We start from the raw sequence: 115,343 nt of genomic DNA, 5'->3' as shown, positions 1-115,343 counted from the left end.
CCCGGCCGCGTACAGCGTCATTGCGAGGAGCGTCAGTGACGACGCAATCTTATTCGCATCTGAACAGGATTGCTTCGCTGCGCTCGCAATGACACGGATGAGCCCAGGATTGCTTCGCTGCGCTCGCAATGACACGGATGAGCCCAGGATTGCTTCGCTGCGCTCGCAATGACGGTTAAATACCTACTTTCAGGCTGAAAAATGAACATGTATGAAAAACAGCGGGCCGCCTATGCCCACATTCGCGAGGTCTACGACCGGTATGTCCGGACCCTTGACCTGGCCTGCAAAAAGGGGTGCGCCACCTGCTGCACCATCAACGTGACCCTGACCTCCCTGGAGGCCTGCGCCATTGCCGATCAACTGGACGCGCTGCCCCGGGGGGACCGGCTGTGGGACAGGGTTGTGGCGGCCAGTGAGTCCCGGCGGTTTTGCCCCCAATCAACCTTCAACCAGACCGCCCGGTATTATGCCGACGGGGTGGAACCGCCGGAAGAAGAAACGCCTGACCCGGCATGGGGGCCCTGCCCGCTGCTGATGGCGGACGGGTCCTGCCCGGTTTACGAGGTTCGGCCCTTTGCCTGCCGGTGCATGGTGTCTCAGACCGCCTGCGATGCCGCCGGTTCGGCTGCGGTCTCTTCTTTTACCGTGACCGTGGGAACGGTGATGCACCAGTATATCGAGCACATTGACCGGGCCGGCGTCTCCGGCAACCTGACGGACCTGCTGCTCTGCCTGCGCCCCCGGCATGCCAGGGATGCCTGTAAATCCCTTGTCACAAAGGATTTACGTGAAAACTTCCCCGCCAACACCTTGACGGTCGCGCTTCTGGCCGGGCCGGAGGACAAAGAACGGCTGGCACCGATCCTTGATGACTTAAACCGGTTCTGATAAGTCATTTTGCGCCTGACGGCGGGGAGGTAAGGTAGTAAAATCATATTTTTCAACCCTCCATAGGCATTTGAAAATTAAAAGAAAAAAGCCAACCCCCCATCGCTAAAATTTTTTTGAAAAAGTAAAAAAATATCTTTACTTTCTTTTTTTCAGGTCCATAATTGTCCCCAAGTAAGTCATCATAATCAACTTGATGCAAAGGGGGAAAATCAATGTACTTACCCATGGACAGCCAGACAATCCGCTCTTTCGTGCAGGAGCACGAAACCGACGACGAACCTCCTGACCCGCGGCAGGACGACGAACCTCCCAGTCCGTCGCTGACCTGCCTTTCCACGCATTCCTCTTTCCATGTTTCGGCCCTTTCGGCCGAGGCCTCCTGCCAGGCCGTTTTACCGTCCCTGTGTAACTCAAAAACCCAGGATTTTCGACACCGGTTTTATCCCGGCCTGCCGGATGCCCGGTGGAACAGCTGGCACTGGCAGCTTCAGAATCGTATCTGTACCCCCACCGCGCTTTCCCGGTTTCTGGACCTTTCCCTTGAAGAGATGGGGGTGTTTGCCGAGCTGAAGACCAAGCTGCCCCTGGGTGTTACCCCCTACTACATGAGCCTGCTGCACGGCAGCGCGCCCGGCCATCCGTTGCGCCGGACGGTGGTGCCCACGGTCCATGAGTTTTTCAAGCTGCCCGGGGAGGAAAATGACCCCCTGGGTGAAGAGGGCCATACCCAGATGCCCGGCCTGGTGCACCGCTATCCGGACCGTGTGCTGCTGCTGGTATCCGGCTTCTGTTCCACCTACTGCCGTTACTGCACCCGCTCCCGCCTGGTGGGCCGGGGGAAAATATACCCGTCCCGGTCCCGGCTGGAAAAGGCCATCGACTACATTCGGAACACGCCCACCATCCGGGACGTGCTGCTTTCCGGCGGGGATCCGCTGACCCTCAGCGACGCCAAGCTGGACTGGATCCTGGGCAGGATCCGGGAAATCCCCCACGTGGAGATCATTCGCATCGGCACCAAGGTGCCGGCGGTGCTGCCCCAGCGCGTTACACCGGAACTGGTGCGCGTGCTGCGCAAGTATCACCCGCTATGGATGAGCCTTCACTTCACCCACCCGGAGGAGTGTACGCCCGAGGCCTATGACGCCTGCGCCATGCTGGCCGACGCCGGTATCCCCCTGGGCTCCCAGACCGTGCTGCTCAAGGGCATCAACGACGACGTGGCCACCATGAAGGCCCTGATGCACCAGATGATGCGCATGCGGGTCAAACCTTATTACCTGTACCAGTGCGACCCGGTGGCCGGGTCAGGCCATTTCCGGACGTCGGTGGCCAGGGGACTGGAGATCATTCGGGGGCTGCGGGGCCACACGTCGGGGTATGCCGTTCCCACCTACGTGATCGACGCCCCCGGCGGCGGCGGCAAGATTCCGCTGCTGCCCAACTACGTGGTATCGTCCAGCGACGCCGGAGTGGTGCTGGAAAACTATGAGAACCGGCTGTTTACCTATCCCAACCCGGTGGGCTGTCCGGACGGGGGGTGCGGTTCGGATAACGGAGTTGAAGGGTATATCTGAAAATGAGCGAAGGAATTGTGCTGTGCCGGCTGTGCGCATCCGCGGGACCGACCTGTTGCCAGGGCGGCCTTCGGGACATCTATATTACAAAGGGCGACCTGGAGCGGATCGCTGCTTACCAGGGCCGTGACGACTTTTATGAATTCCGGCCCCCGGCCGATCCGGATTACCTGGACAACAGCAACGACCCGGTGTGGCAGGCCGTTGTCTTCCGGGTCGACGGCACCCGCCGGGTGCTGAAAAAGAACGGGGCCGACTGCCTGTTTCTGAAGGCTGACGGCTGCGCCCTGCCCATGCATATCCGGCCCCTGGTCTGCCGGCTTTATCCCTACGATTATGATGCCGTGGGCCTTCACCAGGCATTTGCCGCCGGGTGCCCCGTCCACCTGGTGCCCCCGGACCGGACCCTGGGCCAGTGCCTGCAAATAGCCACACCCGATATTCTGCGCTGGCACCAGGCCCTCTATGAGGAACTGCTCATTGAACAGGCGGACGCGGCAGTGACGGCCTGAACCCATCCAGGGTGATGGAAATGCTTGGCCAATTCGGCGGTTTGTGCTTTAATAACCGGTATGCGCATTCTTGTCCTCTACAACAGTGTCACCGATCAGAAGGCACCGGACGCCCTGGATGTGCTGTCCCAGGTCGAGGCCGTGTCCGGCGCCCTGTCAGACCTGGGCTACGAACCCGTTCCCCTGGCCTGCGACCTGGACCTGGAGGCGTTGCGCCGGGACCTGGTTTCCCTCTGCCCGGACCTTGTCTTTAACCTGGTGGAGTCCTTAAACGGCCAGGGCCGGCTGATCCATCTCGCGCCCATTCTGCTGGAAGCCATGGGCATTCCCTATACCGGATCATCGGCCTATGTGATCTACCGCACCTCCAACAAGACGGCGGCCAAGGACCACATGAGCCAGTGGGGCGTGGCCACTCCCTCCTGGATCGGTCCGGCCTCGCTGCTTCGGATTCAGCGGACCCGTGTCAACCCCGCGGAGCGCCTGCCCAACCAGTCCTGGATCATCAAGTCGGTGTGGGAACACGCCTCCTTCGGCCTGGACGAGAATGCCGTGGTCTGCCCGGATACCCTGGGCGATATCCTGAACACGCTGAAACAGCGATCCCCGGCCCTGGGCGGGGACTGTTTTGCCGAGCACTACATTCCCGGCCGGGAGTTCAATGTGGCCCTGATAGAAGAGGCGGGCAAGCCCCGGGTGCTGCCGGTGGCTGAAATCCGGTTTGAGAATTATGAAGGAGAGAAGCCCGCCATTGTCTGTTACCGGGCAAAATGGGAGCCCGGCTCCTTTGAGTGTCTCAACACGGTCCGGAGCTTTGAATTTCCTGATTCGGACGGCCCCCTGCTGGAGGGGGTGACTTCCATTGCCCGTCACTGCTGGGACCTGTTCCATTTAAAAGGATATGCCCGGGTGGACTTTCGCGTGGATGACTGCGGCAACCCCTGGGTGCTGGAGGTCAACGCCAACCCCTGCCTCTCGCCGGATGCCGGGTTTGCCGCGGCCATGGAACAGGCCGGCATCTCTTATGTCCAGGCCATTGACGCCATTGTCCGGGCCACGCCGGCCAGGCCCGCAACAGCAACGCCTGCTGGAACAGCCCCGCCGCCGGAACGCGACAGCCAGGGGTTCCGGTACGAAGTGACCGACGACGACCCGGCCGAGGTGCGCCTGCTTGCGTCAGCCACCGGGTTCTTCTCCCCTGAGGAGATTGAAATAGCCGTGGAACTGGTGGGAGAACGCCTGGCCAGGGGGCCGGCCAGCGGCTACGCGTTTGTGTTTCGCGAAGATGAAAACGGCCGGCTGCTGGGGTATGCCTGTTTCGGCCCGGTTCCCTGCACCCGGTCCAGCTATGATCTTTACTGGATTGCCGTGCACCCGGATTTCCAGAAGAACGGCCTGGGACGGGTCCTGATGGCCGAGGCCGAGCGGCTCATCGCCCGGGCCGGCGGCACGCAGGTTTACGCGGACACTTCAGACCGGCCCCAGTATGCGCCCACCCGGCGTTTCTACGAGCGGTGCGGGTATGTCCGGGTGGCCGGGCTGCCGGAATTCTACGGCCCGGAAGACGGCAAGGTTGTTTTTGAAAAAAAGCTGACCCCGGCCGCCTGACCTCCCTGGGTCATTGCGAGCGCAGCGAAGCAATCTTAAGCGCACTTGAATCCCCCCGGAGATTGAGATTGCTTCGTCGCTGACGCTCCTCGCAATGACATGAAACGGCTTCGTCGCTGCCCCCACGGCGTTTTCGATCCCCTGATTTTACCAGGCTTGCTTCGGCGGATTAAAGTACCCGAACCTCACCCACGGCGCCGCCTGTTTTACTTTTTTCTGCCACGCAAGAAGGCCCATGGGCCGGGAGGACAAACCGGCAAGTCCCATCTTCTCCATGTACCAGTCCGGATCGATGTTGAGGTTCCGCATCTGGATGTAGTCCACGCGGAACCGCCGGACCAGGTCAATCAGGGCCGCCGTCTCTTCCGGATCATCGGTCAGGCCGGGAAAGATAAAGTAGTTGAGGGATATCCACCTGCCGTGGCGCCGCATCACGTTCATGGATTCCAAAACATCTTCAAATGCGTAGCCGCGCGGCGAGTAGTAGGCAAGGTAAAGGGCCTTCTGCGCGCTGCTCAGGCTGACCCGAATGCTGTCCAGCCCGGCGGCACAGAGCCGTTCCACCACCCGGGGAAGGCTGGCGTTGGAGTTGAGGTTGATGGTGCCGGCGGATGTGCGGTTCCGGATTTTCAAGATGGCCGCCTCGATCACGTCTCCCTGAAGCAGGGGCTCTCCCTCGCATCCCTGGCCGAAGCTGATGACCGGCCGGGGGGCATTGTCAAGATGCGGAACCGTGAATTCCACAATCTCTTCCGGCGTGGGCACAAACGCGAGCCGGTCCTGGGTTACGGGCACGCCGCTGGTTTTTGGCTGCCAGGAGATGCAGCCCAGGCACCGGGCGTTGCAGGAGATGCTGGTGGGCACCGGGCACTCCCACCGGTCCTGGACAAAATTCTGGGCCGCCGGGCAGTGGTAGCGGCGCACGCAGTTCTGGACCAGGTGCTCCACCAGCCGGTTGCCCGGATAACGTTTCAGGGTTTTGACGGCGCCGGCCTCGATCGTCCGTTCATCCATCTGGTCAAGGTCCTGGCGGATGTCGGCATCCACCCGGCAGGCGGCAACAACAAACCGGTCGGCGTTCCAGCCCACGGCGGTATAGGCAAACAGGGGCAGCCGGGCCTTTGGGTCTTTCACCTGGCAGGCGGACAGCAAAAGCTGGGAGTAGGCCGGTGCCATAAAGGCCGCCACAGCGATCACCGGCTCCCCCTGATAATGGGTCACCGGCACAAAGCGTTTTTGCGCGGGATCATATCCCACCGGCACCCGGCCGGGCAGCTCAAACAGGCTGCTGCCGTGGGGCAGGGGGATCAACTCCGGTTTTGCGGGCCGTTTTAAAATTTCGCGCTGCCGGCCCGCCATCTCCAGCTCCGGAATCTCAAACACCCGGCCGTGACCGTCGCTGACCACCAGCCGGGGGGCCGTGTGCCGTTTGCCGGAGCCGGCCGCCCGTTTTCGCCGCTTTTTCTCCACTCCAAAGTCCTTTCAAACCGTGCCGCATTCAAATCATGTGCGCCATCTTAATCAATGCAGGTCAGATGATGCAACGGGGTTTTCTGCTGCTGTCTTTTCACGAAACACCAGCCACCTGCAAACCCGTTAAAACCTTTATCTGTTTGTGCCGGAATGCCAGAAGTATGGTCAGCAGGTTTGGAGAAAAAGAAATAGATATACTTCCCCCCGTGCCCTTTGCTTCAACAACTGATTACCAGGGATCGACAAAGGCGTGGCCGGGGGTATCAGGTTTTGAGGGTGGTGCGGATTTAATGCCGCGCATGATCCACTGGCGGGTGTCGGCCGGGTCGATGACGGCATCCAGCTCCAGGTAGGAGGCGATGTTAATGGCCTTGCCCCGCTGGTAGAGCTCATTTACCATCTGGTTGTAAAACTGGTCCCGGGCCCCGGGGTCTTCAATGGCGGCCAGTTCCTTTTTAAACCCGGCTTTGATGGCGCCCTCAATGCCCATGGCGCCGAACTCGCCGGTGGGCCAGGCAGCCGTGAAAAAGGACTCGTGAAACCCGCCTTTGGCCATGGCCATGACGCCCAGGCCGTATCCCCGGCGCAGCACCACCGTGAAGTAGGGCACGGTGAGGTGGGAGCCCACCACAAACATTCGGCACACGTGGCGCACCTGGGCCCGTTTTTCCATTTCCGGGCCCACCATGAAGCCGGGGGTGTCGCACAATGACAGAACGGGCAGGCCGTGGGCCTGGCAGAGCTGCATCATGCGGGCCGCCTTGTCCGCGCCTTCCGCCTCAATGGCGCCGGCCATGTGCATGCAGTTATTGGCGATCACGCCGAATGGCCGGCCTTCCACGCGGACAAAGCCCGTGACCATGCCCGGTCCGAACTTCGGGCGCAGCTCCAGAAATGAATTCCTGTCGGCCATGGCTTGAATGACCGCGCGCACGTCATAGGGCTGCTTTTTGTTTTCCGGAATCAGGTCGCGCAGCAGGTCCTGGTCATCGGCTTCCCACTGGGGCGCTCTCCCCTGAAAATAGGAGAGGTATTGCCGGGCAGTGTTTACCGCGGCCGCGTCATCGGCCACTTCAATATCCACCACGCCGTTTTTCGTCTGCACGTCGATGGGGCCGATCTCTTCGGGCTTGAACACACCCAGGCCGCCGCCCTCGATCATCACCGGGCCGCCCATGCCGATATTGGAATTTTTCGTGGCGATAATCACATCGCAGCAACCCAGCAGGGCCGCGTTGCCCGCAAAACAGGGACCGGACACCACACCGACCAGCGGCACCCGGCCGCTTAAACCGGCAAACGCGGCAAACGTGGAGAGGTCCAGGCCGGCGGTCATCACGCCGATGGCGTCCACATCCCCCGGCCGTCCCCCCCCGCCTTCGGCAAACAGGACCAGGGGCAGGCGCTGCTCATGGGCCAGCTTGAGCATGCGGTCCATTTTTTTGTGGTTGAAATATCCCTGGGTGCCGGCCAGCACGGTGTAGTCATAGGCCATGACCATACAGCGGGATTTTTCCTCGCCGATCAGGTCGTTGTTGACCGTGCCGATGCCGGCGATCAGGCCGTCGGCCGGGGTCTTGGCGATCAGGTCTTCCGCCGACCGCCTGCCGCGCTGGGCCGCCACGGCCAGGCCGCCGTATTCAATGAAACTGTCGGTATCGCAAAGCGCGGTGACATTGGCCCGGGCGGTCTGCTGGTTCTTCTGTTGACGACGGGCCACCGCATCCGGCCGGTTTTCGTCCAGCAGGAAACCATGGCGCTCTCTCATCTCGGCCAGTTCAGGACGCACGGAAGCGGTCTTCTCCGAACCTGTCCCGTTTTTTTCTTCTTCGCTGTTCATTTGGCGATAGTCTCTGTAGGGAGGTTATTCGAAAATATCCAGCGGTCCCAGACCTCTTCTAATGATTTCAGGCTCTTCATCAACAAAGGAGAGAATGCTGGAAGGCTGGCACGGCACCGGTCCGCCGTCGACCACGATATCGAGCAGCTTGCCGAAGTGGTCGTGAATCAGCTCCGGGTCGGTAAACACCCCCTTGTCCGGCAGCTTGGCCGTAGTGGAGATGACCGGGTTGCCCAGGGCACGGACAATGGCCATGCAGATGGCGTTGTCCGGCACGCGGATACCGGCGGTTTTGCGCTTGGACACCATGGTCTTGGGCAGGGGACGGGACCCCTCCAGAATAAAGGTATACGGCCCGGGCAAAAGCCGCTTCATGGTGCGGTAGGCATAATCCGTGACCTTGGCGTATTCACTGATGTCCTTGAGATCGCAGCAGATAAAGCTGAAAGGCTTGCTTTTGTGGCGCTGCTTGATCTGGTAAATCTTTTCCACGCTTTTTTTCTGCATGATGTCGCAGCCGATGGCGTAAAAAGTGTCGGTGGGAAAAGCGACAATACCTCCCTGGCGAAGGCTGTCCACCACCTTGGCAATCAGCCGCTCCTGTGGGTTCTGGGGATTGATTTTCAACAGCATGGCACACCTCAGGATTTTGAGTTTAAAAAAACATTTACCCTTATTGGTGCGTATTGTCAAATCAAGAGTTTACCGGAAAAACAGTAAAACCGTCCTCGGCCGTTGCAGTCCTAAAAAAATCGTCCAGAAAGCGGTTTACGGAGGAGAAAAACGCAGATACACGTTTTTTACCGTACTGTCATCAAAAATAAAAGATTGTACGGCACCCTGCTTTTGTGCTATTGGAACTCTTATTTTCAAAAGAATGGCGCAGTCTTTTTCTGCTGTTCGTTTATCCTTCAATAACAGATATTTGTAATTTCTAAAGGCATGGTTGGGAGGCCTGTAGCGTATGAAGATCACCCCGGAGGAAACCTATTCGTTTGACGATGTATTATTGATTCCAAACTATTCCGATGTGTTGCCCGATGACGTGAACACCACCACGCGTCTGACCGTTGAACTGTCGGTGAATATTCCCATTGTCAGCGCCGCCATGGACACGGTCACCGAATCGGCCACCGCCATCAGCATGGCCAGAGCAGGGGGCCTTGGCTTTATTCACCGCAACATGAGCATAGAGGCCCAGGCCATCGAAGTGGGCAAGGTCAAAAAATCAGAAAGCGGCATGATCGTGGACCCGGTGACCACCGGTCCCAACGAGCCCATCAGCGCGGTGCTCAGCCTGATGAAGGAGTACAACATCTCCGGCGTGCCCGTGGTCCAGGGTGACAAGCTGGTGGGTATTGTCACCAACCGGGACCTGCGGTTTGAAGGCGACCTGGACAGAAAGGTCTCGGAAGTGATGACCAGCAAGCTGATCACGGTTCCCGAGGGCATCACCCTGGAGGAATCCAAGGAGTTGCTGCACCGCCATAAGATCGAAAAACTGCTGGTGGTGGATAAAAAGGGCCGCCTGGCCGGTATGATCACCATGAAGGACATTGAAAAGCTCAAGAAATATCCCAATTCCTGCAAGGACGAGCTGGGCCGGCTTCGGGTGGGGGCCGCCATCGGCGTGGGCAAGGAGGCCATGGAGCGGGCCGAGGCCCTGCTCAAGGCCGGGGCTGATGTGATTGTTATCGATACGTCCCACGGCCATTCTCAGAACGTGATCGACACGGTCAAGACCCTCAAGCAGACCTTTAAGCCGATTCAGGTGATCGCCGGCAACGTGTGCACGGCCAAGGGGGCTGAAGCCCTGATCGAGGCCGGTGTGGACGGGGTCAAGATCGGTGTGGGCCCGGGCTCCATCTGCACCACCCGAATCGTTGCCGGTGTGGGCATGCCCCAGCTCACCGCCATTCTCAACTGCCGGTCGGTGTCCAACAAAACCGGTGTTCCCCTGATCGCCGACGGCGGCATCAAGTACTCCGGCGATATCACCAAGGCCCTGGCCGCCGGTGCTCACACCGTGATGTTGGGCGGGCTTCTGGCCGGCACCGAAGAGAGTCCCGGCGAAACCATCCTCTTCCAGGGCAGAAGCTACAAGGTCTATCGCGGCATGGGATCGGTGGAGGCCATGAAACAGGGCAGCAAGGACCGTTACTACCAGACCAACGAGGTGGAGGACAGCCAGCTGGTGCCCGAAGGCATTGTGGGCCGGATTCCCTACCGCGGTACCGTGTCCGGCAACATCACCCAGCTGGTGGGCGGGCTCAAGGCCGGCATGGGCTACCTGGGGTGCCGGAACGTGGACGAATTGCGCGAGCGGGGGCGGTTTGTGAAGATCAGTGCCGCCGGCCTTCGGGAGAGCCATGTGCATGACGTGATCATCACCAAGGAAGCCCCCAACTACCGCGTGGATTGATTCGTACTTGGGAGCAAAGCGATTTCCGTCATTGCGAGGAGCGTCGCGACGAAGCAATCCCCGCCGCCAGAGGCGTCCAAAGGCGTTTAAGATTGCTTCGCTTCGCTCGCAATGACGTTTTATCGTCTCGAAGCAACGGTTTAAATATAAATGGTCAGGCCCGGTCCGGTTTCACTGGCCCGGCCCCTGCAGCCTGAAAAAGGTAGAATATGATCGCCCCGGTGACCGGTCCTGATTTTGTCCATCTGCACGTTCATACCGCCTACAGCCTTTTGGACGGCATCATTCGCATCGAGGCCTTGATGAAGCGGGCCGTTGAATACGGCATGGGCGCCGTTGCCATCACTGATCACGGCACCATGTTCGGTGTGGTCTCCTTTTACAAGGAGGCGGTCAAAGCCGGTATCAAGCCGGTCATCGGGTGCGAGTGTTACGTGGCGCCCCGCTCCATCACCGACAGAACCCCAATGGATCACGACGGCCTGTCCCACCTGGTGCTGCTGGCCGAAACCATGGAGGGATACCGCAACCTGTGCCACCTGGCCAGCATCGCCTCTCTTAAGGGGTTTTATCATAAGCCCCGCATCGACAAAGAGTTGCTGAAACAGTACGGTAACGGCCTGATCGGGCTGTCCGCCTGCCTCAAGGGGGAGGTGGCCCAGCGCCTTCTGGAGGGCAACACCGAGGCCGCTGACCGGGCGGCCCGTTTTTATCAGGAGGCGCTGGGTGAAAACAGCTTTTTCCTGGAGGTCCAGAACAACGGTATCCCCGAGCAGACAAGGCTCAACGCGGCCCTGCGGGAGATGAGCGACCGGCTCTCCATTCCCCTGGTGGGCACCAATGACTGCCACTACCTGGACCGGGAAGACCACAACATTCATGACCTCTCCCTCTGCCTTCAGACCGGCAAGACCATCCACGACGCCGACCGGTTCCGGTTCGAAACCGATCAGTTGAATTTCAAGCCCAAACACGAGATGTGTACCTTTCTGGAACCGTTTCCGAATGCGGCCACCAACACCGTGGCCATTGCCGACCGGTGTAACGTGGAGCTTGATTTCAAGACCCTGCATTTCCCCGTGTTTGCAACCCCCCCGGGCAAGACCGTGGACCAGCTGTTTGAGGAAACGGTGCGGGAAGGTTTTGCCCGGCGCCTGAAGGCCGTGGCCCGGAAAAACCCGGACTTTGACCGGGAGGCCTACGACCGGCGACTGGAGTTTGAACTTTCGGTGATTACGGACATGGGCTTTCCCAGCTATTTTCTCATCGTGGCCGATTTTATCGCCCATGCCAAGGAAAACGGTATTCCCATCGGCCCGGGGCGCGGGTCGGCGGCCGGCAGCATCGTCTCTTACGCCATGGGGATCACCGACCTGGACCCCATTGAGCACGGCCTGCTGTTTGAGCGGTTTTTAAATCCCGAACGCAAGAGCATGCCGGATATTGACGTGGATATCTGCATCATCGGCCGGGAGCGGGTTTATCATTACCTGGTGGAAAAATACGGCGGCAGCGACTACGTGGCCCAGATCATCACCTTTGGCTCCATGAAAAGCCGGGCCGTGATCCGGGACGTGGGCCGGGTGATGGGCATTCCCCTGTCCGACGTGGACCGGATCGCCAAGCTGATTCCCATGAACAAAAGCCTTGACGAGGCCCTGGCCGAAGAGCCGGACCTGAAAAAACTGGTGGACTCCCGGCCCGACTTTGCCGAACTCGTAGCCGCGGGCCGGGCGCTGGAAGGGATGCCCCGCCACGCCTCCACCCACGCCGCCGGCGTGGTGATCGGCGACAAGCCCCTTACCGAATACCTTCCTCTTTACGCGGTCAAGGAAAACGAGGCCCTCACCCAGTACGACATGAAGTGCGTGGAGGCCATCGGCCTGGTCAAGCTGGACCTGCTGGGCCTGCGCAACCTCACGGTGATCGCGGACACCTTGAAAATTCTTCAGCAGCAGGGCCGGCAGGTTCCGGACATGTCTCACCTGGACCTGGCCGATGAAAAGACCTACCAGCTGCTCTGCGCGGGTAAAACCACCGGCGTGTTCCAGCTGGAAAGTACGGGAATGAAGGAGCTGCTCCTGAAACTGAAGCCCACCACCTTTGCCGATATCACGGCCCTGGTGGCCCTTTACCGGCCCGGCCCCATGGGCAGCGGCATGCTGGTCGATTTCGTGGAGTGCCGCCACGGCCGCAAGCGGGTGGAATACCTGATTCCCGAACTGGAGCCGATTCTAAAAGAGACCTACGGCGTTATCGTTTACCAGGAACAGGTCATGCAGATCGCCCAGGCCGTGGCCGGGTACACCATGGGCACCGCCGATGACCTGCGCAAGGCCATGGGCAAGAAGATCGCCGCCAAAATGGCCGAGCATCAGGCCACTTTTATCGAAGGGGCCCTGGCCCGGGGCATCGACAAGGCCAAGGCTGAAACCCTTTACGAACAGATCAAGTTTTTCGGCGAGTACGGGTTTAACAAGTCCCACAGCGCCGCCTACGCCCTGGTGGCCTTTCAGACCGCCTATCTCAAGGCCCATTTTCCCGTCGAACTGATGGCGGCCCTTCTTACCAGTTCCACGAACAAGACCATTGATGTGGTCAAGTTTATCGCCGAGTGCCGGGCTCTGGACATCGAGGTGCTGCCGCCGGACATCAATGAAAGCGAAGTGGCTTTTTCCGTGGTGGGCGACAGGCTTCGTTTTGGCCTGCTGGCGGTCAAGAACGTGGGCGAGGGGGCCATCGAAGCCATTGTGGAGGAGCGGCGGGCCAACGGCCGGTTTGTCTCGATTTTTGATCTGTGCGAACGGGTCCCCCTGACCAAGGTCAACAAGAAGGTGCTGGAGAGCCTGGTCAAGTGCGGGGCACTGGACTCCACCGGCGCGGGCCGTGCCCAGATGACGGCGGTTCTGGAAGACGCCCTGGCCCACGGCCAGACGGTTCAGCGGGAAAAAAACGACAGCCAGATGAGCCTGTTCGACATGCCGGGCGCCGACGCGGCCCTCAACGCGCCAACCCTGCCGGACATGCCGGAGTGGTCTGACCGCCAGCGGCTGGCTTTTGAAAAAGAGGTCCTGGGGTTTTACGTCAGCGGTCATCCCCTGGCCGCCTACCGGGATGTGCTGCGCAAATACGCCAATACCGACGCCCTGACCTTAAAGGAAATAGCGGACCAGAGCAACGTGATCATCGGCGGCGGCATTACCGTGGTGAACCGAAAGACCACGAAAAGGGGCGACCAGATGGCGATCGTGACCATCGAAGACATGTACGGCACCGTTGAGGTGGTGGTGTTTCCCGACCTGTTCGAGGTGGTGCGGGGGTTTTTGGCCGAAGACGCCCTGGTGTTTGTTCAGGGAAAGCTTGAATCCAGTGAAGTGTCCACCGCTATTCAGGCCGAGCGGGTGGTGCCCCTGGACCGGGCCGAAGATGTCTGGCTCCCCAGCGTACACTGCACCATCGATCCCGTGAAAACCGACAAACAGACCCTGCGAAAGCTGCACGAGGTGTTCAAACAGCATGCCGGCGCCTACAGTGCCTTTCTTCACATTACGGCGCCGCCCGGAAAGGCGGGCACCCTGATTGCGCTGCCCGACACCATGAAGCTGGACTCAGATGCCGCGCTCTTCGACAAGGTCAACGACCTTTTGGGTTACAGCGCGGTCCAGGTCTCCTGTAAGCTGATGCCCGGCGCGGAAAAGTGGAGTGCCCCGAAAAGAAAGAATTTTAATGGAACATACTATAGAAAAAGGACCCCATGATGAAGGTGCCGCTGCTTGATTTGAAAGGCCAGTACGCGACCATCCGCGACGAGGCCCTGAGGGTGACGTCCGAAATTTACGACAGCCAGATGTTTATTCTGGGGCCCCACGTGGAAACCCTGGAACAGGAGATTGCCCGGTACACGCAGAGCCGTTATGCCGTGGGGGTCTCTTCCGGCACCGACGCCCTGCTCGTCTCGCTGATGGCCGCCGGTATCGAACCCGGCCACCGGGTCCTGACCACGCCCTACACTTTTTTTGCCACTGCCGGCGTCATTGCCCGCGTGGGTGCCATTCCCGTGTTTGTGGACATTGAACCGGACACCTTCAACATGGACATGGCGGCCCTTGCCAAAACCATTGATGAACTGCCGAAGGCGGCCCGCGCCCAGTGCAAGGCGGTTATTCCCGTGCACCTTTACGGCCAGTGCGCCGACATGGACCCTTTGCTTGAACTGGCCGGACAGCACAACCTGGTGGTGATCGAAGACGCGGCCCAGGCCATCGGTTCTGAATATAAAGACCGCCGGGCCGGCGCCATGGGTGACTTCGGATGTTTCTCCTTTTTCCCGTCCAAGAACCTGGGGGCCTTTGGCGACGGCGGAATGGTCACGGTCCAGTCCAAAGAGCGGTACGAAAGGGTCCAGATCCTTCGGGTCCACGGCTCCCATCCCAAGTATTACCACTCTTTTATCGGCGGCAATTTTCGGCTGGACGCCCTTCAGGCGGCCATTGTTTCCATTAAATTGAAACACCTGGATGCATGGACCGAAAAGCGGCGGCAAAACGCGGGTACCTACCGCAAACTGTTTGAGGCCGCCGGCCTCACCGAACAGGTCCGGCTGCCGGCGGATGTCATGTCCCGCCACATCTATAACCAGTTTGTGATATCCGTGCCCGAACGGCGGGACGACCTGGTGGCCTTTTTAAGGGAGCAAGAGGTCGGCGTTGAAATCTACTACCCGGTGCCCCTTCATTTGCAGAAATGTTTTGCCTATCTGGGTTACCAGGAAGGTGACTTCCCGGTGTCCGAGCATGCCGCGGCCCACACCCTGGCCCTGCCCATCTATCCCGAGCTTTCCCAGGATCAACTGGCCTATGTGGTGGAGTCCATCGCGGCGTTTTATAAGCAGGAGTAAGTGGAGCGATGCTCTCTTCGTGATCTTTGTGCGCTTCCTGTTCTTCGTGTTAATAAGTGTCCATCCATCTTTTGTGAGGACACGAAAAAGGTTTCCAATTCAGTCCCGCCATGGCGGGATTTCGCAAGATCAAGGAAAACAAGGGCTGACGAGGAGGCGTACTTATTGTACGCCGCACAAGGAAGCCCGCAGTTTGACGCAGAGATTGCGGAAAAAGGCCATTTATGGATGGAAACTAATAAACGCCCGGTCTTCCCGGTGAGATAGCCGAACCCAACACAAAGGACGCGAAGATCACGAACATGATGTAATGTTGTTTGAGCAGGACCACGGAAATCCCCTCCCGGCCGCTGCCGCGGCCGGCCTATTCCCCGGACCCGCCGTTTGCGTCAAATACTTTACGCAGGGTTTTTGCCTGGGCCTCGGTGATGGTGCCTTTGGCCATTGCCACGTTGATGGTATGAAGCCCCATTACCCGGTAAACCGGCAGCAGATCAGGTTTCCGGGTTTTTATCTCCTGAAGGTGGGCCTTGATAATCGGGGCGTCTCCCCGGGCCACAGGCCCGGTCAGAGCCTGGGGAATGCCAACGGTTTTAATGTTTTCAAGCGTGCCGGAAAGCAGGGGGCCCAGGATATCAAAGGCCTGGTCCCGGTTGATGCCGGCGGCCTCAAGCAAGGAAAAAACCGCGTCGCACAGGGTAACCAGGTAGTTGGAGGCCACCACGGCACCGGCGTGGTAAAGCATCTTGGCTTCGGTGTGAATGGTAAAGCAGGTGGCGCCCAGGTCGGCGCCGATGGTGGTGGCCGTGTCAACGGCCCTGGGCGCACCCTCCACGGCCATCACGATGCCCGCAAACGGATTGCGGTCCGGATCGTTTTCGGCAATACTCTGCAGTGGGTGAAGAGAACCGGTTACAGCCTTTTCGCCGGAAGTGATTCTTAAAATGGTGGAGGGCAGGGCGCCGCTGCAATGAAGCACCACAGCCTCCGGTGCGAACCCCTTGTGCGCGTCGATCTGTTCGCATACATGGGCAATGGCACTGTCCGGCGTGGTGATAAACACAATATCCGCGGTGGGCGTGATTTCCCATGGCGTGACCGAAGCGACGCCTTCTCCGATAAGGGCTGCCGCCTTTTGCGCCGATGCCCGAGTGGTGCAGGCCACACCGACACATGGGTAACCGGCACGCACCAGGTTGGCGCCAAGGGCCGTGCCCACCCGGCCGCCGCCCACAACTGCAAAAGATGGTTTCATAAGGCGGTTTTCCTTGAATAAAGCAAATTTAACCATCCCAAAAGTGGAACGGAATGTATTATTTATAACACGGCCGGTAAATGTTCAAAAACGATTTTAAACAAACGGTTCATGCCGGCCCTGTCTGTCAGCCCGGCAAATAAAGGATGATTGACACGGGTGTTTGCCCGTGCTATTTTGTCTCTCATCTTTGTGAAACACAATCAGGGGGTTGGAGGACCCGGCCGAAACCGAAACGTTTTTGTGTGAAGGATGCGGTACCATGGCAAAAAAATCTGAACGCACGGAAAACAAGCGCCGGTGGAAACGGTTTGCCTTGAAAGACGGGGCCCTGGCCCTGGCGGTGAAGCCATCTTTCTGGCGACTGGGCAGGCCGGTCCACGTCAAGCTGGGGCCCATCAAGGATATCGGCATGAAGGGTCTGGCGGTTCAGTATGTTGAAAAAAAGAACCTGTTAAGCAATGTCAAGGAGATATCCATCATGGTGCCCGGTCATGGCATCAAGGTGGAGCGCATTCCTTTTCAAACCGTGATGGATTTTGAGGTGGGGCATCTCTCCGGCGCCAAGCGGATTCGTACCCTGTGCGTGAGCTTCAACCAGCTCAACCCCATTCAGAAGCTTGCGCTCGAGCGGTTTATCGACGAGTATGCCGTGGACCTGGCGCCCTGATCTCACCTTTGCGCCCTTCTTATCCGCTTTTTCGCGGATAGCCCGGGTCAAAATTGGAGATAATCGTATCCCGGGTTTTTTTGATCAGCGCGTCGATGGTTTCCGGTGTGTAGTCCGTGGTTTCAATAGGCTTTGCCACAACCACCTCGATTTTGCCGGACCGGTAGACCAGCCGGTGCTTGGGCAGCACCTTTCGGCTGCCGTTGACCGTCACCGGCAGAATGGGCAGCCCCTTTTCCACCGCCGTGACAAACCCCCCTTTTTTAAATTCCTGAATGGCGCCGTCCGGAGACCGGGTGCCTTCGGCAAAAAAGAGCACGCCCACTCCCGGCGGCAGGCGGTCCACCCCGTCATTGATGGAGGAAATGGCGCTTTGCCTGTTGGACCGGTCGATAAAAATATTCCGGGAGGCATGAAGGGCGTAGCCGAACAGCGGGACTTTGCGAATCTCCTTTTTGATGATCCACCGGTACTGAAGGCCCAGCCGTACCACAATGGCCAGAATATCGAAATGGGACTGATGGTTTGAGATGATAATATAAGAACGACTTTTGTCGATGTTTTCCTTTCCCCGCGCGGTGGTGCGCGTGCCGGTCACCGCCAGAATGCCCATGGCCCACAGCCGGGTGATGGAAAAGGCTGTGTTGCCGGTTTTCCCCAGCATGGCGGCCGTAATTATCGGAATGAAGAGCAGCAGCGTGAAGAAGATAAGCCAGAAGAACAGCCATACGATTTTAAAGGCGTTGAGCACAGGCGTCATGGTGGTTTTCCCCCGGTAAAGGTTTGAAAAATCGGTTCCTGCCGTATCTGCCAGAGGAGTCTATACGGCTGTACAATCTATTGTCAACATTCATTCCGCGCCGGTGTTTCCCGGTTGAAAGTCGATGCCCACATAAATTAAGATGTGCGGGCAGCATTTTTTTGAAAAGGAGACCATGCCGTGAAATATGTGGGCGCCCACGTCAGTGCCGCGGGCGGAGTTGAAAACGCCCCCCTTGCCGCGGCCCGGATCAGGGCCAGGGCCTTTGCCCTGTTTACCAAAAACCAGCGCCAGTGGCGGGCCGCCCCTCTTAAAGAAGAGAGTATTACCGCGTTCAAACGCAACTGCGCCGACCACGGCTACCGTCCGGATCACATCCTGCCCCACGACAGCTACCTTATAAACCTGGGCCACCCCGAGGCCGATAACCTTAAAAAATCGCGAACCGCCTTTTTTGATGAAATGAAGCGGTGCGAGCAACTGGGCCTGAAGTTTTTAAATTTTCATCCCGGCAGCCACCTGGGAAAAATTTCCGAAGACGCCTGTCTTTCCCGTATCGCCGAATCCGTCAACATGGCCCTGGACCGGACAGCCAGCGTGTGCGCGGTCATTGAAAACACCGCCGGCCAGGGCACCAACCTGGGCCACCGGTTCGAGCACCTGGCCCGCGTCATCGATCAGGTAGAAGACAAGACCCGGGTTGGCGTGTGCCTGGACACCTGCCACACCTTTGCCGCCGGCTACGACCTGCGCACGGCGTCCACCTATGAGGCCACACTGAAGGCCTTTGACCGGGTGGTGGGGCTTAAATACCTGCGGGCCGTTCACCTGAACGACTCCATAAAAGGTTTGGCCTCCCGGGTGGACCGACACCAGAGCCTGGGGCAGGGCGCCTTAGGGCTTGACGTGTTTCGCCGGATCATGAACGACAGACGGTTTGAGAACATGCCCCTGATCCTGGAGACAAAAGACGCCACCATCTGGGAACAGGAGATCAAGTTGCTTTACGGTATGATAAAAGGGGCGAAATAGGGCAAACCGGTTTTTGCTCTTTCTTGCATTTCAGCGGGATAGACTGTACCCTCTGGAACTGGAATTCAAGGAACCTTCAAAAAAATAAACCTTTTCGGGGACAACCATGGAGAACCTGACCAAGTCACAAAAAGCCCGCAACGCGGTCCGGGCCATAAAAACCATCATTGATGCCCTGGCCCTTCGGGGCTATTACAAGCCCCTGGGCGATTCGGGCCGGACCCTGACCGAAGCGCTGCGTATACTGAGCCCGGAAATTTACGGCTCCATGACCGATCCCCGGATCATCGAACTAAAAGGCCTGGAATATGTGCTCGACCGACTGCCCATGGGCGTGGAGGTGTGCAACCGCATTATTCTCACGGCCCAGGAGGAGTTCGTTGACACCTCCTTTGAGTTGATTGTGCCGCCCAAGCGACGGCGGGCCTGCTACCGCATCGGTGACAAGGAGATGTGTTTTGTCATCACCCGTGGCTACAGCGAAATCTACGATCTTCTAACCCACATCACTTTTTTAAACAACGAGGCGGAAAAACTTTTCCGGCAAATGCACGACCGCAATGGGGAGATCACTCTGGAGTGGAAGCGGCTGGAAGCAACGGTTGCCGAAAATCGCGATCTTTCCCCGGCGGATCTGGACAAGGCCCTGTGGAACCTCAGCATTATTCTGGGCCGAACCATGCATGAAACCAAGGAGACACATGAATACCTGGAACGCTATGCCACGGCAGACAGGAAGCTGGTCTTTTTCAACATCGTGCTGAGCCTGGGCAGAAGGGTGGCCGAGGAGCAGTCATCCCAGGAAGACGAACTGCTGGTCACCTTTACTCCGTCGCTTCAGGAGATTCTGGGCAACCAGATTTACAGCCGCAAATGGGCCGGCGACATCAAGCGCCGGTTGATCGAACTGGGTTTTGAAACACGGCCCCTTCACATTATCAGCGCCAACCTGCACAGCATTCGCAACCTGATTTACGGGTACGCGGCCCTGTGCGGCACATCTTCGGATCGCCAGTGCATGAACGTGTTCGAACACATTGCAGCATCAAGGGACGACAACCCCAGGATCAGGGAGTTTGCCCTGTCCCGCGGGTTTTACGAGCTGCCCGACCAGTCCGGCACCCATATCGACTGCCAGATCATCGACACCGCCAAAATCGGCGACCTGACCTTTCACCCGGATCTGCACTTTAATACCCAATGGCCGGACGGCCGGGCCCCGGTGATCTTTGTAATGGATTACGCCTTCGGCATTCAGGCCTTTGAAACCATGGACGAACTGCTGGAACCTTATGAGGAGAGGGGCCGCGAGGTCCGGTTCGACATCCGGTCCATCTCGGTCATGGGCAAGGCCGGTACCCTCAACGGCAAAAAAGGCGACATCATGCTGGCCACGGCCCATGTCATGGAGGGCACCTCCGGCAACTATATTTTTGAAAACGATTTGACCCGGGAAGACTTTAAATCCGATATTCCCGTTGACGTGGGCCCCATGGTCACGGTGGTGGGCACCAGCCTTCAGAACAGGGACCTGCTGCAGCGGTTCCAGTCTTCCTCATGGAAAGCCGTGGGCCTTGAGATGGAGGGCAGCCACTACCAGAAGGCCATCGGCTCGGCCATGATTCGCGAGCACATTCCGCGCACCGTCAAGGTGCGGTACGCCTATTACGCGTCGGACAATCCATTGGAAAGCGGCCAGACCCTGGCCTCGGGAAGCATGGGGAAAGAGGGCATCAAGCCCACCTACCTGATCACCCAGATTATCCTGGAAAAGATCCTCAATCCGGATATGTCATGAAATGTCCGCTTCAGATCTCCTGAACCATTTTCAGCAGAGCCTTTAGCCCCTTGTCCAGCTTTTCCGGCGGCACCGTCTTTTCATACTGTGCGGCCAGGGCCTTGAGCTTTTCCATCCGTTTTGCCCCGGCAGCGGACCGGGCCATTTTTTCCATCATGGCTGACTGGTGCTGGAGCAACTGTTTCATCCGCTCAATCAACTGGTCAATCAGGTTTTTTACAATGGCCAGATGTTGACTTAAGTTTTCGTTCAACCGCTCTTCTGTAATCACGAAGACTTCGGTAGGCTCCAGGGCGGTTGCCGTGGCTGTCCTGGGCTCGCCGGTAATCATTGCCATCTCTCCGAAAATCTGGTCCGCGCCCAACTGGTTGAGCACCAGTCGCGTTTTTTTTTGCTGCCGGGTGATTTTTACCAGTCCGCTTAGAATAAGGTAGGCCGCGTCGCCGGGGTCGCCTTCCCTGAAAATCACATCACCCGGCTCAAATGATCGGGTGGCAAACCCGCCGGGCAGGGAGGAATGGTCCTCTTTTTCCTCCATAGTGATCAGGTCGGACTGGTCAATGATATGCGCGGGCCCATCATTTTCGGTTTTGCTGCCGCCAGACGCCGGTACGGGACCGTCAAACAGGGATGGCGGGTCCGGGGTGCCGTCCATACCGATAAAATCGGACTGGTCCAACAGAAAACCATCCGTCGTTTCGGACGGCCCCGCGCTTTCATTCGCAACAGGCACAATGTCCTCCGGAGCAAGCTCCAGCTCAGGATCAGGCCGGCCCAGGTCCTCGTTTTCCATTTTCAAGCGTTCTTCTGAATTTTTTTCGTTGCGACCATCGTCCATAGTGCCCCCTTTGTTCCCGATAGAGTGTCAAAAACATTACCATAAAATAAAAAAAACGGTCTCAAAAAGCAACGTGTGATTTGCTTTTTCGTCATTTATTCCGTACCCGTCATTCTCCGGCAAGCCGGGCGATGACGAGGAGGCTGGCGAAGACGAGGGGTGGATTGAACCATGGCGGCAGGGACGGTTCGGAGAGGGTAAAAAAAAGAGGGCCGGCTTCCCCTGTTTTTGTAAACAGTTGCTTTATGTTAAACTGATCTTATCTTTTTATAACCGACAACCGGATGAACACACATAAAAAAGGAGCAGAGATGAAAGAGATATTGATTTTTGGAGGCATTATCGCTGTTTATTTTCTCATGCAGCTGGTGATTTTGCCCAAAATGGGCATTTCCACCTGAATGCGAAATGCCTGTCAGGTGACAGACAAAAAAGTGGAAGCCGGCCAGATCGAGAAGACCGAACAGGCCGTTGAAAAATAACGGAGGTGCTGTTATGGAAACAACAACATTAAACATTCCCAATATTACCTGCGGCCACTGCGTGATGACCATCAGCCGTGAGCTGGGTGAGATCGAAGGCGTTGCCCGGGTTCAGGGCGACCCGGAGGCAAAGACCATTACCGTTGACTGGGCCCCGCCCGCCACCCTGGATGGAATAAGGGCCGTGCTGAAAGAGATCAACTACCCGGCCGCGTGAGCCGGATTCCGGGAACCGGAAAAGACCCATGACCGAAAAAACCACCACCCTTGCCGTCACCGGCATGACCTGCGCCAACTGCGCGGCCAACATTGAACGGGCCTTGAACAAAAAGACCGCCGGCGTGGCCAGCGCGTCGGTGAATTTTGCCACCGAGCGGGTTGCGGTGACCTACGATCCGGACGTCCTTTCTCTGGAGGGAATTGTGGCCGCCATCGAAAAGGCCGGCTACGGGGCCCTGCCGGTCACCGAAGGCGAGGAGGGAGACGACCGGGAACAGGCGGCACGGGAGGCGGCCATCGCACTTCAGACCCGGCACCTGGTGGTGGGCGCGATTTTCACCATCCCTCTGTTTGTGCTTTCCATGGGCCGGGATTTCGGCCTGCTGGGCGCCTGGAGCCACCATCCCCTGATGAACTGGCTCTTTCTGGCCCTGGCCACGCCGGTCCAGTTTTACACCGGGTGGGATTATTACACCGGCGGGCTGAAAAGCCTGAAGAACAGAAGCGCCAACATGGATGTGCTGGTGGCCATGGGATCGTCGGTGGCCTATTTTTATTCCACAGCACTGCTTATTTTTCCGGTACTGGGGGACCATGTCTATTTTGAAACCGCGGCCGTGATTATCACCCTGATCAAACTGGGAAAACTGCTGGAGGTCCGGACCAAGGGCCGCACCAGCGGCGCCATTAAAAAACTGATCGGCCTGCGGCCCAGAACCGCCATTGTGCTCAAAAACGGGGTCGAAACCCCTGTTGATATCGGGGACGTGGTCGTCGGAGACCTGGTGGTGGTGCGGCCGGGCGAACGCATTCCGGCCGACGGCGTGGTCAGGGATGGACGATCTTCGGTGGACGAGTCCATGCTCACCGGCGAACCCATTCCCGTGGAAAAAGCGCCGGGCAACAAGGTGGTGGGCGGCACCATCAACAACGACGGTGTGCTTCACTTTGAGGCAACAGCCGTGGGAAGCCGGACCGTGCTGGCCCAGATCATTCGCGTGGTCCAGGAGGCCCAGGCCGGACGGGCCCCCATTCAGGCCATGGCCGACCGGGTGGCGGCGGTGTTTGTGCCGGCGGTAATAGGGATCGCGTTTGTGACCTTTGGCGTCTGGTGGGCCACGACAGGCGAGTTCGTGCCTGCCATGATCCGGCTGGTGGCGGTGCTGGTGATTGCCTGCCCCTGCGCCCTGGGTCTTGCCACGCCCACGGCCATCATGGCCGGCACCGGCCGGGCCGCGGAAACCGGCATTCTCTTTCGCCGGGGCGAGGCCATTGAAACATCGGCACGCCTCGACACCGTGGTGCTGGACAAGACCGGCACCCTGACCGAAGGCCGGCCCGTGGTGGTGGACGTCCTTTTCAACAAGACCTGTTGCGATACCGAAAACCGGTTTCTTGCCTTGGCCGCGGCCGTGGAGACCGGGTCAGAACATCCGGTGGGAAAGGCCGTGGTCTCCGCGGCCCGGGACCGGTTTCTGGAGTTGCCGGAAATGAAGGACTTTCAGTCGGTCAGCGGCATGGGGGTGTCTGCCCGGGTGGAGGGCCGGAACGTGAAGGTGGGCAAGCCCGGGTGGTTTGAAGGCCTGGGTATGGACCTGGGTGGCCTTAAATCCGACATGGAAAAATTAAGGTCACAGGGCAAGACCGTGATGGCGGTGTTTATTGATGACCGTCCCATGGGGCTGATCGGCGTGGCCGACAGACTCAAAACTGAATCGGCCGGCGCGGTGCAGCAGCTTAAGGAGATGGGCATGCACGTGGTGATGCTCACCGGCGACAACCGGGAAACCGCTGAAAAAATCGCGGCTCAGGCCGGCATTGATCAGGTGATGGCCGACGTAAAACCTGAAGAAAAAGCAACGGCCATTGCAGACCTTCAGAAGAAAGGAAGCCGCGTGGCCATGGTGGGGGACGGCATCAATGACGCGCCGGCACTGGCAAAAGCGGATGTGGGCATTGCCATCGGCACCGGCACGGACGTGGCCATTGAAACCGCCGATATTGTTCTTTCCTCCGGCAACCTGGAGGGGGTGGGCCGGGCCCTGTCCATTGGCCGGCAGACCCTGCGCACCATCCGGCAGAACCTGTTCTGGGCCTTTGGCTACAACGTGATCCTGATTCCCGTGGCTGCCGGCGTGCTGTATCCCTTTGAATCCCTTCCCGGTCTGCTGCGGCAGCTGCATCCCATGCTGGCGGCCCTGGCCATGGCGGCCAGCAGTATCTCCGTGGTCTCCAACAGCCTGCGGCTTTATAAACAGCGGATGCGGATGTAGACAAAACTCGCCGCGCAACCTGCAAATGAAGCCTTTGTCCGGCTTCAATTCCATTTCACCAGAACGCCCGTTTAAAAACGTCATGTATCATCTTTTTTACTTTTCCTCGTACTCGGTATCGATAAAGTGCGGCATTAACCTTCTTTGATCTTCGCGCGCTTCGTTTCCTTCGTGGTCTTTGTGTTAAAAACCGGCCGGCCGATTGGGTCGACAGGGTGCTTCAACACAAAGGTCGCGAAGATTTGGAAGAACACGAAGGAGCATTAAAACATTCCCGGCCGCTGATACTTTTCCCAGACAGTGTACAGAAAAACAGATGCTTATTTCGGCTTTTTCTTTTTTGTGCTATCTTCGATAAAAATTTCCAGACCCATTTACATTCAGAACGAGGGACTGCGCGATGAAAACGCTCCGCACGCTGCTTGCTGTTGTCTGGTTGTCTGTTGTAATGGCTGTGCTGTTTACAGGAAGTGCTTTTGCTGATGTTCTTTACGTGGATGCCGATGCCACAGGAAAAAATAACGGCGCCTCGTGGGAGAATGCATACACCTTCCTGGACCCGGCCCTGGAAGCCGCCGTCGCCGGTGATGAAATCTGGGTGGCGGCCGGCACCTATAAACCCTCGGCCCATCCCAATATCGCCGATGACGAAATGGACCCGGAGGAAGATGCGCGCCGTTACAACCATTTTTCTTTGAAAAACAACGTGGCCCTTTACGGCGGGTTTGCCGGGGGTGAGAAGACTTTGGATGAGCGGGACTGGGAGAAGAATGAGACCATATTGAGTGGTGAAACCGATGGGCAGAACTCATTACATAACTGTTTCCATGTGTTTTACCATCCTGAAAGACTTCACTTGAATAAAACAGCCGTCCTGGATGGTTTTCGGGTTACCGGAGGATTTGCATACACATCATATACATCAGATCCTAAGAATCACAACTCTGGCGGCGGTATGTACAATCATGCATCATCACCAAAAATAACAAACTGCGTATTTACAATGAATCATGCATACTATGGTGGTGCTGTATGCAACCAGTCGTCTTCTCCCATTTTTTTAAAATGCACATTTTATGAGAATATTGCTATTTTCTGGGGTGGCGCGATGGATAATGAGGAAGCCTCTCCGATTTTGGATGCTTGTATTTTTGAACGTAATGTTGCCGGAGAAATGATTAGCGATATCCCTTATATACCCATGGGTTCCGGTGGCGGTCTGTGTAATAACGAAAATTCTTCTCCGCGAATTATCAATTGCATTTTTACAGGTAATTGGGCGGCTTATTCTGGTGGAGGGATTGCAAACAATAAAAGTTCGCCGCAACTGGTGAACTGTATTTTTAACCACGACAGAACAAGACCTTTTTTTATTATACTTCCTTCATATGGCCCTGGCGGGGGAGCAATAGCTAATTGGATGGGTTCCAATCCTGTTTTTACGAACTGTACAGTGGGTTGTTCTAGTGAAATGTTTAACTTTATTGGATCATCGCCGACACTGGTGAATTGTATATTCTGGTCAGGGATAACTAATGACGATGACTCCACTGCCCTGATAAGTTACTCCAATATCCAGGGCGCGTTTGACGACAATGGCGTCTGGGACGATTCCTTTGGCGTTGATAAGGGTGGTAATATCGCTGAAGCCCCTCTGTTTGTCCAGCCCCCTGATCCAGGACCGGACGAAGCGTGGCACACAGAGGATGATGATCTGGGTGATCTTCACCTTCAGGCCGATTCTCCCTGCGTGGACGCGGGGGATAACGAGGCACCGGGGCTTGTATCGACTGATCTGGACGGCAATCCCCGCATCGTCAACAGGACCGTTGACATGGGCGCCTATGAGTCTGGTGCCGCCGCCGTTGCCGCAGGTGGTGGTGGCGGGGGAGGGTGTTTTCTCTCCGCGTTGCAGGACGGATAAAATGCTGCCGAACGCTCTTCTTCGGGCCCGTGTAGCGGAAGCCTGAACAGGTACGTCCCGCTGGAAGATTAATGGCCGACCCTCTTGCCCGTTGCGGCGCAGCCGAGCGAGGGCGGTTTTTTCAGATGAAGCGGGCAGGCTGTTTGAGTTCGCCGTAGGCGAACGAGTTCCTGCCCGCGCTGAAAAAACCGTTTGCGCGAGGGGAGCCAAAGGCCAAGCCGCAGGGCCGGTTCTTTTGGTACTTTTCTTGCCGTCAAGAAAAGTACAGATCCTGTCGCTACAGCCCCAGGCCGGGGAAGGGGAAGTTAAACTCGATGGGTTTCGTGGTCGAGTGGCGGACCATGACCAGGGCTTCCGAAGGGCAGGCCCCCGCGCAGTTGCCGCATCCAATGCACCAGCTTTCCTGAAGCACAACCATGTCGTTATCCAGGGTCAGGGCCTCCATCTGGCAATGCTCCACGCAGGTGCCGCACCCGGTGCAGTTGTCCGGGTTTACGCGCGCCACAAAGTTGGACCGGGCCACGCTTTGCAGGCCCCGGTATTTTTTCATTCGTGCCAGAAAATCACAGCAGCAGGAACAGCAGTTGCACAGCACCAGGGACCGGCCCAGGTAGTTGTTGATGTTGTGCACCAGGCCGGCGGCCTCGCATTGTTTTAGAATCTCGAGGCACTCCTCTTTTGACACGCGCCGGGCAAAGCGCCGCTCCACCATGAAGTCGGCCACGGCTCCGAAATAAAAGCAGGTGCGCTCCGGCACGTTTTCTATTTTACAGGGATTGCCTGTGAGCTTGGCCTGCTGCCGGCAGTGGCAGAAGACCGCGGCAAAGGAGGTCTCACCGTCGATCATGGCGCTGACCTGCTCAAAGGGCATCACCGTGGGATCGGTAGATATCTGTGTTTCCACGGGCAAAGTGCGCAGGGCCGCGGGCAGCACCTTGTTGGCCACCTCCGGTTTTTCAAACAGCTCTTTTCCCACCTCGTCCAGGTAGTCCATCATGTTTTTGACGGCATGCGCCATCTCTTTTTCCCGCTGGTTTTCAGCCCCGCGCATGGTCTGAAATTCTACAATGCCGGGGAAAAAGGGAGGCAGGGAGTAGTGGTTCTGGCCGGCCTCGTCTCTGTGAATAAAGATCAGTCCTTCGTCTGCCATGGCATCCAGGGCGGCAAACAGTTCGTCAGGATCCCGGTTTAAGGCCTTCGCCAGATCCTCCAGAGGGTGAGCGCCCATGGGAAAGGCGGCCCCGATTTCGGCCTGGGCCGGGGTAAAGGCCTTTTTAAGAAACGCCAGCACCGGTTCGCCCAGGGGCAGGCGCATGAAGTTTTTGTTGAGCCGCTCGCCGAGTTGTTGGTAAATGTCGTCTGCCATATGGATTCCTTTCACTGTTCCGTGTCATCGAAATCGGGATCGCTATCGGGATCGGGATCGAAAATGTACCCCCGACGTTGTTTCCGTGCCCTCCCTTCGTGTTGAAGCACCCTGCCGATCCAATCGGCCGGTCGGTTTTTAACACGAAGACCACGAAGGTAACGAAGCGCACGAAGATCAAGGAAAAGTTAATGCCGCACTTTGTCGATTCCGATTCCGATCCCGATCCCGATAGCGATCCCGATTTTGATTGAGGCGGCGGCTGTTTGTAAAATATTTGTAACCCCCGGCATTACCGTTGACACAACCCGCCGATTTTCATAGGTTCAGGCACTTGTCACGGCAGGCGGAGCACACGTTTGACGCCTGATAATGGCCCGTACCCTTCGGGCACTCTTCTGGACCGGGAAAAGGATATCACAATGAAAGATTCAGCAACAGCCGCAACCCCGACCCTTTCAAAAAAACCCCGCATGCTGCTGGTGGGCATGCCCGGAGCCGACTCCAGCTTTTACGAAATGAACATCGCCCAGCTGCCCCAGGGCCCACGCCTCCATTTTCTGGAGTGGCTGTTCGACGCCCTGGATATGTCTTCCACCAACCGGCGCCGCATTCGCCTGGCCCTGAAGCTGGAAAATCTTTTCAATCCCTCACGCAAGACCCCGTACATGGGGATGCGCCTGATCGAGTACAACCTGCGCGACACGCTTGATATCTCTCTGATGGAGTATCCGAAAAGCAACCGGTGGATCGTAAAACATCTGAAAAAGAATTCAGATATTGCCATTGTGGGCATGGGCATCGGCTGCGAAAACCGGGTCTACCAGGCCAAGAAGCTTTGCGCGGAAATACGGAAGGCCCGGCCGGACATCAAAATCATCCTGGGCAGCTACGGGGCCTCGTCCGGCAAAAAGCTGGGCGTGCTGACACCGGCAGACGGCACCGTGCTGTGGGATTCGGAGGAAGAGCGGGAGGAAAAAAAGAAAAAGGGCCTTGATTTTTACAAAGGAGAGGGGGTTCATGACATTCGCCTCTGGCTGCGTGACGTGGCCGGTATTGATGCCGGTGACCCCAACACCCCCCTGGTTTCCGAGGCCATTGCCGATTCGGGCAGCACGTCGTCGACCGGATGGAAACAGTGGGTCAAGGGCCGGCTGGGATTTGTGACCATGCCCAAGGACTCCCACAAGCTGGTCAGCGCCATCGGATGCTCCAACAAGTGCGGGTTCTGCAACACCAGCAAGATGTTCAACCGGGAAAAGACCTACCTGTACAAGGACGCTGCAAAGATATTCGTGCCCATGGAGACCGTGTACGACAGAAACGCGGCCCGGCCCGACTATCCGCCGGAGGCCACCTTTTTTCTGATGGACGAAAACTTCATGAAAGATGAAAAGGTCATGTCCGCCTGCGGCATGATCAATTTTCTGGATACGGCCAAAGAGCTTTGCGGCTATATCGAGCAGTCGGGCAAGAACATTCACTTCGGCACCTTTTCCGATACCCGAAGCCTGGTCAATGTGCGGGAAAAGGACGGTGACTTCAAGTCCCTGGTGCGCGGCGGCCTCACCTCGATCTGGATCGGCATTGAATCCCACGGCGACGTGTTTGACAAGCGGGGCGGCGCCACCCCGGAAATGGTCAAAAGCATTGTGGACGAGTTGCAGAGCCTGGGTGTCGTGGTGATCGGTTCTTTTATTCCGGGCCTGCCCTACCACACGGAAGGCCCCACTCAGATGTTTGCCGACGAAGGGCTCGTAAAAGAGGAGATTCGACAATCGGCGGACCTGACGCCCGAAGAGGTTGAGTCGGTTTTTAGCGAACTGAAAAAAGAGCGCGAAAAAAGCGGCCGGTACGACCGGCTCAATATCTGGGAGGATTTTGAGTGGTGGAAAAGCCTGCGCACCGGGGCCCGGCAGGTGATGTCCCACAGCATCACCGGCATCGTGGGCCTGCACAAACACATGTTCCGGTTCTCGGATTATCAGTTCGGCCACAAGTTTATTCCCGGGTACAACGAGTCCCATATTGACGGCCGGCGGCTGGAAGAGATTGACGAGATGATGCGGGAAGGGTTTTACCGGGAGAACGGCCCGGTGGCCCTGTCGTCGCTGCTGGTGATGTGGCAGGGGTTTATGAACCTGAAAGACTCGGAGAACGACGCCGAGGTCCGGGCCGCCACCTTCAATTACTGGATGGTCAGGCGCAACATTCAGCGGGTGATGCTGGCCTCCTTTGCTTTCAATGACCGGGTTTTTACAAAATGTTCGGACACGTTTTTAAACCGCCTGGCAACCCTGTTTGACCAGGTGGGCCGGTACACGCCGCCGGACACGGCCATTCACCGTAAGTACCAGGCGGTTTTCAACATGTACGATCAAATGAACAGCTCCCGGTCAAAAGCGGTGGCGCAAAAGATGGCCGACGCGTTTATCCGGCGCCATGGCAAGGGTATTCACGAGACACCGGTGACGGGCGGTGTGAAAGAGCCTGCGGCAGCCGGAATTGTCGTCTGAGATTCCAAAAAGATTTAACGCGTAAAACAAAAAGCACACGAAGGGGACCCGGTCTGGGCCCATAGTTTGGGAAGTCGGAAGTCGGGGAAGGGAAGGGGTCAAGCTCGGAAGGGGTCAAGTCCGCTCTTGACCTGCGGAAGGGGTCAAGTCCGCTCTTGACCTGATTTTAATGTTTTGATATGAGAGCAACATTATGGCACGTCCCCTTCGCATAGAATATCCGTATGCATGGTACCATGTGATGAATCGCGGCAGGCGTGGAGAGGCAATCTTTGCGGATGATAAGGATTATCTCGCCTTTACGGAGTTGTTGAAGGAGACTTCGGAGATGTGGGACATCCGGGTAGCTGCTTACTGCCTTATGCCGAACCATTACCACATGCTTGTCCAGACCCCTGAGGCAAACATTTCAAGGAGCATGCGGCATATAAACGGCGTCTATACTCAGAGATACAACAGTCGTCACCATTGCGACGGCCAGCTTTTTCGGGGGCGTTATAAATCCATCCTTATCGATACGGACAGTTACCTGTTGCAGGCCGTTCGATATATTCATAGAAACCCTATACGCGCCGGATTGACGGACACGCTTGATACTTACAAATGGAGCAGCCACAAGGGGTATCTTTCCATCGCCCCAAAATGGGACTGGCTGTACAAGACGCCTGTTCTGGCCATGCTTTCGCAAAATAGAAAAAACTGGCTGAGGTACTATAAAAACTGGGTGTCGGTTGAGGAGACAGACGAGGTCAGCGAAGCAATAAATGGGAAAAAATGGCCGGTTTGCTTAGGCCCGCAAGCGTTTATCGATACGATCAAGGAGAGGTATGGAAAAGAAAAAATAAACAGGGAGGTGCCTTCCAGCCGCGAATTATTGCCGGATAGGGATCGTATTTTGGAAGAAGTTTGCAAGGCATACGATACGACGGCGTCGGAGATACTGCGGATGCGGCGGGGAAAAAGAAATAATGCCCGCAATGTGGCCATATATCTTACCAGAAAGTTGAGGCGTGACACATTGAAAGATATCGGAAAACAATTTCATATCGACAATGACAGTACGGTAAGCAGCATCATGGAGCGGATGAAAAAAAAGAGGGCAGAGGATCGTAATTTTTCCAGCCGGGTAGATAGAATAGCGGAATTGATCAAAAAGAGCTAAGAGCGGACTTGACCCCATTGTTGACATTGTTGACCCCATTGCCACTGCCTCGACAAGGCATCGTTACTTTGGCCGACGCGCATTATTTTCCCGGGCTGTTACTGTTATATCATTCTATACAGGAAGTTTATCCACTTCCCATGGTTTGCTTTAATTTAGGTATAAGTGCGGAACAATGCCAGTGGGCTGAAAAGCATTTGCCTCATTTAATCATTCGTCCCATACCGGATATACCGATTATTCGCACCATTCGGGCAAAAGCGGACAACGGTCCTTTACGAAAAGTAGGTAAGCGGCAATGGCCCCTATGGATTTGTCCACATTTGATTGCTGAGTCGCCTTTTCAGAAAGTATTTTGGCTAGACTGTGACATTGTGGTTTTGCGTCGTTTGAATGAGTTATTTTCTATGCTGGAAGATGGCCCGGTTTTTACTCCGGAAAATAATGCCCCGCACAAAACCCCCAACTCTTCCGAACTCTATCAACTCCTACCCATTGAACGTGACTTTGATCCTTTGCTGCCGACATTAAATGGCGGTGTTTCCGGTTGGGATTTAAAGCGTGATCGTAATCTTTTGGAATTCTATCAATACCCGATTAACCAGGGCTTTCTCGTTAACGAACGTATTCGAGAAGCGATTTCCTGGCATGATCAAGGTGCTTTGATCTGGGCGGTGCAGAATGCGGGCATGGAAGACAGGGTAATGTCATCAACAGAATGGAATCTATGCGTCAAACATACCGCAGCGTTTAAAAAGCCTTATCTCTTTACACCACCGTACCACTGGGATCCTGACATATTGGAACAATTACGTCAGGATGCGCCTGAGGCGAATCTGCTTCATTGGAACGGTACCCAAGTGCCCTGGTTGATTGGGAAATAAAATGCGTTCATCTTAAATTACCTTGTGATCCATCCGGGTTGGTATCTCAAAAAACAAAAGGACACGAAGCGGCTCCGGTCTGGGCCCAGACTTCCTGTCCTTTGATTTTTTTCCGGCCGGGAAACCGTCTATCGAACGGGTTCGTAGGGCAACTTGGCCGGTTGCGGCTCGAACAGCTTCATGAATTTCGCAAAAGCGACCAACCCGCCTTTTTCATAGTCAAACGTGGGCAGGGTCAACAGCGGGCTGCGGACCTGGGCCAGCATCTCCTTCCACTTCTGTGCGTCCGCCGACACGATGATGTCGGCATCGTCGTTGTTTATCGTCTCAATGGGCCGCTGGTTAATTTCTGCCACGCCAAGGCGAACATGGATTTCAAACGCCTGGCCGGCGTCGGCAAACTTTATAACCGCACGGACATTTTTATCGCCGCTTGCCTTTGCGTCCAGTGAAACGCCCAAAGCCTCAAAAAAGTTGGCCAACGGCAGGCGGGCGATCATTTCCGGGTCGGCCTTGACCGGGGAGAAGGCCACGAATCCGTCCCGGATTTCCAGGGCCTCGGTCAGGTAATAGTGACGGGCATTGGGATTCTGGGCCTTTTCTCCCAGGGCCGTGAGGGCAGAGACGCGCAGCCCTTTGTAATCCGTGTTGTCCGGTGACAGTTGCAGGAGGTGGCCGGACAGTTGAAGGGCCGCCTGGTATTCATGGTTTTTGAGCAGTGTCCGGGCATGCTGCCACAGGTTTGCTTCACCACCGGCCAGGTCGGCCATGAGCCGGGCCTGGGCTTTCGGAGGAAGCGGTTCCAGATTGGCCGAGTCTCCGTCAAACCATCCCATGTTACCGGCGAAAACCGCCCGCACAGACCATGCCACAGTGCCGTAAAAGGGTTGCAGATAGGGCTTATCCGCCAGGTGGGGCGGCAGGGTCACGACCTCCACCATCTGGTCCGGGGTCAGTCCCATGTTGATGCCCCGTATAGACTGGTCGTGAATAAACTGGATGGCGTCACGGTAGTCGGTGAGAATTTCGTAAATGCGGTCCGCGCCGTGAAGGGGCCGGGTGTGGCACGGCACCAGGTGATCGGGCCGCAGGTTCCGGATGATGTCGACGCTGCGGTACCACTGTTTCAGGCTGCGGAACAGGGTGCCCCGAATGGTGTAGAGGTTGGGGAAGGTCCAGTAGAAGTTGTCCCCGCAGATCAGCAGCCGCTGGTCCGGCAGCCACACATAGATCTGGTCGTCGGTTTCGCCCGGCGCGTGGATCAGCTCAAAGCGGACCCCGGCCACGGTGGCCTCCAGCCGGTCGGAGAATGTGACGGTGGGCGGCATGTATCCAAGAGTGACCGCCTCCCGGCCCACCCCCAGAAAAGCCCCGATGCCGGCGTTGACCAGGCCGTCGGCATCCAGGAAGGTGCCGAACATGCGCATGCCCCGGGTGTTGGTGGCGGGCCGCAGTTCGCCTACCACCCGGTTGACAAGATCGTGGGTGGTCTGATGGGCGTATACAGCCGGACTCCCCCCCCCGGCAAACACGTCGGCCCCGAAAATATGGTCCGTGTGATTATGTGTGTAGATGATGGCCTTGACCGGTTTGGCCGATATTTTTCGAAACTCGGCCAGCACCAGCCGGGCCTGTTCCCGGGTCTCCATGGTGTCCACGATGATCAGGCCGTCGTCGCCCTCGATCATGATGGAGTTGGCCAGGCCGTAGCCGATGGCGGAAAAAACGTTTTCCGTGACCTGCTCCACGCCTTTTTTAAAGATGCCGGAATGCGCTTCAAGTGACGCGTCAGCTTGAATATCGGCTTTCAGCGACTGCCCGGTTTGAGGGTCGGGCGAAGACGGGCATCCTGTCAGCAGGAACAGGAAAACAAGAAGCGCAAAAACGAAAGTTGTTGTTCGCATGGGAGCTCCTTTTGTATGGGCGTTCTGGTGATTTGATTTTTCAGATTCAGGTTCACTCTCGTGGCACATATATGGAGAGATTGCCGATTGCTTCCTGAATGCCGTTTACGCCATCGGAATTTGCTGGCCGATAGTTTTTCAGCAGGTAAGGAAAGTCTTTTTTTCTCGGGATGTTGTTTGGTAAAACAACGAAACGAAACCGTTTTTCTTTAAATGCCCTGCGAAGTTTTTCTTCCAGAAGATTCCCAAGTTCGTCTTTTGCGCGTAAGATGTCAGTTGTCGGCATCCAGAAGGCAGACCCGTTTTTTCCAGCCAGCAAGGGAAGATATGCCTGAAAAGGCGCAAAGATGGGGGCTTCCAGTCGACGAAACACCTTAATGGCTGTTTTTGTTTGTGCTAATGCCCCTGGAGCGGGGAGAGCCTTGCATGGCAAGTAAAAAATCTGAATATTAAAACAAAGTAGCGCGAAAACGACAAAAAGTGAATACCGACTTTTGGATTTTCGGGTCATCCCCACCGTCAGCCCACAGCAGAGGGCAATGACAACCGCCAGGGGCATCAGGTTATTGATTTCGCCGCCGACTTTCAGGTAGGGCACAAGCCCCGCAACCAGCATAGCGAGAGTAAGAAGCAGAAAGAAGAATGCATTTTTCTTTCCATCTGTTTTTTTTAACAGCAGAAACAGCACAACACCGGTCAGAATCAGGCCGATACTCAGATATCGTGTAGACTCATCAATAAAAGAAAAAAAATTGCTCATGAAAAGCGGGTGGGTGGATGGCACCTTGTAAAGATAATAGTAGAACCACGAGTTTCCCATAAAGGCTGGAATTGTCTGGCTTGCCAGGACACTTCCTAGGCACAGAAGGGCTGTTGCCCTTGTCTTTTTTGTGTTGAGGATAAGGCTCCACAGGCAGAGGACGACAACGGGAAGCAGGGCCGTCTGTTTTGTAAGCACGGCGCCGGTGGCCGCCACTGCCGCGATAAATGTCGCCGTCCCGCCTTTTTCAGAGGCAACCCAGATGGCGCAGGCAGCCGCGGTTGTCAAAAAAACATACAGGGCGTCGACCCGGGCCATGTCATAATAAAAGCCGGTGGCCCCATACATGCCAGCGTATAGTCCTGCCGCAACAAACGCCCCTAGCAGGGAACGGGTTTTTCGCCAGACCATCCACCCAAGAATGATCTGTGTGCCCAGGGTCGCCAGCAGGGAAACCAGCCGAAGCGTCCCGTAATGCTCGCCCAGGATGAAAACAAAGGCGGAAGACACATAGGCGTAGAGCGGGCCATAAAGAATAGGGACATACTCAAGTGAGGGCTCTGTATAAAGAGGGTTCCCCGCAAGCAGCCAATGCACCTGCGCCAAGTGAAACCCTTCTATCCCATTGTACTCAAACAGAGTAAACGCTCGTATTGATGCAAGAACAACAAATGCGACAATATAATAGGCGGCACAAAGTGCCATCAGCACGTTAGCCAAGCGTTGCCATTTGGTGTAATCTTTTCTAATCAAATCCAAACTTGACACGAGAGACCTTTACTCCGGATGTTTCACGAGTCGCATCGAAGGAAAAATGCAAGGTGCCAGACAGGGTGCCGAAATTGTTGTTCGCATGGGAACTCCTTTTGTATGGGCGTTTTGGTGATTTGATTTTTCAGATTCAGGTTCACTCTCGTGGCATGTATATGGAAAGATTGCCGATTGCTTCCTGGATGCCGTTTACGCCATCGGAATTTGCCGGCCGATAGTTTTCCAGCAGGTAAGGAAAAGAACTTTGCCCGGAAAAAGTTTTTGGAAAGACAATGGCGCGAAATCGTTTCTCGCTTAGCGCGTTGAAAAGTTTTGCCTGCAGAATCTCCCAGGCTGCGTCTTGTGTCTGAGAGAGGTCATAGATCGGCATCCAGAAGGCGGACCCGGTTTTTCCTGCCAACAGGGGTAAGTAGGGGTGACAGGGTGCAAAGACGGGACCTTCCAGGCGGCGAAACGCATTAATGGCTGCCTGTGTTCCCAACTCGATTTCCGAAGAAAAAAGAGCTTTTTGGGGGTGGTAAAACAGTTGGGCACTGAAGCAGAGCAACAAAGAAAAAATAACAAGCGTGGCCTTGTTCCTGTAATACCGGACCATACCCGCTGTCAAACCGCAGCACAAAGCGATGGCTGCTGCGACAGGCATAAGGTTGTTGACAGCGCCGCCGGTTTTCAACCGCGGCAAAAGACCCGCAAAAAACATGGCGGACGTAAAAATAAGTAAAAACCACGCGTCCTGCTTCTTGCCGGGTTTTTGAAAGAGCAGATAGAGTCCAACACCGGTCAGGACAAGGCCGATACTCAAATATCTTCCGGTTTCAAACAGAAAATCATAAAAATTTTCCAGTGACAGTGGATGTGATGAGGGTACCTTGTAAAGATAATAGAAAAACCATGAGTTTCCTGTCAGTGCGGGCACCAGCTGGCTTACACCTATGGCTCCCAGGCAGAGCAGGGCGGTTAAACGTCCTTGCCGAGTGTGGCGGGCAAGGCTCCACAGGCAAAGGGCGATAACGGGAAGCAGGGCGGTCTGTTTTGTAAGCACGGCACCGGTGGCCGCCACTGCCGCGGCAAATGTCGCCGTCCCGCCTTTTTCAGCGGCAATCCAGATGGCGCAGGCCGCCGCGGTTGTCAAAAAAACATACAGGGCGTCGATCCGGGCCATGTCATAATAAAAGCCGGTGGCCCCATACATGCCCGCGTATAGTCCCGCGGCCACAAACGCCCCCAGAAGGGAACGGGTTTTTCGCCAGACCATCCACCCAAGAATGATCTGTGTGCCCAGGGTCGCCAGCAGGGAAACCAGCCGAAGCGTTCCGTAATGCTCACCGAAGATGAAAACAAAGGCGGAAGACACATAGGCGTAGAGCGGGCCATAAAGAATAGGGACATACTCAAGTGAGGGCTCTGTATAAAGAGGGTTCCCCGCAAGCAGCCAATGCACCTGCGCCATGTGAAACCCTTCCAGCCAGTTGTATTCTACCAGTACGAAATCCCTGATCAGGGCAATGGCAACAAAGGCAATAATATAATAAGCGACCCAGAGGGTCAGTAACACCCGGCCGGCGGTGAGCACTTTTCTTTTCAGGGATTTTTTTTCTCTGTGACGGCGCCAAAAGAGATAGTCGATGATGAAAGCGCCGGCCTGGCCCAGGAAAAATGGAAGGTCGACCGGAAGCTGGCGGCCCGTCCTCCGGTGGAAGGGGATAACATGCCATTGTATTCCCGGGTGCCTCTGCTGGATCAATGCCAACAGTGCGTTGACCATTCTGAAATTTTTCGGCATCTGCCGCAGGGCTGCCTCCAGGGCATCGCGACGCATCAGCCGGTACGGCACATTGGCGTCCCTGACCCACCGGAAACTTAATAGAAAGATGAGTACCGTCAGTGCCCGTGAGATAAAACGGCGGATCCAGCCGTCTTCCCTTGCGCGGCGAACACCGTAATGGACCGGCCCGTGCGATCTCGAACCCCAGAAGGTCTCAAAAAACGCCGGGTCGCACTGACCGTCAGAGTCAATTTGAAAAATCCATTGGGCTTCCGCCTGCAGTGCCAGTTCATATCCCATTCGGCAGGTCGGACCATGGCCAGAGTGCGGTTTGTCAATAATTTTAAGTTCAGGGTGGGTTGCGGCAAGCCGGTTTAATATGTCCGGTGACCCGTCGGTGGAACCATCGTTGATCAGGCAGAAGGTAAAGTCCGCTCCCATGGTCTTGCGCAGAACCGCGAGCCACTCTTCAACAAAGTCGCTAAGGTTTTTTTCTTCGTTATAAACCGGTGCAAGAACCCACAGGTCAGACATGAAGAGCCTCTTTACTGGTTGCCGAACCCGTTCTGTTGGCCGCACTCCGGGCAGTGCCAGGTGATCCCGTTGCAGGAAAGGCCCCAGACGTTTTCATTCATGCACTCCTGGCAGATGGCAAACCCGCACCGGCAGGTCCAGGAAAAAGGTGTGGTTCTGCCGCAGCAGTGGCACTCCCGGTCCCGGGTCCGGCGGCGGCGTTGGCGCCGTTCAATGCGTTCTTTTTCTGCCACACCTTCAGTTTTTATCTCTGTTGAAATCATTGCTGGCGCCATTTGGTCAATAAGGTCCCATCTGTCGGTTTCCCCGGTTTCGCCGGGTCAAATAGATTTATACTATGGCAGGTCTTGAGTGCAAAGGCAAAAAAAGCAGACGGTCCGTGCCGTTCGCCATGAATTACCGGGTTTGACAGGCCATAGGCGACTTGTTATAAAAAGCTGTAACTTTCGGAGGTATTTCATGCGTAAGAAAATCCTGGTGGCGGTGGACCCGTCGGTCTGTTCCCGGTATGCCATGCAGTATGCGGCCCGGCTGGCGGAAGAGATTCGCGAGGTCGATTTCGTGCTGTTTCATGTGCAGCCCACGGTTTCGTCCTACCTGGTGGATGAGGCCATGAAACGGCCCCAGGCAAGGGCCGAACTGGACAAGCTGGTCCGGAAGAACCGTGAAGCGGCCCTGGCCCTGCTGGAAGCGTGCAGACAATACATAATCGATGCCGGTGTGCCTGTGGGGGCGGTTGAGGTGAAAACCATGCCCCGGATTTCCGGTATTGCGGAAGACATTGTCAATACGGCCCAGGAAGGGTCTTATGACGCCGTTCTGGTGGGCCGCCGGGGCATCGGCGGCCTTCAGGAGATGTTTCTGGGCAGCGTCACCGCCGGCCTGCTGGCCGGCTCCCGGGTGATTCCCGTGTGGATAGTGGACGGACCGGTTGAATCGCAAAACATGGCCGTTGCCATTGACGGCTCCACCCAGTCCCTGCGGGTGGTGGACCACGTGGCCCATATTTTTTCCGATGCGCCGGACGCGCGACTGACCTTTTTAAACGTGGAGCCCCGGCTGGGCGATTTTACCGAAATCGATCCCTCTCTGCTGGAGGCCGCTGAACTGGAAGCGGCGGTGCTTACGGCAAACCAGCAGTATGTGGCCGGGTTCATGGAAAAGGCCGCCGCCATGCTGGCAAAGGCCGGTATTGAAAAAGACCGGGTGACGTTCAAAACCGTCCAGTCCCGGTTTTTCGCCGGCCGGGCCATTCTGGATGAGTTGAAGAAAGACGGTTTCGGTACCGTGGCGGTGGGCAAGACCGGCACGGGAAACAGCCGCACCCTGGGCAAGGTGGCCGGCCATATCACGCAGAAACTTTCCAATGCCGCGGTTTGGGTTGTTCCTTAATACAGAAAGAATGCCGCCATGGCCTATTCTTCCCATGTAAGCACCGGCTGGGAAAGCCTGGACGCCATCATCGACCACCTGCGCACCGGTGATAACGTGGTGTGGCAGGTGGACAGCATCGACGACTACCAGCGGGTGGTCACTCCCTTTGTCAACGCGGCTCTGGCCCGCAACGACCGGGTGGTCTACATGCGGTTCGGCCGCCACACGGCCCTTGTGGAAGAGCGCCCTGACCTGGCGGTTTACCACCTGCAGACGGAAAACAGCTTTGAGTCCTTTTCCGTCCAGGTGCACAACATCATCACCCGTGAAGGCCGGGATGTGTGCTATGTGTTTGACTCCCTTTCCGACCTGCTCCACCTCTGGGCCACGGACCGGATGATCGGCGATTTTTTCTTTGTCACCTGTCCCTACCTGTTTCAGCTTAATACCATCGCCTATTTCGCCCTGCTGCGAAATCATCACTCCTACAAGTCCATTGCCCGTATTCGGGAAACCACCCAGGTGCTGATCGATGTCCATAATTACAAGGGCCAGATCTGCGTTCATCCCATCAAGGTGGAACACCGTTATTCGCCCACCATGTTTTTCCCTCATATAAAGGAAAAGGATGCCCTGGCACCGGTGATCAACAGCGTGGAGGCCACCCGGCTGTTTTCCCATCTTTCCCGCAGCAGTACGGCCGGTGCCCAGCGCCATCTGGACTACTGGGACCGACTGTTCATGGAGGCCCGTACCCTGCTGGAGTCCGATGCCGGTCCAGCGGAGCGGCAGGACATGGTGCAGCAACTGAGCCGGCTGATGCTCACTCGCAACAAGCGGATGCTGGCCCTGATCCGGGAGTATTTTTCGCTGGAGGACCTGTTGCAGATCAAGGAGCGTATGATCGGCACGGGCTTTATCGGCGGCAAGTCGGTGGGCATGCTGCTGGCCCGCAATATTCTGGCACGGGAAGAGGGGTTTGACTGGCAAGGTGTTCTGGAGCACCACGACTCTTTTTATATCGGGTCGGACGTGTTCTACTCGTTTATTGTTCAGAACGGCTGGTGGCAGACCTTTATGGCCCACAAGACCGGGGAAGGATATTTTGACAGGGCAAAAGAACTCAAAGAAAAAATTCCCCACGGCAGTTTTCCGGACGAGATCGTGGAACGGCTCACCCTGATGCTGGAGTATTTTGGCCAGTCCCCCATTATCGTTCGTTCCAGCAGCCTGCTGGAGGACGCCTTCGGTAGCGCCTTTGCCGGCAAGTATGACAGTTTTTTCTGCGTCAACCAGGGCTCCCCGGAAAAGCGGTACAGGGAGTTTGAAGGCGCGATGCTGCGCGTTTTTGAAAGCACCATGGGCGAAGACGCCCTGGCCTACCGGCGGCAGAGGGGCCTGGACCGGTCCGACGAGCAGATGGCCCTTCTGGTGCAGCGGGTATCAGGCGCTTATCACAAGTCCTATTTTTTCCCGGAATTGGCAGGGGTCGGGCTTTCCCGGAACCCCTTTGTCTGGAAGAAGGGGATGGACCCCGGGGCCGGTATGGCCCGCCTGGTGTTCGGCCTGGGTACAAGGGCCGTAAACCGGGTGGAAAACGATTATCCCCGAATCGTGGCCATGGACGATCCCCTGGTCAAACCCCTGGCCGGCACCGAAGACATTCGCCGGTTTTCCCAGCGGTTTGTGGACCTGCTGAACCTGGAGGAAAACCGGCTTGAAACCGTTTCACTGGAAGGCCTGCTGGAAAAGGAGGTGCCCGGACGCATCGACCTGGTCGGCGTTCGGGACACCGAGGCGGCCCAGCGGCTTCGGGAGATGGGCCGGCCGGAAAAGGCGCACTGGATACTGACCTTTGACCCCTTTCTTTCCCAGACCCCGTTTGTCACAACCATGCGGCGGCTGCTCTCCCGGCTGGAAACGGTTTACGAAAGCCCGGTGGACGTGGAGTTTACCGTCAACTTTGCCGAAAACCAGGCCATGCAGGTCAACCTGGTCCAGTGCCGTCCATTCCAGGGCTTGGACGATTCAGTCGGCAGGCGTATTCCCGAAACCATTGACCGGCGCGACACAGTGCTTCGCGTGGCCGGCAATTTTATGGGCGGAGCCGTGTGGCGGCCCATTTCCCGGATCATTCTGGTGGACCCGGAGCCCTATGTCGCGCTTTCCATGTCGGAGAAATACAGCGTGGCCCGGCTGGTGGGCAAACTCAACCGGCTGATCAAGGACCGGGAGGCCCAGGCCACCCTGTTGATGGGACCGGGCCGGTGGGGCACCCATTCACCGGCCATGGGCGTGCCGGTGAGCTTTGCCGAGATCAACCAGGTGTCCGCCATTGCCGAGATCAGCTACCAGAGCGGCAGCCTGATTCCCGACCTCTCCTTTGGCACTCACTTTTTTCACGACCTGATTGAAACCGGCATTTTTTACCTGGCCGTCTATCCGGAAGACCCGGAGGTGGTGTTCAACCCGGAGTGGATATACGCCCTGCCCAATCAGCTGCCTGCCCTGGTGCCGGAGGCGGCCCGCTTTTCCCATGTGGTCAACGTGGTTGACACCGTTGGCACCGGCCTTGTGCTTCAGTCCGACATGGTCACTCAGGTGGCTGCCTGCTACCTGGCACCAAAGGCCGGGTAAGAATTTTTTCCAGACGCAAAAAGGGTGCAAATGCAGATTATTATCGGATTTCTGGTTTTACTGTTGCTGGTGACGGTGATTTTACTGGTGTGGTCTTTTGTCGAGACTGCCGGGGGCAGACGGTATGACTTTTTGTTTTACGAAAAGGACCGGTGCGGAAAGCCGGGTGTTGCCGTTCAACGGCGGTACCGGGGTCTGGGTCATGTGATCTACCGGCTGTGGGACACCCTGCGCTACAGTTACCCGCTGGTGCGGGTGTATGTTTTCCGGTCCCTTGCGCCGGGCTTTCGAGAAAAGATCATGCTGGTCACGGCCCGGACCAACAACTGCCGGCACTGAGTGGGTGCCCATCAGCGGTTCGGTCGAATCGCGGGATTGTCTGACAAAGAGATGAAAGACCTGGTGGCTTTGTCGCCGGACCGGTTTGCCCGCCGGGAGCAGGTGGCCCTGCAATGGGTGAAGACCTACCTGCTGTATGAAGGCACCATGCCGGACCCGGTCCTGAATACTGATTTTGAGGGTCTGTACGCATCCACCGAGCGGGTGGACATTTTTGCGGTTTTCAAACTGATGCTTTTTTTCAACATGCTGGCAAGCACCATCAACAAATAGGGCAGGGCGGGTCAGCCGGCAGGGGCTTTTGCAAAAATGTCGGCCATCCGAAGGGCCAGGCGCCGGGTGTGGGCGAGGATTTCGTCGTCGTTGCGGCCGGGATACCGGGCATAGCTGATCATGATGCCGTTTAACGCGGCAAACAGGGCGTGGGCCGTGATTCTTGAATCCTCGCACGGCCCGGTTTTTTTCAGGGTGTCTTCCAGGTGGTCCATCAGTTGCCGCATGATGTGGTTGAGCTTTTCAGTGGCGGCAGGCATCAGGTCACCGCCCAGCATGAAGTGGCTCATGATCTGGTAAAAAGGGATGTGGGTGCAAAGATATTCGACATAAAGAGCACACAGGTCGTGCAGGGTAGCGTTTTTTTGCTGTGCTTGTGAATACAGGCGCTGCTGAATATCACTGGCGTGCTTTAGAAAAATATCAAAAAAAAGTTCGTCCAGGCTGGCGTAGTAGTTATAGATGGTGCCCACCCCGACCCCGGCCTGTTTGGCGATCTCCCGCACCGTGACCTGCTTGAAGTCTTTTTTCGCAAAAAGGCTGCACGCGGCATCCATGATCAGTGTACGCCGGGCATCCCGTTCGTTTTCCCGCAGGGCCGCCAGGCCCCGCAACGTCGATGTGGTCATGTTTTCATCTCCATTCCGGTCCGCTCTCTCTCCCTCGGCATGGCCCGTTCTTGCCCCGCGTTATCGCCAAATCTCATCTCTCCGTCATCGCCCAACCGTCCCCGTCATCGCCCAACTTGATTGGGCGATCCAGACCAGGATTGGCCCCATACCGAATTAATAAGGAATCAAATCAATTTCACACTGGATTACCCGGTCAAGCCGCCTATGAGAAAGTGAGTCAACAAAAAACACTTCTCCCTTAACAAAAATCGTTTTTTGCTCACGGTCTCCGCCTTGCCTTTAAACCATCGTCTTTTCGCCGAGGTAACGTAACGCGGTTTTTCCGGTCTTGCTTTATCCAGTATTCCTTATCCGCCTATCTGAACTCTCTATCTCTGCTTGCAGAGAATGGGTTACGATAAATTCCAGGAATAGAGGGGAGGCTAATCGGGTAAACAAAGCATCATCCGCTTAAGCAGATGTCTTACGGCTTGACTTGAGCTCTTTCCCCTCACCTGCACAGACCATCATCCAGTATGATGAAACCATCGGCTCAAGAGAGGTCTACAGGCCTGGTTATTTCACGGTCACGTTATCTGTTTGGCGACTCCTTTTATAAGGCTGATATTTTTCCCCGCTTTTAAAAACCCCCAAGCTTAACGTCGCTAACCTGCGACAGGCTTTGTGTCGGGCGTCATATTCGGGTTCGCCCCCAGCTACCAAATATTCATAATAATCATTAATCGGATTATTCCCGCCAATGGCCGCACTTACACCGGTCTTATACACATCTTTTAATTGACGACAATATCGAGGCGTGCGTTTACCATAACTCTTTTTCCCGCTTATCTTCTCATGCTTGATCAGACCCGCGTAGCTACAGTAGTGCCCCTTGTCCGCAAACCGGAATGGCGATACTACACGTGCTACAACCTTGACGGCATTAATATCCCCAATCCCCGGTAAACTCTTCTGGTGCCTTATCGCCGGGTATTTTTTGGCCAGACGCAAAAACTCTTTTTCATAAGCGGACTTTTCTTCCTCATAAAGCCCAATCTGCCGGTTTAAACAGCCCAACACAAAAGCATTTTCACCAACAACTTCCTGATTGCCGCAGGCTTTGAGCAACGAGTACCGCTGATTTTTCAATCGCACCCCCGCTTTAACCAAATCTTCATAACCGCTGACGAGACGGCGAAGAAGTAAAAAATTATCGTTGGTATGAAAAATCTCCTTCAGGAGGCCGGCCCTCAATAATTGCACCAACTTTGACGCATCAATTTTGTCGTTTTTAGGACCATCGTTTAACAACTTATTTCTGTGAGGATCACACACTACGATCTTATCCACCTTCTCCTTCAGTTCCGTGTACAACCATTGAGAAGTCGTCGTCTCCTCCAAGGTCAGAACCTTGGTCCCCTTTAACCGGTCTAAATAAAGCTTCAATTCCTCAATGTCCGATGGTACGTCGATCACAGTTATTTTGTTTGATTTTTTCGTCATTCGCGCAATGGCCATATTGCTGGCTGCCCAGTCTATTGCAATGTAATGGTTGTAAATGGTATCGTCCATCATGGTCTCCTTTCTTGTTAGTGTTTGTCTGTGGAAAGCATTATCACTAACATATTGAGGCTGCCGCCTCAAAGGAGACCATCTTTCTCATTTTATCGGGTAATGACGGGTGCGGAAGCCAAATCAATTTCACACTGGATTACCCGGTCAAGCCGGGTAATGACGGACAGGGTAGTTTGTCATCCTATTTCCCCCCGGCCTCGTGGACCCGCATCATGTCTTCATCGGAGAAGCACCGCTCGGCCTCGTCCGGGTTGGTGGCGTCGTTTTCCATCATTCGCCGGTCATAGGCCGGGTCCAGCACCTCGTTGTAGTATTCATGCTGAATCAGCAGGTTCATGATCTCGTTGGTGCCGGTCCAGATCATGGCCAGCCGGGTGTCCCGCAGGGCCCGCTCAATGGGGTAGACATCGGTGTAGCCGATGCCGCCCATGATCTGCATGGCGTTGTTGACGATTTTCCAGGCCGATTCCGTGGCAAACCGCTTGGCCTCGCTTACCAGCCGGCGCAGGTTGGGGTAATTGTTGTCCACCGCTTTTGCCGCGATGTAGCAGAGGCCCCGGGCCGCGTCCAGCTGCATGATGGAGTCGGCCACCAGGAAGTTGACCGCCTGGTATTTGCGAATCTCCTTGCCGAATGCCCGGCGCCGGTTGGAGTAGCGAACGGCAAGGTCTAAACCCGCCCAGGCGCAGAGGCTGCCGCCGGCCGAGGTCATGCGTTCGGGAATCATCATCTGGTGAAAGCACAGGGCCCCGCTGTGAAGCTCGCCGATCAGGTTCTCTTTGGGCACCTTGACGTCGCGAAACACCAGCCGGCCGGTGCCGCCGCCCCGGCATCCCATCAGGCCGTAGAGATATTCCACCTCGACACCGGGCCCCTTGTCCACGATCAGCAGGGAGAGGCGGCCATATTTGTGGGCATTGGCATCAAAGTTGGTACGGCAGTAGACAATAAAAAAGTCGGCCCCTTCGGCCCCCACCACAAAGCGTTTCTGGCCGTTTAAAATAAAGTGGTCCCCTTCCAGGTCGGCCCGGGTCATGGCGCCGAAAAAGTCGGACCCGCCCCTGGGCTCGGTCAGGGCCTCTGCCGCAATCAATTTTCCCTGGAGGTAGGGCACCAGGTATTTCTGCTTCTGCTCTTCGGTACCGAACACGTGAAGGGCCTCGCCCACGATGGAGGGCATGGAGTAGGCGCACCCCAGGGCAATGCCCAGGCACCCGATCTCTTCAAGCACCGCGATCTCGGCGGTCCATCCCAGGCCCCGGCCCCCGTACGCCTTGGGAAACCTGACCCCGATGAGATTCCGTTCGGCCAGCTTTTCCACAAACTCCCGGGGGTAGGTGATTTCATTTTTGTCCATGGCGCGCAGAAAATCGCTGGAGATCTCTTCGCGCACAAAGGCCCTGGCCTCTTTTTTAAGTTCCCGTTCTTCCGGGGTCAGCAGAAAGTCGTACATGGCGCCTCCTTCGGGCAGGGTGCCCGAAAATTAAAAAGGTTGTAACAACCGGATATGAGCTTTGCTCTACATTATGAACAATGCTCATGTCTGTCAAGAAAAAAGTCGCCAGATTAAATCGAAATCGGGATCGGGATCGGGATCGGGATCGAAATCGGTATCGAACAAGAGCGTCGCCGATTCTGATTCCACCAGCGATTTGGATGGGGAAAAAGAAAGGAAAAGGCCCGCACCATGCGGGCCTTTCCTTTTAGAGGTGGCCTTTACAAAAGAGCCCCTTCGCTAAAAAGGCGTGGGGAGGAACTAACCCGGGTTAATATTCATATCCAACGCTGGCAAAATATGAGCTGCCGCCGCCGGGGAACCGGCCGTACTGCATGGCGCCGGCGCTGTCGGTAAAGGTGCCCACATAGGTGTCATATTCCTCGTCGATCAGGTTGTCGGCCCGCAGGGTGAGAATCCAGTGGCCGGCCAGCCGCTGCTCGGCTTTCAGGTCCACCGTGATATAGGAGTCAAGCCGGTCGGTGGGCAGGCTGTCGTAGCTGCTGCGGTAAAAATCCCGGGTGCCCACGTACCGGCAGGTCAGGGCCGTGGTCAGGCCGAAGCCGAACCGGTAAGACCCGCCGATTTTGGCCCGGTGGTTTGCCAGGTACTGGGCCGTCCGCTCCACAAACTGAAGCGTGTCTGTGGCCGAGGTGTAGGTGTAGCTGATGTCGGCGGCCCAGTGCTCCTCCGGCTGAATCCGAAGGCCCGCCTCCCAGCCGTGTCCCCGGCTGGAGTTCACGTTGGTGGGGGTCCACTTGTCACCATAGGGGCCGGGAAATGCCGGGTTGGGTGCCCAGTCGATCTTGTCGTCAATGTCCCAGGTAAAGGCCGAGGCAGTCACCAGCAGGGCGTTTTGGCAAAGGCCCTGTTCAATGGTCACGTCGGTGTGCCACCCGGTCTGGGGTTTGAGGGTGGGGTTGCCCCGGGTAAAATCATCTTCCGGCCAGAACAGGTCATTGGGCGTGGGAGCCTTGAAATGCTTGCCGTGGCTGAACTTGACCGCGGTGCTGCCGGTGGGGTTGAACACCAGGCCATAGCGGGGCAGGGTTTCCCGGCCAAAGGTGGAGTGGTTCTCCTCCCGCACACCGGCCAGCAACTTGACATACTGGCTGGGCCGGTACTGCACCTCTCCGAAACAGCTTTTGGTAAAGAGCTTGGCATCGTTGGTGGCCACGGGAATGGCAGGGTTGAACGCGCCGCTGACATCCAGAAAAGACTGCTCGGTCTCCCACTCATAATCTTTGTAGTCACCGCCCAGCAGCAGGGTGAGGCCGTCGACCGGATCCAGGGCCACATGACCGTCAATTCCTTTTACCGTGTTGTAAACCCAGGTTTTGTACCCCTCGCCGGCCAGGTGGCCCCAGGAGGTGTCGTTGTACCGGGTAGAGTGGTAGTTCTCCAGGTCACTGTAAAAAGGCTTCAGGTTGACGGCCAGCCAGTCGGTCGGCCGGCTTTTAATCTCCAGGGATGCCTGGTAGGTGGTGTCGCTGCCGTTATCCACCAGGCTGGCCGAATCCGCGTTGTAAAACGCCACGCCGCCCACGTAATGGGTGCCGGTGCCGGCCGGCGGCTTGACGCCCGGCACGCCGAACTCCCGGTCCACCACGCTGCCGTTCAGGGTGACATTCAGAAGGTCATCCCTGTCTAAAACCAGGGCCAGGGAGGCGTCCTGCTGCTCCATGTCGCCGTTGTCCCGCCGGCCGTCGGTCTCCTGCTGCCCGGCAGTAAGATAGTAGCCGAAGTCGCCGATGTACTGCCCGTGCTCGGCGGCAAGCTGGTAGGTGTTGTCCGTGCCGTAACCGGCCGAGGCCTTTGCGTCCATGCGATCCCGTTTCGGCCGCTTGGTGATAATGTTGACCGCCCCGGCCATGGCCCCGGAACCGTGCAGCATGGAGCCTGATCCCTTTACGATCTCGATTCTCTCGATGCTGCTCAAAGGAATGGTGCCGATATCCGCCGATCCCAGGGAAGGGGAGTTGGCGGAAACGCCGTTGACCATGACCTGGACCTCTGTGTCGCTCATGCCCCGGATGTTAAGGGACTGGGCCGCGCCGCCGTAGTCGCCCCGGGTCCGGAAATCAACGCCCGGCTCATTGGCCAGCAGCTCCCCCACCGTGTCGGCGGTGGAGGCTTCAATAGCGGCCTGGTCGATAACGATTACGGCATTCGGTACATCTTTCCGGGTCTCCTCGGTCTTGGTGGCCGTCACCACGATCTCATCCAGCATGGCCGTGGCCTGGGCCTTTTGTTCATCCGCCTGAACAGCCACGGCGGCACCACAGTAAATTATACAACCCGTCAAAAGCAGGGTACGAATTGCAAGTTTCATTTCTCCTCCTTGGTTATTTAATGATTCTCAAACATGGTCTGGGTAAAACCTTTGTGGTAGTGGGTTTATCCACAGCCAGCAGGCAGATAAACCGCTGCATGCCCCGGGCGGTCAGTTTCCACCAGGCATCCATCACGTCAAAATGTTTCTGGCCCTGGGAGACCACCTCCACCTGGTCGGCATTGTGGGATTTTTTCACCGCGGCAATGATGGCCGGCTCGTTGTCCGGGTCTGGGTTCTCCCCCATCAGGTATACAATAACCCCGGTCCTCAAATGACATCACCTCCTTTTCATTTGGGGTCCGGGCAAAAAAAAATCCCGGACCAAAACAAGTTGTTTCGATCCGGGATTTCCCTTTTTTATCCGCGAACGATCGCACGTGCCCCGTTGCCACGCAAGGGCAGGCTGTTGCTCAGGCAGGTCTTCTGACTCTCGGATTGACCTAATCTCCGCGCCTTCCCATTCCCTTATGCCGGAACAGTGACATGTTGCGGATTTCGTACCCGATCACAGCGGCGGGCCCGTCCCCGATTTTCACGGGGTTCCCTTTTCATCTTCACACAAGAACCTGAACAGAACCATTTTGATTTTTAGCCAAGGGGAAAACGGTTGTCAAGGAGAAAAGCAGGGGGTGGCGGAAGAAAAGCCGTGAAGCCTCGCAATTACTGTTGAAATGGACGGGTAATGACGGGTGCGTGGGCGGTAAATCAGGTAATGACGGGTACGTGGGCCGTCACCCTCGGGCTTGACCCGGGGGTCCAGACCAAGATTGATCCAATTCCGCATCAATAAGGAACCAGATCAATTTTACACTGGATTGCCGGGTCAAGCCCGGCAATGACGATTCGGTATGCGGCCGGACAGGCCAGAGGAGCCAGGCCGAACTAAGCCCGGCAATAACGCCTACGTATTCATCATTCTTGATGCCGTCACCCTCGGGCTTGACCCGGGGGTCCAGAATCAAATTGGTTTCATACCGAATGGATAAGGAATCTGGTCAATTTTACATTGGATTACCCGGTCAAGCCGGGTAATGACGGGTGCGTGGGCGGCAAGCCGGGTAATGACGCCTATTTTTGCTGCTGAACCACGGCGTCGGGTTTGCGAAGGTAGACCGGCGCAAAGGTGTCCAGGTTTTCAGCCAGGCCCTGTTCCAGTCGCTCAATGCCCAGGAGAGCCACAACGGCCGGGTCAATGGCGTTCTGGCCGGGCGGTGCCAGCCGGGCGTTTTCCCCGGCCATGGCGGTGATGGCCGGGCCACAGACCTCCACGCCGGTGCCAGCGAAAACACAGGGCTGGTCGATGCCGGCCACGGCCTGGTCCGGGGGAAGCACCGCCTCAGCGCAGAGGGCCGTGATCCTGCCGTTGTCGAACCGGTAACGGCAGGTGTAGACCTCGCCCTTGCGGGCATCGATCAGCGGGCAGACCATCACCGGGCTTTCGTGAAAATGCCAGGCCAGGGCCTCAAGGCTGGAGATACCGGCCACGGGCCTGTCTGTGGCGGCGGCAAGCCCTTTGATTGTGCTGATGCCGATGCGCAGACCGGTAAAACTGCCCGGTCCCCGTGTGACGGCAAACCCGTCCATGTCAGAGACGGCCAGGCGGTTGCGTCGAAGCAGATCATCAATGATAGACAGCAGGTGGCGGGAGTGGGTCACCCGGCTGATCACGGCGTGTCGGTCGACAATGGTCCGGCCATCGGCCACGGCAACCCCGCAGCTGGTGGTGGCGGTGTCAACGGCAAGCAGCTTCACTTTTTCCGGGTTCCGGTTGTTTTGCGTGGCACGGCCTTTTTCTTCGGCGCCTGTTTTTTAGCGGCGGCGGCTTGCTTTTTCGGGGGCCGCTCAAAGGCCAGGTCGATCACCTTGTCCATGCTGTCGGTAAACACAAATTCGATTTTGCGCGCGATGTGGTTGGGAATTTCAGAAACCTCTTTGCGGTTTTTCTCCGGCACCAGGATGGTCTTGATGCCCGCCCGCAGGGCACCCAGGGTCTTTTCCTTGATCCCGCCGATGGGCAGGACCCGGCCCCGTAGCGTGATCTCCCCGGTCATGGCCACGTCGTTTTTGATGGGCGCGCCGGTAAGGGCCGATATCAGGGCCGCGGCCATGGCCACGCCCGCTGAAGGCCCGTCCTTGGGAATAGCGCCGGCCGGCACATGAATGTGGACATCCACATTTTCCAGGTCATTGTGGCGCAGACCGAACTGTTTCATGTTGGCCTTGGCATAGCTCAGCGCGGCCCGGGCCGACTCCTGCATCACCTCGCCCAGCTGGCCGGTGAGAATCAGTTCGCCCTTGCCGGTGAAAAGGGAGGCCTCAACGTACATGGCCTCACCCCCGCACTGGGTCCAGGCAAGGCCGGTGGCAAGCCCCACCTGGCTCTCCTCCTGGTCCATTTCGGGAATAAACTTGGGCACGCCCAGGTATTTTTCCAGGCTGCTGACCGTGATCATGTGTTTTTTGCGGTTGCCTTCGGCGATTCGGCGGGCCACCTTGCGGCAGAGGGTGGCCAGCTCCCGCTCCAGGTTGCGCAGGCCTGATTCCGAGGTGTACTGGTTGATGATGGCGGAAAGGGCCTGCCGGCTGAAGGAGATATCCGTCTTTTTCAGGCCGTTCTCCTTGATCTGCCGGGGAATCAGGTATTTTTCCGCGATGATCAGCTTCTCATCTTCGCTGTAGCCCGGAATGTTGATGATCTCCATGCGGTCGTACAGGGCCGATGGAATGGTGTCGGGCTGGTTGGCCGTCAGGATAAAGAGCACCTTGGACAGGTCAAAAGAGAGGTTCAGGTAGTGGTCGCTGAAGTCGGTGTTCTGCTCCGGGTCCAGGGCCTCCAGCAGGGCCGCGGACGGGTCGCCCCGAAAGTCGCTGCCCATCTTGTCGATCTCATCCATCACGAAAACGGGGTTGGAGGTGCCGCACTGCTTGAGCCCCTGGATGATACGGCCCGGCATGGCGCCGATATAGGTGCGGCGGTGGCCCCGGATTTCCGCTTCGTCCCGCACCCCGCCAAGGGAGATGCGGACAAACTTCCGGCCCATGGCCCGGGCAATGGACTTGCCCAGGGAGGTCTTGCCCACGCCGGGGGCCCCGATAAAGCAGAGGATCGGCCCCTTCATCTCCGGGTTGAGCTTGCGCACACTCAGGTGCTCCAGAATCCGGTCCTTGACCTTTTCCAGGCCGTAGTGGTCATCGTTCAACACCTTCTGGGCCTTTTTGATGTCCAGCAGGTCCTTTGAAAAATTGCTCCAGGGCATCTCCACCAGCCAGTCCAGGTAGGTGCGGACAATGGAGGCCTCGGAAGAGTCCGGGTGCATCTGGCCCAGCCGCTTGAGCTGTTTGTCCGCCTCTTTTTTGGCTTCCTTGGGCATGCGGGCCTTTTTGATTTTGCGCTCGTAGTCGTCCATCTCCTGGGACCGCTCGTCGCTCTCTCCCAGCTCCTTGTGAATGGCCCGCATCTGCTCCCGCAGGTAATAGTCCCGCTGGGACTTGGAGATTTCATCCTTTACGTTGGAGTGAATCTTGGCCTGCACCGTGGAAAGGTGAATCTCTTTGGAAAGCACCTCGCTGATTTTTTTCAGCCGGTCTATGGGGTCTGCCAGCTCCAGAATCTGCTGGGCCTCATCTGTTTTCAGCTTCAGATTGGAGGCGATCAGGTCGGCCAGCTTGCCCGGGTCTTCCAGGCTCTCCAGAATGGTGTCGATTTCAGCGGACATTTCGCCGCGCAGCGAAAGAATCTTCTCGCACTGCTCCCGGACACTGCGCATCAGGGCCTCGGTTTCAATGTCGATGGTCTCGGGATAAGACTCGCTTATAACCTCAAGCTTTACATGATATCCTTTTGGTTTTTCAATATAACTTAGTATATTGGCTTTTGCGATGCCCTGCACGAGAACCTTGAGGTTGCCCTCGGGCAGCTTGAGCATTCTTAAAATTTTTCCAACAGTGCCCACCCGGTAGATATCGTCCGGCGAGGGCATCTCATCCATGGGGTTTTTCTGTGTGGCCAGCATCAGGAACTTGTCCGTGCCGGCCATGGCCGCTTCCACGGCCTGGATCGATTTTTCCCGGCCGATGAACAGGGGCAGCACCATGTCGGTGAAGATCACCACGTCCCGCACGGGCAGAAGCGGCAGTTCTTCGGGTATGTCAGGGGTTTCGTCCTGCTCTTCGATAATGCTGATCAGGTCGTCTCTATCCGTTTCACCCATTGTTTTCTCCTTATTTGGCTTATAACAAGGGCGTATTATAATGCAGATTTGCCTTTTTACAACGCCATTATTGCTTTTTGGCGGCAAAGACCGTAAGATTCATGGGCAAAACAGCAAAACAATGAGATTCATCAACGTCATTGCGAGCGCCAGCGAAGCAATCTTGGCCACGCCAGAGTGTCATTGCGAGCGAAGCGAAGCAATCTTGGCCACGCCAGAGTGTCATTGCGAGCGAAGCGAAGCAATCTTGGCCACGCCAGAGTGTCATTGCGAGCGAAGCGAAGCAATCTTGGCCATATGCGAAGGAGATTGCTTCGTCGCTTCGCTTCTCGCAATGACGGGGAAGGCTTCGCTTCTCGCAATGACGGGGAAGGCTTCGCTTATTGCAATGACGGGGAAGGCCCCCGCTCCTTCGCAATGACCGGAAACGAAAGGCCGGCATACGCCGGCTTCATTGAGCCGAAGGCGAAGCAATCGTGTTCATATCGCTACAGGAAGCAGGACGATGATACCGGAAACCCTTATCGGCGCGGTGCTGTTTGTTTTTGGCGCGTGCATCGGCAGTTTTTTAAATGTCTGTATCTACCGGCTCCCCCTCTCCCTGTCCATCGTGTTCCCCCCATCGGCCTGCACCCAGTGCAAACGGCCCATTGCGGCCTGGGACAACATTCCCATTATCAGCTACCTGGTTCTGCTGGGCCGGTGCCGGCACTGCCGCATGCCTATTTCCATGCGCTATCCCCTGGTGGAACTGATCACCGGCTTAAGTGCCGTGGCCGTATACATCAACTTCGGGTTAACCGCGGAGAGCCTTGTCTATTTTGTTTTTATCGCGTCCCTTATCGTTGTAATCTTTATCGACATTGATTACCAGATCATTCCGGATGTGATCTCCCTGCCCGGAATTCCCATTTTTTTTCTGGCATCGGTCTTTATCGTCCGCGCCACGGTAACCGATTCGCTTCTGGGCATCCTGGCCGGCGGCGGCAGCCTGCTGGCCGTGGCCGTGATCTATCGACTGATCACCGGCAAGGAGGGCATGGGCGGGGGAGACATCAAGCTGCTGGCCATGATCGGGGCGCTGTGCGGCTGGCAGGGGGTGCTGTTTACCATCTTTACCAGTTCTCTTGCCGGCACGGTTGTGGGCATGGTTATCATGGCGATGCAGAAAAAGAACATGAAACTGGCCCTGCCGTTCGGCCCGTTTCTGTCCATGGGCGCCATTGTCTATCTGTTTTTCGGGCCGGAGCTGGTGGCCTGGTATCTGAATATGTTACGGTCATAGTCGATTCGGAGGAAACATGGAGCAACTGACGGCCCTGTCGGTGTTGGACGGGCGATACGCGAAACTGGTGGGCGAGCTGGGCGATATCTTTTCCGAATACGGCCTGATTCGTCACCGGGTGCATGTGGAAACCTGCTGGCTTGTTTTTCTGGGCCGGGACCTGGGCCTGTTCGACCTGAACGGCCAGCAGGCCGAGGCTGTTGCCGGTATCTCCTCAGGCTTTGACGTACAGGGCGCCCGCCGGATCAAGGAGATAGAAAAGACCACCAACCACGATGTCAAGGCCGTGGAGTATTACATCAAGGAGCAGCTGGACCGGGCCGGGCTTTCCGCCATTCGGGAGTGGACCCATTTTGCCTGCACCTCCGAGGACATCAACAACACCGCCTATGCCCTGATGCTTCGGGCGGGCCGGCAGCAGGCGGCCGAAACGTTTGGCCTGGTCCTGGAAACCATCGAGTCCATGGCCCGGCAATACCGGTCCGTGCCCATGATGTCCCGTACCCATGGACAGCCCGCCACCCCCACCACCGTGGGCAAGGAGATGGTCAATTTCGCCTGGCGCCTGCGGCGGGAGCAGGACCGGTTCCTTCATGCCCCTGTTGAGGCCAAGTTCAACGGCGCTTCCGGCAATTTCAACGCCCACGCCTTCGTGTTTCCGGAAATCGACTGGATCGACGCCTCCCGGCGGTTTCTTTCCCAGTCGCTCAAGGTGGAGCCGCTTCTCTTTACCACCCAGATCAACCCCTACAACTACATTGCCGAGATCCTTCACGCCATGATCCGGATCGCCGCCGTTTTGATCGACCTGGACAGGGACATGTGGGGATACATCTCCCTGGGCTATTTTCGCCAGAAGGTAAAAGAAGGGGAGGTGGGGTCTTCCACCATGCCGCACAAGGTCAATCCCATTGACTTTGAAAACAGCGAGGGCAACATGGGCGTGGCCATCGGCATGATGGAACACCTGTCCGTCAAACTGCTTCAGTCCCGTTTTCAGCGGGACCTGTCGGACAGCACCGTGCTGCGCAACCTCGGGGCCGTGTTCGGCTACTTTGTCATCGGCATGAAAAACTGTTTGAAGGGACTGCATAAAATTGATATAAACGAAGAACAGATTTCAGGGGACCTTGCCGCCACGCCGGAGCTGTTGGCAGAACCCCTGCAGACCGTTATGCGGGTTTTCGGGGAGGACAATCCCTATGAAAGGCTCAAATCTCTCACACGGGGGAAAAAGGTTACATCCGGGGACTTTGCCGGCATGATCAGCGACCTGTCTAAAGTACCGGAGGCCCACAAACAGAGAATGAAACGGCTTTCCTGTGATGCCTATACGGGAATGGCCGAACGGCTGGTGGATGCTTATTTCAAAACAACCTAAAATAATGGATGGGGGCATGGGAACTGTTCTGCTGAGGGCCGGTGCCGGCCTGCTGATTGTCGCGATGCTGCACCTGCCTGTCTGGGCCGCGCCGGACGCCGCGGAGATTCAAAGGGGCAGGATGGCTTTTGACACGGGTGTCTTTCTTTACGAATCAGGCGATTTTGACAAAGCCGGAGAGCGGTTTCGTCAGGCGATTGCAACCGACGGCGCCAACCCGTATTACAATTACTACCTGGCCAGGGTGTACATGGAACAACAGGAGTACGCCAAGGCGGTTGTCCATCTTGACCGGGCCCGGTCATCGGACCAGAAGATTCCGGGCCTGGATTTTGACTGGGCCATGGTCCACTATCGCCTGGCAGATTATGCCACGGCCGGCCGGCTTTTCGACAGGGTTTCAGCGGCCGAGCCGAACAATGCCCTTTCCCGTTACTACGCGGGAATTTCCCAGTATCAACTGTACGCGTACGAAGATGCCATTGCCCTGCTGCAGGAAGCCGGCGCCATGAACCGTTCGGTCAAACCCAATGCCGCCTTCTATATCGGCATGTGCCACAAGCAGCTGGGCGACACCGGTGCCGCAATGGAGAGCCTGGCCTATGCGGCGGAAAATGCCACCGACCGGGAAACCCGCAATGCGGCAGCCAGCCAGCTTTCCGCCCTCTCCCGGCAACAGCGGCAGGCCAAACCTTACACGTTGATGGCCCGGTTGGAGACCAAATACAACAACAACGTGCTGCTGGAGCCGGTGGACAACGAGGCCCTTTTCAACGATGAGTCGGACTGGGCGTTTACCGGTATCCTGTCCGGCAGTTATGATGTGGTAAGGGCAAACGAGATCACCGTGGGCGCGGGATATACCCATTACCAGTCCTGGTACGCCGACCTGGGCCAGTATGACCTGACCGGCAGCCTTTTTGATATTTATGCCCGTTACCGGAAAGGTGACGTGCTGGCGTCCCTCTCTTACCGGCCCGCGTATTTCTGGATGAACGAAGAAAGTTACCTCATGCGCCATGAAATCCGGCCGTCGGTCACCGCCAAACTTCGCGATAACCTGATGGCCTCTTTGACCTATGCGTATAAGCGGGACAACGACATGCTGGATAACGGCCGGGACGGCCATATCAACGAAATGCTGGCCAGAATGATTTATAGCATGCCCGACAATCGGGGGGACCTGATGGCGGGCCTGGGGTATTTGGTCAATTCGGCAAGCCACAACGACTATGATTATGACATGATCAAAACAGAGGTGGCGGCGCGGCTGTATCTTCCCTGGCAATCGCGCCTGATACTGTCCGGTGAGTGCCGGTTCAGGGAACATGATCACACCGATTCCATTTATGGCGTGGTGCGCGACGATACCCGTTACAGGGGGTCCCTGGGCGTTGAGAAGGACCTCTACCGGGATATCATTTCCGCGGGCGCCGGCTACATGTATACGGACAATGATTCCAATATTGCCAATTATAAATACCGAAGCCACGAGTTCAGGCTGTTTCTGAGCGCGCGGATTTAAACCTATTTGAACAAAAGGGGTGTTTCCATGAAAAACGACCGCAAAAACGTTTTTATCAAAGGAACGATTTTCATGGCTGTTGTGCTGTTGTTGGGCTGCATGACGCCAGGCCCGGCAATTGCCGGCGCCATTCCAGGCGGGTTGATGATTCAATCCGGTTATGCACCGGGTGCCGGTGTACCGGTGGGAAAAATCCGCACGGTGCACGGAAAGGCCTTTATCATGCACGCGGACCGCCAGGCGGTTTACCCGGTAACGGCGGGGCTTGCCGTTTACCAGGATGATACCCTGGTCACGAAAAAAGGAGGGCGGATCGTTCTGGTGCTCAACGATGACAGCGTTCTGACTCTGGGTCCCGAAACTGAAATGGTGCTGGACCAGAGCGTTTTCGATCCCGGTGCGAGCAACAGATCGGTGCTGGTCAACCTGCTGACAGGCAAGGCCCGTTTTTTTGTAAAAAAGTTCGCGGCCCTGAGAAACTCCACCTTTAAGGTGCGTACCGCCACATCAGTGGCAGCGGTGCGGGGCTCGGATTTTATCATTCAGCAGGTGGGAGACAAGACCATCATCACCACCCTTGGCCAGACCGTGCTGGAGGTCTCCAACCCCAATTTTCCGCTGGCCGAACCGGTAGTGGTGAACTCCTTTGAACAACTGATTGTTACACTGGGCCAGCTGCCGGGCAGCCCGATCCAGGTGACACCGGAAGAGATTCAGGCAATTCTGGAGTCTTTGGGTATTCCCACGGGCGGTCCGGGAACCGGGGGGGGCGCCGACGATGATGATGACGATGATGATACCGGCATGACCGGTGTTCCGCCGGAACCACCGAGCTTTCCAGAGCCCACACGTCCGGTGTCGCCGTATACACCTTAATCTTGCGGTATGGGCTATTTTTATGGGGAAAGATGAATGATGAGTGATGAACGATGAATGATGAAAGGGGTAGGCGTCATTGCGAGCGAAGCGAAGCAATCTTGAACAGATGCGAAGGAGATTGCTTCGTCGCTTCCTGGTGATCCAACGTAAAATTGATCTGGTTCCGAATCGTCATTACCCGGCTTGACCGGGTAATCCAGAGTAAGATTGATTTTCTTCCTTATTCATACGGAACTGGACCAATCTCATTCTGGACCCCCGGGTCAAGCCCGAGGGTGACGGCACACGTAGTTGTCATTACCCGGCTTGACCGGGTAATCCAGTGTAAAATTGATTCGGTTCCTTATTTGTATGCGGAAATCGGGCTTTTTACGAAGCCATCAATCATAGCAACCATCAAAAACATGTAGGCGCCATATGAAACGACTGATGGGAAACAGAACAACGGGTTTGTGGTCGGTGTTGCTGGGAGTGACGCTGCTTTGCTGTATGAGCAGCGCGACGGTTTTTGCCGCGGCCGATATTCCGGACAACCTGGTGATCCAGAAGCACTATCGCCAGGGCATGGGGGAATCCGTGGGCAGCGTGGAAACCGCCAGGGGCCAGGCCTTTATCATGCATACCGACAGAAAATACGGGTATGAGGCGAAAAAGGGGTTGCCGCTCTATAACGGCGACACCCTTTTTACCCGAAGCCCCGGCGCCATGACCATCGTGCTCAAGGATAACAGCAAAATGGCCCTGGCCGCTGACACGAGCCTTGTGATCAACAAGAGTATTTACGATCCCGCCGGCAAAAGCAGAATGTCTTTTGTGAGCATGCTGGCCGGAAAGGCCCGGTTTCTGGTGACCAAGCTCTCCGACTACCGGCATTCCCGGTTCAATGTCAAGACCGGCTCCTCTGTTGTGGGGGTCCGCGGTTCGGATTTTATCATTGAGCAGGTCGGGGACAAAATCATTATCTCCTGTCTGGACAATACCGTGCTGGAGGTCTTCAACCCCGACTTCCCTCTGGACGAACCGGTCATTGTCGAATCCTTCCAGCAACTGGTTGCTGCCATCGGTCAGTTGCCGGGAAACCCCATCGACGTTTCACCGGAAGAACTTAAAAAACTGGTGAAGGATCTTGGCCTTTCCGGTGACGATGATGACGATGATAATGATGGCGACAGTGGTACAGGAGATGGTGACGAAGAAGGTGATGATGACGATGATGGAGAAGGTGACCCGCTTCTGAATCCCGATCTTCTGGAAAATCCGGAAGGAGAGGGAGCGTGGGGTGACGATGGATATCCTTTGGATGATCTACCTGGAATTATTGAGGATATAGAGAAAAATGTTATTCAGGATGAAGTTACCGAGCCTCTGCCGGACATGCCGAATCATCCTTCACTCTAAGATTGAGACAGTAAAGCGTATATAATCAGAATCCCGGTCCCGGGAAACACCAAAAAGGGACCGGGATTTTATTTTCACCCAGGCTTGCCGGCCGGCCGGATCGGGCGGAAAGGTGTAAGCAAAAAAACAAAAGGGAGCGGCACAGATGATTCGAACCTTGATTCGCGGTACAGGGCGGTATGTTCCGGAGCGGCTGGTGACCAACGATGAGCTTTCAAAAAAAATGGAGACGTCCGACGAATGGATCCGTCAGCGCACCGGTATAGAGCAGCGCTACTGGGTGCCTGAAGGCGGTGAGACCGGGGCCTCCGACCTGGGCCTGGAAGCCTCAAAAATCGCCCTGGAACGGGCCGGCTGGACACCGGAGGATCTGGATTTTATCATTTTTGCCACATTGAGCCCGGACATCTTTTTCCCGGGATCAGGGTGCCTGTTGCAGCACAAGCTGGGCCTCTCTTCCACCCCGGCCTTAGACATCCGCCAGCAGTGCACGGGCTTTATATACGGCCTGGCCACCGCTGACGCCTATATTCGCAGCGGCATGGCCCGCCGGGTGCTGGTGGTGGGGTCCGAGGTCCACAGTACCGGCCTGGATGTAACCACCCGGGGCAGGGACGTGGCCGTTATTTTCGGCGACGGCGCCGCCGCCGTATGCCTGGAAGCAGTGGAAACCGAAGAGCCGGTGGGGGTGCTGGCATCGCTTCTTTTCGCCGAAGGAAAACACGCGGCCAGCCTGATGCTGGAGGCCCCTGCCTCGCGCATGTCACCGGAGCGCATCACCCACGAGATGCTGGATGAAGGCCGCCACTATCCCAAGATGAACGGCAAGCTGATTTTCAAGCTGGCGGTGACGCGTCTGCCGGAACTGACCCTTCAGATCATGGAAAAGGCAGGGCTCACCTCTTTTGATGAAATCGACCTGATTATTCCGCACCAGGCCAATCTTCGCATCAACCAGTTTTACCAGGAGACACTGAAGCTTCCGGAGGGCAAGATCTACAACAACATTCAGAAATACGGCAACACCACGGCCGCCACCATTCCCCTGGCCTTAGACGAGGTGATTGAGCAGGGCCGGTTCAAAAAGGGCGATACCGCCCTGTTCCTGGGCCTTGGCGCGGGCGTGACCTGGGGCGCCAACCTTTACCGGCACGCGTAAGGAACCAGATCAATTTTATACTGGATTGCCGGGTCCGTCATCTCGGACTCCGATCCGGGACCCGGAAATGACGGTGGTGGGAGTCGGTATGCCCGTTTGTAGTGTGCCCGTAAGGGCATTGCAGCCGGGCAGGCCAGGGAAGCCAAGCTGAATCAAGCCCGGCAAGGACGATTACGTATTCATCATTCATCATTCATCATTCATCATTCATCATTCCCTTTCCCCATCAGCTTTTCAAGGTAGAACCTTGATATGGAGTCCACATTCTCAAAGGTGTGGCCGGCATCCCTGTTTTTTGCGGCCATCTGGCTTCTTATCTCCGACGCCAGCTTTTTCCCCAGTTCCACACCATACTGATCAAAGGGATTGATGCCCCAGACAAAGGCCTCGTAAACCGTGCGGGCCTCGTAAAAGGCCAGTAGCTTGCCCACTGACGCCGGGGACAGGTCTTCCAGAAGGATGGTGGAAGAGGGGCGGTTGCCGGAAAAAGACCGGTGCCCGTCTTCGCTCTCCTTCCCCTCGGCAAGGGCCCGGGGCTGGGAGATCAGGTTGGCCCACAACTCCTGGTGGTTGGTCACCCCCCTGGACAGAGCCTGGAACGCATCATACTGAGGCTTTATCACGCCGATAAAGTCAATGGGGAAGGGCGCGCCCTGGTGGGCCAGCTGGAAAAAGGAGTGCTGGGCATTGGTGCCCGGCTCGCCGAAGATGATGACCCCGGACCGGACACCCAGGGGCTTTCCTTCGGCTGTCACCGACTTGCCGTTGCTTTCCATGTAAAGCTGCTGCACATGGGGCGCCAGCCTGGCCAGGGGAGAGGCATAAGGAATAATGGCCTGGGCCGGGTATTCCAGAAAATTATTGTTCCAGATGCCCAGCAGGGCCGCTGTCAGCGGCATGTTGGTGGTGGGTGGGGCCGTGGCCGCGTGAACGTCCATCTGGTGGGCCCCCTTTAAAAACGTCTCGAACCGGTCATATCCCAGGTAGAGGCTCAGGGGCACCCCGCCCACGGCAGAGGTGACGCTGTACCGGCCCCCGATAAAATCAAACATGTGGAACGACCGAAGCACCGGAAAGGGCGCGTCCTGGCCCGTCTGGTCTCCGGGGCTGCCCTTGCTGGTAACCGACACAAAATGGCGGGCCGGGTCCAGCCCCTGCTCCTTCATAAAGGCAGCGGCCTGGTTGGCGTTGGCCATGGTTTCGGCGGTGGTAAAGCTTTTGGAAACAATGACCCACAGCGTTGTTTCCGGATCAATGGCTTCCGCGATTTCGCCGAAGTTGTGAATGTCCACGTTGGCCAGAAAGTGAAGGCAAATGCCTTTGTCGGCATAGGCGGCCAGGGCACGGGCCACGAATTCGGTGCCCAGGTAAGAGCCGCCGATGCCCACCACCACCACATGGGCAAAGGGTTTACCTGTGGCGCCGGTTATTTGGCCCGCATGGACCGCTTCGCTGAACTCCCTGATTTCTTTACGGACCCGGGCCATCTCCGCTGTTACATCGATTTTGTTTACAACGCGCTTGGCTTTTGAAAAATCCCGGCAGGCGGTATGCAGGGCGGCCCGGTTTTCCGTGGTGTTTACAACGGCGCCGGTTGTCATCGCCTGAAACCGCTGGGTTACTTTGCGCTCCCACGCCAGCTCCATCAGCAGGTCAATGGCCTGCCGGTCCACCCGCTGGCGGGAAAAGTCGTACACCATATCCAGGGCCTGAATGGAAAACTCGGCAAGTCGCTCCGGCGCCATGGTCAGGTGTTTTAAATGGTTTTCCGGAAGCGCCATTTTTTCAGCGTGGGCCTTCAGCTGTTTCCAGAGATCAAGATCGGTCAGGCGGGACGTGCGCATGGGAATCCTCCTTGTGCTACAGAGTGACAAACAGCACAAGATTAACGGGAACAGAGTGGTTTTTCAATCGGAAAACGCAGCAGGGATACTGACGGATAAAGAACCAGATCAATTTTACGCTGGATTACCCCAATAACTTATGCCGTTTTCCATCATTCATCATTCATCATTCATCATTTACCTGTACCCCTCCGGGTTTCCGGACTGCCAGCGCCAGGTGTCGGCCGCCATGTCGTCAAGGGTGCGCCGCGCCTTCCAGCCCAGCTCCTTTTCCGCCCGGGAAGGGTCGGCATAGTATTCGGCCACGTCGCCGGCCCGCCGGCCGGTGACGGTGCGGGCAATGGGCCGGCCGCAGGCCCGTTCAAAGGCGGCCACCACCTCCAGCACCGAATGGCCGGTGCCGGTGCCCAGGTTGTAGGTCACCAGGCCCGGGTTCTGGGCCAGCTTTTCAAGGGCCTTTACATGGGCTTCAGCCAGGTCGCACACATGAATGTAGTCCCGCACGCCGGTGCCGTCTTTTGTGGGATAGTCGTCCCCGTAAACATTAAGCTGCTGCCGCCGGCCCACGGCCACCTGGGCGATATAGGGGGCCAGGTTGTTGGGCACATCCCTGGGGTCTTCGCCGATAAGCCCGCTGGCGTGGGCCCCCACGGGATTGAAGTATCGCAGAATGGCAATGTTCCAGCCTTTGCCCGCCGCGTGAATATCCTCCAGCATTTCCTCTATCATACGCTTGGTGCGGCCGTAGGGATTGCAGGGACAAATGGCCGCGGCTTCGGTCACCGGTACGGTTTCCGGGTCGCCATACACCGTGGCCGATGAGCTGAACACAATGTTTTTTACCCCGGCCGCTTCCATGGCTTCAAACAGCACCACTGATCCGGCCACGTTATTGGCATAATAGGTCAGCGGGTCGGTGGTGGATTCACCCACGGCCTTGAGGCAGGCAAAATGGATCACCGCGTCCGGCGCAAACGTTTTAAAAACCCTGTCCAGTTCGGCCCTGTCCCGCATGTCCACCTTTTCAAACATCACGGCCCGGCCCGTGATGGCCTTTACCCGCTCCAGGGCCACTGCGCTGCTGTTGCACAGGTTGTCCACCACCAGCACCTCGCAGCCGCTCTCCAGAAGGGATACGCACGTGTGAGACCCGATATAACCGGCCCCGCCCGTCAGAAGCACTTTTTTCATGACGCCCTTTTCTGCGAAATTTGAATATTATGGGAACAGTTGGAAATAGAAGTATTTTACTGAATTTGGCGCCAGAGTCCAGGTAAAAAGGCCCGGTCTCCCCCCCCCTCGGTATTTCGGGGACACCTTACTTAATTGACAAAATATTTACCGACAACCTCATATCACCCATCAATTAAGTAAGGTGTCCCCGAAATACTTTGCCCGCTTGTAGTGTGCCCGTAAGGGCATCGCACCTGAACAGACCAGGGAAGCCAAACCGAATCAGGCCGGGTAATGACGCCTACGTATTCATCATTCATCATTCATCATTCCGCATTCATCATTCCCCTATGCCGTCAGCCCTGGACCCCCAGTTCATAAGAAACAATGGTAACCTCGGGCAAGTTTCGTACACTGCCGGCGGCCTTGATCAGAAAATTTTTTTCCGCTGCTGTCAAGGTATCCAGATCGCCATCCGCAAAGAAGGTTAGTGCCTTCAGGCTCTCCATGGGTTGAAACTGTTTTCCATACATGGCATTTGCAGCAGCAAGACCCGCGGGCAGGCCGGCGCCGGCTGTTATCAGTGCGACAATGTCCCGATAATCCTTTGCTTCAACCCGCTGCAGAATCACTTTCAGCTTGGTCGCCAACAGGTCCTCAATGGACGCTACCTGTAAGACACCATCATGCGTCACATTTGGCGTGTTTACCCGCCCAATGCCGATTTGTCCAAAAAAAGAAAGTTTCACATCATTGGCATCCGGTCCCTGGGTGGGTATCAGCAGTGTCAGGGTGTGGGGCTGGTCCTGCAACACCGTGGCCTCTCGGCTGAAAGAAAATTCGCTGAAAATTTCCGTTTTATTAAGAGGCTTGTGAGAGAAAAAATCAAAGTCCACTGAAACTCGGTGGCCGCAGCGCAAAGCCACGGCTGTTCCACCGTAGAGGACATATCCAGCCGTTCGGGTAAAACGCAGTGCCGGCCATATTCGTTTCTGGGCGGGCGGAAGAATATCCAGGCAGGGTTTGAAAGTGTGATTCATTGAATTTTCCGTACAGGCAGGGACGGCACACCACCGGGTTCGGCAAGCCCGAGGCGATAATGCCAGTAGGTCCAGGAACGCGCATTAAACTGACCCGCTTCGGCTGCTTGCACGATGTCACGTAAGGAAGACTCCCCCATGCATGCAACCAGGCGCTGCACGTCTTCAAAGTCTCCGATATTCATCACCTGCGTGACAACACGTGCAGGCCTGCTAACGGCATGATCCGGTGTTTCCCACCAGATATACTTAGCTGCCATTTCTCGGAGAATGTGAAGGTTTTTGGAGTTCACTTTGGATGTTTCCTTTTGAATTTATTTAATTTTATCCCAGTGAAGCCGAATTTTCAAGCAATATGAGTAAGGAACCAGATCAATTTTACGCTGGACCCGGCCCGTCATCCCGGACTCCGATCCGGGACGGGTAATGACGCCTGCGTATTCATCATTCATCATTTCTTCCCTGCTCACTCAGTTTGCAAAATATTATCAAGCTGCGGGGAAGATGGTTCGGCAAAAGGGTTCACTACAGTAACGCCTCTCCAGATGAAACCACTTTGTAAATCTTCACTCAAAAGCAGGCGGCAGCGATTTTCAGCGGCCACCGCCATAATCAATGCATCCCACATTTGAAGCTTGTGATCAATTGCCAGATCGATTGCGGCTTGAAAAGCCGACCAGGATGAGTCTGCGACTTCAAAACTGTCGGCCCAGGCCATAATTGCCTCGCGTACAAGCCCTGGCTCCCCTTTCGCCTTCCCGGCAAGAACCCTGAAAAGCTCCCCCAGGGTTTGAGCGGGCAGCAGGACCAGGTCGGCGGGCAATTGCTCTATCAGCCGGATGGCGCGGGCACAGCGACGCGAATCTCCCACCCCTTCGGCATAGGCCAATATATTCGTATCCAGGGCTACACGCATGATCAATCCCCATACAGTTCTTCACGGGTCCAATTTCGAGACCCGGTTACACCTTGCGCTTTCAACCGGGTTACAAGGATATTTTTCATTGTTTTCTTTTGCAACGCTCCTGAATCACAAGAGGTTATCTTTGCCACCGGCTTGCCTCTTGACAGGATCGTAATTTCTTCCCCCTTACGCACCTCCCGCAACAAATTGGAAAATCCGCGATTCGCATTAGCAGCCGTAATTGTTTTCATAATATCACCCTCCAGCAAAAGTAGTTTACAGAACTACTTTAATTCGATTGCTCCTCCCTGTCAACAACTTAACCCCCTAAAACTTACTCCCCCTTCATCCTTCATCATTCATCATTCCGCATTCATCATTCATCATTCCCCCCCCCCCTCGGGTCTGCCGGACTGATAATCCACACTGGTCGTTTCGAAATCAACGCGTTGAATTATTTTTATTTGACTTTTTAAACGGGTTATTTTATAAAATATTAACTATTTTAACGGTATCCTTCATTACGCTGCGGCAACATGTGGTGCTTGATTGGCATATTCACCCATGCCGAAAATATGTGCTCAAGGAGAAGGGAAAATGATTCGATTTGCGTCAGAAGAGCTCGATAGGTGGTTGAAAGGCCCTGACCGGAAGCCGCTGGTGATGAGGGGCGCCCGTCAGGTCGGCAAGACCTGGCTTGTGCGTGATTTTGCAAAGCAACAAGGGCTGCAATTGATTGAACTGAACCTTGAAAAATATCCCGATTATGCCGGTCTCTTTTCAGGCAACAGCCCCCGGGAAATCCTGAAAAACATTGAAGCCCAACTGGCTTTTAAAATCCTCCCCGAATCCGCGTGCCTTTTTCTGGACGAGATCCAGGCCGCTCCCGAGCTTTTCGCAAAACTCAGGTGGTTCAGGGAAGACATGCCGGAACTGCCGGTGATCGCAGCCGGATCATTGCTCGAATTCGTCTTGAAGAAAGCCGATTTCAGCATGCCGGTAGGACGGGTCACTTATTTTTATGTCGAGCCCCTGTCGTTTTTCGAGTTCGTTCTGGCCTTGGGCAATGAGCCTCTGTATCAAAAAATGCTTTCCACCTCCCCGCAGGCACCGCTGCCTCAACCCCTGCATGCGCGATGCATGGAGCTGTATCGGCAATATTGTCTTGTCGGGGGGATGCCCGAGGCGGTCCGGACATGGCTTGACGGCAGGGACATGCAGTCCTGCATCAAAATCCAGCACGACCTTCTGTCCACCTACCGGGATGATTTTCACAAGTACGGCGGTGAAATCGATGCCAGGCTTCTACACAAAATTCTGCTCTCGGTTGCCGGACAGCTCGGGAATAAATTCGTTTACAGCAGGGTCGATCCCGATGTGAAAGCCCCTCTTGTAAAAAAGTTGCTGATGTTTCTTTCCCAGGCAAAGGTATGTTCCATGGTTGTTCATACCAGCGGCAACGGCCTTCCCCTGGGCGCGGAATCGAACGATAAGTTTTTCAAGGCACTGATGGTGGATGTCGGCCTGGTTTCCGCCCATCTGGGCCTTGCTTCGGTGAAGTCCGCCGATTTGGACAACATGCTTCTATCAAACAGGGGCGGGCTCGCCGAGCAATTTGTCGGGCAGCAGCTGCGTGCCGCCCAAACCCCGGCAATGGACCCGCGGCTGTTTTATTGGCAGAGAACCGGCGGCCGCCAGGGGGAAATCGATTATATCCTCCAGCATGGGGCCGATATCGTTCCTGTTGAGGTCAAATCCGGAGCTGCCGGAAGCATGAAGTCCCTGCACCAGTTCATGGCGGAAAAAAGCCTGAAGATGGCGGTTCGCCTGGATGCCAACCCACCGTCTGTCAAAGAGATGAGCGTCAAGACAACCCAGGGCCGGTTGGTAAAGTACCGGCTCCTTTCCCTGCCGCTTTATCTGGCAGGTAATATCAATGTTCTGCTTGAAAGATAAGTATTCCGAAAAACCCTGTCCCCGAAATACTTATGCCCGTTTGTAGTGTGCCCGTAAGGGCATCGAACAGGGAGAAAGTCTTGAGCGACGAACCCGTTTGTAGTGTGCCCGTAAGGGCATCACACCCGGACAGGCAATGACAGGGCAGGGCACGCAAGCCGAATAATGACGCCCACGTGTGCCGTCACCCTCGGGCTTGACCCGGGGGTCCAGACCAAGATTGACCCGATTCCCTATCCCTATTCATCATTCCCTATGCCCTATCTTTTTTATTGACAAGCTTAAACAGGACATTTATGCTTGCTATTATATATATAAAATATTAAAATAACAATAAACAAACCGGACAAAGAACAGGACATTGTCCATAAAACAAAACAGGACATTATAACATTTAATTATATTGTAATATCCTGATATAAATTAAAAAAAACCGGACAAGGAACCAGACATGAATTTATCCTGCCAAAGCCCTGTTTTAAGCCCTGCCATCCCTGAAAAAGAACTTTTGGGGCCGTTGAAAGACATGGCCCAGGAAGTGGTGACGGCATCGGCATATCTTGAAGGGCGGATCGCGCCGGACACGGCCAGATCGCTTGGCGAAAAACTGCGGTATCTCAACAGCTATTATTCAAACCTGATTGAAGGCCATAAAACCCTGCTTCCGGAGATTGAGCAGGCACTTTTAAAAAAGTTCGCCGAAGATGACAGTCGGCGATATGCCCAGGAATTGTGCGCCGCCCACGTAGAGGTCGAAAGAGAGTTTATGGCCGCCCTGGACGAGAACCCGCCGGATAATATTTGCGGTCTTGACTATCTTGGCAGTATCCACAGACGGTTTTATGAGCGCCTTCCGGAACACCACCGTTATACTCACCATTCAGGGGGATTTACAGGCATACATGTCCATCCCGGTCGGATGAGAGATGCCAATGTGTCAGTGGACCAGGGACAGACGACTCACGGTCCGGATGTAAAAGAGCTTCCACAGAAGCTTGCGGAGTTTGCTGCCCTGTATAATCCTTCAAATTTCCATGGCGACGAAAAATTGATTGCCGCTGCCGCTGCACACCACAGGTTGACCTGGCTTCATCCGTTCCGTGACGGGAACGGGAGGGTGGCAAGGCTGTTTATCAGTTTTTATCTATCAGCCATCAACATCAACAAATCAAATTTATGGTCGATCAACCGGGGCTTTTCAAGAAAGAAAAACTGGTACATGATCAATCTTCAATCAGCCGATTCCCCGGATAAAAAAAGCAATGGATTCGACCAGGAAATCTTTGCCGATTTTTGCGCCTTTTTTCTTGAAAGCTGCCTGGAACAGATCGCGTTTATGGATAAGCTTCTTGACTTTAAACGGGTTGATGCCAGGATTGATGGTTATATCAATGAAAGAGGTAAGCACCTCGGCGCGGAATCTCCCATTGATCCCCGGTCGGGAAGGCTGTTAAAGGCTCTGTTCTCCCAGGGAAAGATACCCAGAGGGGAGGCCGGAGCCATCATGAATATGGATGCTTACTCGGACAGGCAGATAAGACGGGTTGTGAGCCAGCTTATTAAAGAGGGGCTGGTTGAGTCGGACTCCCACCGGGCGCCGTTGAGGATCGGACTCCCCATGAAGGTGCTGCGGCACTATTTCCCTGCCCTTTTTGATCCGTCAGTGATGGGCGAGACATACCTTCATGACGGGGAAGAAGCTTGACCCGGCAATGACGCCCACGTATGCCCGTTTGTAGTGTGCCCGTAAGGGCATTGCAGCCGGACAGGCAATGACAGGGCAGGGCACGCAAGCCGAATAATAACACCTGCGCATTCATCATTCATCATTCATCATTCATCATTCCCCATGGCCCACAAACCCTGAACCCTAACCCGGATATTTCATGAGACATCCGGGCTAAACCATATCTCAGCCGGCGTGGCAAAAAATTCCTGTAGAGGAATCCCGTTGTCACCAACAACAAGCGTCCGCGCGCCTTTATACCGTGAACGAAACGATTCCAGCCCGGATGTTTTGCCGCTCCGGCCGCTTTTCACCTCTATCGCCCACAGCTTTGCCCCGCGGGTAATCACAAAATCCACCTCGCGATTCCCATCCCGCCAGTATGTGATGGTATAGTCCGCCGGGGGCAGCATGTTGACAAGATATCCCCCCACGGCATTTTCGACCAGTCGTCCCCACCAGATGGCGTCGGCAATCGATTCGTCAAAAGAACGATTGGACAGGGCGTTGACCAGGGCGTTGTTCCAGAGCACCAGCTTGGGGCTGCTTCCCCGCTTGCGAACAGAACCCCGCGAAAAAAGCTCCAATCCACTGACCAGAAAAGCAGTTTCCAGCATCCGCAAATAGTGGGCAATCGTCGTTGTATTCCCGACATCCTGCAATTGCCCGAGCATTTTGTTGTAAGAAAGAATCTGGGCCGGAAACGTCGCTGCCAGCGCGAATAAATGCCGCAGAAGCGTCGGTTTGGTGATTTTCTGGAGTTGCAGAACATCCCGCGCCAGTACCGTTTCGATCAAAGAGTCGGTCACGTACCGTTTCCACTTGCTCTCATCATGGCAAAAAACCGCCGCACCGGGATAACCGCCGAAGTATAACCACTGTGGCAAATCCCAACCGAAAGCATCAACGCACTCCTGAAACGGCCAATGGCTGCAACGGTGCAGAAAGAAACGCCCGGTCAGGCTTTCTGATAACCCTGCCTGAATCAGCAACGCCGATGATCCCAGTACGAGCAGACGGATATCTCGTGCTGTCCGGATGGCGGCATCCCACTTGCTTTTCAGGATTTCACTCCAGCCCCGTACCTTTTGCGCCTCATCGAGCACCAGCAATACAGGCCCACCCGACCGATCCGCTTCGACCTCTGCCCGGCGCCACTGGGTTTCAACCCATTCCGGACCCGGAGGAAGTGGACTGTCAGCCGAAGCGTAGATGAAAGGAAACGGCAGCTTATCCATCACCTGCCGGGCGATGGTTGTTTTCCCGACCTGCCGGGGACCGGTCAACACCTGAAAAACCGTCTGTTTTTTCTCAAGCTCACCGACCAGCAACGGCACCAATGATCGTTCAAAATTTTTCATAAAATGAATATAACCAAAATGTTACTGCTATGCAACAACTTTTACTCAATCAGTGAGTTTTTTTACTCAATGATTGAGTTCCCGCCCCCCTCGTCACCCTCGGGCTTGCGTGTCCGCCATAGCCTTGGCGACGGCGGAACCCGGGGGGCCAGACCAAGATTGACCCAATACCGAATCAATAAGGAACCAGATCAATTTTACACTGGATTGCCGGGTCAAGCCCGGCAATGACGGCGGTGAGGCTGGATTCCCCGGTCCGTTATCCCGGACTCCGATCCGGGACGGGTAATGACGCCCACGTATTCATCATTCCTGCATCATCACCCGGGCTTCGGGCTGTCAAACAGGCGATAAACGAGGTTGGCAATTTTCTCAAAATGGCGATCCATGGTGACCAGCTCCGTGCCTGACTCCATGGTCTGTGCGGCAATCCAGATGTCATTGGTGGGAAGAGGGGTGCCCTGTTGTTTCAGTTGGGTGGCGATTCTGGCATACCGGTCTGATGTGATTTGTGTCATTCCCATCACCTCAACCGCGGGGTGTTCCAAAAAACGGTTCAACTCTTCCATGTTCCTGTCAAACCGCGAGCCGTTGCGAAAACCAAACATCAGCTCCCCCAAAACAACGGGAGACAGGAACACGATATCGGCCCGGGTGATATACGCAACCAGTGGCGCAATCCCCAGCTTGAAGCCGACATAGGCATTGGTATCCAGAATAAGCTTCATTTCCACAGGTCTTCATCTATCTGTTCGCAGGATTGAATGGCCGCTTCAAACTCAGCCGCTTCCGGCCGGCTCCAGCCCCCGGCCATCTCACTTAGAGAAGATGCCGGCCGCCTGCTTTTTTCAAACTCTTTGTGAATAATTTCCTTGATGACCTGGTTCATGGATTTCCCGTTGTCACTGGCCATTTTGCGGATGGCCCTTTCAATGTCCTCGCCCAGTCCTCGAATGGTTACTTGCTGCATGACTCCCTCCTTGCATCATTTTGAGTCATTATATGATGCGCATCCTCATATGTCAATTTTATATTGCCCGTTTTTCATCATTCATCATTCCCCATTCATCATTCCCTTTGCCTCACCCCTCGTCATTGCCCAACTTGCGTGTCCGCCATAGCCTTGGCGACGGCGGAATTGGGCAATCCAGAATAAGAATGGCCCAGTTCCGCATTAATAGGGTGGAAGATCAATTTTACACTGGACTACCCAATCAAGCCCGGCAATGACGGCGGTGGGGCTGGATTACCCGGTCCGTCATCCCGGACTCCGATCCGGGACGGGTAATGACGCCTACGTATGCCCGTTTGTAGTGTGCCCGTAAGGGCATCGCAGCCGGACAGGCAATGACAGGGCAGGGCACGCAAGCCGAATAATGACACCCACGTATGCCGTCACCCTCGGGCTTGCGTGTCCGCCATAGCCTTGGCAACGGCGGAACCCGGGGGTCCAGACCAAGAATGGCCCAGTTCCGCCGTAGCCGTCATTGCCCAACCCCCCTCGTCACCCTCGGGCTTGACCCGGGGGTCCAGACCAAGAATGACCCAGTTCCGCATTTTCTGTTTCGTGTCATTGCGAGCGAAGCGAAGCAATCTTGAACGCCTTTGGCTGTTCCCCTCAATAAGGAACAAAATCAATTTTACACTGGATTGCCGGGTCAAGCCCGGCAATGACGGATAAGGTAGTTCGTCATTGCCCAACTTGATTGGGCAATCCAGAATAAAAATGACCCAATTCCGCATTAATAGGGTGGAAGATCAATTTTACGCTGGATTGCCGGGTCAAGCCCGGCAATGACGGCGGTGGGGCTGGATTACCCGGTCCGTCATCCCGGACTCCGATCCGGGACGGGTAATGAAGCCTGCGCATACCCGTTTGTAGTGTGCCCGTAAGGGCATTGCAGCCGGGCAGGCAATGACAGGGCAGGGCACGCAAGCCGAATAATGACGCCTACGTATTCATCATTCATCATTCCGCATTCATCATTCCCCATCCCGCCCCCCCCGGGCTTGCCTGCCGGGCCGTCGCCCACCATGGCGAAAGCCGGATCGGGCGATCCAGAATAAAATTGACCTGACACCGCATTCCGTATTAACAAGGTAAAATCAATCTTATGCCGGCCTCCCGGATCGAGCCCGGCAACAACCACAATACAGAACAGCGAGATTGAACAAAAGGTACACGCGCACATGCTTTCAATAAGTCGATTTTTATATCTGGCAACCCTGGTCTTTGCGCCCCTGGCGTTCGGCAGCGTGGAGTCCTGGGCCTTCTTCTTCCTGACCCTGCTCACCGGTGCCGCCATCAGCTTTTACCTGCTTCACACCCGGCGCCATGCCGCCCCCATCTACCGGGTACCCTGCATGTTACCCCTTGCCCTGCTTGGGCTTTTCATCTTCTTGCAGATCATCCCCCTGCCGCAGGCTGTCCTGTCCCTTTTGTCTCCCAACGCCGCCCAGCTCCGCAACGAAACCATCGGCATTCTTCTACCGGACCGTGCCTGGCCCCTTACACTGAACCTTCACGCCACCCTGTTTGAACTCTGTCGCTGGCTGCTGTGGGTCGGTTTCTACTGGATTTCTGTTCAGCTCCTGTCGGACAAAGCAATGTTGCGCCGCACCCTGCTGTTTCTGGCCTTTTTTGCCGGCATTTTTGCCTTTTCGTCCATCCTTCAGCACATTTTCACAGACAACCGTGCTTTATGGTTCCGCTATATATCCGTGCAGTCCTGCTCGATATTTGGCTCCTATATTAACCGCAACCACTACGCCGGCCTTATGGCCATGCTTTTTGGTCCCACCCTTGGCCTGTTGCTGGCGCTTCGCCCCCCCCGTCAGTTCGGCACCATGCGCGAAAAAATCCTGGGCCTGTTTGAAGAAAAAGAGACCCCCCTGTTTATTCTTCTTCTGCTTTCGGCATCAATCATGGTGATGTCGGTTTTTATCAGTCTCTCCAGGGGCGGCATGACCAGCCTGTGCATATCCAGCCTGTTTTTTATTCTGATGGCATCCGGAAAAAAATTTTCAGGACGCCACACAAAAATGAAAATCACCGCCGCAATGCTGCTGTGCGCCGTTCTGATGGCCCTCACCTGGGTCGGCTGGGAAACAATTGACAATCGCTTCAGCACCATCTATGCGGCAGATGATATCATGCGCATTGGCCGGCTCCGATACTGGGGCAGATGCCTGGCCGGCGGGCTGGATTTTTTGACCACCGGTGTTGGTTTTGGTGCCTTTGAAGTGGCCGGACCCATCTACCAGACCTACTATATGGGAGCCATCCTGGACCATGCCCACAACGACTACCTGGAGCTGCTTATAGAAGGCGGTATCCCCGGTGTTCTGCTGTTTCTTGTTTTTTTTCTCTGCCTTTTCCAGGTTGTGCAGAAAACCCTAAAAAAGAGAAAAGAGTCCTATTCCATTCTGGTCTGTATCGGCGCCATTACCGGTATTGTAGCCATCCTGCTGCACAGCTTCACAGACTTCAACCTGCATATTCCCGCCAACGCCCTTTATCTTGCCTTTCTCTGCGGCCTGGCGGTTGCCGCGGCCCACACCCGGCTGCGAAACCACATCACCCCGCCCACCTACCTGCCACCCGCGCCAAACAGGGCAGCCCTTGTCACGCCTTTTCTGTTTATCCTGCTCTGGCCGCCGCTTCTGGCGCTGTCTATGGGCCAATGGATGGCCGATCAACACATCCAGCCCTTTATAAAGGCCCCCCTGAACAACACCACTGCCCCGGCCCTGCTGGAACAGGCTGCCGAAAGCGCCCGCCGTGCCACCGCCTTCTCACCATGGAGCGCAACCGCCCACACACTTCTCGGAGACGCCGCCTTTTTCTCCGGCAACCCGGAACAGGCACTGGACGCCTATCAGCAGGCCCTCTGTTTTACACCCACCCGATCAACACTGCTTCAAAAGGCCGGCCAGGCCGCCCGCAATGCCGGCCTGCCCCTTTCCCGGGCCGAGGCCCTTATGGCCGCCGGTGTAAAAACCTATCCCATGCGACCCGGCGCGCATGGCGCCCACGCCGGGTTCCTGTTTGAAACCGGCAATAAGGAAAAGGCCATGTCCGTGGTTCGAACTGGTATTAAAACCCATCCTTCCCTGGCGCGACAGTTTTTTACCCTGATGACTTATGCCGGCCTCACCCCCGCGGAAATGTTTACAGCCCTGCCTGCAAATTCTTATGTGCTGACCCAGTTTGCCGCCCATATCCAAAACACCGATTACGACTTTATGCGAAGAACCATTCTGACCGCCGCCGTGAATGCCGCCGACCAGGAAGCCGAGCCCTCGCCAAAGGCTTATATTAACCTGGCCCATCTTTACCTGCGGGAAAAAAATCATGACCAGACCATTACTGTTCTGGAACGTGGTGTCACCCGATTGCCGGATCACCCCTATCTGCTTTACCTGCTGGCCCGGACTTATGAAGAAAACCAGATAGTCTACAAGGCCCTGGATCTGTATAAAAAGCTCCAGATTATTTCCCCCGGCTACCGCGACACCGAACAACGTCTTAAAGCCATGAAACGGTAAGGGCGATACCTGAAGCGGCCCGGCGAAAAAGGCGCACGTTCCTTTAACCCGGACATTTTATGAGTTGTTCGCTGGAAATTTTGACTTGTAAAGACTGTTGAATAGTGATAAAAGTCCGATTCTAATATAAATTAATAAGTTGAAGGTGATTGCTTCAATACCTTATGCCGTCACCCCCGGGCTTGCCTGCCGGGCAGTAGCCCGTCAGGGCGAAGGTCGGACCCGAGGGGCCAGAATAAAAATGTTTTAATACCGAATCAGTAAGGAGGAAAACCAATTTTACGCTGGATCACCCAATCAAGTTGGGTAATGACGGGTAATGCTTAATCACTTAAAATTTCTCCCCGGAGCTAACATGCAGTTCATCGACCTCAAATCTCAGCAAGACCGCATCCGTGACCGTATCGAAACCCGTATCCGCCAGGTCCTTGACCACGGCCAATATATCATGGGGCCTGAGGTTCAAGAATTGGAGGTAAAACTTGCCGATTATACCGGCGTTAAGCACTGCATCACCTGCGCCTCCGGCACTGATGCCCTGCTTATGGCACTGATGGCCCTTGACATCAGCCCCGGCGATGAAGTCATCACCGTGCCCTACACATGGATTTCCACTGCCGAAGTTATCGCGCTGCTGCGGGCCAAACCCGTTTTTATTGATATTCAGCCCGATACTTTCAACATGGACCCGGCAAAGCTCGAAGCCGCCATTACGTCCCGCACCAAGGCCATTATACCGGTGGGCATCTACGGCCAGTGCGCGGACATGACCCGGATTAATATTATTGCCGCGAAACACAACATTCCGGTCATTGAAGACGGAGCCCAGAGTTTTGGGGCCACTCATCACGGTAAAAAATCCTGCAATCTTTCTTTGATTGGCTGCACTTCGTTCTTCCCGTCCAAACCCCTGGGCTGCTATGGAGACGGCGGCGCCATTTTTACGCCGAACGATGCCTTGGCGGACAAACTGCGTCAAATCCGTATTCACGGCCAGAAGGTCAAGCACCAGCACCCCCTGGTGGGTATCAACGGCCGACTGGACACTCTCCAGGCCGCTATTCTGCTGGAAAAATTCACTCTTTTTTCCGAAGAATGCCACCGCCGTGCGGAAATCGCGGATCGCTACAACGTCCTGCTGGCTGATATCCCCGGCATTCAAACTCCGGTGGTTGCCGCCAACAACACCTCTGTGTATGCCCAGTACACCATCCTTACCGATGACCGGGAGGCCCTGTCAAGCAACCTTAAATCTAAAGATATTCCCTCGGTGGCCTATTACACGGCGCCTCTGCATCTTCAGGGCGCTTTTACCGACTTGGGGCATCAACCCGGCGATTTTCCCATATCCGAGGAGGTAGCAGCCCATTGTCTCAGCCTCCCCATGTCGCCGTACCTGAGGAGAGAAGACCAGGCGGCCGTTGTGGCCGCCATGAAGTAAAAAAAATAAGGAACTGGGGCAATAACAATTAAAGATAGGAAGTCCAAGCCAGTTTGCTGAAAATAGTTAAACATAAAATGCATAATCTGATTTCAGATAAAAAATTTTCTGAAATTTTGACTGGGTCGGTTTGGGCACTGGGGGCGCGAGTATCTGCGACTGTCTTGGCTTTGGTTTCGAGTGTAATCATTGCAAGGTTTTACGGTGCAGAGATGGTTGGTGTTGTTGCGGTGGTAAACTCATTTTTAATCCTTGCAACAACCTTTACAGTGTTTGGGACCAATACATCTATTCTTCGCCTGATCCCTGAGTATCTTGCCAAATATTCTCCAACGTCGGCATTCAAAGTTTACCGAAAAACCCAATACATGGTAATTGGCTTTTCTCTATTGACGGGCACCTTATTTTATTTCAGCGCCAATTTCATAGCTGCAAAAATCTTCAACAAGCCCCATCTGTCTATTTATTTTGCCATTGCATCGATATTTATTGTTTTTAAGTCCCTTATGTTATTAAACACCAGCGCCGTCCGGGGGTTGAGGCTCATTCGTGTTTTTGCCATGATGCAGATGCTGCCCCAGGGATTTAATCTGTTACTTCTTATAGCCTTAGGGATTCTGACAGCTCAACCTGGCGTACCTGTTTATGCGTTGCTGTGTGGCTATGCTTTGACTGGTATTTTTGGGTGGGGCATTATGAATTACACTTTTAAACGAAGAATTCAGCCAGGCGACAAGCTCCACCCGACTTCAACAAAAAAAATATTGGCCATTTCTTTGCCCATGCTAATGGTCGCGACAATGAATTTTTTTATCGCTCAGACAGGGGTAATAATGCTCGGAATGTTTCGAACCGAGGCTGAAGTCGGATACTATTCCATAGCGGTGAAACTCTCAACTCTTACATCCTTTGTGCTTTCAGCCATCAACACCATTTCAGCGCCTAAGTTTTCGGAATTATTTCATTCCGGGAAAATAGATGAACTGTTTTATGTCGCTAAAAAATCGACAAAATTAATATTTTATGCAACAGTGCCGATTCTGTTTTTTCTGCTGATTTTTGGAAAACTTGTTCTTTCAATTCTTTTTGGGGCCGAATTTACAGTAGCTTATACTGCGCTACTCATACTGATTATAGGCCAGTTCATTAATTCAATATCAGGGTCTATTGGATATTTCATGAATATGATTGGTTATCATAATCAGTTACGAAATATTCTTTTTTCAGCGGCCGCACTAAATATTCTTTTCGCCTTTGTGTTAATACCAAAGATAGGAATAAACGGGGCCGCAATAGCCAGTATGCTTTGTTTGGTCTTTTGGAATATATCAGCACTTACTTACATATATAAAAAATATGGAAGAACAACCACCTACATTCCTTTTATAGATTAACTTGAGGTATGAATGCCTAAATATGTGTTTTTGACTTATAGGAACCGGAGTGGGTCAACCTTATTGGCCAGTCTGCTGAATAATATTCCAGATATTTGTTGCACACCCGAAGCTGAAATACTTTCAAAATTGTTACTTACGGGAAATGCAAAAGATCCTGTTTCCGAAGAGACAATAAAAATAATTGAAACAGCAATGGCTTCCGATCCAAAGCTATCTTTTTGGAATTTAACGCTATCTGACCTGGATATTCGGTTCGGAAGTAAAACAAGTAAAGAAGAAATGCTTTTCAGTATACTTAGAGCCTATGGAAAAAAAAACAAGCCTGACGCTAACGTTTTAATTTTTAAGTGTCCAATATTAAACGACTATTTAAAAAATTGCTGTAAAAATGAAGATCTCATTAGAAGCGATCTGTTTTTTTTAGCATTGCTGCGTGACCCCCGGGCATCCTTTGAATCTCAAAAACGCTCAAAAAGTCTAAATGAGTTTGTTATGGATGCAAGCCCGCGTCACTCCGCACATAAATGGGTAAAATTTCATAACATGATTAAAAACATTAAGGCGTTTAATTGCGGCTATGTTGTTAAATATGAAGAACTGATCTTAAACCCTACAAATACGTTGACAAAAATATGTGATGCGTTAAGGCTTAATGCCACATTAAAAAATGTCCTTGTTGAAGGTAACTCCTACTACCATTCAATTCCTTATAATCAAAAAAAATTGCATCAAGGGCTGCTCAACCCATTCAATACTGAAAAAATTGACTCTTGGAAAAAGGCACTCAATGGATCTGAGATTTTTTTAATTGAAATCATAGCGAAACAGCAGATAAAAGAGTGGGACTATAAACTATTTTCACCTCATCCGAATTTTATTAATTTAATGATTGTGTTTTGCGTTAGCGAGTTTAAAAGTTTTTTGAATCGTTCAATTTCTTTTTTTAGAAAAACAACGATTAAATATAAAGTTTTAAAGCGGTATTAATGATATTCAATTCCATACAAAATATACTTTTAAAAATGTAAATTTTGTTAAAAGTAGACAAATTAAATTTAATTAAATATGAATTTTATAACCTCACATCCTTTTTTATTCATACTACCAATGGGCGTTTTACTTTTACTGCCTTTAACTGTATTTAGAAAAAATTTGATATATGCCATTATTCCAATTAATACTATTGCGGATTGCCTCGTGGAATTTACAGGCGGAGCGAGCGCTTCAATTCATAGTGGGATTATCCGAGTGCCAGTTATTTTGCTAATTGCATTCTTTTATGTAAGAAAAATAAAGTCTGATAAATTAACATGTAGTATTGTCTTTTTTTTGCTTTATTTATTAATTTTAGTTTTATTTTCATCTAATATTTTTAGATCATTAAGCACATATACCAAATTTGCCATATCGCTATCTATGATTCCGATCGCTTTTTACAATATTGATACTCAGGCTGGATTAAAAAGACTTCATATCTCCCTTCTAATTGGAGCTGGTATCCTGCAAATTAACTATGTGTTAGCTCAAATGTTTCATTTTGGCGAAAAAGCCTATAGCGAAGATGGCTTTTACCTTGGCGCAACGGGGGTAACGATGACCTATATTTTTTGTTACGCCATTGCAGTTGCTCCATTGACCTATGCGCTTCTAAAAAAAGACAGGAGCAAATTGATAGCAACCGTCATGTATGGTTTTGCTGCAATTGTAACATTGATTACTTTTAGACGTGGTTCAATTTTGGCAATGATGGTGTCTTTTTTAATCTTGTTATATTTGAGTTCTTCCAAATATAAGAAAACTCTTATAAGTTTACTTATTTTCATTGGAATCGGCTTTTGGGGTGTTTACCACTGGCAAGAACAGAGACTTCAAAATTTGTTTGAACAAAGGATTGTTTATAGCATCGAAAGGGAATTTGACGAGAAAGCATTTGGACGGGTTAACGAAACTAAGGAAGTATGGTATGAGTTTTTTAATAAATCTTTGTCACACAGCTTATTCGGTTCCGAACTTTTTAACTCGGTGGAGTATTTTAATTACTGGAAGCAAACCGGAAGAACGATTCACATTGATTATAATAATATTCTTCATGGTTCCGGTTTAATCGGTTTAATTTTATTTATTTTAATTTTCTGGCAAATGATCAAAAAATTTAAACTCTATGAAACTACGTTAGAACATCCAATTTTATTCCCTCAGCTCAAAATGGTTTTTTGGGCAACAGTGGCTACAAACCTCGTGTTATCTCTTTCTACACAACTTTGGTATGTAACCAGTTATTCAATTTTTGGATTGCTCATAGGTTCGACGCTAAGGGCGGCTAAATCTAATATTGCCATTCAAAATAACAAATATTAAGAATATGAGCATAATTCCTATTAAGATTTTGGTTCCAAGATTGCATGGCATGGGTGGGGTGGCCAATTATTATCTGTCGATAAAGAAACATTTAGGTGCTGATTATCAATATGTATATCGCGGAAATGTCAGCCGAGAAGAATCTGGAACTTCAGTCCCCGGGCGAATGGTGAAGGATTATGTTCTATTTTGCAGAAGAACATGGTCTGATACTGATGTGGTGGTTATCAATTCATCATTAGGCGTTGGTGGTTTTTTCCGGGATGGACTTTATGTTCTGTTATCACCGGTTCATGTGCGCAAGGTGGTTTTTTTCCATGGATGGAATCTTGGTTTTGAAAAAAGAATTGGTGCGTCTTTTGGGTTGAAAACCTGGTTGAACCGGACGTTTCTAACCGCCGATCATATTATTGTTTTGTCCGCCGGGTTCAAGAAAAAATTGCGGCATTGGGGTTACACAGGGCCGATTAGTCTTGGAACAACTATAGTCGATGAACAGTTGCTGGAGGATGTAAATTTTCAGCGTCTGTCAAAGGAGCGGGCTGAAAACAAAAATCCGACCATCCTGTATCTTGGCAACATCTCCGAGGCCAAAGGGGTCCGGGGAGTTATTCAGGCGTATCAGCTTTTGTTCAGCCGAAACGGATTGAAAAATTTGAAATGCATCATGGCAGGACAAGGCAACATGCTTGAAGAACTGAAGGCACAGGCCGATTCACAGAACCTTGATATCCAGTTTCCGGGATATGTCAGAGAAAAACAAAAGACAGGGGTATTCAAAAGTGCTCATGTCTATGTGTTTCCTTCTGCTCATGGCGAAGGGATGCCGACCTCGGTTCTAGAGGCCATGGCTTTTGGACTTCCGGTCATTACTACTCGAGTAAGTGGTATTTCAGATTTTTTTGAGGACGGTAAAATGGGCTTGTTTTTAGACACCCGTGATCCGGAGCATATTGCTAAAAAAATTCGTTATCTGCTGGACCGCCCTGAACTGATGCACCAGATGTCTGAGTACAATTACAATTATGCCAAGGAACATTTTTATGCTGGGAAGGTGGCAGATTGGTTCAAAAGCATAATTGAATCCGTGATCCATGATGATAATGAATAAATTGAACGTCTGCCTGACCCATGACATTGACCGGGTCCGCAAAACCCATCAGTATCTCACCAAAGATCTGAAAAAAGGGCGGTGGCGGAACCTAAAAACACTGATTACAGGTGAACAGCCATATTGGACTTTCGATGACATGGCTGAATTGGAATCCAAGTATGATGCCAGGTCCACGCTGTTTTTTCTTCATGAAACCATCCCTTTTAAACCATTGAAACCCGGTACATGGAAATTGTCTGTGGGGCGGTATTCCATACGGGAACCAGAGATCGGTAAATTGATCCGACAATTGGATGCCGGCGGATGGGAGATCGGCTTACACGGCAGCTACCGGTCGTTTCAGGATCAGTCATTGCTTGCAACGGAAAAAAAAATCCTGGAAGACATGCTGGGGAATCAAGTGACGGGAATCCGCCAGCACTACCTGAATCTGGATGAACCCGATACTTGGATGTTACAGAGAAAAGCCGGATTCACCTATGATACGAGCCTTGGCAGAACAGACACCAGCGGATACAAGGATGGACGGACCGCGCCTTTTGTTGATGAAATATCCGGTATGAACATCATTCCATTGACCATTATGGAGTGCTGCCTTTTCAAGGAAGTTGAAAATAATAAGCAAAACGCGCTGAAACGGGCAGTGGAATGGATGGATTATTCCCAGAAAACCGCTACCTTTTTTACCATTCTCTGGCACCAGCATATGCTCAATGAAAAAGAGTTTCCCGGTTACCGGTGGGTGTATGAGGAAATTTTAAAGGAATGCCGCCGAAGACATGCCAGGTTCTGGCTGTGCAGAGATATTGATGAGTCCCTGGGATGAAATAGGGTAGGTAATGGCAAACTATGACATCAGTGTTGAAGGTTCAGACTTTAAAGATCAATGGGATCAGTTTGTTCTGAATCACCCGTTGGGTAATTTTTTTCTTCTGTATGACTGGCTGGAAATTGTGCAGTGGAAAACAGGGTTTGAGTTCAAACCTCTGGTGATCCGGTCAGGGGGCAACTTGTCCGGGATCATGCCGATTTTTCTAAAAAAATATATTGGATTCACGATTTGCATGTCCCCACCTCCAAAAGTTGCTTCACCATGGATGGGACCTTTGATAGCGGCGACATCTGATAATCAGTACCGTATTGAAAAACAGAACCAGAAAACTGTCGAGGTATTACATGATTTTCTTGTGAATCAAGTGGGATGCGATTATATCCGGCTGAATTGTGTTTCGGGGTTGGATGATGTCCGCCCATTTAAGTGGAAAGGGTATCAGTGTAATCCGGTATACACGTATTTTTTGAATATTTCAGATAAACATGAAGTGTTTGAAAAATTTGACGGCAGGATCAGAACAGGAATCCGTAAGGCCCTGCAGAATGGATTGACGTATAAACATGTGGACAACAACATGGCCCTTCAGGTTATAAAAGCTGTATCTGAAAGATACAAAGAGCAGGGACTGTCTTTTGCCTTGAACCGGGAATTGATAGACAGGTTATTGACATCCCGGGCCGGTGATTTTATCGAAACAACCGGTGTGTTTGATAATGAAGGGTTCGTGTCAGGTAATATTCTGATAAAGCTTAACAACAGGGTGCACCACTGGATCGGCGGGATTCAACCCAGCCGAAATCAGCAGGGAGCCAATGAATTGCTCCATTGGTCAGGAATAGAACGATATGCGGACGAAGGGGTGTTTGAATATGAGTTCATGGGGGCCAATACCAAGCACCTGTGCGATCATAAATCAAAATATAATCCTGAACTGCGGGTTTTTTATTCATGTGAATGGCACAACAACAAAGGGAAACTGGTTGACTGGGCCGGCAATTTATTAAAAAGAAAAAAGGTTGATTGAAAAGAGAATGGATAAAATAGACACCAAAACCCGACGGCTGACACTCAAGGTGCTCAGCCATATTTCTTGGCCCCCAGGGAGATTGTATCAAGGGGTAACCATCAGGGATCTGGTCGATTCCCGCACTACCGACACCGGCATTGTTTTCATTGTGGGGGCTCCCCGGACGGGAACTACCCTTCTTTATCAGGTTTTGACCAATATGCTTGACGTCGGTTATCTTTCCAATCTCTCCAACCTGTTTTATCACTCCCTTTTCAGTGGGATGGTACTGCATGATAAACTATATGGCGACAGACCCCATAATAATTTTTCAAGTGACAACGGCCGGACAAAAGGGTGGGCCAGTCCTAATGAATCAGGCAAGTTCTGGTATCAGTGGTATCCCAAAGATGTCAGCTGTCTGACAGAGGAGATGTTGTCTGGTGTGGATTTTTCTCCTATGGTCAATACCATTAGGAACATTCAGGATCGATTGAAAAAACCCCTTGTTTTTAAGAACCAGACCAATAGTCAGAGAGTGGCCTCCCTGGCAAAACTGTTTCCGGACAGTGTTTTTATTCATACCGTACGTGATCCCTTTCCTGTTGCCGACTCCATCATTGAACACAGACAACGGTTTCTGGGATCGACTGACAAATGGTATTCTATCAAACCGGATAACTATGAGCAGATCAAAGATCTTGATTTTGTGGAACAGGTGGTTCGCCAGATTCATGGTGTGGACAGCATGATTGATCGGGCGTTTCAAGAGTTGGATCAGGATCGTTGGGTCAGAGTCCGGTATGAAGAGATTTGCAAAAACTGGCCGGAGGTGGTGGAGCAAGTAAAGGGCAGGCTGAAACGGTTCGGCCCGGTGCATGGGCGAAAGGGGGCCAGCTCCCCTGTAATAAGAATGCAGGATGTGCCTGTTGAAACTGACATGCAAAAAGCTATTATAGAAAGTATTCGGAAGGTTTATGGCTGATCTCAAAAAGATATACGAGCATATATTCCGTCTGGAATATGAACAGGGCTTTAAAAGCTATGATATCTATGATGGATCCGGCCTGAAAGTTCCGCTACTAAGGCAGTTGAAATCCGGTCGGATGGCTTCGACATATTTCAATAAATTCAGCCCTTTTAATTTCCGGACTGTTTTGGGAATTTCAAAACGGAAATATCCTCATGCAGTCGCCTGTATGGTTGACGCTTATTTCAATTGTCCGGTAGATAGAATTCCGGAAGATTTTATCAAAGAACAGTTTGAATGGCTTATTTCAAAAAGCCTCAAAGATAGATATGGTTTTCACTGCTGGAATGGACTGGGCATTTCCATTGATATGAAAGGCGGGGGGATCAAACCGGATATACCCGGTCTGATTGGAACGTCTGCCGTTGCCAGGGTATTGTGTGCCTATTATCAAAAAACAGCTGATGAACGTATCCCCGAGATATTACGTTCTGTCAGATATGATCTGTTAACCAATTATTTCCAAATGTATTCAGGATTCAGTTTTTTTCGTTACAAACCGGTTACACCACCGTGGGTATTCACAATAAATGCATCAGCCAAGGGAGCGGCACTGATATGTCATATCAATCATATCCTGGGAGAAGATCAAGGGCTTGAGCAAGTTGCATCTGCTGTTTCATCTATTCTGGATTCCCAGGAAAAAGATGGAAAATGGAAATATACCATGGACTTGAAAAACGGCCGACATAAGGTGCAGACCGATTTTCATCAAGCCTATATCATCAAAGCCCTGCTGGACATCCATCATTCAGGAATGTTGGATATTCCCCTGGCAGATGCGATAATAAGGGGAATTGATTTTCAAAATAAAACTCAGCTGCTATCTTCAGGGGCTATATATTATCGACACCCTGTAAAATATCCATTCAATATTCACAATCAGTTGTACGCCTTTTATGTCAACAAGGCTGCTTCTTTTTTGGATAAGTCATATGACAGAAAGGGTGAGCTGATATTAGACTGGGCGTTAAAGCACCTTTACGATTCAGGGCTCGGATTTATATACGGCGCGTACCCTGCAATTAAAATCAGAATCCCTTATGCCAGGTGGGGCAATGCCCATGCGCTGTATCTGTTCAGCCTGTTGATGAATTCAAGCCAACCAAGCTGAAAACAACATTAAGAAAGCATTCAAGAATTACAATCATGCCTGATACAATTAATATAACCACCATCATCGGTGCCCGCCCCCAGTTCATAAAAGCCGCCACAGTGTCCCGGGCCATTGCCGGGCAGGCTCAAACTGGGCAGCAGGCAACGCCCATCAAAGAAACCATCATCCACACCGGACAGCACTTTGATGCCAACATGTCCGAGGTGTTTTTCCGGGAGCTGGATATCCCGAAGCCGGATTACAACCTCGGCATCGGCGGGGGCAGTCACGGCAGAAACACGGGCCGGATGATCGAGGCTATTGAAGCGGTGCTTGTCAAAGAGCAGCCGGACTGGGTTCTGGTCTATGGCGACACCGACTCCACCCTCGCCGGAGCCCTGGCCGCAGCCAAGCTGCATATTCCGGTGGCTCATGTAGAGGCCGGGCTGCGTTCCTACAACCGGATCATGCCCGAGGAGATCAACCGGATTGTGGCGGATCAGTTGAGCACTCTGCTGTTTTGCCCGACCCGAACCGCTGTGGCGAATCTTGAAAAGGAAGGATTCCCCCATCAGTTGACGGCCCGGACCCGTCAGGCAGTGGTCAACGTGGGGGATGTGATGTATGATGCGGCCCTTTATTACGGGGGCCGGGCACAGGGGAAAAGCCGGATCATACAGACCCGGGCACTGACACCCAAAGCATTTGTGCTGGCCACCATCCACCGGGCCGAAAACACGGACAACCCGGAGCGGCTGCACAACATCATGACCGCCTTGAACCAGATCGCCGCAGAAATACCCGTGGTCCTGCCCCTTCATCCCAGAACGAAACAGAAACTGGTGCCCGCTGATTTTCCTGCAGTGACGTTCATCGACCCGCTGGGATATCTGGACATGGTGATGCTGGAAAAAAACGCTCAAGTCATTGTCACCGATTCCGGTGGGGTCCAGAAGGAAGCATATTTTCATGGTGTGCCCTGTGTTACTGTGCGAGATGAGACCGAGTGGGTGGAGTTGGTTGAGGTGAGGGTAAATGCGTTGGCCGGGTCAAAAAAAGACGAAATTATACAATCATATCATTCAATGAAAAATAAACCAGTCGAAGCAAAATTATTATATGGCAATGGAGACAGTGCCTCAAAAATAGTATCTTTTCTAACTGAATCGATAACCGTTTAAATTTAAGTTTTAACTAGTGTCCATCCACAGATATAACTACTTGTAAAGAATAAAAAAAGCGCATTTTGTACTGGTATTTTTTGTCTTGCTGTAGTATATAAAAGTTATCCAAGCTTTCAATATAACTACAGAAAACAAAAAGGAGCCCAATACAAAATGCGCAAAAAATGGCAAAAACAAATGACCTTCATGCCTCAAGAAATTGATCATCCGCAAGCCAGAGAACTCGAAGCCATCAGTCAGTTGCTTGACAGCAAATCTACCATTTACGAAATCGTCTTGCAAGACCTTCCCAGTCAAGCGACATCCGGCTCGCCAGGTGGCGCCCAGGGCATGACTGCCGAGCAGGTGATACGAGCCGCCATTGTAAAGGTCCTGTTCGGCTTTACATACGAAGAACTGGCCTTTCATTTGGTCGATTCCATGAGCATCCGGCGCTTCTGTCGAATCGGCATTACCGACGAAGGGTTTAAAAAATCCACGCTTCATAAAAACATCAAAGCCCTGTCCGCCGAGACCTGGCAGTTGATCAACAAGGAGGTGCTGGCGCATGCCGAAGAAGCCGGGATTGAAAAAGGCCGTCAGGTGCGTATTGATTGCACGGTTGTTGAAAGCAATATCCATAAGCCGAGTGATTCTGTCCTTCTGTGGGACGCCGTCCGGGCTATTACCCGGTTATTGGAACGCGCCCAACAAGAGACCGGGAAGCAAAGGCTTTTGTTCCATGACCACCGGCGGATCGCAAAAAAACGAATGCTGGCGATTCAATACACCCGTGACGCAAAAGCCCGAAAGCCCCTTTACAAAGACCTTGTCAAAAAAACCCGCCAGTGCGTCTCCTATGCCAGGTCAGCCGTAAAAGCGCTGGAGCAATCCGTGGCCCATCCTTCCAGAACGGCATTGGCCATTGAACTGCAGAGCTTTGTGCGCCTGACCGATCAGGTGATCCGTCAGACCGAGCTGCGCGTCTTCCAGGACCAGCAGGTTCCGTCGTCAGAAAAAATCGTCTCTTTGTTTGAACCGCATACGGACATCATTGTCAAAGACCGCCGGGACACCTATTACGGACATAAAGTCTGTCTGACCGGCGGCAAATCAAATCTGATCCTTGATTGCCTTATTGTTGAAGGCAACCCGGCCGATACCACACTGACAGAGACCATGCTGGATCGCCAGCATCAGATTTATAATCGTTACCCGCTGAAAGCCGCCCTTGATGGCGGATTTGCCTCCAAAGACAACCTGGCCAAAGCCAAAGAGAAAAAGATCAAAGACGTATGCTTTGCCAAAAAACGCGGGTTGTCTGAATTGGATATGTGTCGCAGCCATTATGTTTATAAACAGTTACGCCGCTTCCGTGCGGGCATCGAGGCCGGGATATCCTGGCTCAAACGGACCTTCGGCTTCAACCGCTGCATGTGGAAAGGCCTGCCGTCCTTTAAAAGCTATGTCTGGGCAACGATCGTGTCGGCAAATTTGCTGACCGTTGCCAGAAAACAACTGGCATAACCGGACCCCGACATAACGATTTTGATAAGTCATGGGGATAGCTGTTCCCCAAAACTGATATTTTGTGGTATTTTGTTTGCTCAATAATTTTTTATCCCCAAAAAATAAGGGGTGATAAAATTTTGCTCATAAATGTGCCAGATTAAAGACCCAAAATCGACAATTTATGGATGGACACTAACTAGTGTCCATCCACAGATATAACTACTTGTAAAGAATAAAAAAAGCGCATTTTGTACTGGTATTTTTTGTCTTGCTGTAGTATATAAAAGTTATCCAAGCTTTCAATATAACTACAGAAAACAAAAAGGAGCCCAATACAAAATGCGCAAAAAATGGCAAAAACAAATGACCTTCATGCCTCAAGAAATTGATCATCCGCAAGCCAGAGAACTCGAAGCCATCAGTCAGTTGCTTGACAGCAAATCTACCATTTACGAAATCGTCTTGCAAGACCTTCCCAGTCAAGCGACATCCGGCTCGCCAGGTGGCGCCCAGGGCATGACTGCCGAGCAGGTGATACGAGCCGCCATTGTAAAGGTCCTGTTCGGCTTTACATACGAAGAACTGGCCTTTCATTTGGTCGATTCCATGAGCATCCGGCGCTTCTGTCGAATCGGCATTACCGACGAAGGGTTTAAAAAATCCACGCTTCATAAAAACATCAAAGCCCTGTCCGCCGAGACCTGGCAGTTGATCAACAAGGAGGTGCTGGCGCATGCCGAAGAAGCCGGGATTGAAAAAGGCCGTCAGGTGCGTATTGATTGCACGGTTGTTGAAAGCAATATCCATAAGCCGAGTGATTCTGTCCTTCTGTGGGACGCCGTCCGGGCTATTACCCGGTTATTGGAACGCGCCCAACAAGAGACCGGGAAGCAAAGGCTTTTGTTCCATGACCACCGGCGGATCGCAAAAAAACGAATGCTGGCGATTCAATACACCCGTGACGCAAAAGCCCGAAAGCCCCTTTACAAAGACCTTGTCAAAAAAACCCGCCAGTGCGTCTCCTATGCCAGGTCAGCCGTAAAAGCGCTGGAGCAATCCGTGGCCCATCCTTCCAGAACGGCATTGGCCATTGAACTGCAGAGCTTTGTGCGCCTGACCGATCAGGTGATCCGTCAGACCGAGCTGCGCGTCTTCCAGGACCAGCAGGTTCCGTCGTCAGAAAAAATCGTCTCTTTGTTTGAACCGCATACGGACATCATTGTCAAAGACCGCCGGGACACCTATTACGGACATAAAGTCTGTCTGACCGGCGGCAAATCAAATCTGATCCTTGATTGCCTTATTGTTGAAGGCAACCCGGCCGATACCACACTGACAGAGACCATGCTGGATCGCCAGCATCAGATTTATAATCGTTACCCGCTGAAAGCCGCCCTTGATGGCGGATTTGCCTCCAAAGACAACCTGGCCAAAGCCAAAGAGAAAAAGATCAAAGACGTATGCTTTGCCAAAAAACGCGGGTTGTCTGAATTGGATATGTGTCGCAGCCATTATGTTTATAAACAGTTACGCCGCTTCCGTGCGGGCATCGAGGCCGGGATATCCTGGCTCAAACGGACCTTCGGCTTCAACCGCTGCATGTGGAAAGGCCTGCCGTCCTTTAAAAGCTATGTCTGGGCAACGATCGTGTCGGCAAATTTGCTGACCGTTGCCAGAAAACAACTGGCATAACCGGACCCCGACATAACGATTTTGATAAGTCATGGGGATAGCTGTTCCCCAAAACTGATATTTTGTGGTATTTTGTTTGCTCAATAATTTTTTATCCCCAAAAAATAAGGGGTGATAAAATTTTGCTCATAAATGTGCCAGATTAAAGACCCAAAATCGACAATTTATGGATGGACACTAACTAGGTTTTCAATATGTCAATCAAGGTTGCTCACTTGAGTTCTCATCATCCCCAGTTGTCTGTGAGAATTTTTAAGAAACAATGCATTTCTTTATATAACGCGGGCTTTGATGTAACGTATGTTGTGCCTGGCACTGGAGATAAAATTTTCGATGGGGTTAAATTTTCTTTTATACGGCCAGGAAAAAATCTTTTTCAAAGGTTAGTAATAAAACCATATAAAATATACAAAGCGGCTGTTAAACTGAATGCCGATATTTATCATTTTCATGATCCTGAATTAATCCCTTATGGCTATCTTCTTCTTAAAGCAGGGCACAAAGTAATTTACGATATACATGAAGACTTGGAAAATAAAATTAAAGACAGAAGAATAAAAGGCCTGGGCTATCTGTTACCTTTTTTTGCTGCTTATGTCGGTAAAATTGAAAAATATTTTTGTAAACGCTTTACATACAACATCACAGTAAATCAGGATATAAAAACAAAACTCAATATTAAGAATGTTGAAATAGTTACAAATTATCCAATTGTTGAGCTGTTTAAAAGAAAGGAGGCAGATAATGTTCGTTCAATAAATGATGAATTTACAGTTGTGTATGCAGGTTTGCTCAACCGGATCAGGGGTATAAAAGAAATCGTAGATGCTATGTCGTTTCTCCGGGGCACAGCAAGGTTACTTCTGCTTGGCAAATGGCAGGACAAACTGTATCAAGATGAATGCATGCATTCAGAAGGCTGGAAATATACTGAATTTAAAGGATTTTTGCCTTTGGAAGAAGCTTACGATGTAATTCAGAATTCAGACGTTGGTGTTGTTAATTTTTATCCGTTGAAAAATCATTTATTTTCAATGCCGAACAAAGCTTTTGAATATATGGCAGCTGGAAAACCCATGGTCATGTCAAATTTCGATTACTGGAAAGACTTGTTTGCTGATTGTGCCTTATTTTCAAACCCTGAGAATTCTGAAGAAATTGCTGCAAATATTGAGAAGTTAGCCTCTGACCGGCAGCTATTCAATGAGTTGTCAAAGAATGCAAAATTTAATATTGAAAATAAATATTCATGGGAATCAGAATCCAGAAAATTAATCGAAGCTTACAGGCGTATTTCTTGTTAAGCTTTTTTCTCATTTATCAAATATAGGAAAAACATTATGGCTTTAACAGACAATTACATTGAAGATTTTGAAACATTGCATTTGGGCAAAAATCTTATCATCGGAAATTACAATAGAATCGGCAAAAATGTGTCCATCGGTAATAATGTTAAAATTGGACATCATTGTATAATTGATGATGATGTGATTATCGGCGATGATGTGGTTATTGAAAATTATGTGTTGCTGAAAAAAGATACTAAAGTCGGTAATAATGTTAAAATAGGAGATTTTACGCTTATAAAGTTTAATAGCACAATTAGAGACAACGTAATTATAGATACACATAACAAAATTGGATTTAACACGGTAATAGGTAGCGATTGTGCTTTTACCTCTTATTGTGAAGTGAGAGATAACTGTAAAATTGGAAATAACGTAAAAATGGGGAGCCGATGTACCATTTCATCAGGAATAACTGTCGAAGATAATGTTAATATTAAATACAGTTTTGTCTTCACTGACACACCAGATTTAAAAAATGAAAATGAAAAAATTTTTGGATTGATCAAAGAAGGTGCAAAGTTTGGTGCAAATGTCACTATCATGCCTGGAATTACAATAGGTCGAAATGCAGAAATTGGTGCATGTTCACAGGTCAGGCACAATGTGCCGGACAATGAGATCTGGTATGGAAACCCGGCAAAATTCTTCAAAAAATTCTCTTCATAACAAACAAAAGGTAAATGATCTAAGGATGATAGAGGATTATATGAAGTTAATTGAAAGAGAATATAAAAGTGGTGATGAAGTAGAAATCAATAAGCTGTATAAGATAATGACAGGGATTAATAGGACAAAAGAAAAATGGGAATGGGAGTGGCTAAAAACTTGGGATGGAAAAGGGGCAATATACCTTTTATTTGATAAAAATCAGCTAATCGCACAATATAGTTTAATACCTACTCCTTTTTGTATTTTTGGGAAAAATTTTATCGCTGGTAAAACAGAAAACTGTATGTGTCACCCTAAATTTCAAAAACAAAAACTTTATTTTCCTCATGAGAAAAAAAGTTTTGAAAAAGCAAAAGAAAGATTTGATCTTTTTTTTACAACAGCAGGTGGCGTGTCGAAATGGGCTGCAGCAGCTGTTAGAAAAAAATTGGGTTATGTTTCTTTTGATTCTTGGGCCGTAAATTATTTCTGCCTGAATCCAAGCGCTCTTGCAAAACAACTTTTAAGCCAGATTGAAATTAACAATTTTAATCGAATTTTTGTCAGTTTAATATCAGTTTGTATCTGCGCTTACTGCAAATTTTGGCTTCCAGGTAAAAATAAGAACCTGGTACATAGCATTCTGGATGAAAAAAAGGTTGATCTTGATCTTCTGGAGACATTTTGGGTTCAAAATAAAAAATATTATGGTGTTACCATTGACAGGTCCAGAAAATATCTGGACTGGAGAATTGTTCAAAACCCACACTTTAATTATAAATTTATTTTATCAAACATAAGTAGCTCGATAAATGGATATCTTATTTTTCATTCAGACAGGGAAAAACTTTTGCACATAGATGATGTCGTTGTCGAACAAAAAAACCCTGTCATATTAAAAAGCCTTATCAAAGATACAATTGCTTATGCGATCCAAAATAATATGCAGGGAATAGTTTGCAGAGCATTGAAGGGTAACTCTTTTTTGCGAAAGCAACTATATCATCAAGGCTTTGTTGATCTTCGGTGGTATGCATATTATCAGGATGTCATTAAAAACAAAAAACAATTTCTGGTTTACACGGATAAAGAAATAACCATGGACCCCAAACAATGGTACATAACTAATTTGATCACCGAAGGGCGGGAATAAGACCCGGATAAAAGGCTTCCATGGATTTTACATTAAAAACCTATCAGCAGCTCCTAAACATTTTCAAAGCTTCCGGCTACACTTTCCAGACTTTTCAGAACTTTCTCAATGACACGACACCCCGGGCTATTATCCTTCGCCATGACGTGGACAAGCGGCCGGGCAATGCCCTGAAAACCGCATGGCTGGAGCATGAGCTGGGGCTTCCGGCATCCTACTATTTCCGGGCTGTGCCGGAAAGTTGGGATGAGGCGATTATCCGGAAGATCGCCGGCCTGGGCCATGAGATCGGGTATCATTATGAAAACCTGTCTGTCTGCAAGGGCGATCCCGGCCGGGCCTGGGAGGATTTCCAGGCCAACCTGGCAAAGCTGCGGGATCTGGCGCCTGTGACCACCATCTGCATGCACGGCAGCCCCCTGTCCCGCATCAACAACCTGGACCTGTGGCAGACCTATGATTACAAGGCTCTGGGCATTGTGGGTGAACCCTATCTGGATGTGGATTTTACCCGGGTGTTTTACCTGACCGACACCGGGCGAAGGTGGAATCATGCCGGGGCAAGCATCCGGGACCGGGTGGATTCCGGGTTTGATATTCAGGTAAACAGTACCGGGCATCTGATAGCCCTGGCCCTGGAGGGGCGGCTGCCGGATCGGATGATGATCAATACACATCCCCAGCGGTGGGAGGGTCGGTTGGGACCGTGGATGTGGGAGCTGGTGTGGCAGAATATGAAAAATGTGGTTAAGAAAGTTTTAAGTGGTTAGGCCGCTTGGGTAAGATAAATTATATACAGATAGCTTTCTTGTTATGGTTCGGGGCGGTTGCCGTGGTGTCGCTGCTGCCCTGGGCTGTTCTGGGAAGTACTCGTGTTTTGATAACCACGTCCGGCTTCTGGGAGCATGTGCTGGGATATGGAGTTCTGGCATTGTTGGCGGTACTGGCCTTTCGTGGCTGGAAGCTTGGCGTGATTGTGGCGGGTGTATTGCTCATCAGCATCGGGTTTGAGGTGGTGCAGGTGTCGTTTTTGGAGCGGACTTTTAATTGGATGGATGTGGCGGGAAATGGGCTGGGTTTGGGGGTTGGGGTGAGTTTTAAGTGGTTAGGTTTTAAGAGAAGGGGGAGAGTGAGATTGAGGGGAAGAGGAAAAATGATGGTTTTGGAAAGAGCAGGGGGGAATGATGGGGGGATAGTGCTTTGCCGGGAAAAGATTGTGCTGGTGGATCTGGTCCTGTTGGTGGCGGCTTTTATGCTGGTGCACTGGTTCAAGCAGGGCGGCCTGGTGTTGTCGGGCCGGTATTTTGATCTTTTGGTGGTTTTTCTGGCCTGCTGGATGCCGGCTTCGTTGGTGGGCAAGAAGTTCCGGACCAGTGAGTATCGCGGTTTGCGGGTCGGGATAAAATCTATTGTCAGATCCAATCTGTACCTGGGATATCTTATCAGTTTTGTGATCGTGTTTTTCGGGTTGAGCGAATTTTCCCGTTTGCAGGTGTTTGCCACCTGCCTGGTCTTTTTGCTTCTGGATATCGGCGTCTGGCTGGTGGGGTATCGGCTGGTGGCGGTAGCGGGTGAAAAGGAAGAAGAGGCGGAGGCAGAGGCCGGGCTGGTGGAAGAGGGTTTTCATTACCGGCTGTTGGTGGCCGACCTGGTGCTGCTGGTGCTCAGTTTCTGGGTGGTGAATTACCTGAAGCGGGGGGGGCTGGCCTTGCCGCCGGAATATGACAAATTGTTGCTGGTGCTGATCGGGTTGTGGTTCGCAACCGGGCTTGCCACCCGGAAATATGTTTTGGGTGCCGCCAGAAACGCTTATGACATTTTCTGGCAGTGGCAAAAAGCCGGCCTGATTATGCTGGCCGGGGTGGCGGCGGTGGTGTTTGCCCTGCGCTGGTTTCATTATTCCCGGTTTCAGGGGTTTGGCACCGTGGTGATGCTGATGGCGGCCGAGGGATTGCTGCTGGTGGCCGTGTATGGGGGCCGCAAGGCGCGGCAGGAGGCCGCGGACGTGGAATCGGCCGCAGAGGTGAGCCGAATCCTGGACCAGGAGCCGGTGGATACCAATGTGGACATTGAGGCCATCCGGGAGCAATTGATGTCACCGGCCCGGGAGCACCTGGAAGGTCGGTTGGGATCGGCCGGGGCGGGGGTGTTTGCTTTTCTGGATGGCCATGTTCCGCTGCACAACATTCTCTGGATGGAGACTGTGCTGGAGCAAAGCTGTGAGCCGGTGGACCGGCGGCTGGTGAAGCTGCCGGTGCGGCTGTTTATAAACCGGCATAAGTTAAATGACGTGCGCCGCCTGAATCAATATTTTCTGGAGTTGTACCAGGGGATGCTGGCGGGCGGTTATTTTGTGGGCTATGCCCATACCATTCATACCCATTATGACTGGGTGTACGGCAAGTTTCCGCGGCTGATGGCCCATCTGGTGTACGGGTTCAGTTTTGTCTGGCGGCGGGTCATACCCAAGCTGCCCTGGACCAAAAATGTTTATTTTGCCATTACCAAGGGGAAAAACCGGATTATCTCCCGGGCGGAGCTGCTGGGCCGGCTGTCGTTCTGCGGGTTTGAGATCGTAGCGGAGCAGGAGATGGAACGGCGTTTCTGGGTGATTGCCAGAAAGGTCAAAAAGCCCTCGTTTGTGGAAAACCCTACCTATGGGCCGCTGGTTACCCTGAATCGGGTGGGGTACCAGGGGAAGACGGTGCGGGTGTACAAGCTGCGCACAATGCATCCTTATTCGGAATTCTTGCAGGATTATGTGTTTGAGCGCCAGGGCCTTGAAAAAGGCGGCAAGTTGAAGGATGATTTCCGGGTGACCACATGGGGCCGGGTGCTCCGGAAATTGTGGATCGATGAATTGCCCATGCTGTATAACTGGCTGCGGGGGGATCTCAAAATCGTGGGGGTGCGGCCGCTGAGTGGTCATTTTTTGAGCTTGTATGATGAGGAGTTGCGTCAATTGCGGAAAGAGACCAAGCCGGGGTTGATACCGCCCTTTTACGTGGACATGCCCGTGACCCTGGAAGAGATCTGCGCGTCTGAGAAGAAGTATCTGCGGGCGTTTTTGGAAAAGCCGGTGCGCACGGATATTTATTACGGGGCGGTGGCGCTGTGGAATATTTTTGTTAAAAAGGCGAGGAGTGGGTAATCCAGTGTAAGATTGATTTTCTTCCTTTATTTCTTTTCCAGGCCATGGCCGGTTTCACGATATTCACTATTGCAGGTAGGGCATGTCAGGCCAGCGGTCAGTCTTTCTCCACAAAGACACACCCATCCGATCTGTCGGGCCGGGTTGCCGACCACCAGGGCGTGATCCAGGACATCTTTATTGACCACGGCTCCGGCGCCGATAAAGGCATACTTTCCTATTGTGATCCCGCAGACAATGGTGCAGTTGGCGCCAAGGGTGGCGCCGTGTTTGACCAGAGTGGGCCGCACCTGGTCCATCTTGCGGATTTCGGCCCGGGGGTTGTAGATGTTGGTGAATACCATGGACGGCCCGCAGAAGACACCATCTTCCAGGGTTACACCCTTGTATACGGAAACATTGTTCTGGATTTTGCACTGGTTGCCGATGACGACATCCGGGCCGATGACCACGTTCTGACCGATATTACAATTAGTACCGATGCGGGTACCGGCCATGATGTGGCAGAAATGCCAGACGCGGGTGCCGTCGCCGATGGCGGCCCCGTCATCCACATAGCTGGATTCATGGACAAAAAATTCGTCTGACATGGTGTTTTCCCCTTTTACTTCTGAATAAACGGGTGCTGTTCGCCCATGTTCAGGTCCGGCCGGGCATTGCGAATGGTATAGACGGTCTCGATGCTGGGCCGGGCGTGGGCAAGACCGAATCCGTTACCGTCCAGGATGTCCTGGTAGCTCAGGGTGTGCAGGTCGGTGAATCCGCCGCTGAATTCGATCTCTTTGCCGTCCACAGTGATAGACCGGTAGGTGCGCTGGCCGGCCGCCTGAATGTCAGGGGGCAGCGTGGTTTCATCAATGCTGAGAAACCATCTGACCCTTGCATTTTCAAGCTCCAGATACCCGGCGGATTTGTCATGTTCCAGCAGATGCACCACATTCATCTGAATCTTGCCGAAAATCCAGATAAGCATATCAAAAAAATGAATCCCGATATTGGACGCAATGCCGCCGGATTTGGAGGAATCACCTTTCCATGAGGTGAAATACCAGTTCCCCCGGGAGGTGATATAGGTCAGGTCGATCTCATGTTTGGTGTCTGGATGCTGAATGTTCTGAACCTGATCCTTCAATTCGATTAGGGCCGGATGCAGCCGGAGCTGAAGGATGTTATACACTTTTGAGGACATTTCAGCCTCTATCTCTTCCAGAGCATCGATGTTCCAGGGGTTCAGCACAAGAGGTTTTTCACAGATGGCATGGGCGTTGTTGCGCAGGGCAAACCGGATATGGGCATCATGCAGGTAATTGGGAGAGCAGATGCTGACATAGTCGATTGTCTCCCCTTTTCTGCGTTGCTTGTCTACATGCCGGTCAAACCGCTCAAACTCGGTAAAAAAATTGGTGTCGGGAAAATAGCTGTCAATGATTCCGACGCTGTCGTTGGGGTCCAGTGCGGCGGTAAGAATGTTTCCGGTTTCTTTGATGGCTTTCATGTGCCGGGGGGCTACATAACCGGCGGCTCCGATAAGTGCGAATTTTTTCATGATGGGTCAGGCTTTCCTTTCAGTGTTTATCCACGGTAGATGTTTTCGAATGTGTCTGAAAAAAACCCGCGAGTGTCCAGAATTGGGACCTTTAAGGCGTCAGGATTAATGGTTTTATACTGGTTGTGGGCCGTGCACAAAATAATCAGGTCGTAATCGCCGGAGATATCTTTTGATTTGCGGCCCAGATAACGGGAATATTGACGGGTTGGTCGAATCTCCGGGACATAGGGGTCGTTGTAATCCACATGGGCGCCTTTTTGTTCCAGCAGGTCCATGATGCGGTAGGTGGGAGATTCCCGGTCGTCATCCACGTTGGCCTTGTATGCCAGGCCCAGAAGGAGGATGCGGGCGCCTTTTATTGATTTGCTGTGTTCGTTCAACACATCCGCGGCACGCTGTACAACAAAATAGGGCATGGCGGTGTTGATTTCTCCGGCCAGTTCGATGAACCGGGTGGCAACATCATATTCGCGGGCCTTCCAGGTGAGATAAAACGGATCAATGGGGATGCAGTGGCCGCCAAGGCCGGGGCCGGGGTAGAACGGCATGTAGCCGAAAGGCTTGGTGGATGCGGCCCGGATGACCTCAAAAATATCAATGCCCATTTTCATGAAGGCCACTTTCAGTTCATTGACCAGGGCGATGTTCACGCTTCGAAAGATGTTTTCCATGAGTTTTACGGCTTCGGCGGTTTGCGTGGAGGAGACAGGCACGACCTGGTCGATAACCTGTTTGTAAAGGGCCAGTCCGGCCTCCAGGCAATCCGGTGTGCTGCCGCCGCAGACTTTGGGGATGGACCGGGTGTGGAAGTTCGGGTTGCCCGGGTCTTCACGTTCCGGTGAATAAACAAGAAAAATATCCCGGCCTGGAACAAGGCCGGTTTTTTCTATGCGGGGGCGAATCTCCTCGTCGGTTGTGCCCGGGTATGTCGTGGACTCTAAGCTGACGACCTGGCCTGCATGGAGATGGGGCAGAATGGTTTCAACCGATGAGATAACGTAAGAGAGGTCCGGCTCCCGGTGGCTGTTCAGGGGGGTTGGAACGCACAGGATTAATGCGTCGGCTTCGCCGGCTTTTGAGAAGTCGGTTACCGCTTCGAAACGGCCTTTTTGCGCGGCCTGGCCAATGGGGCCGGCGGAAATATGGCTGATATAGCTTTCCCCGGCCATGAGCATGGCGGTTTTACGCTTGTCGATGTCCAGGCCCAGGACCGGGTACCCTGCCTCCAGAAAGCGCAGGGCCAGGGGCAGGCCCACATAACCTAACCCGATAATGCCAATGCGGGCCGTTTTGTTTTCAATTTTTTCAAGAAGTGCCGATTTTGAGTGAATAGCAGGCTCCATTTAATTGAGCTCCCACCATCGCCGCACTGGCTGGCGGCATGGCTGTTCCAAGCGTTCAGGCTTCCAGCCTCCCAGGTTTTCAAAAGTTTATAGGGCATGTTTTACGGTTTTAGGGGTATATAGAAACAACTGTTGATGCATTTGTTTGTTTCTCCCCGTTGGGCAGGCCGGTGGGTTTTGGACGGGCTGATGGTGCATGTAGCCAAGGTAGAACCCACGCGGCTTGCGGTTTCTCCTAAGGGGATAGTTTATAACGTTTAGAGGATGGTGTGTCAAGAGGAGAAGGAAGAAAAGATGGATAAAAAATCAAGGGATTAAGACTGGAATGGTAGGGAAAAGAAATAATGATGAATGATGAGTGATGAATGATGAACTACCTTATCGGTCATTGCCCATCCCGGATCGGGGTCCGGGATGACGGCCACGGCAATCCAGTGTAAAATTGATTTTGTTCCTTATGGAATAGGGAATGGGGTCAATTTGGGTCTGGACCCCCGGGTCAAGCCCGAGGGTGACGGCAGACGTAGTCGTCATTGCCCAACTTGATTGGGCAATCCAGCCACCACCCCCGTCATTGCCGGGCTTGACCCGGCAATCCAGTGTAAAATTGATTTGGTTCCTTATGGAATAGGGAATGGGGTCAATTTGGGTCTGGACCCCCGGGTCAAGCCCGAGGGTGACGAGCAAAGGCGCTTGAGGGTGACGGCAAACGTAGTTGTCATTGCCGGGCTTGATTCGGCCTGGCTTTACTGGCCTGCCCGGCTGCAATGCCCTTACGGGCACACTACAAACGGGCATACGCAGGCGTCCGCCCTGGCGGGCTACGGCCCGGCAGGTAAGCCGGGTAATGACGAGGCGGAGGGAATGGGGCTTAGGAATGATGAATGCGGAATGATGAATGATGAATGGGATAGGGTAGGGGGTGTGGCCGTATTAAAGGCTTCTGTAAATGTTTTTTCTGTGACCTACTCGCAAAACCACGATATCGTCGCCCTCAAGATCGAAGATAACCCGATAATCTCCGATTCTGAATCTGTGTGTTCCAAGGGATGCGTTTGTAAGGGGCTCAGAATACCCAAGGGGGTCTTCCCGGTAGCGGGACAGGGTTTGTCCTATTCGTTTTTTGATATCGGCAGGGAGCTTTTTGATGTCCTTTACAGCTCGATTTGTGTAAACAAGGTCGAACATTATTCTTCGAAAACCTCGTCATGTGTCTTGATTCTGCCTGCCTTGTAATCGTCCCGGGCCTCTTTTATGCTTTTAAGATAATCGGGGGATGTTGAGGCAAGAAGATCTTCCAGAAAAGCTTCTCTCTGCTTTTTTTTCATATTCATAACCGCCTGGATCAAAATCTCCGGCTTGAGGTCAACTTTTATTGTATTGGTATGCATACTGCCTCCTGGAGTTTTTAAAACGTTTTTTATAACCGGTATAATATTGAAAAAGGCAGAATCTGTCAAAGTTTATGCGTCAAGTGGACGTGAAAGGGCTCAGGAATGATGAATGATGAATGCGGAATGATGAATACGCAAGGCGGCATTGCCGGGCTTGATTCGGCCTGGCTTTACTGGCCTGACCGGGTGCGATGCCCTTACGGGCACACTACAAACGGGCATACGTTCAGGATTTCTTCCCGTTCGTAGTGACGCCGTCAGGCGTTTTCGGCTGACCGGGTGCAATGCCCTTACGGGCACACTACAAACGGGCATACGCAGGCGTCCGCCCTGCGGGCTATGGCCCGGCAGGCAAGCCGGGTAATGACGAGGGAGGGCGGTCGGGGGTGACGGGATGATGAATGGGGCAAGGGATCCAAGGTCAGGAAAACCGGCTGGATTAATCTGGGTCCATCAGCGGGATGTTTCTTACCCTTATCGATTGTTCTGTTACGGTAACCAATGCGCCGGTTTCCAGTTGAGCCTGGATGCGGGGCCAGATTTTTTTTATCAGGTCGGCCAGTTTATCCGCTTTAAGTCCTTCCTGCCGAATTCTTACGACTGAGGGTGTTTGTGCATTTTCAACCGCAAGAATCGCGTGGAAGTCTGCATCCAGCGTAATAATTATCCTGTTTTCCTGCCGGGCATAGTTGATAATCTCTCTATCACTTGCCCGGCTGAGACCGATACCACCTGTATGGACAACATCCCACCCTTCCTCGGACAGGTTTCTTACCGCACCGCGAGGCAGCCCCTGGTCCATTAATATCCGGTTCAAGCCGCCTCCGTTGAAAAAATCTGGCTGTCCAGATTTCTGGCAGCAAACTCAAGTGCCTGGCGAACGTCCTCTTTTTCCAGTTCAGGGTATTCCGCCTTCAGCGCTTCCCATTCCGGATATAGGGCAACGGTTTCCAGCACTCTTTGAACGGTCAAACGAAGGTCCCGTATGCACGGCCGGCCGTTCAAAACCTCGGGTCTAATTGTTATGCGATCAAACCTGGTACCCATGGCGCCCCCTGGAATTTTTTAAATGTTTTTTATAATCGGTATAATATTGAAAAAGGCAGAATCTGTCAAAGTTTATGCGTCAAGTGGAAGGGAAGGAATGGGGAATGGGGTCATTTTTGGTCTGGATTGCCGGGGCCGGTCTTCGCCCTGACGGGCTACGGCCCGGCAGGCAAGCCCGAGGGTGACGGCGCGATCCTGGACGCAACCCACGTCATTGCGAGCGCAGCGAAGCAATCCTGGACGCAACCCACGTCATTGCGAGCGCAGCGAAGCAATCCTGGACGCAACCCACGTCATTGCGAGCGCAGCGAAGCAATCCTGGACATATTCGGAGGAGATTGCTTCGTCGCTTCGCTCCTCGCAATGACGGAGAAGAGAGCCCGGTAATGACGAGGCGGTGGGGTAAGTTGAATCAGAATAGTTTTCCCTGCCACAAGAATTGCAGAAACTTTTCTGCGGGAAGTATTTCTATGCCGTCGCTGGTGGTTCGTGGCTTATTTTCGCAGCACACCACTACTCTTCGTTTAACAACAGAATGATCCTCCTTCAGGCTTCTAAGTCCTTTCAGATGATTATTTGTTATTTTCCTGGAAGCCTTGGCCTCAATGGCGACGTCCATATTATTGATGATAAAATCGACTTCCGTTCCACCGGCGAGGCGCCAGTAATGAAACGCGGCCGATACTTCATTATACATGTTATACGCGTTGAGCTCATGAAAGCACCAGTTCTCAAACGCCTTGCCGAACAACTCCGATCCGATTTCAAGTTTGCCGCGTTTGGCAAGAACATTGACGATCCCCACATCGGAAAAATAAAATTTTGCCGAGGCCGCCACCCGTCTTTTCGGGCGTTTTCGAAAGCTTGGCAGCCACCGGCCCAGCAATGTATCTTCTAAAATTTGAAAATACGCCCTGATGGTCTGGCTGGAAACGCCGCAATCGCGGGCAATAGTCGAAAAATTAACCGGCTCGGTGTCTGACAGTGCCGCCATATTAAGAAAGTCGGAAAATACGGGCAAATTACGCACCAGCCCTTCGGCGGCGATCTCGTCTTTCAAATAATTGGCCACATAGGCATTGAGCAACCGCTCCGGCTGTTTGGCGAGATATATCCGTGGCAGGTACCCATGGTTCAGCACTCGGGTAAGATCAAAATCAGAGCCGAGTTCTGCCGCGCTTAAACCAAACAGCTCATAGCGTATGGCCCGGCCGCCCAGAAGGTTGGCGGCACCGCGCTTGACCTTTCTGGCACTTGAGCCGCATAAGGCAAAATGCACGTTTCGATTTTCGAAAAGCCAATGGACTTCATCCAGCAGCTCGGGGAGTTTCTGCACCTCGTCAATAACAACAAAGGGCATTTTGCCCTTTAGCGGCAATTCCTGCCGGAGAAATTCCGGGTTGTTGAGATAACGACGAAATTCTTCGGCCTTTAACAAATCAATCCAGACTGCCTTTGGATATAACGTTTTCAGGAGGGTCGATTTTCCGGTTTGGCGGGGGCCCCACAAAAAAAAGGTTTCCGTCCCCGCCGGTGGTAATTTCAGCTTGCGTTGTATCATGGATCGATATCCGTCGTTTTTTATGGTGATGTAAAATTAAACTGTAACTTTAAATTATCATGTAATTTTTAAGTGTCAACCCCTTTTAGTGGATGATGAATGCGGAAAGGGGAGAATGATAAGTGCGGAATGATGAATGATGCATGGGGGTTGTGGGCAGTTTGTTCAGGGTTGGGTATCGATTCGGGCCAGCCCGGGAATAAGTTTGAAATGCCTGTCTCTGGAATACAGTTTGTATCCGTGCTGAAAGGCAACAGCAGCAAGCCAGATATCATTGGTGGGAATGGGTGTGCCGGCTTTTTTTAAATTATTCAGTATGGTGGCATAGAAATCGGCTGTTTCTTCGTCCAGGGCATGAATCACCACCCTTGGAGAATCGAGAAATATATTCAGTTCTTCTCTGTTTTCAGATTCACGGTTTCCGGCCTTAAAACCGGAAAAAAGCTCTCCAATGCTCACCGCTGAAAAGCCGATTTGATCAATTTTTTTTAAAACCTGAACGGTGGGCGGGTCCCCTTTCATGGCCAATGAATAAATATTTGTATCAATCAGCACCTTTCTCATTTCCAGAGTTCCTCGTCAATGTGCCTGGCCCTGTCTATTGCGCCCTGAATTTTCTTGAATTCATCAGCACTCCAGCGGCCAAACAGGTGATCCAGGTCGTCATACTCCCGGGAATATTTCTTCCCTTTACTGCAACCCATGCTCTGCCGGAGAATGTCCAGGGTAAACTGGTTGAGACTTTTTTCCTGTTTTGCTGCTGTTCTTTTCAGCTTTTCCAGCAAGTCCGGATCAAGCCCCCTGATGGTAACTGTATTCATGGTTGTACCTCGCTACAATGACATCAAATAATGCATTCATAACGACACTATAAAATGAAGTCACGATAATTGTCAAGCAGGTCACTCAGGAATGATGAATGATGAATGATGAATGGCGAACTACCTTATCCGTCACCGCCCCTGCCCGGTGACCACCACCCAGGCCGTCTTTGCCAGGATTTTAAAATCCAGCCACAGCGACCAGTTGTCAATATACTCCAGGTCCAGCTTTATCCACTCTTTAAAGCTCAAGTCATTCCGCCGCGGCGTTATCTGCCACAGGCAGGTAATGCCCGGCTTCATGGACAGCCGCCGCCGCTGATCTTTGCCGTACTTTACTATCTCTTCCGGCAGGGGCGGGCGGGGCCCCACCAGGCTCATGTGCCCCACAAACACATTAATCAACTGCGGCAACTCGTCCAGCGAGGTCTTTCGTAAAAAGGCGCCCACCCATGGTGTTACCCGTGGATCGTTGCGTATCTTGAATACCGGCCCGTCGCTTTCGTTTTTGTCCAGCAGATCTGTTTGTATTTGGTCCGCGCCGTCTATCATGGTGCGAAATTTATACAGCGTAAACCGCCGGCCGTTCTGGCCCACCCGTTCCTGTTTATAAAATACCGGGCCGGAAGAAGAGAGCCTGATGGCAATGGCAATTATTCCAAAGGGCAGGGCGCATGCCAGCAGGCCCAGGCCCGAGGCAATAAAGTCGAATATATTTTTCAATTCGATAAACGGATTATGATCCGGCGTGGTGTTCAGGACCAGTGTGGGCAGGCCGAAAAGTGCCTCTATTTGCAGGGTTCCCATCCGTGGTGTAAGTCCCAGGCGTCGCAACCCCCATTCCGGCATAATATGCACCAAAACACCCATCTGTTCGGCCGTGTGGATATATTCGCCTGCGTTTGGGATGTTTCGCAGGGGTTCGGCAAACACCAGTTCATCCACCACATGTTCGGTCAAAAGCCGCTCGATATCCGCAATATCGCCGATAACAGGCACACACACACCGCCGGCATGACCCAGCCCTATCTCGCCATCTTCCGGCCCTCCACCCCCGTCACCCCCCGGCCTCTTTTGTTCACCATTATCCGGCTTGACGCCTCCCTCGTCATCCACCCCTTCGCCAGCCGACAAACACCCCATCACCCGGAAGCCGGCCCCTCGCTGTTGCTCAATAGACCGGGAAATTTCTTCGGCTCTTTGTCCGCGTCCCACAATCAGAACGTTGCGGAAGTTGTATCCGCGTTTACGCAGGTTTTGCAAAAGAGTGTAAAGCAACCACTTGCTGCCCACCAGCAGGGTCACGTCCAGCCCCACAAACAGGCCCAGAAAAATCCGGCTGACGGTCTGCTCTTTTATGAGAAACAGCATCACCACCATCAGCATCACGCAAACAGCCACACTTCGTAACACATTTAGAAAAATTGAAGAAAAAGGCCGTCTGCGATAGGGACGATAAATACCGGAGAACCGGAACACCACATACCAGATAATGATGCACAGCAGCAGCAGGGTGTAATAGTTGGGTTCCCTACTTAACCCTCTCCAGGGTTCAGGCAGCAGATACTGCTTGATACCATAGGCTGAGATAAACGCCGCTACCGTCAATCCCAGGTCCCAGCCTTGATGAATTCGTTGCAATATCTGATTGTTTTCTCTCAGCATGGTTCAGCGCACCTCAAATCAACTCCAAATCCGCTACCTTCTCGTCATTACCCAACTTGTCCGCCCACGCACCCGTCATTACCCGATAAAATGAGAAAGATGGTCTCCTTTGAGGCGGCAGCCTCAATATGTTAGTGATAATGCTTTCCACAGACAAACACTAACAAGAAAGGAGACCATGATGGACGATACCATTTACAACCATTACATTGCAATAGACTGGGCAGCCAGCAATATGGCCATTGCGCGAATGACGAAAAAATCAAACAAAATAACTGTGATCGACGTACCATCGGACATTGAGGAATTGAAGCTTTATTTAGACCGGTTAAAGGGGACCAAGGTTCTGACCTTGGAGGAGACGACGACTTCTCAATGGTTGTACACGGAACTGAAGGAGAAGGTGGATAAGATCGTAGTGTGTGATCCTCACAGAAATAAGTTGTTAAACGATGGTCCTAAAAACGACAAAATTGATGCGTCAAAGTTGGTGCAATTATTGAGGGCCGGCCTCCTGAAGGAGATTTTTCATACCAACGATAATTTTTTACTTCTTCGCCGTCTCGTCAGCGGTTATGAAGATTTGGTTAAAGCGGGGGTGCGATTGAAAAATCAGCGGTACTCGTTGCTCAAAGCCTGCGGCAATCAGGAAGTTGTTGGTGAAAATGCTTTTGTGTTGGGCTGTTTAAACCGGCAGATTGGGCTTTATGAGGAAGAAAAGTCCGCTTATGAAAAAGAGTTTTTGCGTCTGGCCAAAAAATACCCGGCGATAAGGCACCAGAAGAGTTTACCGGGGATTGGGGATATTAATGCCGTCAAGGTTGTAGCACGTGTAGTATCGCCATTCCGGTTTGCGGACAAGGGGCACTACTGTAGCTACGCGGGTCTGATCAAGCATGAGAAGATAAGCGGGAAAAAGAGTTATGGTAAACGCACGCCTCGATATTGTCGTCAATTAAAAGATGTGTATAAGACCGGTGTAAGTGCGGCCATTGGCGGGAATAATCCGATTAATGATTATTATGAATATTTGGTAGCTGGGGGCGAACCCGAATATGACGCCCGACACAAAGCCTGTCGCAGGTTAGCGACGTTAAGCTTGGGGGTTTTTAAAAGCGGGGAAAAATATCAGCCTTATAAAAGGAGTCGCCAAACAGATAACGTGACCGTGAAATAACCAGGCCTGTAGACCTCTCTTGAGCCGATGGTTTCATCATACTGGATGATGGTCTGTGCAGGTGAGGGGAAAGAGCTCAAGTCAAGCCGTAAGACATCTGCTTAAGCGGATGATGCTTTGTTTACCCGATTAGCCTCCCCTCTATTCCTGGAATTTATCGTAACCCATTCTCTGCAAGCAGAGATAGAGAGTTCAGATAGGCGGATAAGGAATACTGGATAAAGCAAGACCGGAAAAACCGCGTTACGTTACCTCGGCGAAAAGACGATGGTTTAAAGGCAAGGCGGAGACCGTGAGCAAAAAACGATTTTTGTTAAGGGAGAAGTGTTTTTTGTTGACTCACTTTCTCATAGGCGGCTTGTCCGGGTAATCCAGCATAAAATTGATCCGCCACCACTACCACATCCGTCATTGCCGGACTTGATCCGGCAATCCAGTGTAAAATTGATTTGTTTCCTTATCCATACGAAACGGGGCCAATTTATTCTGGACCCCCGGGTCAAGCCCGAGGGTGACGGCCCACGGAATCATCACTCATCATTCATCATTCCTGTTTCCCCCACCTATCCGCTTAGAACTCTTTCATACACTTCAATCGTCTGCCTGGCAATTTTATCCCAGTTGTATTGTTTCGCAAGCAGGTTTCTGAAATGATTCTTTTCATCAACCGTCAGATCTTTATCCCAAAGGGCTTCGATCTTTTTTTTCAGGTCCGGCGCATCCCCACACCGAAAAAATCGTTCCTCAGGCAGGTCCACCTCACGGTTGGCCGGAATATCCGATACCAGCACCGGCAGGCCGTAACTCATGGCCTCCAGCAGGGCAATGGGCAGCCCTTCATGAAACGATGGCAACACAAACAGCCCGGCGTGGGAATAGACCTGGTTTAACGCTTCCCCGGTAATGTAGCCGGTGCTCACAATCCGGTCATCCCCGGCCATCTCTTCTTTCAGGTTCCGGCTGTAGGTGGTTTCATGGTCGGCGTCTCCGGCAATCACCAGCTTGAAATCTCCCCTAATCTCTTTAAACGCCTTTACCAGCAGGTCCAATCCTTTTTCCGGCACAAACCGGGCCACAGCAAGAATATAGCGCCCCGGCGAAACGCCGATGGTTTCAAGGTAATCGGTCTTTTCCGTTTTTTCCGGCAGCCGAACACCGTTGTAAATCACATGGCAGGGCCGGCGGCATTTTTTTTGAACAAGGGTTTCAATGATTCGGGATATGACAATCACTTCATTTGCAAAACACCCGCCCAGCCATTCCCCCAGGCGCAACACCAACTTAGCCGGTTTATTCCATTTCTGCCGTTCATAATCCGGGCCGTGGTGGGTCATCACCACCCGCATGCCAAGCAGGCGGGCCAAGGGCACCATCAGGCAAGGCCCCACGGCATGCACATGCAGAATATCCGGATTTACCTGCCGCGCCTTTAAAACCGCCAGAAAGGTATGCACAGCCGCTTCCAGGCTCTTTTTGCGGGGCGCATAGAGATGTATCAGCCAAACCCCGCCCCACGCCGTAACGCCGGGATCGTTCACATAGCTTTTGCGCGTGGCCACAAACACATCGTGGCCCTGCGCGGCAATCAGGGGATACAGCTCCTGGCAATGTTTTTCAACACCCCCCGATATGTCCGGAATTCCGCGTGTGCCTGTTACAAAAATTTTTATTCTGCCATCGATCATTTAACCCTTAACCGCTTTTTCTCAAATCCCCCTGCCGCGGATCCTGGCCCACGTCAAAAAACGGGGCATGCCCGTCAATCGGCCTGCCCAGCAGGCACTTAACCTTGTTTTTCAATATCCAGGGTGCGATCTTTTTTACATATTTGTGCATCACCGGAGAGGCCGTTCCCACCATCCAGCAGTTCTTGGGGCAGGTGCGTACCCTGGTCCGCACCTGGTCGGCCTTTTCACTGAGCCATATGCTGTCAAATGACCCGGCCTGCCGAATATTGCCCATGCTCTCTTTCCAGTATTTTTCCTCCAGGCCGTTGCAGGGGTAAACCTCTCCATAGGGATCAATAAAAAAGTTCATGGTGCCGGCCTCGCAGGGCAGCATCCGTTTTTCCCGGTTGATATACCGGATCATGCCCAGGTTGAACAAGGCCCGGAACCAGGACTTGGGGCTGTTTTCCCGCATCTGCATATTGGCCAGGTTTCGAAAATTTTCACACACCTCCTCCACATTGGTGATCTTGTTGTCATCTTTATGAAAATAATAGGAGTTGTGAAAGGCGGCCGTGGCAAACTCCAGCCCCATGGATTTGCCCAGCTCATACAGCCACAGCATATCTTCAGAGTTGTGGTTGGATACGGTAATACCGAACCCGATGTCTTTTACACCGGCCCGCTTCAGCCCCAACAGGGTTTTTACCCCCCGGTCAAACCCGCCGTCCCGGCCCCGCAGCTCATCATTTTTCCGGCTCAACCCCTCAATGCTGACCCGCACCCCCACATTTTTAAATCGCGGCACAGTCCGCAATATCCGTTCATAATGCCACCCGGACGTGGACACCACGATTCGCTTTGCCTTGGGCGACAAAACGCTGATAATCTCTTCCAGGTCGTCTCTCAGAAACGGCTCGCCGCCGGTGAGGTTGATGAATTCAAAGCCGGCCGGCAGGATCTTGAGCTCCTCGGCCGTGATTTCCCGAGCCGGGTCAGAGGGGTTCTGCCAGATATTGCACATCTGGCACCGCATCTGGCAGCGGTAGGTGAGAATAATGCAGGCGTCTGTGGGAAATTGAGTCGTCTGATTGCTCATTGATGCAAATTCTTCCATTTGGCGGACGATGGAAAAGCACCCCTTTAGCCCGGATATTTCATGAAATATTCGGGCTAGGTTTCAGTATCTTTCTATGTGTCTGGCATGCACTCATATTGAATCAGGCTTTCATTGTCCGGCCGGACCCGGCCGGACAGCCTCGCCATCCAGTACTTTATAAGATAACAGCCTAGAACTGAAATAGATGCAAAAAATAATAAAAAAGACGGGGTTCTTTTTTTTTCTTTTTTTAACCTCTGGAAGATCAGCCTGACCGTAGTATATTGACACCGCAGATAGGTTCCAATCGCCTTAAAGCTATCCGGGAATGGCTTCATTTTTTTCTGTGTAATCCGTAATCCGGCTTCACGAAGAAGTTTTTCCAGGGTATGCGGGCTGAAGTGCCACAGGTGCCGAGGAACTTCCAGCTGCCGCCAGGTGGCCCGCAGCAGAAATGATTCAACTGAATCAAAATTGTGTACCTCGACAAACAGGGTGCCGTCGTTTTTCAGAATCCGCCGGACTTCCCTCAAGGTCTCCAGGGGTGAATAAACGTGTTCCAAGACATGGTTCATTCGGATGTAATCAAAAAATTCACTTTCGAAACCAGCCTCCGTAAGCCTGCCTTGAAATATAGAAAGCTCCATCCGACGGCCGGCCGTGACTGCCCCCGAGTCAATTTCCACACCATAAACATCGTGCCCCAAAAGCCTCTGGTGATACAGCCAATTTCCGCTACCACAACCCACATCAAGGACCTTTTTGCCGGAATTCGCCATTTCGGTAGATTCTTTATTGGCCGGGAAGGTTTGATACGAATAGTATTTGCTGCCGTAATACGCTTTGATATTTTTCTCTGGGGGCCGAGGATTTGTGTACACCAGGCCGCACGAATTGCACCGGACAATCGGAAACCATTGCAAGCTGATTTTGATATCAAGCGCCGGATAAAGCGTTGTATAGTCGTCCGCCCCGCACAGCGCACAGTGCGTGAATTCCTTTTCTTTTTTCCAAGTATTTCCCATTTCTCTATGTTCCCTGCTGCAAGCCACACCTAACGTTATTTCGCAGGACATTTTTGCTGAAGGATTATTCCTGTCAGTTGATGGTACATCGTTTCTGGACAAAGTTCCTTTTTATAAAATGTTCTGGCATGCCCGCCGGCAACCCTGACCATCTCCTCATCCAGGGAGGTAATGATATTTCGCAAGGACGCGAACCCATCATAAAGGATGATGAAATCGTCTTTTCCTCGACCGCTCATCCAATCCGACCAGAATGTATTTTTCGACATAATAATCATTTTCCCCGCCTGCAACGCCTTTAAAATCACAAGTTGTCCCGAAATAACCCGCGGATCGTTAAGGGGGATAATGACGGCACTGGACTCCAGCAGCAGCCTGTCAAAATCATCTCCATAGGCACCGGTAACAAAGTTTACGTTGGGAGGCAGTGGCTTCAATGAGGCCTTATCCGCAGCGGTCCCGGCAATGGTTATTTTTACGGCTGGTTCAGCTTCTGCCAATTCCCGAAGTTGCCTATAATTCCTGTTGGAGACACCGCCGGAGAACAATCTTTTTTCGGTAGGCAATTTATCAAGGTTGTTTTCAATGTAAGCGGAGGGCTGCTGGTAAAAATGAACAAAATCCCGGTAAATAGTATGAATATGGTTATACAGGTAATCTTCCTTGTTAATAAAAATAACGCTTAAAAAAATTCCTGAATTAAAGGCATTTAAAAAGAGTTTGGTTTTGATCCCATTAATAATACGATTATTTGATTTTTTGTAGATAACATAAAAAAGAACGGTCGGTTTCTTGTAAAAAGGCCACAACAATGTCAGCAGATAATAATATATTCCGATATATTGTTGCCAGATAAAAACACACTCAAAATTTTTTCTTCGCATGACTCCATAAGCAGCCATAATAAGATATTGTAAATGCCTGAGCAAATGCCGACGGCCCGTAAGGTGCCCCAACTTTTTACACCTTTTTGTAATATTGATATTGCTGGCAGCCATTATGTCAATAAATTTTTTATCAGGATTGGCGTCACCGATGAAAAGAAGTTTCATGGATTTTCTCCAGACCGTTCTCTCTGATTAGCGTCTGACGGTATCGTTGTGATTCAATTGACGGGCACGGCCATAGCACTCCAGCAGTCGCCGGTAGTAAACCGTCGGCTCAGCCTGTTGCACTACGAAAGCCCGTCCATTCTTCCCCAATTGGGAAATCCTGGTATTGCTGTTCAGCATTAAATTTATTTTTTTCCGCAAATCATCCACATCCCCGGAAGTGAACGTCAACCCGGTTTCCCAGTCCTGCACCAGCTCTGGAATCCCCCCGATCCTGGCGCCCACCACAGGCTTGCCCAGGGCAAACGCTTCGATCACGACCCGTGGGCTATTTTCATACCACTCCGAAGGGATGGCCAGGAACATTGAGTTCCGAATTTCATTGTGCAAATTCTGACCGGTTCGGTATCCGAGAAAAACCACGTTGCCGATGTTTTCGTTTTTAACCTTTTCTTCCAGGTTTGCTTTCAGCGGCCCGTCACCGATGATTTTCAGTCGTACGCCATGAATGTTTTTAACCGCATCAATCAGGGTTTCCACGCCCTTTTCATGGGAAAGCCGCCCCACATAAACAATGCTTTTTTCCCGCCACTCAAAGCAGGGCACAAAACCGGACACATCCACGCAGTTGGGAAGATAGGCCACCTCGCCTTTCAGGCCCATTTCTTCCACTTTGTTTTTTAGAAACCGGCTGGGCGAGATATAAAGATCGATTTTGTCATAAATATGCAGCATCCGGTGGTGAAGGTACATCTCCGCCACGTTCACCATGCTTTTAAACAAGCTGCCCTTGGTGCAGCGGTTGAGCCCGCAATGGTAAAACCGGCCATTTTTGCATTTTTCGCAAACCCGACCATTGCAAAGCATAGTGTAAACAGGGCAGACCATCTTGTAGTCGTGCATGGTCATCACAGTGGGAATGCCGTGTTTCTTGATTACATCCAGAACACTGGGGCCTAGCTGGTGTGCGAAGTTGTTCAAGTGCACCAGGTCCGGCTTTGTTTTTTCCAGCAGGGCCGCCATTTTTTCTCTGGCCTCAAATGAGTACAGAATGTTCATGGCGGTTCTGGCTTTACCACCAGGGCCACCCGCGTTTTCATAATTCACATGAGAAACAAAAAGGTCTGCAAAAGGCCAGGGCGGGTTGTCCGGATGATCCATGCCCCAGAAAACCACCTCATGCCCATGGGCCTCAAGAATCCGGCCTGTGTCCAGGGTGCTGATGGCATCGCCACCTTTGGCAAAGAGAAATTTATTAACCAGAAGTACTTTCATGTTTAAAGCAGCGGCCTTTCGGAAACCGATAGTAAATTCAGTTGATTTTTATTTTATCTCCTTCAAAAGACCGGTGTAAGCTTCCACCATTTTTCCCAGTGTAAAATTATTGCACACCCGGGTCCGGGCATTGGCCCCCATTACCCCGTGGCTTTGATTTTTCGCCATGTTGTATAAATGCCCGGCCAGGGTTGTGACGTCACCTTTTGCATAGATAAAGCCGGATACGCCATGTTCAACCTGTTCTCTGGCGCCGCCCAGGTCGGTCATCACCATTGGCCGGGCCATGGCCATGGCCTCCAAAGCCGCCATGGAAAAAGTCTCCACTTCATGAGATGTCAGGGCCATGCAGTCGCAGACGGCAATATAAGGCCGCACATCATGCTGGAAGCCCGCCATTTTGACTGAACCGCCCATCCTATTGGCATGGATGTGTCGCTGAATATTCTTTTTCAGCGGCCCATCCCCGACGACAAGGCCTTTGATGTCCGGGTTCTGCGTCCGCGCCAGTTTGATGGCGTCAATAAAATCGGTGTGTTTTTTCTCCGGCCGCAGAGCGGCGCAGATGCCGACGACAAAATCATTGGCATGAAAGCCAAGGGACTGTCTGAGTCGCAGTTTTTCTTCCGCAGAAAAGGTGTCGGAGAAGTATGCCGTATCAATGCCGTTGTATATATATGTCGACACAGCGGGCTGTATGGAAAATTTTTTTACCCAGTACTCCATCTGGCTCTTGCAGACAAATATCGTTTTTTTACACCGGTTCATCAGGTGCCGGTACAGATAGATATTTTTTATTCGGATCCACGCATCCGGTCTGTGTGTGGTAAAATGCAATACTTGGACAATCGCCGGCCGTTGGCGACCGGTCAGACGGCAGATAAAGGCATAAAGCATGGGATAAGAGTCTACACAGACAACAGCATCATATCGGTGCGAATGTATCAGTTGACGAAGTTTTTTTACAACCCGCAGGTCCAGTCGGTGTTTACGGTAAAGACACTCCAGCACAGTCAGTCGCGATGCATCGACCTGGGGCAACAGGCTGTTTTCGTTATCGAGATATACCAGACCTGTTTCAAAAATATTTTTATCCAAGCTGTTGACCAGGGTAATGGTCTGTTTTTCCGCGCCGCCCATGGCCAGTGAATTCAGGATAAAGAGGATTTTTTTACGCATGTCAGACCAGCCGGTTGATGATGGCTTCATATTGAGGAACCACTGCATTCGGGGAAAAGTGGTCCAGGTAGTATTGCCGGTACTGTTCCCCTGAGGTTTGTCGTTCGCCCGGTGTATTCATCAGGTGGGCCACGTTGCGGGCCAGTTCTTCCGGCGTGTTTACATAAATGCCGGGTCTGTTGTCATTGCTGCCTGTAAACGGGGAAAAGAAAGAGACCGTTGGCACACCCCTGGCCCAGGCCTGCAAAAATGTGTTGGGAAATCCTTCCTGCAAGGATGTGTTCACAAACAGGGCGGCCCGGTCAAACGCTTTTTCCGTTTCATCCAGGGGCTGAAACCCGAGAAAGTCCAGGTTGTCGTGTTTTTCCGCCTGTTGCCTGATTGCCCGATAATAGTCTGGTCGGGACGGATCGGCTCCGCCAATCATTATGAAACGGTGCTCCGGCAGGGCGCCGGCAAGGTCGAGAAACAGTTCCGGGCGTTTGAAAGGCCGCATGGTGCCGACCCATAAAATGGCAGCTCCTTTATTTTCGGCCTGTTTTTTCGGCATGGGATAGAAATTCGGCACCAGAAAGGGGGCCGCGGAATAGTTTCTGGCGCAGTCTTTTTCCTGCTGCCCGTTCTGTACAATCACTGCATCCGCCCTTTGTAAGCCATATCGAAAAAGCCACCTGTCCCTGGCATGGGCCAGCAGTTCGCTTCCTTTTACAAAGTCTGAATCATGCGCCCCGGCATAGACAAACTTTTTTTTGTGCCGCCGGGCAAACAGGCAGACAACACCGGTCAGGTAGGCGGCGGTACGCTGGTAATAGATATCGGCATCCGCCTTTTGCATGGCTTTCCACAGGGATGAAATATTGGGGTGGAAAAAACGGACAAACGGGATACCCTGGCCTGGCTTGACGGTTTTCAGAACGCGAATGCCGTCTATGGGCGCATTTTCCGCCTGTCCAAAATCAAAGGTGATCATGGTAACCGGGTAACCCCGGTGCGCCAGCTCCCTGGCCAGCAGCACCTGCTGAAGTTCGGCCCCTCCAATGGCCTGCAAGCCCGGAACCTCGCAAAGGACGGGCCATGCCATTGGTGCCACAAAACAGATATGGGGTTTAGTCGCCATTTGGAAAAGGGGCCTCTTTATATTTACCGGCAGAAAGGTGTAACCGAAAATAATTAATCAGCAGTGCGATGATGGGAAACATGTACATGTTATGACGTGAAGGGAAAAAGTCTCTTCCGGATATGGTGCCCACCAGGTAGGTGATCAGACAGGTGAAAAGCGCCCATCCCGTCGATGTGTCGGCCTTTTTTGCCAGAGACCACGCCTTTTTTAAAAATACAGTCAGATAAAAGACAAACAAGGAAAAAACAATCAATCCACA

The 115,343-nt window shown here is 53.0% G+C and carries 92 protein-coding genes and 1 riboswitch (1 of these 93 only partly in view); of the genes, 48 read left to right on the top strand and 44 right to left on the bottom strand.

Annotated elements, in window-relative coordinates; all coding sequences use genetic code 11:
• Positions 1-201 precede the first annotated feature (201 nt).
• The 4 genes from DOLE_RS09730 to DOLE_RS18510 all read left to right on the top strand — a co-directional run bounded on the left by DOLE_RS09730 (position 202) and on the right by DOLE_RS18510 (position 4,591).
• Entirely contained in the window at positions 202-891 is a 690-nt protein-coding gene (locus DOLE_RS09730; protein ID WP_012175310.1) for a hypothetical protein, read from the top strand.
• A gap of 215 nt (positions 892-1,106) precedes the next feature.
• Positions 1,107-2,471, top strand: coding sequence for a KamA family radical SAM protein (locus DOLE_RS09725; RefSeq protein WP_012175309.1), 1,365 nt, complete (start codon positions 1,107-1,109; stop codon positions 2,469-2,471).
• 2 nt (positions 2,472-2,473) lie between these two features.
• Complete coding sequence (locus DOLE_RS09720; protein ID WP_012175308.1) at positions 2,474-2,983, top strand: hypothetical protein; 510 nt, start codon at positions 2,474-2,476, stop codon at positions 2,981-2,983.
• 60 nt (positions 2,984-3,043) lie between these two features.
• Positions 3,044-4,591, top strand: coding sequence for a GNAT family N-acetyltransferase (locus tag DOLE_RS18510; protein ID WP_208596975.1), 1,548 nt, complete (start codon positions 3,044-3,046; stop codon positions 4,589-4,591).
• 147 nt (positions 4,592-4,738) lie between these two features.
• On the opposite strand, the gene DOLE_RS09710 is transcribed toward DOLE_RS18510, so the two are convergent.
• From DOLE_RS09710 to DOLE_RS09700, 3 genes are all read right to left on the bottom strand, one after another.
• On the bottom strand, positions 4,739-6,061 hold the full coding sequence (locus tag DOLE_RS09710) for a radical SAM protein (RefSeq protein ID WP_012175306.1): 1,323 nt from the start codon (positions 6,059-6,061) through the stop codon (positions 4,739-4,741).
• A gap of 232 nt (positions 6,062-6,293) precedes the next feature.
• Complete coding sequence (locus DOLE_RS09705; protein WP_083766575.1) at positions 6,294-7,904, bottom strand: acyl-CoA carboxylase subunit beta; 1,611 nt, start codon at positions 7,902-7,904, stop codon at positions 6,294-6,296.
• A gap of 24 nt (positions 7,905-7,928) precedes the next feature.
• Entirely contained in the window at positions 7,929-8,537 is a 609-nt protein-coding gene (locus tag DOLE_RS09700) for an L-threonylcarbamoyladenylate synthase (protein WP_012175304.1), read from the bottom strand.
• A 331-nt stretch (positions 8,538-8,868) separates the two neighbouring features.
• On the opposite strand from DOLE_RS09700, the gene guaB reads away from it, so the two are divergent.
• From guaB to DOLE_RS09685, 3 genes are all read left to right on the top strand, one after another.
• The gene (gene guaB, locus DOLE_RS09695) at positions 8,869-10,326 is read left to right on the top strand and encodes an IMP dehydrogenase (RefSeq protein WP_012175302.1); all 1,458 of its coding nucleotides are present in this window, start codon (positions 8,869-8,871) and stop codon (positions 10,324-10,326) included.
• A 209-nt stretch (positions 10,327-10,535) separates the two neighbouring features.
• Complete coding sequence (locus tag DOLE_RS09690; protein WP_012175301.1) at positions 10,536-14,084, top strand: DNA polymerase III subunit alpha; 3,549 nt, start codon at positions 10,536-10,538, stop codon at positions 14,082-14,084.
• Positions 14,084-15,223 (top strand): DegT/DnrJ/EryC1/StrS family aminotransferase, encoded by a 1,140-nt coding sequence (locus tag DOLE_RS09685; protein ID WP_041280487.1) that lies wholly within the window; start codon positions 14,084-14,086, stop codon positions 15,221-15,223. Before DOLE_RS09690 ends, DOLE_RS09685 begins: the two co-directional genes overlap by 1 nt.
• A gap of 364 nt (positions 15,224-15,587) precedes the next feature.
• Here DOLE_RS09685 and DOLE_RS09680 read toward each other — a convergent pair whose 3' ends face one another.
• The gene (locus DOLE_RS09680; protein ID WP_012175299.1) at positions 15,588-16,478 is read right to left on the bottom strand and encodes a Rossmann-like and DUF2520 domain-containing protein; all 891 of its coding nucleotides are present in this window, start codon (positions 16,476-16,478) and stop codon (positions 15,588-15,590) included.
• Between the two features lie 262 nt (positions 16,479-16,740).
• Between DOLE_RS09680 and DOLE_RS09675 the strand changes: the two genes are divergently transcribed.
• Positions 16,741-17,148, top strand: coding sequence for a type IV pilus assembly PilZ (locus DOLE_RS09675; protein ID WP_012175298.1), 408 nt, complete (start codon positions 16,741-16,743; stop codon positions 17,146-17,148).
• A 19-nt stretch (positions 17,149-17,167) separates the two neighbouring features.
• Here DOLE_RS09675 and DOLE_RS09670 read toward each other — a convergent pair whose 3' ends face one another.
• The gene (locus DOLE_RS09670) at positions 17,168-17,908 is read right to left on the bottom strand and encodes a lysophospholipid acyltransferase family protein (RefSeq protein WP_012175297.1); all 741 of its coding nucleotides are present in this window, start codon (positions 17,906-17,908) and stop codon (positions 17,168-17,170) included.
• Between the two features lie 180 nt (positions 17,909-18,088).
• On the opposite strand from DOLE_RS09670, the gene nfo reads away from it, so the two are divergent.
• Positions 18,089-18,940, top strand: a complete 852-nt coding sequence (nfo, locus tag DOLE_RS09665) for a deoxyribonuclease IV (RefSeq protein WP_012175296.1) — start codon at positions 18,089-18,091, stop codon at positions 18,938-18,940.
• A 106-nt stretch (positions 18,941-19,046) separates the two neighbouring features.
• On the top strand, positions 19,047-20,738 hold the full coding sequence (locus DOLE_RS09660) for a DUF6909 family protein (RefSeq protein ID WP_012175295.1): 1,692 nt from the start codon (positions 19,047-19,049) through the stop codon (positions 20,736-20,738).
• 10 nt (positions 20,739-20,748) lie between these two features.
• On the opposite strand, the gene DOLE_RS17390 is transcribed toward DOLE_RS09660, so the two are convergent.
• Positions 20,749-21,576: a Crp/Fnr family transcriptional regulator gene (locus DOLE_RS17390; RefSeq protein ID WP_012175294.1), complete on the bottom strand. Its 828-nt coding sequence runs from the start codon at positions 21,574-21,576 to the stop codon at positions 20,749-20,751.
• Positions 21,577-22,071: 495 nt separating this feature from the next.
• Here DOLE_RS17390 and DOLE_RS09650 point away from each other — a divergent pair, with 495 nt between their 5' ends.
• The 3 genes from DOLE_RS09650 to DOLE_RS09640 all read left to right on the top strand — a co-directional run bounded on the left by DOLE_RS09650 (position 22,072) and on the right by DOLE_RS09640 (position 26,474).
• Positions 22,072-22,275 carry a heavy-metal-associated domain-containing protein gene (locus DOLE_RS09650; RefSeq protein ID WP_012175293.1) on the top strand — a complete coding sequence of 68 codons (204 nt, stop codon included), beginning with the start codon at positions 22,072-22,074 and terminating at the stop codon, positions 22,273-22,275.
• A gap of 28 nt (positions 22,276-22,303) precedes the next feature.
• The gene (locus DOLE_RS09645) at positions 22,304-24,550 is read left to right on the top strand and encodes a heavy metal translocating P-type ATPase (RefSeq protein WP_012175292.1); all 2,247 of its coding nucleotides are present in this window, start codon (positions 22,304-22,306) and stop codon (positions 24,548-24,550) included.
• A gap of 400 nt (positions 24,551-24,950) precedes the next feature.
• Entirely contained in the window at positions 24,951-26,474 is a 1,524-nt protein-coding gene (locus tag DOLE_RS09640) for a right-handed parallel beta-helix repeat-containing protein (RefSeq protein WP_012175291.1), read from the top strand.
• Between the two features lie 277 nt (positions 26,475-26,751).
• Here DOLE_RS09640 and DOLE_RS09635 read toward each other — a convergent pair whose 3' ends face one another.
• The gene (locus DOLE_RS09635) at positions 26,752-27,840 is read right to left on the bottom strand and encodes a 4Fe-4S binding protein (RefSeq protein ID WP_012175290.1); all 1,089 of its coding nucleotides are present in this window, start codon (positions 27,838-27,840) and stop codon (positions 26,752-26,754) included.
• Between the two features lie 422 nt (positions 27,841-28,262).
• On the opposite strand from DOLE_RS09635, the gene DOLE_RS09630 reads away from it, so the two are divergent.
• The 3 genes from DOLE_RS09630 (at position 28,263) to DOLE_RS09620 (ending at position 32,402) form a co-directional block, all read left to right on the top strand.
• Complete coding sequence (locus DOLE_RS09630; RefSeq protein ID WP_012175289.1) at positions 28,263-30,356, top strand: radical SAM protein; 2,094 nt, start codon at positions 28,263-28,265, stop codon at positions 30,354-30,356.
• Between the two features lie 193 nt (positions 30,357-30,549).
• Positions 30,550-31,518 (top strand): transposase, encoded by a 969-nt coding sequence (locus DOLE_RS09625; RefSeq protein WP_041280485.1) that lies wholly within the window; start codon positions 30,550-30,552, stop codon positions 31,516-31,518.
• A gap of 8 nt (positions 31,519-31,526) precedes the next feature.
• Positions 31,527-32,402: a glycosyltransferase family protein gene (locus tag DOLE_RS09620; RefSeq protein WP_153304407.1), complete on the top strand. Its 876-nt coding sequence runs from the start codon at positions 31,527-31,529 to the stop codon at positions 32,400-32,402.
• 128 nt (positions 32,403-32,530) lie between these two features.
• Here the strand turns inward: DOLE_RS09620 and DOLE_RS09615 are convergent, their stop codons facing one another.
• From DOLE_RS09615 to DOLE_RS09600, 4 genes are all read right to left on the bottom strand, one after another.
• Positions 32,531-34,306 carry an alkyl/aryl-sulfatase gene (locus tag DOLE_RS09615; protein WP_012175286.1) on the bottom strand — a complete coding sequence of 592 codons (1,776 nt, stop codon included), beginning with the start codon at positions 34,304-34,306 and terminating at the stop codon, positions 32,531-32,533.
• A gap of 52 nt (positions 34,307-34,358) precedes the next feature.
• Positions 34,359-35,834, bottom strand: coding sequence for an ArnT family glycosyltransferase (locus DOLE_RS09610; protein WP_012175285.1), 1,476 nt, complete (start codon positions 35,832-35,834; stop codon positions 34,359-34,361).
• 139 nt (positions 35,835-35,973) lie between these two features.
• Positions 35,974-38,136, bottom strand: a complete 2,163-nt coding sequence (locus DOLE_RS09605) for a glycosyltransferase family 2 protein (protein WP_012175284.1) — start codon at positions 38,134-38,136, stop codon at positions 35,974-35,976.
• Positions 38,137-38,147: 11 nt separating this feature from the next.
• Positions 38,148-38,369, bottom strand: a complete 222-nt coding sequence (locus DOLE_RS09600) for a hypothetical protein (RefSeq protein ID WP_041281028.1) — start codon at positions 38,367-38,369, stop codon at positions 38,148-38,150.
• Between the two features lie 226 nt (positions 38,370-38,595).
• Between DOLE_RS09600 and DOLE_RS09595 the strand changes: the two genes are divergently transcribed.
• Genes DOLE_RS09595 through DOLE_RS09580 form a run of 4 tightly spaced genes read left to right on the top strand, consistent with a single transcriptional unit; the run spans position 38,596 to position 42,759 of the window.
• Positions 38,596-39,528, top strand: a complete 933-nt coding sequence (locus tag DOLE_RS09595) for a universal stress protein (protein ID WP_012175282.1) — start codon at positions 38,596-38,598, stop codon at positions 39,526-39,528.
• An 18-nt stretch (positions 39,529-39,546) separates the two neighbouring features.
• On the top strand, positions 39,547-42,147 hold the full coding sequence (locus DOLE_RS09590) for a PEP/pyruvate-binding domain-containing protein (RefSeq protein ID WP_012175281.1): 2,601 nt from the start codon (positions 39,547-39,549) through the stop codon (positions 42,145-42,147).
• A 30-nt stretch (positions 42,148-42,177) separates the two neighbouring features.
• On the top strand, positions 42,178-42,486 hold the full coding sequence (locus DOLE_RS09585) for a hypothetical protein (protein WP_012175280.1): 309 nt from the start codon (positions 42,178-42,180) through the stop codon (positions 42,484-42,486).
• A gap of 51 nt (positions 42,487-42,537) precedes the next feature.
• A complete protein-coding gene (locus tag DOLE_RS09580) occupies positions 42,538-42,759 on the top strand; it encodes a hypothetical protein (RefSeq protein WP_041280483.1) in 222 nt (73 codons plus the stop codon).
• Positions 42,760-42,770: 11 nt separating this feature from the next.
• Here DOLE_RS09580 and DOLE_RS09575 read toward each other — a convergent pair whose 3' ends face one another.
• The 7 genes from DOLE_RS09575 to lon all read right to left on the bottom strand — a co-directional run bounded on the left by DOLE_RS09575 (position 42,771) and on the right by lon (position 52,986).
• Complete coding sequence (locus DOLE_RS09575; RefSeq protein ID WP_012175278.1) at positions 42,771-43,388, bottom strand: TetR/AcrR family transcriptional regulator; 618 nt, start codon at positions 43,386-43,388, stop codon at positions 42,771-42,773.
• Positions 43,389-43,946: 558 nt separating this feature from the next.
• Entirely contained in the window at positions 43,947-44,942 is a 996-nt protein-coding gene (locus DOLE_RS09570; protein WP_012174904.1) for an IS110 family transposase, read from the bottom strand.
• A 184-nt stretch (positions 44,943-45,126) separates the two neighbouring features.
• The gene (locus DOLE_RS09565; protein ID WP_012175277.1) at positions 45,127-46,398 is read right to left on the bottom strand and encodes an acyl-CoA dehydrogenase family protein; all 1,272 of its coding nucleotides are present in this window, start codon (positions 46,396-46,398) and stop codon (positions 45,127-45,129) included.
• Positions 46,399-46,711: 313 nt separating this feature from the next.
• Positions 46,712-48,772, bottom strand: coding sequence for a TonB-dependent receptor (locus DOLE_RS09560; protein WP_012175276.1), 2,061 nt, complete (start codon positions 48,770-48,772; stop codon positions 46,712-46,714).
• Between the two features lie 13 nt (positions 48,773-48,785).
• Positions 48,786-49,046, bottom strand: coding sequence for a hypothetical protein (locus DOLE_RS09555; RefSeq protein WP_012175275.1), 261 nt, complete (start codon positions 49,044-49,046; stop codon positions 48,786-48,788).
• A 125-nt stretch (positions 49,047-49,171) separates the two neighbouring features.
• Positions 49,172-49,360, bottom strand: a riboswitch (cobalamin riboswitch).
• A 483-nt stretch (positions 49,361-49,843) separates the two neighbouring features.
• Positions 49,844-50,527: a tRNA (adenosine(37)-N6)-threonylcarbamoyltransferase complex dimerization subunit type 1 TsaB gene (gene tsaB / locus DOLE_RS09550; RefSeq protein WP_012175274.1), complete on the bottom strand. Its 684-nt coding sequence runs from the start codon at positions 50,525-50,527 to the stop codon at positions 49,844-49,846.
• Positions 50,524-52,986 carry an endopeptidase La gene (gene lon / locus DOLE_RS09545; protein ID WP_012175273.1) on the bottom strand — a complete coding sequence of 821 codons (2,463 nt, stop codon included), beginning with the start codon at positions 52,984-52,986 and terminating at the stop codon, positions 50,524-50,526. Before lon ends, tsaB begins: the two co-directional genes overlap by 4 nt.
• A gap of 505 nt (positions 52,987-53,491) precedes the next feature.
• On the opposite strand from lon, the gene DOLE_RS09535 reads away from it, so the two are divergent.
• The 6 genes from DOLE_RS09535 to DOLE_RS09510 all read left to right on the top strand — a co-directional run bounded on the left by DOLE_RS09535 (position 53,492) and on the right by DOLE_RS09510 (position 60,613).
• On the top strand, positions 53,492-54,271 hold the full coding sequence (locus tag DOLE_RS09535; RefSeq protein WP_012175272.1) for a prepilin peptidase: 780 nt from the start codon (positions 53,492-53,494) through the stop codon (positions 54,269-54,271).
• Between the two features lie 16 nt (positions 54,272-54,287).
• Complete coding sequence (purB, locus tag DOLE_RS09530; protein WP_012175271.1) at positions 54,288-55,652, top strand: adenylosuccinate lyase; 1,365 nt, start codon at positions 54,288-54,290, stop codon at positions 55,650-55,652.
• 16 nt (positions 55,653-55,668) lie between these two features.
• Entirely contained in the window at positions 55,669-57,177 is a 1,509-nt protein-coding gene (locus tag DOLE_RS09525; protein WP_012175270.1) for a tetratricopeptide repeat protein, read from the top strand.
• A gap of 27 nt (positions 57,178-57,204) precedes the next feature.
• Positions 57,205-58,053, top strand: a complete 849-nt coding sequence (locus tag DOLE_RS09520) for a FecR family protein (protein ID WP_012175269.1) — start codon at positions 57,205-57,207, stop codon at positions 58,051-58,053.
• Positions 58,054-58,485: 432 nt separating this feature from the next.
• On the top strand, positions 58,486-59,454 hold the full coding sequence (locus DOLE_RS09515) for a FecR family protein (protein WP_167320871.1): 969 nt from the start codon (positions 58,486-58,488) through the stop codon (positions 59,452-59,454).
• A 145-nt stretch (positions 59,455-59,599) separates the two neighbouring features.
• Positions 59,600-60,613 (top strand): 3-oxoacyl-ACP synthase III family protein, encoded by a 1,014-nt coding sequence (locus DOLE_RS09510; RefSeq protein WP_012175267.1) that lies wholly within the window; start codon positions 59,600-59,602, stop codon positions 60,611-60,613.
• 203 nt (positions 60,614-60,816) lie between these two features.
• On the opposite strand, the gene pgi is transcribed toward DOLE_RS09510, so the two are convergent.
• From pgi to DOLE_RS09480, 6 genes are all read right to left on the bottom strand, one after another.
• Entirely contained in the window at positions 60,817-62,457 is a 1,641-nt protein-coding gene (pgi, locus tag DOLE_RS09505; protein WP_012175266.1) for a glucose-6-phosphate isomerase, read from the bottom strand.
• A gap of 177 nt (positions 62,458-62,634) precedes the next feature.
• Positions 62,635-63,648, bottom strand: coding sequence for a UDP-glucose 4-epimerase GalE (galE, locus tag DOLE_RS09500; protein WP_012175265.1), 1,014 nt, complete (start codon positions 63,646-63,648; stop codon positions 62,635-62,637).
• Between the two features lie 338 nt (positions 63,649-63,986).
• Positions 63,987-64,670 (bottom strand): nucleotidyl transferase AbiEii/AbiGii toxin family protein, encoded by a 684-nt coding sequence (locus tag DOLE_RS09495; protein WP_012175264.1) that lies wholly within the window; start codon positions 64,668-64,670, stop codon positions 63,987-63,989.
• On the bottom strand, positions 64,667-64,963 hold the full coding sequence (locus DOLE_RS09490) for a hypothetical protein (RefSeq protein WP_041280480.1): 297 nt from the start codon (positions 64,961-64,963) through the stop codon (positions 64,667-64,669). The genes DOLE_RS09495 and DOLE_RS09490 overlap by 4 nt, the downstream gene beginning before the upstream one ends.
• A gap of 173 nt (positions 64,964-65,136) precedes the next feature.
• Positions 65,137-65,586 (bottom strand): PIN domain-containing protein, encoded by a 450-nt coding sequence (locus tag DOLE_RS09485; protein ID WP_012175262.1) that lies wholly within the window; start codon positions 65,584-65,586, stop codon positions 65,137-65,139.
• 2 nt (positions 65,587-65,588) lie between these two features.
• Positions 65,589-65,825 carry a type II toxin-antitoxin system Phd/YefM family antitoxin gene (locus DOLE_RS09480; RefSeq protein ID WP_041280479.1) on the bottom strand — a complete coding sequence of 79 codons (237 nt, stop codon included), beginning with the start codon at positions 65,823-65,825 and terminating at the stop codon, positions 65,589-65,591.
• Positions 65,826-66,138: 313 nt separating this feature from the next.
• On the opposite strand from DOLE_RS09480, the gene DOLE_RS09475 reads away from it, so the two are divergent.
• Together DOLE_RS09475 and DOLE_RS09470 are read left to right on the top strand one after the other, a co-directional pair.
• Positions 66,139-67,530: an ATP-binding protein gene (locus tag DOLE_RS09475; RefSeq protein ID WP_083766570.1), complete on the top strand. Its 1,392-nt coding sequence runs from the start codon at positions 66,139-66,141 to the stop codon at positions 67,528-67,530.
• A 451-nt stretch (positions 67,531-67,981) separates the two neighbouring features.
• Entirely contained in the window at positions 67,982-69,235 is a 1,254-nt protein-coding gene (locus tag DOLE_RS09470) for a Fic family protein (protein WP_012175259.1), read from the top strand.
• Between the two features lie 179 nt (positions 69,236-69,414).
• Here DOLE_RS09470 and DOLE_RS09465 read toward each other — a convergent pair whose 3' ends face one another.
• From DOLE_RS09465 to DOLE_RS09455, 3 genes are all read right to left on the bottom strand, one after another.
• Complete coding sequence (locus tag DOLE_RS09465; RefSeq protein ID WP_012175258.1) at positions 69,415-70,617, bottom strand: ATP-binding protein; 1,203 nt, start codon at positions 70,615-70,617, stop codon at positions 69,415-69,417.
• Positions 70,618-70,937: 320 nt separating this feature from the next.
• Positions 70,938-71,345: a type II toxin-antitoxin system VapC family toxin gene (locus DOLE_RS09460; protein ID WP_012175257.1), complete on the bottom strand. Its 408-nt coding sequence runs from the start codon at positions 71,343-71,345 to the stop codon at positions 70,938-70,940.
• Positions 71,342-71,587 carry a FitA-like ribbon-helix-helix domain-containing protein gene (locus DOLE_RS09455; protein ID WP_012175256.1) on the bottom strand — a complete coding sequence of 82 codons (246 nt, stop codon included), beginning with the start codon at positions 71,585-71,587 and terminating at the stop codon, positions 71,342-71,344. Before DOLE_RS09455 ends, DOLE_RS09460 begins: the two co-directional genes overlap by 4 nt.
• Before the next feature lie 1,220 nt (positions 71,588-72,807).
• Here DOLE_RS09455 and DOLE_RS09445 point away from each other — a divergent pair.
• The 18 genes from DOLE_RS09445 to DOLE_RS09360 all read left to right on the top strand — a co-directional run bounded on the left by DOLE_RS09445 (position 72,808) and on the right by DOLE_RS09360 (position 96,110).
• Positions 72,808-75,165, top strand: a complete 2,358-nt coding sequence (locus DOLE_RS09445) for an O-antigen ligase family protein (RefSeq protein ID WP_012175255.1) — start codon at positions 72,808-72,810, stop codon at positions 75,163-75,165.
• 355 nt (positions 75,166-75,520) lie between these two features.
• Positions 75,521-76,606, top strand: coding sequence for a DegT/DnrJ/EryC1/StrS family aminotransferase (locus DOLE_RS09440; protein ID WP_041280477.1), 1,086 nt, complete (start codon positions 75,521-75,523; stop codon positions 76,604-76,606).
• A gap of 53 nt (positions 76,607-76,659) precedes the next feature.
• Positions 76,660-78,000 carry a flippase gene (locus DOLE_RS09435; protein ID WP_012175253.1) on the top strand — a complete coding sequence of 447 codons (1,341 nt, stop codon included), beginning with the start codon at positions 76,660-76,662 and terminating at the stop codon, positions 77,998-78,000.
• 12 nt (positions 78,001-78,012) lie between these two features.
• Positions 78,013-78,990 carry a sulfotransferase gene (locus tag DOLE_RS09430; protein ID WP_083766569.1) on the top strand — a complete coding sequence of 326 codons (978 nt, stop codon included), beginning with the start codon at positions 78,013-78,015 and terminating at the stop codon, positions 78,988-78,990.
• A 210-nt stretch (positions 78,991-79,200) separates the two neighbouring features.
• On the top strand, positions 79,201-80,361 hold the full coding sequence (locus tag DOLE_RS09425; RefSeq protein ID WP_153304406.1) for an O-antigen ligase family protein: 1,161 nt from the start codon (positions 79,201-79,203) through the stop codon (positions 80,359-80,361).
• A 49-nt stretch (positions 80,362-80,410) separates the two neighbouring features.
• Positions 80,411-81,472 carry a glycosyltransferase family 4 protein gene (locus tag DOLE_RS09420; RefSeq protein ID WP_167320869.1) on the top strand — a complete coding sequence of 354 codons (1,062 nt, stop codon included), beginning with the start codon at positions 80,411-80,413 and terminating at the stop codon, positions 81,470-81,472.
• Between the two features lie 139 nt (positions 81,473-81,611).
• Entirely contained in the window at positions 81,612-82,301 is a 690-nt protein-coding gene (locus DOLE_RS09415; RefSeq protein WP_153304405.1) for a polysaccharide deacetylase family protein, read from the top strand.
• 13 nt (positions 82,302-82,314) lie between these two features.
• Positions 82,315-83,334, top strand: coding sequence for a GNAT family N-acetyltransferase (locus DOLE_RS09410; protein WP_012175248.1), 1,020 nt, complete (start codon positions 82,315-82,317; stop codon positions 83,332-83,334).
• Positions 83,335-83,341: 7 nt separating this feature from the next.
• The gene (locus DOLE_RS09405; protein WP_012175247.1) at positions 83,342-84,301 is read left to right on the top strand and encodes a sulfotransferase family protein; all 960 of its coding nucleotides are present in this window, start codon (positions 83,342-83,344) and stop codon (positions 84,299-84,301) included.
• A complete protein-coding gene (locus DOLE_RS09400) occupies positions 84,294-85,460 on the top strand; it encodes a hypothetical protein (RefSeq protein WP_012175246.1) in 1,167 nt (388 codons plus the stop codon). The genes DOLE_RS09405 and DOLE_RS09400 overlap by 8 nt, the downstream gene beginning before the upstream one ends.
• Positions 85,461-85,495: 35 nt before the next feature.
• Complete coding sequence (gene wecB / locus DOLE_RS09395; protein ID WP_012175245.1) at positions 85,496-86,623, top strand: non-hydrolyzing UDP-N-acetylglucosamine 2-epimerase; 1,128 nt, start codon at positions 85,496-85,498, stop codon at positions 86,621-86,623.
• A 156-nt stretch (positions 86,624-86,779) separates the two neighbouring features.
• Entirely contained in the window at positions 86,780-88,132 is a 1,353-nt protein-coding gene (locus tag DOLE_RS09390; RefSeq protein ID WP_012174089.1) for an ISNCY-like element ISDol1 family transposase, read from the top strand.
• Between the two features lie 324 nt (positions 88,133-88,456).
• The gene (locus tag DOLE_RS09385; protein WP_012174089.1) at positions 88,457-89,809 is read left to right on the top strand and encodes an ISNCY-like element ISDol1 family transposase; all 1,353 of its coding nucleotides are present in this window, start codon (positions 88,457-88,459) and stop codon (positions 89,807-89,809) included.
• A 194-nt stretch (positions 89,810-90,003) separates the two neighbouring features.
• The gene (locus DOLE_RS09380) at positions 90,004-91,113 is read left to right on the top strand and encodes a glycosyltransferase (protein WP_041280472.1); all 1,110 of its coding nucleotides are present in this window, start codon (positions 90,004-90,006) and stop codon (positions 91,111-91,113) included.
• A gap of 36 nt (positions 91,114-91,149) precedes the next feature.
• A complete protein-coding gene (locus tag DOLE_RS09375; protein ID WP_012175243.1) occupies positions 91,150-91,824 on the top strand; it encodes a DapH/DapD/GlmU-related protein in 675 nt (224 codons plus the stop codon).
• Positions 91,784-92,959: a hypothetical protein gene (locus tag DOLE_RS09370; RefSeq protein WP_153304404.1), complete on the top strand. Its 1,176-nt coding sequence runs from the start codon at positions 91,784-91,786 to the stop codon at positions 92,957-92,959. Before DOLE_RS09375 ends, DOLE_RS09370 begins: the two co-directional genes overlap by 41 nt.
• A 20-nt stretch (positions 92,960-92,979) precedes the next feature.
• The gene (locus tag DOLE_RS09365; protein WP_012175241.1) at positions 92,980-93,729 is read left to right on the top strand and encodes a polysaccharide deacetylase family protein; all 750 of its coding nucleotides are present in this window, start codon (positions 92,980-92,982) and stop codon (positions 93,727-93,729) included.
• 383 nt (positions 93,730-94,112) lie between these two features.
• Positions 94,113-96,110: a sugar transferase gene (locus DOLE_RS09360; protein WP_012175240.1), complete on the top strand. Its 1,998-nt coding sequence runs from the start codon at positions 94,113-94,115 to the stop codon at positions 96,108-96,110.
• Between the two features lie 26 nt (positions 96,111-96,136).
• Here the strand turns inward: DOLE_RS09360 and DOLE_RS09355 are convergent, their stop codons facing one another.
• From DOLE_RS09355 to DOLE_RS09345, 3 genes are read right to left on the bottom strand one after another with little or no spacing between them, the layout of a single operon-like run.
• Positions 96,137-96,700, bottom strand: coding sequence for an acyltransferase (locus DOLE_RS09355; protein WP_012175239.1), 564 nt, complete (start codon positions 96,698-96,700; stop codon positions 96,137-96,139).
• 14 nt (positions 96,701-96,714) lie between these two features.
• The gene (locus tag DOLE_RS09350; RefSeq protein ID WP_012175238.1) at positions 96,715-97,656 is read right to left on the bottom strand and encodes a Gfo/Idh/MocA family oxidoreductase; all 942 of its coding nucleotides are present in this window, start codon (positions 97,654-97,656) and stop codon (positions 96,715-96,717) included.
• Between the two features lie 26 nt (positions 97,657-97,682).
• Entirely contained in the window at positions 97,683-99,002 is a 1,320-nt protein-coding gene (locus tag DOLE_RS09345; RefSeq protein ID WP_012175237.1) for a nucleotide sugar dehydrogenase, read from the bottom strand.
• Positions 99,003-99,701: 699 nt separating this feature from the next.
• On the opposite strand from DOLE_RS09345, the gene DOLE_RS18830 reads away from it, so the two are divergent.
• Positions 99,702-100,238, top strand: coding sequence for a hypothetical protein (locus DOLE_RS18830; protein ID WP_232362695.1), 537 nt, complete (start codon positions 99,702-99,704; stop codon positions 100,236-100,238).
• A gap of 597 nt (positions 100,239-100,835) precedes the next feature.
• Here DOLE_RS18830 and DOLE_RS09330 read toward each other — a convergent pair.
• From DOLE_RS09330 to DOLE_RS09300, 6 genes are all read right to left on the bottom strand, one after another.
• Positions 100,836-101,213 (bottom strand): DUF5615 family PIN-like protein, encoded by a 378-nt coding sequence (locus DOLE_RS09330; RefSeq protein WP_012175234.1) that lies wholly within the window; start codon positions 101,211-101,213, stop codon positions 100,836-100,838.
• Positions 101,210-101,443, bottom strand: coding sequence for a DUF433 domain-containing protein (locus tag DOLE_RS09325; RefSeq protein ID WP_041280470.1), 234 nt, complete (start codon positions 101,441-101,443; stop codon positions 101,210-101,212). The genes DOLE_RS09330 and DOLE_RS09325 overlap by 4 nt, the downstream gene beginning before the upstream one ends.
• A gap of 412 nt (positions 101,444-101,855) precedes the next feature.
• Entirely contained in the window at positions 101,856-103,004 is a 1,149-nt protein-coding gene (locus tag DOLE_RS09315; RefSeq protein WP_012175232.1) for an ATP-binding protein, read from the bottom strand.
• A gap of 165 nt (positions 103,005-103,169) precedes the next feature.
• Positions 103,170-103,568: a type II toxin-antitoxin system VapC family toxin gene (locus DOLE_RS09310; protein ID WP_012175231.1), complete on the bottom strand. Its 399-nt coding sequence runs from the start codon at positions 103,566-103,568 to the stop codon at positions 103,170-103,172.
• On the bottom strand, positions 103,565-103,825 hold the full coding sequence (locus DOLE_RS09305; RefSeq protein WP_012175230.1) for a FitA-like ribbon-helix-helix domain-containing protein: 261 nt from the start codon (positions 103,823-103,825) through the stop codon (positions 103,565-103,567). The genes DOLE_RS09310 and DOLE_RS09305 overlap by 4 nt, the downstream gene beginning before the upstream one ends.
• 132 nt (positions 103,826-103,957) lie before the next feature.
• Positions 103,958-105,490, bottom strand: a complete 1,533-nt coding sequence (locus tag DOLE_RS09300; RefSeq protein ID WP_012175229.1) for a sugar transferase — start codon at positions 105,488-105,490, stop codon at positions 103,958-103,960.
• Positions 105,491-105,671: 181 nt separating this feature from the next.
• On the opposite strand from DOLE_RS09300, the gene DOLE_RS09295 reads away from it, so the two are divergent.
• On the top strand, positions 105,672-106,667 hold the full coding sequence (locus DOLE_RS09295) for an IS110 family transposase (RefSeq protein WP_012174904.1): 996 nt from the start codon (positions 105,672-105,674) through the stop codon (positions 106,665-106,667).
• Positions 106,668-107,230: 563 nt separating this feature from the next.
• Here the strand turns inward: DOLE_RS09295 and DOLE_RS09290 are convergent.
• The 8 genes from DOLE_RS09290 to DOLE_RS09255 form a co-directional block, all read right to left on the bottom strand.
• Positions 107,231-108,352: a glycosyltransferase family 4 protein gene (locus DOLE_RS09290; protein ID WP_012175228.1), complete on the bottom strand. Its 1,122-nt coding sequence runs from the start codon at positions 108,350-108,352 to the stop codon at positions 107,231-107,233.
• 7 nt (positions 108,353-108,359) lie between these two features.
• Positions 108,360-109,433 (bottom strand): radical SAM protein, encoded by a 1,074-nt coding sequence (locus DOLE_RS09285; RefSeq protein WP_041281020.1) that lies wholly within the window; start codon positions 109,431-109,433, stop codon positions 108,360-108,362.
• A 92-nt stretch (positions 109,434-109,525) separates the two neighbouring features.
• Entirely contained in the window at positions 109,526-110,458 is a 933-nt protein-coding gene (locus DOLE_RS17375) for a class I SAM-dependent methyltransferase (protein WP_012175226.1), read from the bottom strand.
• 35 nt (positions 110,459-110,493) lie between these two features.
• On the bottom strand, positions 110,494-111,510 hold the full coding sequence (locus DOLE_RS09275; protein WP_012175225.1) for a hypothetical protein: 1,017 nt from the start codon (positions 111,508-111,510) through the stop codon (positions 110,494-110,496).
• A gap of 27 nt (positions 111,511-111,537) precedes the next feature.
• Positions 111,538-112,785, bottom strand: a complete 1,248-nt coding sequence (locus tag DOLE_RS09270) for a glycosyltransferase family 4 protein (RefSeq protein WP_012175224.1) — start codon at positions 112,783-112,785, stop codon at positions 111,538-111,540.
• A 48-nt stretch (positions 112,786-112,833) separates the two neighbouring features.
• Positions 112,834-113,925, bottom strand: a complete 1,092-nt coding sequence (locus tag DOLE_RS18785) for a glycosyltransferase (RefSeq protein WP_408623526.1) — start codon at positions 113,923-113,925, stop codon at positions 112,834-112,836.
• Positions 113,926-113,965: 40 nt separating this feature from the next.
• Entirely contained in the window at positions 113,966-115,081 is a 1,116-nt protein-coding gene (locus tag DOLE_RS09260; protein WP_012175222.1) for a glycosyltransferase family 4 protein, read from the bottom strand.
• Positions 115,071-115,343: the 3' portion of an O-antigen ligase family protein gene (locus DOLE_RS09255; RefSeq protein WP_012175221.1), read on the bottom strand. The gene runs 1,170 nt beyond the window's last position; the window shows 273 of its 1,443 coding nt (coding positions 1,171-1,443); its start codon lies beyond the right edge, outside the window; the stop codon is at positions 115,071-115,073. Before DOLE_RS09255 ends, DOLE_RS09260 begins: the two co-directional genes overlap by 11 nt.

Origin of the sequence: Desulfosudis oleivorans Hxd3, assembly GCF_000018405.1 — a bacterium.
In the GTDB taxonomy this organism is placed as follows: Bacteria; Desulfobacterota; Desulfobacteria; order Desulfobacterales; family Desulfosudaceae; genus Desulfosudis; species Desulfosudis oleivorans.
Note: the sequence above shows the minus strand (reverse complement) of the source record. Positions and strands in the feature narration are given on the sequence as shown.

What these genes read in the sequence shown, in the direction of transcription:
- DOLE_RS09365 (WP_012175241.1), top strand. Translation starts at nt 92,980, where the DNA reads ATGGATTTTACATTAAAAACCTATCAGCAGCTCCTAAACATTTTCAAA.
- DOLE_RS09685 (WP_041280487.1), top strand. Translation starts at nt 14,084, where the DNA reads ATGAAGGTGCCGCTGCTTGATTTGAAAGGCCAGTACGCGACCATCCGC.
- DOLE_RS09535 (WP_012175272.1), top strand. Translation starts at nt 53,492, where the DNA reads ATGATACCGGAAACCCTTATCGGCGCGGTGCTGTTTGTTTTTGGCGCG.
- DOLE_RS09670 (WP_012175297.1), bottom strand. Translation starts at nt 17,908, where the DNA reads ATGACGCCTGTGCTCAACGCCTTTAAAATCGTATGGCTGTTCTTCTGG.
- DOLE_RS09660 (WP_012175295.1), top strand. Translation starts at nt 19,047, where the DNA reads ATGGAGAACCTGACCAAGTCACAAAAAGCCCGCAACGCGGTCCGGGCC.
- DOLE_RS09295 (WP_012174904.1), top strand. Translation starts at nt 105,672, where the DNA reads ATGGACGATACCATTTACAACCATTACATTGCAATAGACTGGGCAGCC.
- DOLE_RS09720 (WP_012175308.1), top strand. Translation starts at nt 2,474, where the DNA reads ATGAGCGAAGGAATTGTGCTGTGCCGGCTGTGCGCATCCGCGGGACCG.
- DOLE_RS09315 (WP_012175232.1), bottom strand. Translation starts at nt 103,004, where the DNA reads ATGATACAACGCAAGCTGAAATTACCACCGGCGGGGACGGAAACCTTT.
- DOLE_RS17375 (WP_012175226.1), bottom strand. Translation starts at nt 110,458, where the DNA reads ATGGGAAATACTTGGAAAAAAGAAAAGGAATTCACGCACTGTGCGCTG.
- DOLE_RS17390 (WP_012175294.1), bottom strand. Translation starts at nt 21,576, where the DNA reads ATGGACGATGGTCGCAACGAAAAAAATTCAGAAGAACGCTTGAAAATG.
- DOLE_RS09460 (WP_012175257.1), bottom strand. Translation starts at nt 71,345, where the DNA reads ATGAAGCTTATTCTGGATACCAATGCCTATGTCGGCTTCAAGCTGGGG.
- DOLE_RS09595 (WP_012175282.1), top strand. Translation starts at nt 38,596, where the DNA reads ATGCGTAAGAAAATCCTGGTGGCGGTGGACCCGTCGGTCTGTTCCCGG.
- DOLE_RS09420 (WP_167320869.1), top strand. Translation starts at nt 80,411, where the DNA reads ATGGGTGGGGTGGCCAATTATTATCTGTCGATAAAGAAACATTTAGGT.
- DOLE_RS18785 (WP_408623526.1), bottom strand. Translation starts at nt 113,925, where the DNA reads ATGGGCGGCGCGGAAAAACAGACCATTACCCTGGTCAACAGCTTGGAT.
- DOLE_RS09510 (WP_012175267.1), top strand. Translation starts at nt 59,600, where the DNA reads ATGATTCGAACCTTGATTCGCGGTACAGGGCGGTATGTTCCGGAGCGG.
- DOLE_RS09380 (WP_041280472.1), top strand. Translation starts at nt 90,004, where the DNA reads ATGTCAATCAAGGTTGCTCACTTGAGTTCTCATCATCCCCAGTTGTCT.
- DOLE_RS09630 (WP_012175289.1), top strand. Translation starts at nt 28,263, where the DNA reads ATGAAAGATTCAGCAACAGCCGCAACCCCGACCCTTTCAAAAAAACCC.
- galE (WP_012175265.1), bottom strand. Translation starts at nt 63,648, where the DNA reads ATGAAAAAAGTGCTTCTGACGGGCGGGGCCGGTTATATCGGGTCTCAC.
- DOLE_RS09310 (WP_012175231.1), bottom strand. Translation starts at nt 103,568, where the DNA reads ATGAGAAAGGTGCTGATTGATACAAATATTTATTCATTGGCCATGAAA.
- DOLE_RS09570 (WP_012174904.1), bottom strand. Translation starts at nt 44,942, where the DNA reads ATGGACGATACCATTTACAACCATTACATTGCAATAGACTGGGCAGCC.
- DOLE_RS09390 (WP_012174089.1), top strand. Translation starts at nt 86,780, where the DNA reads ATGCGCAAAAAATGGCAAAAACAAATGACCTTCATGCCTCAAGAAATT.
- DOLE_RS09690 (WP_012175301.1), top strand. Translation starts at nt 10,536, where the DNA reads ATGATCGCCCCGGTGACCGGTCCTGATTTTGTCCATCTGCACGTTCAT.
- DOLE_RS09300 (WP_012175229.1), bottom strand. Translation starts at nt 105,490, where the DNA reads ATGCTGAGAGAAAACAATCAGATATTGCAACGAATTCATCAAGGCTGG.
- DOLE_RS09410 (WP_012175248.1), top strand. Translation starts at nt 82,315, where the DNA reads ATGGCAAACTATGACATCAGTGTTGAAGGTTCAGACTTTAAAGATCAA.
- DOLE_RS09520 (WP_012175269.1), top strand. Translation starts at nt 57,205, where the DNA reads ATGAAAAACGACCGCAAAAACGTTTTTATCAAAGGAACGATTTTCATG.
- DOLE_RS09705 (WP_083766575.1), bottom strand. Translation starts at nt 7,904, where the DNA reads ATGAACAGCGAAGAAGAAAAAAACGGGACAGGTTCGGAGAAGACCGCT.
- DOLE_RS09270 (WP_012175224.1), bottom strand. Translation starts at nt 112,785, where the DNA reads ATGAAAGTACTTCTGGTTAATAAATTTCTCTTTGCCAAAGGTGGCGAT.
- DOLE_RS09325 (WP_041280470.1), bottom strand. Translation starts at nt 101,443, where the DNA reads ATGGGTACCAGGTTTGATCGCATAACAATTAGACCCGAGGTTTTGAAC.
- DOLE_RS09640 (WP_012175291.1), top strand. Translation starts at nt 24,951, where the DNA reads ATGAAAACGCTCCGCACGCTGCTTGCTGTTGTCTGGTTGTCTGTTGTA.
- DOLE_RS09385 (WP_012174089.1), top strand. Translation starts at nt 88,457, where the DNA reads ATGCGCAAAAAATGGCAAAAACAAATGACCTTCATGCCTCAAGAAATT.
- DOLE_RS09625 (WP_041280485.1), top strand. Translation starts at nt 30,550, where the DNA reads ATGGCACGTCCCCTTCGCATAGAATATCCGTATGCATGGTACCATGTG.
- DOLE_RS09470 (WP_012175259.1), top strand. Translation starts at nt 67,982, where the DNA reads ATGAATTTATCCTGCCAAAGCCCTGTTTTAAGCCCTGCCATCCCTGAA.
- DOLE_RS09730 (WP_012175310.1), top strand. Translation starts at nt 202, where the DNA reads ATGAACATGTATGAAAAACAGCGGGCCGCCTATGCCCACATTCGCGAG.
- wecB (WP_012175245.1), top strand. Translation starts at nt 85,496, where the DNA reads ATGCCTGATACAATTAATATAACCACCATCATCGGTGCCCGCCCCCAG.
- DOLE_RS09375 (WP_012175243.1), top strand. Translation starts at nt 91,150, where the DNA reads ATGGCTTTAACAGACAATTACATTGAAGATTTTGAAACATTGCATTTG.
- DOLE_RS09475 (WP_083766570.1), top strand. Translation starts at nt 66,139, where the DNA reads ATGCCGAAAATATGTGCTCAAGGAGAAGGGAAAATGATTCGATTTGCG.
- DOLE_RS09430 (WP_083766569.1), top strand. Translation starts at nt 78,013, where the DNA reads ATGCCTAAATATGTGTTTTTGACTTATAGGAACCGGAGTGGGTCAACC.
- DOLE_RS09485 (WP_012175262.1), bottom strand. Translation starts at nt 65,586, where the DNA reads ATGCGTGTAGCCCTGGATACGAATATATTGGCCTATGCCGAAGGGGTG.
- DOLE_RS09260 (WP_012175222.1), bottom strand. Translation starts at nt 115,081, where the DNA reads ATGGCGACTAAACCCCATATCTGTTTTGTGGCACCAATGGCATGGCCC.
- DOLE_RS09605 (WP_012175284.1), bottom strand. Translation starts at nt 38,136, where the DNA reads ATGTCTGACCTGTGGGTTCTTGCACCGGTTTATAACGAAGAAAAAAAC.
- DOLE_RS09580 (WP_041280483.1), top strand. Translation starts at nt 42,538, where the DNA reads ATGAAAGACCTGGTGGCTTTGTCGCCGGACCGGTTTGCCCGCCGGGAG.
- guaB (WP_012175302.1), top strand. Translation starts at nt 8,869, where the DNA reads ATGAAGATCACCCCGGAGGAAACCTATTCGTTTGACGATGTATTATTG.
- DOLE_RS09350 (WP_012175238.1), bottom strand. Translation starts at nt 97,656, where the DNA reads ATGAAAAAATTCGCACTTATCGGAGCCGCCGGTTATGTAGCCCCCCGG.
- DOLE_RS09370 (WP_153304404.1), top strand. Translation starts at nt 91,784, where the DNA reads ATGGAAACCCGGCAAAATTCTTCAAAAAATTCTCTTCATAACAAACAA.
- DOLE_RS09405 (WP_012175247.1), top strand. Translation starts at nt 83,342, where the DNA reads ATGGATAAAATAGACACCAAAACCCGACGGCTGACACTCAAGGTGCTC.
- DOLE_RS09615 (WP_012175286.1), bottom strand. Translation starts at nt 34,306, where the DNA reads ATGCGAACAACAACTTTCGTTTTTGCGCTTCTTGTTTTCCTGTTCCTG.
- purB (WP_012175271.1), top strand. Translation starts at nt 54,288, where the DNA reads ATGGAGCAACTGACGGCCCTGTCGGTGTTGGACGGGCGATACGCGAAA.
- DOLE_RS09455 (WP_012175256.1), bottom strand. Translation starts at nt 71,587, where the DNA reads ATGCAGCAAGTAACCATTCGAGGACTGGGCGAGGACATTGAAAGGGCC.
- DOLE_RS09360 (WP_012175240.1), top strand. Translation starts at nt 94,113, where the DNA reads ATGATGGTTTTGGAAAGAGCAGGGGGGAATGATGGGGGGATAGTGCTT.
- DOLE_RS09680 (WP_012175299.1), bottom strand. Translation starts at nt 16,478, where the DNA reads ATGAAACCATCTTTTGCAGTTGTGGGCGGCGGCCGGGTGGGCACGGCC.
- DOLE_RS18510 (WP_208596975.1), top strand. Translation starts at nt 3,044, where the DNA reads ATGCGCATTCTTGTCCTCTACAACAGTGTCACCGATCAGAAGGCACCG.
- DOLE_RS09585 (WP_012175280.1), top strand. Translation starts at nt 42,178, where the DNA reads ATGCAGATTATTATCGGATTTCTGGTTTTACTGTTGCTGGTGACGGTG.
- DOLE_RS09525 (WP_012175270.1), top strand. Translation starts at nt 55,669, where the DNA reads ATGGGAACTGTTCTGCTGAGGGCCGGTGCCGGCCTGCTGATTGTCGCG.
- DOLE_RS09465 (WP_012175258.1), bottom strand. Translation starts at nt 70,617, where the DNA reads ATGAAAAATTTTGAACGATCATTGGTGCCGTTGCTGGTCGGTGAGCTT.
- DOLE_RS09675 (WP_012175298.1), top strand. Translation starts at nt 16,741, where the DNA reads ATGGCAAAAAAATCTGAACGCACGGAAAACAAGCGCCGGTGGAAACGG.
- DOLE_RS09650 (WP_012175293.1), top strand. Translation starts at nt 22,072, where the DNA reads ATGGAAACAACAACATTAAACATTCCCAATATTACCTGCGGCCACTGC.
- DOLE_RS09345 (WP_012175237.1), bottom strand. Translation starts at nt 99,002, where the DNA reads ATGGAGCCTGCTATTCACTCAAAATCGGCACTTCTTGAAAAAATTGAA.
- DOLE_RS09400 (WP_012175246.1), top strand. Translation starts at nt 84,294, where the DNA reads ATGGCTGATCTCAAAAAGATATACGAGCATATATTCCGTCTGGAATAT.
- DOLE_RS09290 (WP_012175228.1), bottom strand. Translation starts at nt 108,352, where the DNA reads ATGATCGATGGCAGAATAAAAATTTTTGTAACAGGCACACGCGGAATT.
- DOLE_RS09440 (WP_041280477.1), top strand. Translation starts at nt 75,521, where the DNA reads ATGCAGTTCATCGACCTCAAATCTCAGCAAGACCGCATCCGTGACCGT.
- DOLE_RS09635 (WP_012175290.1), bottom strand. Translation starts at nt 27,840, where the DNA reads ATGGCAGACGACATTTACCAACAACTCGGCGAGCGGCTCAACAAAAAC.
- DOLE_RS09515 (WP_167320871.1), top strand. Translation starts at nt 58,486, where the DNA reads ATGGGAAACAGAACAACGGGTTTGTGGTCGGTGTTGCTGGGAGTGACG.
- DOLE_RS09285 (WP_041281020.1), bottom strand. Translation starts at nt 109,433, where the DNA reads ATGAGCAATCAGACGACTCAATTTCCCACAGACGCCTGCATTATTCTC.
- DOLE_RS09495 (WP_012175264.1), bottom strand. Translation starts at nt 64,670, where the DNA reads ATGAATCACACTTTCAAACCCTGCCTGGATATTCTTCCGCCCGCCCAG.
- DOLE_RS09480 (WP_041280479.1), bottom strand. Translation starts at nt 65,825, where the DNA reads ATGAAAACAATTACGGCTGCTAATGCGAATCGCGGATTTTCCAATTTG.
- lon (WP_012175273.1), bottom strand. Translation starts at nt 52,986, where the DNA reads ATGGGTGAAACGGATAGAGACGACCTGATCAGCATTATCGAAGAGCAG.
- DOLE_RS09590 (WP_012175281.1), top strand. Translation starts at nt 39,547, where the DNA reads ATGGCCTATTCTTCCCATGTAAGCACCGGCTGGGAAAGCCTGGACGCC.
- DOLE_RS09645 (WP_012175292.1), top strand. Translation starts at nt 22,304, where the DNA reads ATGACCGAAAAAACCACCACCCTTGCCGTCACCGGCATGACCTGCGCC.
- DOLE_RS09305 (WP_012175230.1), bottom strand. Translation starts at nt 103,825, where the DNA reads ATGAATACAGTTACCATCAGGGGGCTTGATCCGGACTTGCTGGAAAAG.
- DOLE_RS09725 (WP_012175309.1), top strand. Translation starts at nt 1,107, where the DNA reads ATGTACTTACCCATGGACAGCCAGACAATCCGCTCTTTCGTGCAGGAG.
- DOLE_RS09355 (WP_012175239.1), bottom strand. Translation starts at nt 96,700, where the DNA reads ATGTCAGACGAATTTTTTGTCCATGAATCCAGCTATGTGGATGACGGG.
- pgi (WP_012175266.1), bottom strand. Translation starts at nt 62,457, where the DNA reads ATGCGCACGTCCCGCCTGACCGATCTTGATCTCTGGAAACAGCTGAAG.
- DOLE_RS09565 (WP_012175277.1), bottom strand. Translation starts at nt 46,398, where the DNA reads ATGTACGACTTTCTGCTGACCCCGGAAGAACGGGAACTTAAAAAAGAG.
- DOLE_RS09275 (WP_012175225.1), bottom strand. Translation starts at nt 111,510, where the DNA reads ATGAAACTTCTTTTCATCGGTGACGCCAATCCTGATAAAAAATTTATT.
- DOLE_RS09575 (WP_012175278.1), bottom strand. Translation starts at nt 43,388, where the DNA reads ATGACCACATCGACGTTGCGGGGCCTGGCGGCCCTGCGGGAAAACGAA.
- DOLE_RS09560 (WP_012175276.1), bottom strand. Translation starts at nt 48,772, where the DNA reads ATGAAACTTGCAATTCGTACCCTGCTTTTGACGGGTTGTATAATTTAC.
- DOLE_RS09415 (WP_153304405.1), top strand. Translation starts at nt 81,612, where the DNA reads ATGGCTGAATTGGAATCCAAGTATGATGCCAGGTCCACGCTGTTTTTT.
- DOLE_RS09445 (WP_012175255.1), top strand. Translation starts at nt 72,808, where the DNA reads ATGCTTTCAATAAGTCGATTTTTATATCTGGCAACCCTGGTCTTTGCG.
- DOLE_RS09700 (WP_012175304.1), bottom strand. Translation starts at nt 8,537, where the DNA reads ATGCTGTTGAAAATCAATCCCCAGAACCCACAGGAGCGGCTGATTGCC.